The 108147-nt window shown below is 69.1% G+C and carries 89 protein-coding genes; 34 read left to right on the plus strand and 55 right to left on the minus strand.

The genetic code is table 11. The features are described from left to right. Positions 1 to 514: 514 nt before the first annotated feature. The 10 genes from serA to EV644_RS37395 all read right to left on the minus strand — a co-directional run bounded on the left by serA (position 515) and on the right by EV644_RS37395 (position 14175). Positions 515 to 2113, minus strand: a complete 1599-nt coding sequence (serA, locus tag EV644_RS37350; protein WP_132195375.1) for a phosphoglycerate dehydrogenase — start codon at positions 2111 to 2113, stop codon at positions 515 to 517. Positions 2114 to 2294: 181 nt separating this feature from the next. Continuing rightward, positions 2295 to 3539, minus strand: a complete 1245-nt coding sequence (locus tag EV644_RS37355) for a S1 family peptidase (protein ID WP_241999316.1) — start codon at positions 3537 to 3539, stop codon at positions 2295 to 2297. Between the two features lie 129 nt (positions 3540 to 3668). Next, on the minus strand, positions 3669 to 4688 hold the full coding sequence (gene ilvC, locus EV644_RS37360) for a ketol-acid reductoisomerase (RefSeq protein ID WP_132195401.1): 1020 nt from the start codon (positions 4686 to 4688) through the stop codon (positions 3669 to 3671). Positions 4689 to 4808: 120 nt separating this feature from the next. After that, a complete protein-coding gene (ilvN, locus tag EV644_RS37365) occupies positions 4809 to 5471 on the minus strand; it encodes an acetolactate synthase small subunit (RefSeq protein ID WP_132195373.1) in 663 nt (220 codons plus the stop codon). 2 nt (positions 5472 to 5473) lie between these two features. Then, complete coding sequence (locus EV644_RS37370) at positions 5474 to 7219, minus strand: acetolactate synthase large subunit (RefSeq protein ID WP_132195371.1); 1746 nt, start codon at positions 7217 to 7219, stop codon at positions 5474 to 5476. Positions 7220 to 7532: 313 nt separating this feature from the next. Beyond that, entirely contained in the window at positions 7533 to 9230 is a 1698-nt protein-coding gene (gene ilvD, locus EV644_RS37375; protein ID WP_132195369.1) for a dihydroxy-acid dehydratase, read from the minus strand. 105 nt (positions 9231 to 9335) lie between these two features. After that, complete coding sequence (locus EV644_RS37380) at positions 9336 to 11597, minus strand: MMPL family transporter (RefSeq protein WP_132195367.1); 2262 nt, start codon at positions 11595 to 11597, stop codon at positions 9336 to 9338. A 188-nt stretch (positions 11598 to 11785) separates the two neighbouring features. Then, complete coding sequence (locus EV644_RS37385; protein ID WP_132195365.1) at positions 11786 to 12073, minus strand: ubiquitin-like small modifier protein 1; 288 nt, start codon at positions 12071 to 12073, stop codon at positions 11786 to 11788. Between the two features lie 46 nt (positions 12074 to 12119). Then, positions 12120 to 13208, minus strand: a complete 1089-nt coding sequence (locus tag EV644_RS37390) for a WD40/YVTN/BNR-like repeat-containing protein (RefSeq protein ID WP_132195363.1) — start codon at positions 13206 to 13208, stop codon at positions 12120 to 12122. A gap of 34 nt (positions 13209 to 13242) precedes the next feature. Then, a complete protein-coding gene (locus EV644_RS37395) occupies positions 13243 to 14175 on the minus strand; it encodes a 2-hydroxyacid dehydrogenase (protein ID WP_132195361.1) in 933 nt (310 codons plus the stop codon). A 197-nt stretch (positions 14176 to 14372) separates the two neighbouring features. On the opposite strand from EV644_RS37395, the gene EV644_RS37400 reads away from it, so the two are divergent. The 3 genes from EV644_RS37400 to EV644_RS37410 all read left to right on the plus strand — a co-directional run bounded on the left by EV644_RS37400 (position 14373) and on the right by EV644_RS37410 (position 18399). Next, positions 14373 to 15752 (plus strand): FAD-binding oxidoreductase, encoded by a 1380-nt coding sequence (locus EV644_RS37400; protein ID WP_241999315.1) that lies wholly within the window; start codon positions 14373 to 14375, stop codon positions 15750 to 15752. Beyond that, positions 15749 to 17038 carry an SAM-dependent methyltransferase gene (locus tag EV644_RS37405; RefSeq protein ID WP_132195359.1) on the plus strand — a complete coding sequence of 430 codons (1290 nt, stop codon included), beginning with the start codon at positions 15749 to 15751 and terminating at the stop codon, positions 17036 to 17038. Before EV644_RS37400 ends, EV644_RS37405 begins: the two co-directional genes overlap by 4 nt. A gap of 203 nt (positions 17039 to 17241) precedes the next feature. Beyond that, positions 17242 to 18399: a PQQ-dependent sugar dehydrogenase gene (locus tag EV644_RS37410; protein WP_132195397.1), complete on the plus strand. Its 1158-nt coding sequence runs from the start codon at positions 17242 to 17244 to the stop codon at positions 18397 to 18399. A 51-nt stretch (positions 18400 to 18450) separates the two neighbouring features. Here EV644_RS37410 and gatB read toward each other — a convergent pair whose 3' ends face one another. From gatB to gatC, 3 genes are read right to left on the minus strand one after another with little or no spacing between them, the layout of a single operon-like run. Continuing rightward, on the minus strand, positions 18451 to 19953 hold the full coding sequence (gatB, locus tag EV644_RS37415) for an Asp-tRNA(Asn)/Glu-tRNA(Gln) amidotransferase subunit GatB (protein WP_132195357.1): 1503 nt from the start codon (positions 19951 to 19953) through the stop codon (positions 18451 to 18453). Then, positions 19950 to 21455, minus strand: coding sequence for an Asp-tRNA(Asn)/Glu-tRNA(Gln) amidotransferase subunit GatA (gatA, locus tag EV644_RS37420; protein ID WP_132195355.1), 1506 nt, complete (start codon positions 21453 to 21455; stop codon positions 19950 to 19952). The genes gatB and gatA overlap by 4 nt, the downstream gene beginning before the upstream one ends. Then, positions 21455 to 21754, minus strand: a complete 300-nt coding sequence (gene gatC, locus EV644_RS37425; RefSeq protein ID WP_132195353.1) for an Asp-tRNA(Asn)/Glu-tRNA(Gln) amidotransferase subunit GatC — start codon at positions 21752 to 21754, stop codon at positions 21455 to 21457. The genes gatA and gatC overlap by 1 nt, the downstream gene beginning before the upstream one ends. Before the next feature lie 227 nt (positions 21755 to 21981). On the opposite strand from gatC, the gene EV644_RS37430 reads away from it, so the two are divergent. Beyond that, entirely contained in the window at positions 21982 to 22626 is a 645-nt protein-coding gene (locus EV644_RS37430) for an ACT domain-containing protein (protein ID WP_132195351.1), read from the plus strand. Positions 22627 to 22693: 67 nt separating this feature from the next. On the opposite strand, the gene EV644_RS37435 is transcribed toward EV644_RS37430, so the two are convergent. Both EV644_RS37435 and EV644_RS37440 read right to left on the minus strand, forming a co-directional pair. Next, complete coding sequence (locus tag EV644_RS37435; protein WP_132195349.1) at positions 22694 to 22912, minus strand: hypothetical protein; 219 nt, start codon at positions 22910 to 22912, stop codon at positions 22694 to 22696. Between the two features lie 37 nt (positions 22913 to 22949). Further along, a complete protein-coding gene (locus tag EV644_RS37440; protein WP_241999313.1) occupies positions 22950 to 23975 on the minus strand; it encodes a PT domain-containing protein in 1026 nt (341 codons plus the stop codon). A gap of 81 nt (positions 23976 to 24056) precedes the next feature. On the opposite strand from EV644_RS37440, the gene EV644_RS46840 reads away from it, so the two are divergent. After that, positions 24057 to 24443, plus strand: a complete 387-nt coding sequence (locus tag EV644_RS46840; protein ID WP_241999312.1) for a hypothetical protein — start codon at positions 24057 to 24059, stop codon at positions 24441 to 24443. A gap of 56 nt (positions 24444 to 24499) precedes the next feature. Here EV644_RS46840 and ligA read toward each other — a convergent pair whose 3' ends face one another. The 6 genes from ligA to EV644_RS37470 form a co-directional block, all read right to left on the minus strand. Beyond that, entirely contained in the window at positions 24500 to 26629 is a 2130-nt protein-coding gene (ligA, locus tag EV644_RS37445) for an NAD-dependent DNA ligase LigA (protein ID WP_132195345.1), read from the minus strand. 96 nt (positions 26630 to 26725) lie between these two features. After that, entirely contained in the window at positions 26726 to 27733 is a 1008-nt protein-coding gene (locus tag EV644_RS37450) for a uroporphyrinogen decarboxylase/cobalamine-independent methonine synthase family protein (RefSeq protein ID WP_132195343.1), read from the minus strand. Then, positions 27730 to 27966: a DUF1272 domain-containing protein gene (locus EV644_RS37455; protein WP_132195395.1), complete on the minus strand. Its 237-nt coding sequence runs from the start codon at positions 27964 to 27966 to the stop codon at positions 27730 to 27732. Before EV644_RS37455 ends, EV644_RS37450 begins: the two co-directional genes overlap by 4 nt. Positions 27967 to 27978: 12 nt before the next feature. Further along, complete coding sequence (gene mnmA, locus EV644_RS37460) at positions 27979 to 29067, minus strand: tRNA 2-thiouridine(34) synthase MnmA (RefSeq protein ID WP_132195341.1); 1089 nt, start codon at positions 29065 to 29067, stop codon at positions 27979 to 27981. After that, positions 29067 to 30269 (minus strand): cysteine desulfurase family protein, encoded by a 1203-nt coding sequence (locus EV644_RS37465; RefSeq protein WP_132195339.1) that lies wholly within the window; start codon positions 30267 to 30269, stop codon positions 29067 to 29069. Before EV644_RS37465 ends, mnmA begins: the two co-directional genes overlap by 1 nt. A 148-nt stretch (positions 30270 to 30417) precedes the next feature. Further along, entirely contained in the window at positions 30418 to 31074 is a 657-nt protein-coding gene (locus EV644_RS37470) for a nucleotidyltransferase domain-containing protein (protein WP_132195337.1), read from the minus strand. Between the two features lie 147 nt (positions 31075 to 31221). Between EV644_RS37470 and EV644_RS37475 the strand changes: the two genes are divergently transcribed. From EV644_RS37475 to EV644_RS37525, 11 genes are all read left to right on the plus strand, one after another. Then, positions 31222 to 32613 (plus strand): serine hydrolase domain-containing protein, encoded by a 1392-nt coding sequence (locus EV644_RS37475; RefSeq protein WP_132195335.1) that lies wholly within the window; start codon positions 31222 to 31224, stop codon positions 32611 to 32613. Between the two features lie 29 nt (positions 32614 to 32642). Next, a complete protein-coding gene (locus EV644_RS37480) occupies positions 32643 to 34247 on the plus strand; it encodes an ABC transporter substrate-binding protein (RefSeq protein WP_132195333.1) in 1605 nt (534 codons plus the stop codon). 41 nt (positions 34248 to 34288) lie between these two features. After that, entirely contained in the window at positions 34289 to 35290 is a 1002-nt protein-coding gene (locus EV644_RS37485) for an ABC transporter permease (protein WP_199240222.1), read from the plus strand. Positions 35291 to 35293: 3 nt separating this feature from the next. Further along, positions 35294 to 37219: a dipeptide/oligopeptide/nickel ABC transporter permease/ATP-binding protein gene (locus tag EV644_RS37490; protein ID WP_132195331.1), complete on the plus strand. Its 1926-nt coding sequence runs from the start codon at positions 35294 to 35296 to the stop codon at positions 37217 to 37219. After that, the gene (locus EV644_RS37495) at positions 37216 to 38202 is read left to right on the plus strand and encodes an ABC transporter ATP-binding protein (protein WP_132195329.1); all 987 of its coding nucleotides are present in this window, start codon (positions 37216 to 37218) and stop codon (positions 38200 to 38202) included. The genes EV644_RS37490 and EV644_RS37495 overlap by 4 nt, the downstream gene beginning before the upstream one ends. Positions 38203 to 38230: 28 nt before the next feature. Beyond that, on the plus strand, positions 38231 to 41578 hold the full coding sequence (locus tag EV644_RS37500; RefSeq protein WP_132195327.1) for a serine hydrolase: 3348 nt from the start codon (positions 38231 to 38233) through the stop codon (positions 41576 to 41578). A gap of 1 nt (position 41579) precedes the next feature. Then, positions 41580 to 42779 carry a M20 family metallopeptidase gene (locus tag EV644_RS37505; RefSeq protein ID WP_132195325.1) on the plus strand — a complete coding sequence of 400 codons (1200 nt, stop codon included), beginning with the start codon at positions 41580 to 41582 and terminating at the stop codon, positions 42777 to 42779. Beyond that, positions 42776 to 43816 (plus strand): GNAT family N-acetyltransferase, encoded by a 1041-nt coding sequence (locus EV644_RS37510; protein ID WP_241999311.1) that lies wholly within the window; start codon positions 42776 to 42778, stop codon positions 43814 to 43816. Before EV644_RS37505 ends, EV644_RS37510 begins: the two co-directional genes overlap by 4 nt. Then, positions 43813 to 44919, plus strand: coding sequence for an o-succinylbenzoate synthase (menC, locus tag EV644_RS37515; RefSeq protein WP_132195323.1), 1107 nt, complete (start codon positions 43813 to 43815; stop codon positions 44917 to 44919). The genes EV644_RS37510 and menC overlap by 4 nt, the downstream gene beginning before the upstream one ends. 96 nt (positions 44920 to 45015) lie before the next feature. After that, complete coding sequence (locus tag EV644_RS37520; protein WP_132195321.1) at positions 45016 to 46674, plus strand: PucR family transcriptional regulator; 1659 nt, start codon at positions 45016 to 45018, stop codon at positions 46672 to 46674. 346 nt (positions 46675 to 47020) lie between these two features. After that, positions 47021 to 47401, plus strand: a complete 381-nt coding sequence (locus tag EV644_RS37525) for a VOC family protein (RefSeq protein ID WP_132195319.1) — start codon at positions 47021 to 47023, stop codon at positions 47399 to 47401. 631 nt (positions 47402 to 48032) lie between these two features. Here EV644_RS37525 and EV644_RS37530 read toward each other — a convergent pair. Further along, entirely contained in the window at positions 48033 to 48992 is a 960-nt protein-coding gene (locus EV644_RS37530; RefSeq protein WP_132195317.1) for an electron transfer flavoprotein subunit alpha/FixB family protein, read from the minus strand. 14 nt (positions 48993 to 49006) lie between these two features. Next, positions 49007 to 49789 carry an electron transfer flavoprotein subunit beta/FixA family protein gene (locus EV644_RS37535; RefSeq protein ID WP_132195315.1) on the minus strand — a complete coding sequence of 261 codons (783 nt, stop codon included), beginning with the start codon at positions 49787 to 49789 and terminating at the stop codon, positions 49007 to 49009. A 143-nt stretch (positions 49790 to 49932) separates the two neighbouring features. On the opposite strand from EV644_RS37535, the gene EV644_RS37540 reads away from it, so the two are divergent. After that, a complete protein-coding gene (locus EV644_RS37540) occupies positions 49933 to 50667 on the plus strand; it encodes a class I SAM-dependent methyltransferase (RefSeq protein ID WP_132195313.1) in 735 nt (244 codons plus the stop codon). A 30-nt stretch (positions 50668 to 50697) separates the two neighbouring features. On the opposite strand, the gene EV644_RS37545 is transcribed toward EV644_RS37540, so the two are convergent. The 12 genes from EV644_RS37545 to EV644_RS37600 all read right to left on the minus strand — a co-directional run bounded on the left by EV644_RS37545 (position 50698) and on the right by EV644_RS37600 (position 61555). After that, positions 50698 to 51411 (minus strand): hypothetical protein, encoded by a 714-nt coding sequence (locus EV644_RS37545; RefSeq protein WP_206751513.1) that lies wholly within the window; start codon positions 51409 to 51411, stop codon positions 50698 to 50700. A 224-nt stretch (positions 51412 to 51635) separates the two neighbouring features. Beyond that, entirely contained in the window at positions 51636 to 52601 is a 966-nt protein-coding gene (locus EV644_RS37550; protein ID WP_132195311.1) for an acyltransferase, read from the minus strand. Between the two features lie 20 nt (positions 52602 to 52621). Beyond that, positions 52622 to 53569 (minus strand): class I SAM-dependent methyltransferase, encoded by a 948-nt coding sequence (locus EV644_RS37555; RefSeq protein ID WP_132195309.1) that lies wholly within the window; start codon positions 53567 to 53569, stop codon positions 52622 to 52624. 9 nt (positions 53570 to 53578) lie between these two features. Beyond that, positions 53579 to 54358, minus strand: a complete 780-nt coding sequence (locus EV644_RS37560) for an enoyl-CoA hydratase/isomerase family protein (protein ID WP_132195307.1) — start codon at positions 54356 to 54358, stop codon at positions 53579 to 53581. 106 nt (positions 54359 to 54464) lie between these two features. Next, positions 54465 to 55139 carry a 4-carboxy-4-hydroxy-2-oxoadipate aldolase/oxaloacetate decarboxylase gene (locus EV644_RS37565; protein ID WP_132195305.1) on the minus strand — a complete coding sequence of 225 codons (675 nt, stop codon included), beginning with the start codon at positions 55137 to 55139 and terminating at the stop codon, positions 54465 to 54467. Further along, the gene (locus tag EV644_RS37570; protein ID WP_132195303.1) at positions 55136 to 56152 is read right to left on the minus strand and encodes an amidohydrolase family protein; all 1017 of its coding nucleotides are present in this window, start codon (positions 56150 to 56152) and stop codon (positions 55136 to 55138) included. The genes EV644_RS37565 and EV644_RS37570 overlap by 4 nt, the downstream gene beginning before the upstream one ends. A gap of 28 nt (positions 56153 to 56180) precedes the next feature. After that, a complete protein-coding gene (locus tag EV644_RS37575) occupies positions 56181 to 57029 on the minus strand; it encodes an ABC transporter permease (protein ID WP_132195301.1) in 849 nt (282 codons plus the stop codon). Then, positions 57016 to 57825, minus strand: a complete 810-nt coding sequence (locus EV644_RS37580; protein ID WP_132195299.1) for an ABC transporter ATP-binding protein — start codon at positions 57823 to 57825, stop codon at positions 57016 to 57018. The genes EV644_RS37575 and EV644_RS37580 overlap by 14 nt, the downstream gene beginning before the upstream one ends. A gap of 37 nt (positions 57826 to 57862) precedes the next feature. Next, entirely contained in the window at positions 57863 to 58708 is an 846-nt protein-coding gene (locus tag EV644_RS37585; RefSeq protein WP_132195297.1) for a substrate-binding domain-containing protein, read from the minus strand. Continuing rightward, on the minus strand, positions 58705 to 59562 hold the full coding sequence (locus EV644_RS37590; protein ID WP_132195295.1) for an amidohydrolase family protein: 858 nt from the start codon (positions 59560 to 59562) through the stop codon (positions 58705 to 58707). The genes EV644_RS37585 and EV644_RS37590 overlap by 4 nt, the downstream gene beginning before the upstream one ends. Before the next feature lie 14 nt (positions 59563 to 59576). After that, complete coding sequence (locus tag EV644_RS37595; protein ID WP_132195293.1) at positions 59577 to 60524, minus strand: ABC transporter substrate-binding protein; 948 nt, start codon at positions 60522 to 60524, stop codon at positions 59577 to 59579. After that, positions 60521 to 61555, minus strand: coding sequence for an ABC transporter substrate-binding protein (locus EV644_RS37600; protein ID WP_132195291.1), 1035 nt, complete (start codon positions 61553 to 61555; stop codon positions 60521 to 60523). Before EV644_RS37600 ends, EV644_RS37595 begins: the two co-directional genes overlap by 4 nt. 420 nt (positions 61556 to 61975) lie before the next feature. On the opposite strand from EV644_RS37600, the gene EV644_RS37605 reads away from it, so the two are divergent. Then, the gene (locus EV644_RS37605) at positions 61976 to 62632 is read left to right on the plus strand and encodes a GntR family transcriptional regulator (protein ID WP_199240225.1); all 657 of its coding nucleotides are present in this window, start codon (positions 61976 to 61978) and stop codon (positions 62630 to 62632) included. Between the two features lie 67 nt (positions 62633 to 62699). Here EV644_RS37605 and EV644_RS37610 read toward each other — a convergent pair whose 3' ends face one another. Both EV644_RS37610 and EV644_RS37615 read right to left on the minus strand, forming a co-directional pair. Next, entirely contained in the window at positions 62700 to 63743 is a 1044-nt protein-coding gene (locus EV644_RS37610) for a Gfo/Idh/MocA family protein (protein ID WP_132195289.1), read from the minus strand. Beyond that, positions 63740 to 64765 (minus strand): Gfo/Idh/MocA family protein, encoded by a 1026-nt coding sequence (locus EV644_RS37615; protein WP_132195287.1) that lies wholly within the window; start codon positions 64763 to 64765, stop codon positions 63740 to 63742. The genes EV644_RS37610 and EV644_RS37615 overlap by 4 nt, the downstream gene beginning before the upstream one ends. Before the next feature lie 128 nt (positions 64766 to 64893). On the opposite strand from EV644_RS37615, the gene glgX reads away from it, so the two are divergent. The 3 genes from glgX to EV644_RS37630 all read left to right on the plus strand — a co-directional run bounded on the left by glgX (position 64894) and on the right by EV644_RS37630 (position 68463). Further along, entirely contained in the window at positions 64894 to 66999 is a 2106-nt protein-coding gene (glgX, locus tag EV644_RS37620) for a glycogen debranching protein GlgX (RefSeq protein WP_132195285.1), read from the plus strand. A gap of 90 nt (positions 67000 to 67089) precedes the next feature. Further along, positions 67090 to 67491 carry a PPOX class F420-dependent oxidoreductase gene (locus EV644_RS37625; protein ID WP_158293045.1) on the plus strand — a complete coding sequence of 134 codons (402 nt, stop codon included), beginning with the start codon at positions 67090 to 67092 and terminating at the stop codon, positions 67489 to 67491. A 180-nt stretch (positions 67492 to 67671) separates the two neighbouring features. Beyond that, complete coding sequence (locus EV644_RS37630; protein WP_132195281.1) at positions 67672 to 68463, plus strand: SGNH/GDSL hydrolase family protein; 792 nt, start codon at positions 67672 to 67674, stop codon at positions 68461 to 68463. A gap of 38 nt (positions 68464 to 68501) precedes the next feature. On the opposite strand, the gene EV644_RS37635 is transcribed toward EV644_RS37630, so the two are convergent. From EV644_RS37635 to EV644_RS37650, 4 genes are all read right to left on the minus strand, one after another. Then, positions 68502 to 68960, minus strand: coding sequence for an SRPBCC family protein (locus tag EV644_RS37635; protein WP_199240227.1), 459 nt, complete (start codon positions 68958 to 68960; stop codon positions 68502 to 68504). Further along, positions 68957 to 69454, minus strand: a complete 498-nt coding sequence (locus EV644_RS37640) for an RNA polymerase sigma factor (protein ID WP_241999309.1) — start codon at positions 69452 to 69454, stop codon at positions 68957 to 68959. Before EV644_RS37640 ends, EV644_RS37635 begins: the two co-directional genes overlap by 4 nt. Further along, a complete protein-coding gene (locus EV644_RS37645; RefSeq protein WP_132195277.1) occupies positions 69451 to 69873 on the minus strand; it encodes a DUF3995 domain-containing protein in 423 nt (140 codons plus the stop codon). Before EV644_RS37645 ends, EV644_RS37640 begins: the two co-directional genes overlap by 4 nt. A 97-nt stretch (positions 69874 to 69970) precedes the next feature. After that, positions 69971 to 70453 carry a PadR family transcriptional regulator gene (locus EV644_RS37650; protein WP_199240228.1) on the minus strand — a complete coding sequence of 161 codons (483 nt, stop codon included), beginning with the start codon at positions 70451 to 70453 and terminating at the stop codon, positions 69971 to 69973. 205 nt (positions 70454 to 70658) lie between these two features. Between EV644_RS37650 and EV644_RS37655 the strand changes: the two genes are divergently transcribed. Continuing rightward, positions 70659 to 71510, plus strand: a complete 852-nt coding sequence (locus EV644_RS37655) for a MerR family transcriptional regulator (RefSeq protein ID WP_132195273.1) — start codon at positions 70659 to 70661, stop codon at positions 71508 to 71510. Then, positions 71507 to 72385, plus strand: a complete 879-nt coding sequence (locus EV644_RS37660; RefSeq protein WP_132195271.1) for a transglutaminase-like domain-containing protein — start codon at positions 71507 to 71509, stop codon at positions 72383 to 72385. Before EV644_RS37655 ends, EV644_RS37660 begins: the two co-directional genes overlap by 4 nt. Before the next feature lie 208 nt (positions 72386 to 72593). On the opposite strand, the gene glgP is transcribed toward EV644_RS37660, so the two are convergent. After that, positions 72594 to 75191 (minus strand): alpha-glucan family phosphorylase, encoded by a 2598-nt coding sequence (gene glgP / locus EV644_RS37665; RefSeq protein ID WP_132195269.1) that lies wholly within the window; start codon positions 75189 to 75191, stop codon positions 72594 to 72596. A 255-nt stretch (positions 75192 to 75446) separates the two neighbouring features. Between glgP and EV644_RS37670 the strand changes: the two genes are divergently transcribed. Beyond that, positions 75447 to 77435, plus strand: coding sequence for an alpha-1,4-glucan--maltose-1-phosphate maltosyltransferase (locus EV644_RS37670; protein WP_132195267.1), 1989 nt, complete (start codon positions 75447 to 75449; stop codon positions 77433 to 77435). Between the two features lie 230 nt (positions 77436 to 77665). On the opposite strand, the gene EV644_RS37675 is transcribed toward EV644_RS37670, so the two are convergent. The 3 genes from EV644_RS37675 to EV644_RS37685 all read right to left on the minus strand — a co-directional run bounded on the left by EV644_RS37675 (position 77666) and on the right by EV644_RS37685 (position 80001). After that, positions 77666 to 78826: a threonine synthase gene (locus EV644_RS37675; protein ID WP_199240229.1), complete on the minus strand. Its 1161-nt coding sequence runs from the start codon at positions 78824 to 78826 to the stop codon at positions 77666 to 77668. A gap of 64 nt (positions 78827 to 78890) precedes the next feature. After that, positions 78891 to 79319: a MarR family winged helix-turn-helix transcriptional regulator gene (locus EV644_RS37680; protein WP_241999308.1), complete on the minus strand. Its 429-nt coding sequence runs from the start codon at positions 79317 to 79319 to the stop codon at positions 78891 to 78893. A gap of 25 nt (positions 79320 to 79344) precedes the next feature. Further along, positions 79345 to 80001 (minus strand): winged helix-turn-helix domain-containing protein, encoded by a 657-nt coding sequence (locus tag EV644_RS37685; protein ID WP_132195263.1) that lies wholly within the window; start codon positions 79999 to 80001, stop codon positions 79345 to 79347. Positions 80002 to 80334: 333 nt separating this feature from the next. Here EV644_RS37685 and EV644_RS37690 point away from each other — a divergent pair, with 333 nt between their 5' ends. Next, positions 80335 to 84708 (plus strand): S8 family serine peptidase, encoded by a 4374-nt coding sequence (locus EV644_RS37690; protein ID WP_241999307.1) that lies wholly within the window; start codon positions 80335 to 80337, stop codon positions 84706 to 84708. A 158-nt stretch (positions 84709 to 84866) separates the two neighbouring features. Here EV644_RS37690 and EV644_RS37695 read toward each other — a convergent pair whose 3' ends face one another. Together EV644_RS37695 and EV644_RS37700 are read right to left on the minus strand one after the other, a co-directional pair. Further along, a complete protein-coding gene (locus EV644_RS37695) occupies positions 84867 to 85562 on the minus strand; it encodes a winged helix-turn-helix domain-containing protein (RefSeq protein ID WP_132195259.1) in 696 nt (231 codons plus the stop codon). A 202-nt stretch (positions 85563 to 85764) separates the two neighbouring features. Continuing rightward, positions 85765 to 86394, minus strand: coding sequence for a TetR/AcrR family transcriptional regulator (locus tag EV644_RS37700; RefSeq protein WP_158293046.1), 630 nt, complete (start codon positions 86392 to 86394; stop codon positions 85765 to 85767). 144 nt (positions 86395 to 86538) lie between these two features. Here EV644_RS37700 and EV644_RS37705 point away from each other — a divergent pair, with 144 nt between their 5' ends. The 5 genes from EV644_RS37705 to EV644_RS37725 all read left to right on the plus strand — a co-directional run bounded on the left by EV644_RS37705 (position 86539) and on the right by EV644_RS37725 (position 94308). Further along, complete coding sequence (locus EV644_RS37705; protein WP_132195255.1) at positions 86539 to 88695, plus strand: MMPL family transporter; 2157 nt, start codon at positions 86539 to 86541, stop codon at positions 88693 to 88695. Positions 88696 to 88794: 99 nt separating this feature from the next. Further along, on the plus strand, positions 88795 to 89967 hold the full coding sequence (gene arfA, locus EV644_RS37710; RefSeq protein WP_132195253.1) for a channel-forming protein ArfA/OmpATb: 1173 nt from the start codon (positions 88795 to 88797) through the stop codon (positions 89965 to 89967). A 135-nt stretch (positions 89968 to 90102) separates the two neighbouring features. Continuing rightward, the gene (locus tag EV644_RS48215) at positions 90103 to 90834 is read left to right on the plus strand and encodes a sunset domain-containing protein (protein WP_132195251.1); all 732 of its coding nucleotides are present in this window, start codon (positions 90103 to 90105) and stop codon (positions 90832 to 90834) included. 337 nt (positions 90835 to 91171) lie between these two features. After that, positions 91172 to 92896, plus strand: coding sequence for a maltose alpha-D-glucosyltransferase (gene treS / locus EV644_RS37720; RefSeq protein ID WP_132195249.1), 1725 nt, complete (start codon positions 91172 to 91174; stop codon positions 92894 to 92896). Then, positions 92893 to 94308, plus strand: coding sequence for a maltokinase N-terminal cap-like domain-containing protein (locus EV644_RS37725; protein ID WP_132195247.1), 1416 nt, complete (start codon positions 92893 to 92895; stop codon positions 94306 to 94308). The genes treS and EV644_RS37725 overlap by 4 nt, the downstream gene beginning before the upstream one ends. 16 nt (positions 94309 to 94324) lie before the next feature. Here the strand turns inward: EV644_RS37725 and EV644_RS37730 are convergent, their stop codons facing one another. Further along, entirely contained in the window at positions 94325 to 94738 is a 414-nt protein-coding gene (locus EV644_RS37730; protein WP_132195245.1) for a type II toxin-antitoxin system VapC family toxin, read from the minus strand. Continuing rightward, positions 94735 to 94965 (minus strand): ribbon-helix-helix domain-containing protein, encoded by a 231-nt coding sequence (locus EV644_RS37735; RefSeq protein ID WP_132195243.1) that lies wholly within the window; start codon positions 94963 to 94965, stop codon positions 94735 to 94737. The genes EV644_RS37730 and EV644_RS37735 overlap by 4 nt, the downstream gene beginning before the upstream one ends. A 362-nt stretch (positions 94966 to 95327) precedes the next feature. Here EV644_RS37735 and glgB point away from each other — a divergent pair, with 362 nt between their 5' ends. Beyond that, on the plus strand, positions 95328 to 97520 hold the full coding sequence (gene glgB / locus EV644_RS37740; protein ID WP_132195383.1) for a 1,4-alpha-glucan branching protein GlgB: 2193 nt from the start codon (positions 95328 to 95330) through the stop codon (positions 97518 to 97520). 65 nt (positions 97521 to 97585) lie between these two features. Then, positions 97586 to 98638 (plus strand): NUDIX hydrolase, encoded by a 1053-nt coding sequence (locus EV644_RS37745; RefSeq protein ID WP_132195241.1) that lies wholly within the window; start codon positions 97586 to 97588, stop codon positions 98636 to 98638. Here EV644_RS37745 and EV644_RS37750 read toward each other — a convergent pair. From EV644_RS37750 to EV644_RS37760, 3 genes are all read right to left on the minus strand, one after another. Beyond that, a complete protein-coding gene (locus EV644_RS37750) occupies positions 98607 to 99509 on the minus strand; it encodes a phosphotransferase family protein (RefSeq protein WP_132195239.1) in 903 nt (300 codons plus the stop codon). The two genes, EV644_RS37745 and EV644_RS37750, sit on opposite strands and share 32 nt — an antisense overlap. Before the next feature lie 12 nt (positions 99510 to 99521). Then, positions 99522 to 100751 (minus strand): RNA polymerase sigma factor, encoded by a 1230-nt coding sequence (locus tag EV644_RS37755; RefSeq protein ID WP_132195381.1) that lies wholly within the window; start codon positions 100749 to 100751, stop codon positions 99522 to 99524. 281 nt (positions 100752 to 101032) lie between these two features. Then, positions 101033 to 101401, minus strand: coding sequence for a YciI family protein (locus EV644_RS37760; protein ID WP_132195237.1), 369 nt, complete (start codon positions 101399 to 101401; stop codon positions 101033 to 101035). 133 nt (positions 101402 to 101534) lie between these two features. Between EV644_RS37760 and EV644_RS37765 the strand changes: the two genes are divergently transcribed. Then, positions 101535 to 102992 carry a flavin-containing monooxygenase gene (locus EV644_RS37765; protein WP_132195235.1) on the plus strand — a complete coding sequence of 486 codons (1458 nt, stop codon included), beginning with the start codon at positions 101535 to 101537 and terminating at the stop codon, positions 102990 to 102992. An 18-nt stretch (positions 102993 to 103010) separates the two neighbouring features. Here EV644_RS37765 and EV644_RS37770 read toward each other — a convergent pair whose 3' ends face one another. After that, positions 103011 to 104165, minus strand: a complete 1155-nt coding sequence (locus tag EV644_RS37770) for a citrate/2-methylcitrate synthase (protein WP_132195233.1) — start codon at positions 104163 to 104165, stop codon at positions 103011 to 103013. Between the two features lie 74 nt (positions 104166 to 104239). Between EV644_RS37770 and EV644_RS37775 the strand changes: the two genes are divergently transcribed. After that, positions 104240 to 105397 carry a citrate synthase gene (locus EV644_RS37775; protein WP_132195231.1) on the plus strand — a complete coding sequence of 386 codons (1158 nt, stop codon included), beginning with the start codon at positions 104240 to 104242 and terminating at the stop codon, positions 105395 to 105397. Between the two features lie 13 nt (positions 105398 to 105410). Here the strand turns inward: EV644_RS37775 and EV644_RS37780 are convergent, their stop codons facing one another. Next, entirely contained in the window at positions 105411 to 106841 is a 1431-nt protein-coding gene (locus EV644_RS37780; RefSeq protein ID WP_199240230.1) for a hypothetical protein, read from the minus strand. Between the two features lie 100 nt (positions 106842 to 106941). Then, on the minus strand, positions 106942 to 107829 hold the full coding sequence (locus tag EV644_RS37785; RefSeq protein ID WP_132195229.1) for a MurR/RpiR family transcriptional regulator: 888 nt from the start codon (positions 107827 to 107829) through the stop codon (positions 106942 to 106944). Between the last annotated feature and the right edge of the window lie 318 nt (positions 107830 to 108147).

Raw genomic sequence — 108147 nt, forward strand, 5'->3', positions numbered from 1 at the left:
TCAAAACCCACACCCCCTACAACCCCCACACCGCCTGGGCCCACCGCACCCAAACCACCGCCGCTTGACACCCCTAACACCAGGGATGTCTGTCGTTCGGTACAGCCGTGCCGGAGCAGTTCCTCGGGGCGGCGTCCAAGAAGGCGAGCCGAGTCCCAGGCCCACCCCTCGCGGCGACCTTGTAACACCCGAGCCCGCTCCACGAATATCCACTCCACCGCTGGCGATCCCTGCCCTCTGGCCCGATTCCGGTCTGTTGGGCGTCGCCGTTCTCACGGCCGCGGCAGTTCTGCTCGCAGTACTCCGCGACCGCCCGGCATACGCTCAGCGGCGACGTAGGAGCCGTAACCCGGGGTGGGCATGCGAGGCAGTACAAGAAAAGGTAGGCCCGAGCGCGCTCCCGGGTGGGAGGGCTCGGGCACTGGCCGGCCGCCATGCGCCTGCGGGCGGCAGGCCTGTCCCCTTCCAGTCTGACGGGACCCCCGGGTCGGCCTCTCACCCGGGGGTGTTGCTGTCAGGCCTCTAGGTCGACCGTGCGGGCCGTGTCAGCCTGGACCACGGTGGCGATGTCGTCGAGGACGGCGGGGCTGATGCTGGAGTCGACGCTGAGGGCGACCAGCGCCTTGCCGCCCTTACGGTCCCGGCTGACCTGCATCCCTGCGATGTTGATGTCGGCCTCGCCGAGGATCCGCCCGACCGCGCCCACGATGCCCGGCCGGTCCTCGTAGCTGAGGAAGGCCAGGTGCGCCGAGAGCTCGATCTCCAGGTCGAACCCGTCGATCTCGACCAGCCGCTCGGACTGCTTGACGCCGACCAGCGTGCCGGACACCGACACCTGCCCGCCGTCGGCGAGGGTGCCGCGCAGGGTGATCAGGTTCCGGTGCTCCGGGCTGTCGTGGTCGGTGACCAGCCGGACCTCGAGACCACGCTCGGCCGCGAGCAGCGGCGCGTTCACGTAGGACACGTTGTCCTCGACGACGTCCGCGAACACACCCTTCAGCGCGGCCAGCTCGAGCACCTTCACGTCGTACTGGGTGATCTCGCCGCGCACCTCGACGTCGAGCTGCTGGGCGACGCCACCGGCCAGCGCGGTGAAGATCCGGCCGAGCTTCTCGGTCAGCGCGATCCCCGGCCGGACGTCCTCGGCGATCACGCCGCCCTGGACGTTGACCGCGTCCGGGACCAGCTCGCCGGACAGCGCGAGGCGGACGGACTTGGCGACGGCGATCCCGGCCTTCTCCTGCGCCTCGTCGGTGGAGGCGCCCAGGTGCGGCGTGGCGACGACGTTCTCGAACTCGAACAGCGGGGAGTCCGTGCACGGCTCCTTCGCGAACACGTCCAGCCCGGCCGCCGCCACCCGGCCTTCCTTCAAAGCGCTGTAGAGAGCCTGCTCGTCGACGATGCCGCCGCGGGCGGCGTTCACGATGATGACCTCGGGCTTCACCTTGTGCAGCTGCTCGTCGCCTATCAGACCGATCGTCTCGGGCGTCTTCGGCAGGTGCACGGAGATGAAGTCGCTGGCGGCCAGCAGCTCGTCGAGGGAGGCGAGCCGGACCCCCATCTGGGCGGCGCGGCCGGCCTGCACGTACGGGTCGTACGCGATCACGTTCATGCCGAAGGCGGCCAGCCGTTGCGCGACCAGGACGCCGATCTTGCCGAGGCCGACGATACCGACGGTCTTCTCGAACAGCTCGACCCCGCTGAACTTGCTGCGCTTCCAGTCGCCGTTCTTCAGCGACAGGTCGGCGGCCGGCACCCGGCGGGCGGCGGCCAGCAGCAGCGCGACGGCGAGCTCGGCGGCGCTGACGATGTTGGAGGTCGGCGCGTTGACGACCATCACGCCGGCCTGGGTGGCGGCCTTCACGTCGACGTTGTCGAGGCCGACGCCGGCGCGGGCGACGACCTTGAGCTTCTTGGCGGCGGCGAGCGCCTCGGCGTCCACCTTGGTGGCGGAGCGGATCAGGATCGCGTCGACGTCGGCGATGGCCGGGATCAGCTCGGCGCGGTCGGCGCCGTTGATCTGCCGGATCTCGAAGTCGGGGCCGAGCGCCTCGACGGTGGCCGGGGACAGTTCTTCGGCGATCAGGACGACGGGTCGGGCTGCGACAGTCATGGAGATATCTCCTGCAGAAGCGGTAGGGGCTCGTAGAGTCAGAGCACCGCGCTGTGCCCGCTGTACTCGATGGTACCCCGTCCCGGTTCCACCCATCCGCGGGGCCACCATCCGGTACGCCGTACCGCCGTGGTCTGTGGCGACCGCTGAGCCCGGACCACACGTGGCTCGAGGGGCCGGGTCAGTCGGTGTCGCAGTTCTGCGGTTCGCTGACCTGCCGGGACAGGTCGACGCGGAGGCGGCCACCTTCCCGGACCAGCTGGTACCGGTTGTCGAGCCGGTTGCAGGTCTGCCCGGCGGCGCCGTTGCTGTTCGGCGAGAAGAGCACGGTGAAGGTCATCCGGACGTTCGCGCCGCTGACGCCGTTGCGGGTCACCTCGATGATCCTGCCCCCGAACATGAACGACGTCTCGTGCCGGTCAATGTCCTGCTGCTCGGTCATCCTGCCCGCGAGCCGCTTCGAGTAGAGCGTCCGGATCCCCCGGAAGTCATGCTTGTTCATGGCGGTCAGGTAGGCCCTGAGCACGGCCAGGGACTCTCCGGCCAGCGGCGTGTTCGCTACCACCAGCTCCGGGGTCATGGTGATCTGCGGCCCACGCGCCCGCTGGCAGCTGCCACCTGGCTCCGGCGTGATCCCGTCCGCGCCGGCACCGGTGTACTGGCGGAGCCGAGCGAGCGGGACGACCGTGGCGTCGGCGACCGTGTTCCCGGTGATCAGGCCGACGACCTGGCCTGACTTGTCGAGCACCGGTGAACCGAGCTTGGTGGGGTTGAGCACCGACGGGAGTGGTCGGGGCTCCTTCGTCGTGCCGACCGGCTGGATCGTCTGGCGTCCTGCCGCGATGAACCCGAGGACCGCCAGTTCTGCTCGCGGCGCAGGCACCTCTTGCGCCAGGGTGGCCGCGCTGTCGTCGAGCCTGCCGATCATCCGGAGCAGCGCGACCCCGTCGGAGCTGCTGCCGAGCACGTTGGCCCGGCGTACTCGGCCGTCGGCGGTGAGGAAGGCGACGGACATCGGCTGCTTGATCGCCGAGGCCGCGGTCAGGATCAGGCCGTCGGGCAGCAGCACGCCGGTCGATTCACCGGTCCCCTCGCAGGTCGTCGCGAACACGCGGACGACGCTGGGACCAGCCAGTTCGAGCACCTCGGCCGTGTCCAGTCGCAGGCTGTCCTGACGGATGAGCCAGCCGGCTCCCGCACCGACGACCAGCGCGAACCCGATCAGCGGGACCAGGAACCGCCACCGCAACCTCGGCGGCAGCGGCGGCTCGGAGGACGGCACCGGCGTCGGCGCCTGGATCGAGGTCAGCTGGGCGGTCGCCCCGGAGGGGACGCGTCGCGGTGGCCTCGGCAGCTCACGCCTGCCGTCCTCCACCATTCGCAGCCCCCTGCTCGGATCCCGTCCGTCACCGATTGTGTCAAACATACGGACAACGTCCGGGCCACCGAGGCGGTGACCCGGACGTTTCGTCCAGCCGGTACTGCGCTCAGCCGGTCATCGTGCGCCCGGCCGGCTCTGCGGCAGCCGGGTGATCGTGCGCCCGGCCAGCCATGGTCAGCGGGCGGAGGTGCCCTCCACGTAGTCGTCGTCGTGCGACTTGACCCAGGCCATCAGCGAGCGCAGGTCCTTGCCGACGGCCTCGATCGGGTGCTCCTCGCTCTTCTTCCGGAAGGCGGCGAACTCCGGCGCACCGGCGTCCTGGTCGGCGATGAAGCGGGCCGCGAAGGTGCCGTCGGTGATGTCGCCGAGGACCTCCTTCATCCGCTGCTTCACCGAGGCGTCGATGATCCGCGGGCCGGACACGTAGTCGCCGTACTCGGCGGTGTCGGACACGGACCAGCGCTGCTTGGCGATGCCGCCTTCGTAGATCAGGTCGACGATCAGCTTCAGCTCGTGCAGGCACTCGAAGTACGCGACCTCGGGCTGGTAGCCGGCCTCGGTCAGCACCTCGAAGCCGGACTGGATCAGCGCGGAGACACCACCGCAGAGCACGGCCTGCTCGCCGAACAGGTCGGTCTCGGTCTCCTCGGTGAAGGTGGTCTTGATCCCGCCGGCGCGGAGGCCGCCGATGCCCTTGGCGTAGGACAGCGCGAGCTCCCAGGCCTTGCCGGTCGGGTCCTGCTCGACCGCGACGAGCACCGGCACGCCGCGACCCTCGCTGAACTCACGACGGACCAGGTGACCCGGGCCCTTCGGCGCGACCATGAAGACGTCGACGCCGGCCGGAGGCTTGATGTAGCCGAACCGGATGTTGAAGCCGTGACCGAAGACGAGCGCGTCGCCGTCGACCAGGTTCGGCTCGATCGCCTCCTTGTAGAGGGAACGCTGGGCCGGGTCCGGAGCCAGCACGACGATGACGTCGGCCTCCTCGCAGGCCTCGAACGGGGTCAGCACCCGCAGCCCCTGGGCCTCGGCCTTGGCGCGACTCTTCGACCCCTCCGGCAGGCCGACCCGGACGTCGACGCCGGAGTCGCGCAGGGACAGCGCGTGGGCGTGGCCCTGGCTGCCGAAGCCGAGCACGGCCACGTTACGGCCCTGGATCACCGACAGGTCGGCGTTGTCGTCGTAGAACATTTCTGCTGCCACTGGGAGCTCGTCTCCTTGATTTTCTCGAGAGGGGTCGACTGACGATCGGTACGTCGGTGCCGGCCTGGGTGGTTCGCCCTGACCCTGGCGGGCCGGGGTGATGCGCCGTCAGCCCTGGCGGGCGGGAGCGGCGGGGCGGTGACCCGGCGGCGGCGCCGGCACCGGGTGGGACGGTGGGTTGGCCCCGTTCGCGGCGGTCTGGCCCGCGGGCCTGGCCTGGAGCGCGGGGGCGCCCGTCGCCACGTGCGGCGGCGGGACCGGGACGGGGCGCAGGGTGCGGTCGGAGATGGAGCGGCTGCCCCGGCCGATCGCGACCATGCCGGACTGGACCAGCTCGCGGACGCCGAACGGTTCCAGCACCCGGAGCATGGCCTCGAGCTTCTCGGGGTTGCCGGTCGCCTCGATGGTGATCGCGTCCGGAGCCACGTCGACCACCTTCGCACGGAACAGCTGGACGGTCTCCAGCACCTGTCCCCTGCTGAGGGTGTCGGCCTTCACCTTGACCAGCAGCAGTTCGCGCTGCACGGTCGCGGCGGGCTCGAGCTCGACGATCTTGATCACGTTCACCAGCTTGTTCAGTTGCTTGGTGATCTGCTCCAGCGGCTGCTCGTCCACGCTGACCGCGATGGTCATCCGGGACACCTCGGGGTGCTCGGTCGGACCGACCGCGAGCGAGTCGATGTTGAACCCGCGCCGCGAGATCAGCGCGGCGACGCGGGCCAGCACACCGTGCTTGTTCTCGACCAGGATCGAAAGAGTGTGTTTCGACATCTCTACAGTTCCTCCGAGTCCCAGTTGGGGGCCATGTCGCGGGCGATCCGGATGTCGTCGTTACTGGTGCCGGCGGCAACCATCGGCCAGACCATCGCGTCGCGGTGCACGACGAAGTCGACCACCACCGGCGCGTCGGTGACCGCCATCGCCTTCTCGATGGTGGCGTCCACGGAGTCCTTGTCCGAGCACCGCAGCCCGACGCAGCCCATCGCCTCGGCCAGCTTGGCGAAGTCCGGGATCCGGGCCGAGTGCAGATCGGTGTTGGAGTAGCGCTTGTCGTAGAACAGCGTCTGCCACTGCCGGACCATGCCGAGCGACTGGTTGTTGATCACCGCGACCTTGATCGGGATGCCCTCCAGCGCACAGGTGACGAGTTCCTGGTTCGTCATCTGGAAGCAGCCGTCGCCGTCGATCGCCCACACCGTCTTGTCCGGCCGGGCCACCTTCGCGCCCATCGCGGCGGGCACGGAGTACCCCATCGTGCCGAGGCCGCCGGAGTTCAGCCAGTGCAGCGGCTTCTCGAACGGCAGGTAGTGCGCGGCCCACATCTGGTGCTGCCCGACGCCGCTGGTGTAGATCGCGTCCGGGCCGGCGATCTGCCCGATCCGCTGGATCACGTACTGCGGGGAGAGGCTGCCGTCCTCCGGCTCGTCGTACCCGACCGGGTACTTCGCCTTCACCGAGTCCAGCAGGTTGCGCCAGCTGGAGTAGTCCGGCGTGTGGGAGTTCGCGATCTCGGAGGCCAGCGCCGCGATCAGATCGACGATGACCTCCTTGCAGTCACCCACGATCGGCACGTCGGCGGCGCGGTTCTTGCCGATCTCGGCCGGGTCGATGTCCGCGTGGATCACCTTCGCCTCGGGGGCGAACGAGGAGAGCTGGCCGGTCACCCGGTCGTCGAACCGCGCACCGAGACAGATCAGCAGATCAGACCGCTGAAGTGCGCCGACGGCCGAGACCGAGCCGTGCATGCCGGGCATGCCGAAGTGCAGTTCGTGGGTGTCGGGCAGAGCACCCCGCGCCATCAGCGTGGTGACCACCGGGATGCCGAGCTTCTCGGCGAGCTCCTTCAGCTCGACGTGCGCCTTGGCCCGGATCACGCCGCCCCCGACGTACAGGACGGGCTTCTCGGCGGCGACGATCAGCCGGGCCGCCTCGCGCACCTGCTTGGGGTGCGGGCGGGTCACCGGACGGTACCCGGGCAGCGAGAGCTCGGTCGGCCACTGGAAGTCCACCTTGGCCTGCATCGCGTCCTTGGTGACGTCGACGAGCACCGGGCCGGGGCGGCCGGTCGAGGCGATGTAGAACGCCTCGGCGATCGTGCTGGCGATCTCGTTCGGGTCGTTGACCAGGAAGTTGTGCTTGGTGATCGGCATCGTGATGCCGCGGATGTCCGCCTCCTGGAAGGCGTCCGTGCCGATCGCGGCGCTGGCCACCTGGCCGGTGATCGCGACCAGCGGCACCGAGTCCATGTACGCGTCGGCGATCGGGGTCACCAGGTTGGTCGCGCCCGGCCCGGAGGTCGCCATACAGACGCCGGTCTTGCCGGTGGCGGAGGCGTAGCCCTGGGCGGCGTGGCCGGCGCCCTGCTCGTGACGTACCAGGATGTGGCGGATCTGGGTCGAGTCGAGCATCGGGTCGTACGCCGGGAGGATCGCCCCGCCCGGGATGCCGAAGACGGTGTCCACTCCGGCATGTTCCAGTGCGCGGATCAGAGCCTGTGCCCCGGTCAGCTGCTCACTCATGAGTGCCTTCCCTTGTCAGTCACGGTGGTTCTTTGCTCGGGCCGTTCGGCGATCGATCGTCCTCGGCCCTGGGGCCTGCCGGCCGGCTTCTGGATCACAGAAAACCTGCCTCAACAACAGAAAACCCCCTCCGCCGGGTGGGCTGAAGGGGGCGCGCTCGACTCGGGGTCGCGTCAGTCGGCGCGCCGCACAAGTACGAGGAGAATCGATCGCATGCAGTCACCTTTGCCGACTCCCCTCGATCCGGTCAAGCCTGGCGGAGTTCCGTCCCACCAGCTGAGATGCTCGTCTTACTTCTGAACAGTTTAGGACGTCAGATACAGACTGCTCCCTCGGAGGCCGAACCGACCAGCCGGCGGTACTTGCCGAGGACGCCCTTGGTGATGGCCGGCTCCTTCGGGGACCAGCCCTCGCGGCGCCGCTCCAGCTCCTCCGGTTCCACGTGCAGCTCGAGGGTCCGGTTCTTCACGTCGAGGGTGATCCGGTCGCCGTCGCGGACGAAGGCGATCGGGCCACCGTCCACCGCTTCCGGGGCGACATGTCCCACGCAGAGTCCCGTCGTACCGCCGGAGAAGCGGCCGTCGGTCAGCAGCAGGACGTCCTTGCCGAGGCCCGCGCCCTTGATCGCGCCGGTGACCGCGAGCATCTCGCGCATCCCCGGGCCGCCCTTGGGACCCTCGTACCGGATCACCACCACATCACCAGCCTTCAGCGAGCCGTCCTCGACCGCGTCCATCGCGCCCCGCTCGCCGTCGAAGACCCGCGCGGTCCCCTCGAACACGTCGCTGTCGAAGCCCGCGCTCTTCACCACCGCGCCCTCGGGCGCCAGGGTGCCCTTGAGGATGGTGATGCCGCCGGTGCCGTGGATCGGCCGGTCCAGCGCGCGGATGATCGTGCCGTCGACATCGGGCGGCGCGATGTCGGCCAGGTTCTCCGCGAGCGTCTTGCCCGTCACGGTCAGGCAGTCGCCGTGCAGCAGACCGGCGTCGAGCAAGGCCCGCATCACCACCGGGATCCCGCCGACGCGGTCGACGTCCGTCATCACGTACCGCCCGAACGGCTTCAGGTCGCCCAGGTGCGGGACCTTGTCGCCGATCCGGTTGAAGTCGTCGAGAGCCAGATCCACCTCGGCCTCACGAGCGATCGCCAGCAGATGCAGTACCGCGTTGGTGGAACCGCCCAGCGCCATCACCACGGCGATCGCGTTCTCGAACGCTTCCTTGGTGAGGATCTGCCGAGCCGTGATCCCCTTCGCCAGCAGATTCACCACCGCCTCGCCCGACTTGCGGGCAAACCCGTCGCGACGGCGATCCACCGCAGGCGGAGCAGCCGAGCCCGGCAACGACATACCGAGTGCTTCAGCCGCGGACGCCATCGTGTTCGCCGTGTACATCCCGCCGCAGGCACCCTCACCAGGGCAGATCGCGCGCTCGACGGCGTCCACGTCCTCGCGGCTGATCAACCCTCGCGCGCAAGCACCGACAGCCTCGAAGGCGTCGATGATCGTGACGTCCTTGTCGCCGAGCCTCCCCGGCATGATCGACCCGGCGTACAGGAAGACCGACGCGAGATCGAGCCGGGCCGCGGCCATCAGCATGCCGGGCAGCGACTTGTCACAGCCGGCCAGCAGTACGGAGCCGTCGAGCCGCTCGGCCTCCATCACCGTCTCCACCGAGTCGGCGATGATCTCGCGGCTGACCAGCGAGTAGTGCATCCCGACGTGGCCCATGGAGATCCCGTCGGACACGCTGATCGTGCCGAACTCCAGCGGATACCCACTCGCAGCGTGCACGCCGTCCTTGACGGCCTTCGCGAGCCGGTCGAGGGACAGGTTGCAGGGCGTGATCTCGTTCCAGCTGGAAGCGACCCCGATCTGCGGCTTCACCCAGTCGTCATCACCCATCCCGACCGCCCGGAGCATCCCCCGGGACGCTGTAGCCTCGAGCCCGTCCGTGACGGTCCGGCTCCTCGGCTTGATGTCGGGCGTGGTCTGCGTGGCATCGGTCGACATGGTCCTCACTCTAGGACCCGGGCCCGGCGCTGGGACCTGACCCCGGGTAGCGAGGAAGCCACCCGGGGTCAGGAAACCTGCTGGGCGTTGGGAACCCGCTCGGTGTCAGGACACGCGTTCGGGGGACGGGGTCTCGCGCGCCGGCGGCTGCGGGGTGGGGCCACCCTCGAGCTGGATGTCCGGGATGATCCGGTCGAGCCAGCGCGGGAGCCACCATGCCTTGTCGCCGAGCAGCGTCATCACCGACGGGACGAGCACCATCCGCACGATGCTGGCATCGATGAGCACCGCGACCGCCATACCGACCGCGAGCATCTTCACGGTCGGGTCGTCGTCGAGGACGAAGCTCAGGAAAACCACGACCATGATCGCCGCCGCCGTCGTGATCACGCGGGCCGTCGCGCCGATCCCGATCGCCACCGCGCGATGGCTGTCGTTGGTCGCGATCCACGCCTCATGGACCCGGGAGAGCAGGAACACCTCGTAGTCCATCGACAGCCCGAACACGATGGCGAACATCAGCATCGGCACGAAGGACGGGATCGGAACGTTCTCCTCGATCCCCACCAGCGAGGACCCCCAGCCCCACTGGAAGACGGCGACGATGACGCCGTACGCGGCGCCGACCGACAGCAGGTTGAGGATCGCGGCCTTGACCCCGATCAGGATCGACCGGAAGGCGACCGTGAGCAGCAGGAAGGCCAGCAGTACGACGGCGCCGATCAGCCACAGCATCCGCCCGGCCACCTTCTCGGTGAAGTCGACGTACCCCGCGGTGGTGCCGACGACGTAGGTCTTCTCCTGCTGACCCGCCAGCACGTCGTCCCGGATCCGGTTGACCAGGTCCTCGGTGTCCGCCGACGACGGTGAGGTGGTCGGGATGACGTTGATGATCGCCGTGGTGCCGGCGCTGTTCGTACTGGGTGGCTGTACTGCGGCCACACCCGCCTGCTTCTGCAGCGTGGATGCAAGGTTGGTCAACAGGGTCTGTTTGTCTGCCGAACTCTCACTCGGAAGCGTCACGACCACCGTCAGCGGGCCGTTGGCGCCCGGACCGAATCCCTCGGCCACCAGGTCGTACGCCTTGCGGCTCGAGTCGGAGGTCGGGTCGGTGCCGGCGTCGAGTTGGCCCAGGTTCATCGAGAGCAGCGGGATGGCCAGGACCAGCAGGACGAGCGTGGCGACGATGCCGTAGGGCCACGGCTTGTCGCTCACCCGGCGTCCCCATCGAGCGAAGGCGCTCTGCTCGTGCTTCGCGTCGCGCCGCTCCCGCTCCTCCGCCCGATGCTCCGCGATCGCTGCCTCGTCGGGAAGATCGGCCTCGAGCGAACGTTCCGCCGTCAGGTGATGCCGGTCCGCGCGGTTCAGGACGAGCAGCTTCGCTAGCCCGAGCATGGCCGGTATGAGAGTGAGCGCGGCGAGGACAGTGACCGCGACGACGATGGCCGACGAGAGCCCGAGCGCGCCGACGAACGGCACGCCCGAGACATAGAGCCCGAGGATCGCGATGACCACCGTGCCGCCGGCGACGAGGACGGCGGCGCCCGAGGTCGACTCCGCCCGGCCGACCGATTCCTCGACGGTCATGCCGTCGTCCAACTGCTCGCGGTGGCGGGACACCAGGAAGAGCCCGTAGTCGATCGCGACTCCCAGGCCGAGCAGGGTGGCGACTGTCGGCGCTGAGACCGGGAAGTCCTTCACGGCGGCGAGCAGGCCGAGGATCGCGAGTCCTCCGCCGACGCTGAAGACCGCGGAGACCAGCGGCAACCCGGCCGCCACGATGGACCGGAACATCAAGAACAGCAGCAACAACGCGAGCCCGAGGCCGATCGCCTCCGAGAGCGCGTCATCCGCCTGCTTCCCGATCTGCCCGGCGCCGCCGCCGTACTCCACCTCGAGACCGGCGGCCCTGGCCGGTTGGACGGCCGCGTCCAGCGAGTCGAGGTACGTCGCGTCGAGCGACGCCGGCACCACCGAGAACGAGACAGGAGCGTTGACAATGGCCCCGTCCTTGGAGATGTACGCCGTCTGCGAGGTCGCCAGCGGATCGGTGGCCGCGACGACATCGGGGAGTTCGGCAACGGCCGCCATCGACGTCTTGACCGCGTCGGCCTGATCCGAGACCTTGCCGGACTTCGCGTGGAAGACGATGGAGCCGGAGTAACCGCCCTGGTTGGAGAAATCCTTGTTCAGCACGCTCAGTCCGGCCGAGGACTCGCTGCCCGGCACGGTGTAGTCGTTCACATACGTGCCACCGAAGGCCGAACGGAGTACGAACAGACCAGCGACGAGCACCACCCAGCCGCCGATCACGAACCAGTGATGGCGTGCGGCCCCCCGGCCGAGACGATCCAGAAATGCGTGCATACGGCACCTACCCCCCGCGGGCCCGGACGCAGGCCGGGCCGCACCCACCACTGACGGTAAGTGCGCCCCCAACCTCGCCACAACCCCGAGGCGCAGCCCGACTCCCCACGCTAGAAGACAACCACGTTCCGTCACCACCTCGACCAGCCGAGCCGAGACCCCAACAAACAGTGTTGTTCCGGGCTCGCTCAGCCGCCTGCGACGCTGGGGAGGATGAGGAGTTCGTCGCCGTCGGTCAGGGTGGTGCCGAGGCCGTCGAGGTCGCGGACGTTGTCGTTGCCGAGGAAGACGTTGACGTGGCGTCGGAGGGCGCCTTGTTCGTCGGTCAGGCGTCGTTGCAGCGCTGGATGTTCCTGCTCCAGCGCGGCGAACACGGCACCCACCGTGGTCTCCGCCTCTCCCGACGTGACCTCGACCCGCTCGACGCCACCCGCGAACGGCCTCAGCACCGTCGGCAACTTCACCACCACCGCCATCGATCCACCTCTCTTCAAGTTCCGCCACGACCCGCAGCACCGGGGGTCAGAGGACGGCGGCGCGGACAGTCAGTACGTCGGGCAGGTGGCGGGCCACCTCGGTCCAGGTGTCGCCGGCATCGGCGCTCGCGTAGACGCAGCCGTCGCGGGTCCCGAGGTAGACGCCCGCCGGGTCCGCTTGGTCGACGCACAGCGCGTCGCGCAGCACCGGCGCGTAGGCCGGGACCTCAGGCAGGCCGTTCGTCAGGGCCTCCCACGTCGATCCGGCGTCGCGGGACCGGTACACGTGGCACTTCCCGTCGGCGGGGATCCGGTTCGCGTCCGCGATCAGCGGGAAGACGTAGACCGTGTCGGGCTCGTGCGGGTGCACCACGATCGGGAACCCGAAGTCCGACGGCAGCCCGTCCGCGATCGACTTCCAGATCGTGCCCCCGTCGTCGGACCGGTAGACGCCGTGGTGGTTCTGCGCGAACATCCGCTCGGGCAGCGCCGGGTGCCCCGCGAGCTTGTGCACGCACTGGCCGAACTCGGGGTCCGGGTCGGGCATGAAATGCGCCTTGATCCCGTGGTTCGCGGGCTCCCACGAGTCACCGCCGTCGGAGGTCCGGTAGACCCCGCCGGTCGACATCGCGACGCTCATCCGGGCGGGATCCGCTGGATGCGGGAGCACGGTGTGGATGGCCTGCCCGCCGAAGCCCGCGTCCCAGTCCTTGCGGTGCGGGTGGTCCCACAGGCCGCTGACCAGCTCGAACGTCACTCCCCCGTCGGTCGACTTCCACAACGACGACGGCTGCGCCCCGGCGTACACGACTCCCGGCTGGTCGGCCGGGGCCGGCTGGATCTGCCAGACGCGTTCCAGCGATGCGTCGGCCTCCGCCGGGAAGCCGATCGAGCCCTCCGGCGGCTCGTCCCACGTCTTGCCGAGGTCGTCGCTGTGGAAGACGGCCGGTCCCCAATGCTCGCTGGTCCCGCCGGTGAACAGGCGCGGCCGGTCGCCGCGGGTGTCGATGCCGACGGAGTAGATGCCCTGCATCTCGAACTGTGGCCCGTCGAGCGTCCAGTTCCGGCGCTCGGCGTCGCTCCGTCCGATCCAGAGCCCTTTCTTGGTCCCGATCAGCAGTACGGCCTCGGACATCGTCGTCCCTCCAGATGGTTTGACGCGCATGGTTTCAACGCGGCGGCCCCGCCACGATGTTGATCAGTGGTTCACCCTTGGCATAGCGCTCCAGCTGGGCGCGGACCAGCCTCGCCACCCGCGGCTCGAAGGCCGTCGAGGCGCCGCCGCGGTGCGGGTTGATCAGCACGTTCGGAGCAGCCCACAGCGGATGCCCGGCGGGCAGCGGCTCGGGATCCGTCACGTCCAGCGCCGCGTGGATCCGCTCGGTGGTCAGTTCGGCGAGCAACGCATCGGTGTCCACGACGACTCCGCGCGCGACGTTGACGAGCAGCGCGCCGTCCTTGAGCTGGGCGAGGAACTTCGCGTCGACCATCCCGCGTGTCTCGTCGGTCGCCGGCGTCAGCAGCACGACGACGTCGGCGCGCGGCAGCAACGTCGGCAGGTCGGTGGTGGGGTGAACGCCGTCCCGCGCCCGCCGCGCCACCCGGATCACGTCGCACTCGAACCCGTCGAGCCGTCGCTCCAGCGCCTCCCCGATCGACCCGTAGCCGAGGATCAGCACGGTCCGGTCGGCGAGCGAGTCGTCGAGCTCCTGGTACGACGAGGGCCACTCGCCGCGCTGCTGGTTCTTCACCGCGCGCGGCAGCCGCCGGTACGTCGCCAGGATCAGCCCGACCGCCAACTCCGCGGTGGACGCATCGTGGACGCCACGGGCATTGCACAAGGTGACCCCCTCGCGCAGGTGCGGCAGCAGGTTCTCGAACCCGGCCGTCTGGGTCTGCACGACCTTGAGCGCGGGCATGTCCCGGATGACCTCGACGACGTCGGACGAGCCCATGTAGCTGGGCACGTAGAACTCGACCGAGTCCAGCGAGTCCGGCCGGTCACCACCCACGTAGTACTCCGGGTCGAACCCTGCCGGCAGACCACCGAGGAAGCTGTCCGGGTCCTGCCACGGCAGCCACGTCTTCACCACGTCAACCATGATCGGCAACCTACTCGCACCTCCGGACAGATTTCGAGCCGCTCTCCCGGTACGTCGGAGCCGGTGCCGGCCGCTCGACATCCGGTCGGCAGAAATCTTTTCGCGGCGTAGAACCACTGGACCGGGTGGTCCTAAAGCGGGCTCGAAGGTGGTGAGAAATCCGTGCCGAGGCCGGATTCTCGGAGTACGTTGGATCGGTGCCTACGACATCGGATCTGGCCTCGACTCTCGATCACGATCAGGCGGTAGGACGGTTGCGAGAGTCCTATCAGCGCATCCCCGCCGGTGCACCGGTCCGGCTGGCGAAGCGCAGCTCCAACCTGTTCCGGCCCCGGACCCAGGTGGACACTCCGGGGCTCGATGTCTCAGGGCTCACCGGGGTGATCAGCGTCGATCCGGCCGGTCGCACGGCCGACGTCCAGGGCATGTGTACGTATGAGGACCTGGTCGCGGCGACCCTCCCGCACGGGTTGATGCCGATGGTCGTGCCCCAGCTGCGCACGATCACACTCGGCGGCGCGGTCACCGGACTGGGGATCGAGTCGTCGTCGTTCCGGGCCGGCCTGCCGCACGAGTCCGTGCTCGAGCTGGACATCCTGACCGGCGCCGGCGAGATCGTCACCGCCCGCCCGGACGGCGAGCACGCCGACCTCTTCCGGACCTTCCCGAACTCCTACGGCTCGCTCGGCTACGCGACCCGGCTGCGGATCGAGCTCGACCGGATCTCGCCGTATGTCGCGCTGCGGCACGTGCGGCTCGGCCTGGACGAGCTCGGCCCGGCGATCGAGTCGATCGTTGCCGACAGCACCTACGAGGGCGAGCCGGTGCACTTCGTCGACGGGGTCGCGTTCAGCCCGGACGAGGCCTATCTGACGTTGGGCCGCAACAGCGACGCCGCAGTACCGACGAGTGACTACACGGGGCAGCAGATCTTCTACCGGTCGATCCAGCAACGATCGACCGACTTCCTCACCGCGAACGACTACCTGTGGCGGTGGGACACCGACTGGTTCTGGTGCTCGCAGGCCTTCGGCGCGCAGAACCCTTATGTACGGCGGATCTGGCCGCGGCGGCTGCGGCGCAGCGACGTCTACCACAAGATCATCGGGTTCGAGAACCGCCATCAGGTTGCCGCGCGCATCAATCGCCGCAAGGGCAACCCGGACCGCGAGCGGGTCGTCCAGGACGTGGAGATCCCGGCGTCGAGGCTGGCCGGGTTCCTGCGCTGGTTCGACGCCGAGGTGGGGATGCGGCCGGTCTGGCTCTGCCCGCTGCGGCTGCGCGGGGCCACCGCCTGGCCCTTGTATCCGCTGAAACCGGACGAGACCTACGTCAACGTGGGCTTCTGGGGCACGGTCGCGATCGCCCCGGGCGCCGCCGACGGCGACGTGAACCGCCGGATCGAGGCCGCCGTCGCCGACTTCGACGGGCACAAGTCGCTGTACTCCGACGCTTACTACGACCGAGACACCTTCGACCAGCTGTACAACGTCCCGGCCCTCACCGAGGTGAAAGAACGGTACGACCCCGACGCCCGGCTCACCGGGCTCTACGAAAAGGCGGTGACGCGCCGATGACCGCAACGATCACGACGCAGGTTTCCATCGCAGGTGCGCTCACAGCGGTGGCACCTGTCGGTCTTCCCTTCCGGTTCACCGCGTACGACGGCAGCGCGACCGGGCCCGAGGACTCCCCGATCCACATGCACCTCGCGACCGAGCGAGGGCTGTCGTACATCCTGACCGCGCCGGGTGACCTCGGCCTGGTCCGGGCCTACGTGCAAGGAGATCTGGAGATCGAGGGCGTCCACCCGGGCAACCCGTACGACCTGATGAAGATGATGCTCAACCAGGTCCATTTCGAGCGGCCCACGCCTGCGGAGGCCCTGCGGATCGTCCGCGGCCTCGGCTGGAACCACCTCAAGCCGCCTCCCCCGCCGCCCCAGGAACACCTGCCGCGCTGGCGCCGTACCTTCGAGGGTCTCCGGCATTCCCGCAGCCGCGACAAGGCCGCGATCCACCACCACTACGACGTGTCGAACACCTTCTACGAGCACATCCTCGGTCCGTCGATGACGTACACGTGCGCGGTGTTCCCCACCGAGGACGCGTCGCTGGAGGAAGCGCAGTACGAGAAGTACGACCTGGTCGCCCGCAAGCTGGACCTCAAGCCGGGGCAACGCCTGCTCGACGTCGGCTGCGGCTGGGGCGGCATGGTCCGCCACGCCGCCCGCGAGTACGGCGTCAAGGCGCTGGGCGTGACGCTCTCCGCGGCGCAAGCGGAGTGGGCCCAGGAAGCGATCAAACGCGAGGGTCTGGAGGACCTGGCGGAGGTCCGCTTCTCCGACTACCGCGACGTCTCGGAGTACGACTTCGACGCGATCAGCTCCATCGGCCTCACCGAACACATCGGCGTCCGCAACTACCCGTCGTACTTCGGCTTCCTGCTCGACCACCTACGCCCCGGCGGCCGGCTCCTCAACCACACCATCACCCGCCCGGACAACCGCTACCGCTCCACGGGTGCCTTCATCGACCGCTACATCTTCCCCGACGGCGAACTCATCGGCTCCGGCCGCATCATCGCCGAAGCCCAGGACGCCGGCTTCGAAGTCCGCCATGAAGAAAACCTCCGCGAGCACTACGCCATGACCCTGACCGGCTGGTCCGAAAACCTCGAGTCCAACTGGGACGCCGCAGTCACACAAGTCGGCTACCCTACCGCCAAGGTCTGGGGCCTCTACCTAGCCGCCTGCCGCGTCGGCTTCGAACGCAACACCACCCAACTACACCAAATCCTGGCCGTAAAGCTGGACGCCAACGCCAACGCCCACTTCCCCCTCCGCCCCACCTGGGGCAGCTGACCCACAACCAGAAGGCAGGAAGGTCAGACGACCTTCCTGCCTTCTGTCTGTTCATCGCACCCCTCCTGCGGAGAACTTCGGCGCTGGTGGCGGTGTAGTAGGTGGTGGGGGTTATCGCGCTGTGCTGGCGTAACGGTGGGGACGGGTGGAGCGTTGGAGGGGGCAGTACGTTGGGGGGCAGGTTCGGCTGTGGCGAGGAGATGATGGTGCTTAGGGCAAAGGTCGGGTCTGCCGGACTGGTGGCGGTTGCGTTGTTGGCCGGATGTTCGGACGGCGGTGGGGATGCTCAGCCGTCTGTGTCTACCTCCAGTCCGACCACCACGAGTACTACGTCTGCACCAAGTAGTTCTGTGCCTAGTAGTCCTGCTACGACCACTAGTGCGCCGGCGGGGCCGGTGAAGCTGGCGGTGGCTGGGGATGTGGCTACTGGGATTGAGATACCTTGGGGGTTGGCGTTTCTGCCTGACAAGAGTGCGCTGGTGGCGGAGCGGGACTCGGGGAAGATCAAGCGGGTTCAGGGCAGCAGCGTCAGCGACGTCGGGACGGTGCCTGGGGTGGATCCGTCGTCTGAGGGTGGGTTGCTGGGGCTTGCGGTGGATCCGCAGTATCCGCAGCGGCCTTACGTGTATGCCTACTACAGCAGCGGCGATGACAACCGGATCGCCAGGCTGACCTACAGCAACAACCGGATCAGCAGCCCTCAGGTGATTCTCGACGGGATCCCGGCGGCGGCGATCCACAACGGAGGCCGACTCAGGTTCGGGCCGGATGGGTTCCTGTACGCCGGGACGGGTGACGGGGCGGATCGGCCGAACTCGCAGGACGACAACTCGCTCGGGGGCAAGATTCTGCGGATCACCACAGACGGCAAGCCGGCGCCCGGCAATCCCGGGAACAGGCTCTGGTTCTCCAAGGGCCACCGCAACGTGCAAGGACTCGCGTTCGATGGGAACCAGTTGTACGCCGCGGAGTTCGGGCAGAACACCTGGGACGAGCTGAACGCGATCACCGCGGGGGCGAACTACGGATGGCCCGGCGCCGAGGGGATCAGCAAGATCGACGGGCTGGTGGATCCGATCGCGCAGTGGAAGACGAGCGACGCGTCGCCTTCCGGCATTGCCTTTGCCCAGGGCCACATCTTCATGGCGAGCCTCAGGGGTGAACGCCTCTGGGCGATCCCCGTTGCCGGTGGCAAGCGAACGGGTGAACCGGTCGCGTTCTTCACCGGAAAGTACGGCCGGCTTCGTACGGTCGAGGCGGCTCCGGACGGATCACTGTGGCTGACCACGTCCAACACTGACGGCCGCGGCGACCCCAAGGACGGCGACGACCGGATCCTCCGAGTCACGATCAGCAGATAGACCGCCGGGTCCGGCACCAAGAAGGCGGCCGGACCCAGCGGAGTGTCGGAACTAGATCCCGAGCTTGGAGTTGACCAGCTCGCGGACCTTGGCGGCGTCGGCCTGGCCGCGCATGTCCTTCATCACCGCGCCGATCAGCGCACCGGCCGCGGCGGGCTTGCCCGACTGGACCTTCTCCACCACGTCCGGGTTCGCCGCGATCGCCCGGTCGACGGCCTCGCTCAGCGCGGAGTCGTCGGACACCAGCGCAAGACCGCGCGCCTCGATGATCTCGGCCGGCGTGCCCTCGCCCTTCACCAGGCCGTCGAAGACCTGACGCGCGAGCTTGTCGTTCAGCGCACCTTCGTCGACGAGCTTCTGTACCTCGGCGACCTCTTCCGGACCGACGCCGAGATCGCCGAGCTCCTTGACGCTCTCGTTCGCCGCGCGGGCCAGCTCACCCAGCCACCACTTCTTGGCGGCCGAGGCGTCCACCCCGAGCTCGACGGTCTTCACGATCAGCTCGAGCGCACCGCCATTGATGACGTCGCGCATCTCCAGATCGGTGAAGCCCCACTCGGTCTGCAGCCGCGCCCGGCGGACCGGCGGGGCCTCGGGCAACGTCGCGCGGATCTCCTCGACCCACTCGCGAGCCGGCGCGACCGGGACCAGGTCGGGCTCCGGGAAGTACCGGTAGTCCTCGGCGTCCGACTTCTCCCGGCCCGAGGTGGTGATGCCGGTGTCCTCGTGCCAGTGCCGCGTCTCCTGCACGATCTTGCCGCCGGTCGACAGGATCGCCGCCTGCCGGGTGATCTCGTAGGTGATCGCGCGCTCGACCGACCGGAACGAGTTCACGTTCTTCGTCTCGGTCCGCGTGCCCAGCGCCGAAGAACCGTGCGGCTTCAGCGACACGTTCGCGTCGCACCGCAGCGACCCCTGGTCCATCCGTACGTCGGAGACGTCCAGCGCGAGCAGCAGATCCCGCAGCATGCTGACGTAGGCCTTGGCGACAGCCGCGGCCTTCGCCGGCGGCACCTCGATCGTCTTGGTGACGATCTCGATCAGCGGGATACCGGCCCGGTTGTAGTCCACCAGGGAGTGCGAGGCGCCGTGGATCCGGCCGGTCGCGCCACCGACGTGAGTGGACTTGCCGGTGTCCTCCTCCATGTGGGCGCGCTCGATCTCGATCCGGTACGTCTCCCCGTCGACCACTACCTCGGTCCACCCGTTGAAGGCGATCGGCTCGTCGTACTGCGAGGTCTGGAAGTTCTTCGGCATGTCCGGGTAGAAGTAGTTCTTCCGGGCGAACCGGCACCACTCGGCGATCTCGCAGTTCAGCGCGAGGCCGATCTTGATGGCGGACTCGACGGCGCGTGCGTTCACCACCGGCAGCGCGCCGGGCAGGCCGAGGCAGACCGGGCAGGTCTGGGTGTTCGGCGGCGCGCCGAACTCGGTCGGGCAACCGCAGAACATCTTCGACCTGGTGTTCAGCTCGACGTGGACCTCGAGACCCATCACCGGGTCGTACTGCGCCAGCGCCTCGTCGATGGGCAGCACATCGGCAACAACAGTCATCGGGTGACCTCCAGCTCCGGAGCCTTCGACATCAGGACGCCGCCCCACTGGTCGGCCAGGGCGCTCTCCAGCGCGGCCCCCACCTGGTACAGCAGGTCGTCGCGCATCACCGGGGCCATCACGTGGAAGCCGACCGGCATGCCGTCCTCGTCGGCCAGGCCGACCGGGAACGACGCCGCCGCGTTGCCCGCCAGGTTCGACGGGATGGTGCAGAGGTCGTTCTTGTACATGGCGATCGGGTCGTTAACCCGGTCGCCGATCGCGAACGCCGTGGTCGGCGTCGCGGGCGAGACGAGCACGTCGACCTGCTCGTAGGCCCGAGCGAAGTCCCGCGCGATCAGCGTGCGGACCTTCTGCGCCTGGCCGTAGTACGCGTCGTAGTACCCGCTGGACAGGGCGTGTGTGCCGAGCATGATCCGGCGCTTGACCTCGTCGCCGAACCCCGCCTCACGGGTCAGGCTCATCACCTTCTCCGCGTCGTTCTCGCCGTCGTCGCCGACCCGCAGGCCGAACCGCATCGCGTCGAACTTGGCCAGGTTGGACGAAGCCTCGCTCGGCAGGATCAGGTAGTACGCGGGCAGCGCGTACTGGAAGTGCGGGCAGGACACCTCGACCACCTCGGCGCCGAGCTTGGTGAGCAGCTCGACCGCATCGTGGAAGCGCGCCTCGACGCCGGGCTGGTACCCCTCGCCGCCGAGCTCCTTCACCACGCCGATCCGCATCCCGGTCACGTCGCCGTTCCGCGCCGCGGCGACCACCGGCGGCACGTCCTGCTTGATCGAGGTGGAGTCCATCGGGTCCCAGCCGGCGATCGCCTCGTGCAGCAGGGCCGCGTCGAGGGTGGTCCGCGCGCACGGGCCCGGGGTGTCCAGGCTGCTCGCCAGCGCGATCAACCCGTACCGCGACGTCCCGCCGTACGTCGGCTTGATGCCGACCGTGCCGGTGAAAGCGGCGGGCTGGCGGATCGAGCCGCCGGTGTCGGTCCCGATCGCCAGCGGCGCCTGGTACGCCGAGATCGCGGCCGAGGAACCACCGCCGGAACCACCGGGGATCCGGTTCAGGTCCCAGGGGTTGTGTGTCGTGCCGTACGCCGAGTTCTCCGTCGACGAGCCCATCGCGAACTCGTCCATGTTCGTCTTGCCGAGGATGACGATGCCGGCCGCCCGCAACCGCTTCACCACGGTCGAGTCGTACGGCGGCTTCCAGCCCTCGAGGATCTTCGAGCCGGCGGTGGTCGGCACACCCTCCTGGGTGAGCACGTCCTTCAGCGCCAGCGGTACGCCGGCCAGCGGGCCGAGCTCCTCCCCCGCGGCCCGGCGCGAGTCGACGTCGGCCGCCTGCGCCAGCGCACCCTCGGTGTCCACGTGCAGGAACGCGTGTACTGCGGTATCCGTGCCGGCGATCCGGTCCAGGTGCGCCTGGGTGATCTCCACCGAGCTGGTCTCGCCGGTGCTCATCAGGTCCGCGAGCTCGACCGCGGTCTTACGGGTCAGGTCAGACATCACGCCTCCTCGCTCAGGATCCGCGGCACCCGGAAACGCTGCTCCTCCGCGGCCGGCGCGCCGGACAGCGCCTGCTCCGGCGTCAGGCACGGAACGTTCACGTCCTCGCGCATCACGTTGCTCAGCGGCAACGCGTGCGAGGTCGGCGGGATGTCCTCGGCGGCCACGTCGCTGACCTGCGCGACCAGGCCGATGATCTGGTCGAGCTGCGGTGCGAGGTGGTCGAGCTCGTCGTCGGAGAGCTCGATCCGCGCCAGTCGCGCGAGGTGCGCGACCTCTTCGCGGGTAATCGATGGCATGAAGGGATCCAATGGTCAACAGCGAGTTACTGAGGTGCGTCGGAAGCGACTCACACCTGCGGACCGGCCCATCCTAGTAGGCCGGTGTGACACCTGTGTTGCCGATTCCCCGGGGCCGAAAATGATGACCAGCTGAGAGCCCCGGGCGTGTCAGTTTGTTCCGCTCTGTAACATGGTCCGCGACAGGGCGTAACGTGCGCGGTATTCGGGTGGGAGATGATCGTTCGGTGTTCCTGCTGCGATTGATCATCCCCGATCGGCCCGGTTCGCTGGGCACCGTGGCGACGGCTCTCGGCGAGGTGAACGCCGACATCCACGCGATCGAGATCGTGGAGCACCGGCGCGAGAACGGCACCGCCGTCGACGACATCGTGGTCGACCTGCCGCAAGGCGTCCTGCCCGACCGGCTCGTCTCCGCCTGCAACAGCGTGCCCGACGTCGAAGTGATCTGGTTCTCCCGGTACGGCGCCGGCGGCGGGCTCCACATGGACCTCGAAGCCGTCGAGCAGATGACCTCTGTTCCGGCCGAGGCGGTCGACATCCTGGTCGAGCAGGCCCCCGCAGTACTGCACGCGGACTGGGCCGCGTTGCTGGACGGAACCGGCAGCGAGATCAAGGTCGCGCTGGAGACGAGCGCCACGCCTGAGTTCGGCCAGTTGGTCGACCAGTGGCTGCCGTTGGAGAAGGCGACCACGCTGGTCGCTCCGGACCACAAGGGTCTGGCCGAGTCGGTCCTGGTCGCGGCGCCGCTGGAGTCGAACCGGCGGGTGCTGGTGATCGGCCGCCGCGGCGGTCCCGAGTTCCTCGGGTCCGAGGTCGCTCGCCTCAGCTACCTGGCCAGCCTCGCGGTCACCATCCGCGCCACTGCCTAGAGCACACCGCATCCAGACAGCGAAAGTGGGGCCTCCTGATTCAGGAGGCCCCACTTTCGTGTGACGTCTAGTTCAGCTGGAAGTAGGCGAGGGTCCAGAGCCCCGCAATGATCAGCAGGATGACGAAACCGACCAGGGCGACCATCACGATCGCCTGGACGTTGCTGCCGTCGCGTTCCGGCAGGTCGAACTGGGTCGGCCCCCAAGGGCCGCCCCCGTCCACCCGCTGGAGCGACTCGGGCGGCGGCTTGACCACCGCCCGGCGCTCCCGCCGATCGCGCTTCATCTCACCTCAGGCTTCGTCGCGGCCCTGAGACCGCGGCTCACACGTAGAACGACTCGTAACGGATGGAGATCGTCTGCGACCGGTAGCTGTCGTCGTTGTTGCCGGTGATCTCTACCCGCCACCCGGACACATAAGAAGCGTACGACTTGCCGTCGTTGTGTGCCTCGACGTACGCCTTCAGCGCCGCCGCGTCCGGTCCCTGGACCGCCGCGAACCCGTCGGCGATGACCGCCGGGATGGCCGCCTTCACGTCGGCCGGCTCACCCGAGGCGCGCATCTCGAAGGACCGGATGCCGCCGCTGGTGCCGCCGTACCCGTAGATGCTCTGCGAGCCGTACTTGCCGACCGTCTTGCGACAGGACGACGTGCAGGTGTACTGCTTCGGCTTCAGCGCCGCGTACATCTGCGCCTCGGTGGTGGTGAACTGCTTGCGGGGCAGGTCGTACGAGTCGGAGCCGGACCTGCCGCCGGACAGCTGCAGGTCGTCACCGTTGTTGCGGAGCTGGAACTCGCCCCAGGTGCTGCCGATCTTGCCGGTCTTCTGGCCGGTCTTCACGGCGTCCTGGATCTTGACCACCTCGCTGCCGCCGAAGGTGTCGTTGCCGATCGCCTGCAGCGCCGCGTCGAAGGTGACCTTGGCGTTGTTGATGTTGTCCGAGTCCTCGGACCGCAGCAGCACGCCGATGATGGCGCCGTCCGGCTGGAACTGGAAGATCGCCTCGGCCGAGGTCGCGTCCTTGTACTTGAAGCAGCCGCGGTGCGCACCCTGCGCGCCGTTGAACAGGTCGCTGCACTGGTACCCGTCGGCCTGCAACTTGTCGGTCGCGGACTTCGCCTGACCGGTCGCGTTGCCGAGCTCGCCACCGGCCGGAGTGGACGGTTCACCGCTCGGCTCACCCGACGGCTCGCCGGACGGCTCCGTGGAGGGGTCGCCCGTCGGCTGCGTCGTGGTCGTCGGGTTCGAGATGGGCTCGTCGTCACCGCCGAGCGCCTTGACGCCCAGGAAGATCAGCAGACCGACCAGAACCAGCGCGATCAGACCACCACCGACGAACAGCGGCATCTTGTCCTTGGGAAGACCACCCTTGTTCGGGCCGCCTGGTCCACCGGTCTGCCAGGGCTGCTGACCGCCGCCCTGCTGCTGGTGCTGCCAGCCCTGCTGCTGTCCCTGTCCCCAGGGCTGCTGCGGGTACCCACCGGGCTGCTGACCACCGGGGCGCTGGCCCCAACCACCCTGCCCTGGCTGCTGCCCCTGCCCTGGCTGCTGGCCCTGGCCCGGGTGCTGAGGCTGCTGGCCCCATCCGCCACCTTGCTGCGGAGGTTGGCCCTGGCCCGGCTGGACCGGCGGTTGACCGGGCTGCTGGCCGCCGGGGCGCTGGCCCCAGCCACCGCCACCCTGGCCCGGCTGCTGTCCCCAGCCACCTTGCCCTGGCTGTCCCCCTTGCCCGCCCTGCTGGCCCCCCGGCTGCCCAGGACCCCACGGCCCTTGTGGCGGCGTCGTCATATGCGCTCCTTAGAAACCCACGTGTAGAAGGTGCAAACTAACAGTCCGACGGCTCAGTACCCGCGCCGGATCCCACCTGTCAGCTATGCATCTTCAGGCGCGGGGTTCGTCGCCAGCGCAGCGGCCGCGTCGGGTCCTTCTTCCAACAGGGCTTGGAATCCAGTCGAGTCCAGAATCGGTACGCCGAGCTGGACGGCCTTGTCGTACTTGGAGCCCGGCGAGTCGCCGACCACCACGAACGACGTCTTCTTCGACACCGAGCTCGCCACCTTGCCACCGCGCGACACGATCGCCTCGGTCGCCTCGTCGCGGCTGAATCCCTCGACCGTGCCGGTGACCACGATCGACAGCCCGGTCAGCGTCTGCGCGACGCTCGGGCCGGTCCGCTCCTGGCGCAACTGCACGCCGGCGGCCTTCCACTTGTCCACGATCGCCTGGTGCCAGTCGATCTCGAACCACTCGATCACCGCGTGCGCGATGGTCGGGCCGACCCCCTCGATCTGGGACAGCTCCTCCTCCGAGGCGGCCCGGATCGCGTCGATGTCGTCGTACGCCGCGGCCAGCGCGGCCGCCGCGGTCGGGCCGACGTGGCGGATCGACAGCGCGACGAGCCCGCGGGACAGCGGCTGGGTCTTCGCCTGCTCGAGGTTCGCGACCAGCTTCTGCGCGTTGGCCGACAGTGTCCCGGCCTTGGTGGTGAAGAAGGAACTGCTGGCCAGGTCTTCGTCGGTCAGCGCGAACAGGTCGCCCTCGTCGGCGATCAGCCCGCTGCTGATCAACGCGTCCGCGGCCTTGAAGCCGAGCACCTCGATGTCGAACGCGGACCGCCCGGCCAGATGGAAGAGCCGCTCGCGCAACTGCGCCGGGCAGGACCGGGAGTTGGGGCAGCGGATGTCGATGTCCCCCTCCTTCATCGGCCGCAGCTCGGTCCCGCAGGACGGACATTCGGTCGGCATCACCCAGGGCGCGGCGTCGTCCGGGCGCAGCTCGATCACCGGGCCGAGGATCTCCGGGATAACGTCGCCCGCCTTGCGCAGTACGACGGTGTCGCCCGGGTAGACGCCCTTGCGCTCGACCTCCTTGGCGTTGTGGAGGGTGGCGAACTCCACCGTCGAGCCGGCCACCCGGACCGGTTCCATCACGCCGTACGGGGTCACGCGGCCGGTGCGGCCGACGTTGACCTCGATGGCGAGGAGCTTGGTGGTGACCTCCTCCGGCGGGTACTTGTACGCGATCGCCCAGCGCGGGGCACTCGAGGTGGAGCCGAGCGCGCGCTGCAGGTCGACCTCGTCCACCTTGACCACGACGCCGTCGATCTCGTGGTCCACCGAGTGCCGGTTCTCGCCGTAGTACGCGATGAACTCGTTCACCTCGTCGAGCGTGCCGACCCGGCGGGCGCGATCGCTGACCGGCAGCCCCCACGCCTTCAGCTGCTCGTACGCCGAGGACAACCGGCTGACGTGATACCCCTCCACCCGACCGAGACCGTGTACCACGAAGCGGAGCGGGCGGGTCGCGGAGACCCGGGGGTCCTTCTGCCGCAGGGATCCGGCGGCGCCGTTGCGCGGGTTGGAGAAGGGGTCCTTGCCGGCCTCGACGAGTTGCGCGTTCAGGTCGGCGAAGTCCTCGACCCGGAAGAACACCTCGCCGCGAACCTCGAGGAAGGTCGGCAGGTCGTCGCCTTCCAGCTGGTTCGGGATGCTCTTGATGGTCCGGACGTTCAGCGTGACGTCCTCACCGGTCCGGCCGTCGCCGCGGGTGGCGCCGGTGACCAGCCGGCCGTTCTCGTAGACCAGGTCGAGGGCGAGCCCGTCGACCTTGAGCTCACAGAGGAAGCCGCTGTCGTCGATCTGCTTGACGGTGACCTCGCGCTCCAGCCGCTTCGCCCAGGCCTCCATCTGCTCGGCGGAGAACGCGTTCGCCAGGCTCTCCATCCGGGTCGGGTGGTCGACCGCGGTGAACAGCGTCGAGATCGGGATGCCGACCTTCTGCGTCGGGGAGTCCGGGGTGCGGAGCTCCGGGTACTCCTCCTCGATCCGCTGCAGCTCGTGCATCAGCTCGTCGAAGTCGGCGTCGGAGATGGTCGAGGCCGCCATGTAGTAGCGGAACCGGTGCTCCTCGATCTCCCGGCTCAGCTCGGCATGCCGCTCGCGCACCTTCGGCGACGGGGCGGGCTGGTCAGCGGCAGTGGTGTCGGGAATCTCCGTACTCATGAGCAAAACCTACCGCCGCCCACCGACGATTCCCGGTACTTCGCTTGCGTCCGAAGTACTGCGGACCCGTCTCCGCAGTTCTTCGGACGCAAGGAGTTATGACTGTGCGGTTTCGGCGAGGAACTCGGCGGCGGGACGGAGTACCTGCAGGCGGGACCTGGCGTCAGCGGGTGACGGGGCTGCGGCGAGGCCGCAGGCGGGGGTGAGGACGACGTCTGCGAGTGAGGGGGTCGAGAGGCCGATCTCGGACCAACGGCGGGTCAGAGGCTCGGCGGCCCGCTCAGGGTGAGGGATCTCGCCCGTAGTGGGGACGACGCCTGCGTAGAGGGTGACATCGGCTTCTACAGCGAAGGCGATCTGCTCCCAGGCTGCCTCCGTCAGCAGCGCGAGGTCTACGGCGATCCCATCGGCTCCGGCCTTCCGGAACACCTCGATAGGCGGCCGTGCCGCACAGCAGTGCACCAGCGTGATTGCAGGAGCTACTGCCTCGACCACCCGGCTCAGGAGGTCCACGGCCCCCGGACCATCGACAGAGCGGTGCTTGCTCCACCCACTGGCCGTCGGAACAGCCCCAGCCAGTACTGCGGGCAACGCGGGCTCATCGAGCTGTACGACGAGCTCAGCGCCGGGGACTCGTCGGCGGACCTCTGCGACGTGTTCTTGGAGGCCATACGCCAGGGTCTCCGCAAGGTCGCGTCGGGCGCCGTGGTCGGCCAGGACCTTGTCGCCGCGCGGCAGTTCCACCGTCGCGGCGAGCGTCCACGGCCCGGTGACCTGAAGCTTCAACGGGCCGGCGTAGCCGTCTGCCAGCTCCTCGAGGACGTCCAGGTCCTGCAGCAGGAGGGACCGAGCCCGGCGCTGGTCCAAGCTCGCGCGGGGATCATTGCCGCCGGTCAGGCGCCACCCGGCCGGCTGGAGGTCTAGGGCCAGCTGGGTGAGGAGACCCGCCGCCCGGCTCACCATGTCGCCGTACGGGCGGGCGGGGAGCTCGGGGAGGAAAGGGATGCTGACGACGTCCAGGACGACGCTGACCCACTTGCGCATGTCCTCGCCGGGCAGCGATCCCATTCCGGTGGTCGCCGCTGGGCCAAAAGGACTGCTCACGGGTGGTTCCTGTTCCGCTGGAGGTACCGGGTCACCCGGCCGGGCGTCCTGGTGGCGATCGCGGCCGCGCCGGTGGTGCGCCTCGGCCGCCGTACGAGTTCACCGCCGCAGTTCGGGCAGACGGCGTCCATGGCGTCGGAGCAGGCCGAACAGAAGGTGCACTCGTAGCTGCAGATCACCGCGTCGTCCGTCGGGCCGAGCTTGGTCGCGCAGCGCTCGCAGGTGTCCTTCATGCGGAGCACGGGTCAGACCTTCTGGGTTGCGCGCTCGACCGTGTCGATGGTGGCTGAGCCGATCACGCGCGTGCCGTCGTACAGGACGACCGCCTGGCCGGGGGCGACCGCGTCCGCGGGCTCATCGAACTCGACGAAGACCTTGCCGTCCTCGAGGCGCGCGGTGACCGCGATCTCCTCGCCGTGCGCGCGCAGCTGGGCCTTGGCCTGGATGGTCTCGGTCGGGGCCGGGCCGCACCAGCGTGGGCTGGACGCCGTCAGCCGCTCGACCGCCAGCTCCGCGCGGGACCCGACCGTGACGGTCCGCTCCACCGGGGAGATGTCGAGGACGAAGCGCGGCTTGCCGTCGGCGGCCGGAGTACCGATCTTCAGGCCCTTGCGCTGGCCGACGGTGAAGCCGTGGGTGCCCTTGTGCTCGCCGAGCTTGTTGCCCTGGGCGTCGACGATGTCCCCCGGCGCCTCGCCCAGCTGCTCGCCGAGGAAGCCCGCGGTGTTGCCGTCGGCAATGAAGCAGATGTCGTGGCTGTCCGGCTTGGCCGCCACCGCGAGGCCGCGGCGCTCGGCCTCAGCACGGATCTCGGTCTTGGGGGTGTCGCCGAGCGGGAAGAACGCGTGCTTCAGCTGCGCTTGCGTGAGCACGCCGAGTACGTACGACTGGTCCTTGGCCGGGTCCACCGCGCGGTGCAGCTCGCGACCGGTCGGGGTCTCCACGATCTGCGCGTAGTGCCCGGTCGCGACCGCGTCGAAGTCCAGCGCCAGGGCGCGCTCGAGCACCGCGCTGAACTTGACCTTCTCGTTGCACCGCAGGCACGGGTTCGGCGTCCGGCCGGCCGCGTACTCCGCGACGAAGTCCTCGACCACGTCCGCGTGGAAGCGCTCGGCCAGGTCCCAGATGTAGAAGGGGATGCCGATCACGTCGGCGGCGCGGCGCGCGTCCCGGGAGTCCTCGATCGTGCAGCAGCCGCGGGCGCCACTGCGGTACGACTGCGGGTTCCGGCTCAGGGCGAGGTGGACGCCGACCACGTCGTGTCCGGCCTCGGCCATCCGCGCGGCCGCGACGGCGGAGTCGACCCCGCCGGACATGGCTGCGAGTACCCGCATCAGTTATTCCTTCCCACGTTCTGCAATCCCGCGGACATCGCCCGCTCGACGACCGGCCCGATCGCGTCCAGTACTGCGTCCACGTCGGCCCGGGCGGACGTGTGCCCCAGGGTGAACCGGAGCGACCCGCGCGCCCGCTGGTCGTCGTACCCCATCGCCAGCAGCACGTGGCTCGGCTCGGCCACGCCGGCGTTGCACGCGGACCCGGTGGAGACCTCGATGCCGCGCGCGTCCAGCAGGAGCAGCAGCGAGTCGCCCTCGCAGTCCTTGAACGACAAGTGTGCGTTAGCGGGCAAACGGCCGACCGGGTCGCCGGACAGCTTCGCGCCCGGCACGGTGGTGGTGATGCCCTCGATCAGGTGGTCGCGGAGCTCGATCAGCCGGCGCGCCTCGTCGGCCTGGTGCTTGACCGCGTGCTCGACCGCGACCGCGAACCCGGCGGTCGCCGGGGTGTCGAGGGTGCCGGACCGTACGTCGCGCTCCTGGCCGCCGCCGTGCACGATCGGCACCAGCTTGGTCTCCTTGCGGACCACCAGCGCGCCGATCCCGTACGGACCGCCGACCTTGTGGGCGGAGATCGTCATCGCGTCGACGCCGAGGTCGGCGAAGTCCACCGGCACCTGCCCGACGGCTTGGACGGCGTCGGTGTGCACGGGGATCTCGTACGCCTTGGCTAGCGCGGCGATCTCCTTGATCGGCTGGAGGGTGCCGACCTCGTTGTTGGCCATCATCAGCGTGACGAACGACACAGAGTCCGGGTCCTGCTCGATCGCCCGCCGGACGTCCTCCGGGTGCACCCGGCCGAGGTCGTCGACCGGCAACCACTCGATCTCGGCGCCCTCGTGCTGCGCGAGCCAGACGGCGGGATCCAGTACGGCGTGGTGCTCGATGCCGCTGAGCAGGATCCGGCGGCGGCGCGGGTCGTCCTTCAGCCGGGCCCACCACAGGCCCTTCAGCGCCAGGTTGTCCGCCTCGGTGCCGCCGGAGGTGAACACCACCTCGCTGGGCTGGGCGTTCAGCGCCTCGGCGATCGTCTCCCGCGACTCCTCGACCGTACGCCGCGCCGCCCGGCCGGAACCGTGCAGGGAAGAGGCGTTGCCGGTGCGTCCGAGATGGGAGGCCATCGCCTCGATCGCCGCGGGCAGCATCGGAGTCGTCGCGGCGTGGTCGAGGTAGACCGTGCGACGAGCGGGAGGAGTCATAACACCCTCAAGGGTAAGTCCGCCCCTGATGTTCCCGCCCCGCCGCCCCGGTCGGCGGACCTCCAGCCCATCAATGGCAGCCGCCTCCGCACTCGCCGAGCGCGCCCCCAACCCCGGACCAGGCCGTTCGATGGCCTGGGGGTCCGGCCTAGCGGATCTGGTCGAGCCAGACGTGGTCGGGGTGCAGGTGGTGGACCATGTCGGCCAGCCAGGTTCGCCGGGCCGCCGAGAGCAGCGGCAGGGTGTTGGCGAGGTCCTGGCGGTCCTTGGGCCGGTCCGCCTTGGCCTTGTAGCAGATGGCCATCTCCGGGTTGAGGTACCGGATGCCGTCGTCGGCGATCCAGGTGACCTCGTCCAGGTCGAAGTCGAGGCTCGGGTCACGCCGGAACACCCAGCGCCCGTCGCGATCGGGGTTCAGTACGACGTCGTACCGCCAAGGCGCGAGGGCATGCTCCCGGAGCCAGACCTGGTCGGCGGTGTCCGGGACCTCCGGCTTCTCCACCGACAGCGGGTGGATCCCGGCGCTCCCGGCTGACCAGACGTGGTACCGGCCCTTCGAGTGCTCCACCAGTTGCGGCACGTTCCTCCGCCAGAAGGACACGTCGAGGTCGTCGTGCGGCCGGGATACCCCGGTGAACGCCTCGATCGACCAGCCGCCGGCGATCCACCAGGGCAGGCCGAGTCCGCCGAAGAACTCCTTCGCCTCCGCCCGGGTGGCCGGCAGGACCGGACCGTAGAGCCGCTGGAACTCCAGCTCCTCCGGGTCCAGGCCGTCCTCGTACCAGTACCGCCGCTCGCTGCCCATCCTCGGATCCTCACACCGACGGCCGGGGGTGGCCAGCCGATTAGCCGCCGGGCGGGGCGATCGGCTTCGTCCGCCCGGACGGATTCACGCCCAGTCCTCGTCCGCGGGGACGAATACTGTCTCCCGCGCCGGTCCTACGGTTCGGGAATGGCGACCCTGAGCGAGATCCAGAAGTGGCTGGACGACCGGCTGGCGACGTTGCTGGCGGAGTACCAGGTGCCCGGCGCCGCGGTCGCGGTGTCGTGGCGCGGTGAGGTGATCGACGCGGCGGCCGGCGTGCTCAGCAAGGCGACCGGTGTCGAGGCCACGGCCGACTCCCTGTTCCAGGTCGGCTCGATCACGAAGGTGTGGACGACCACGCTGGTGATGCAGCTGGTCGACGAGGGTCTGGTCGACCTGGACGCGCCGGTCCGCGACTACGTGCCCGGCTTCGTGATCGACGACGAGGCTGCCGCCGCGGCGATCACGGTGCGGCAACTGCTGTGCCACACATCCGGTTTCGAGGGCGACATCTTCACCGACACGGGCAACGGCGACGACTGCGTCGAGAAGTACGTCGCGCAGCTCGCCGGGGTGACCCAGCTCTACCCGCCGGGCGAGATGTTCTCCTACAACAACGCCGCCTTCTCCGTGCTGGGCCGGCTGGTCGAACTGGTGCGGGGCAAGCCGTACGCCACCTGCCTGCGGGAGTACGTCTTCACCCCGCTCGGCCTGACCCATGTGGCCAACGACGCGAACGAGGCGATCCTGCACCGCGCCGCCGTCGGTCACATCCGGCCGGAGCCGGACGCCGACCCGGTGCCGGCGCCGGTGTGGTCACTGATGCGGTCGATGGCTCCGGCCGGCGCGATGCTCGCCATGCGTCCCCGGGACCTGCTCGCCTTCGCCCAGCTCCACCTCGACGGCGGCAAGGCCCCCGACGGTACTGCGGTGGTCGGATCCGGCAGCGTCAAGGCGATGCAGGACCGCCAGGTCGAGCTGCCGCCGCTGGGGATGATGGGCAACGCCTGGGGACTCGGCTGGGAGATCTTCGACTGGCAGGGCAGCACGGTGATCGGCCACGACGGCGGCACCATCGGCCAGGGCGCCTTCCTCCGGGTGGTGCCCGAGCACGGGCTCTCGGTCGCCCTGCTGACCAACGGCGGCACCATGATCGGCCTCTACCAGCAGGTCGTCGGACACGTGTTGCGGGAGCTGATCGGGCTGGAGCTGCCGTCACTGCCCACCCCACCGGCCGACCGCGCGCCGCTGGACGACGTCACCCGGTACGTCGGGACGTACAGCTGCGACGTCGCCGAGATCACCGTCAGCCAGGCCGACGACGGCCGGGTCTGGCTCGACCACACCCCCAAGGGCGAGATCGCCGAGCTAGGCGGCAAGCCGGATCCGGTCGAGCTGGTCCGGCTCGACGGCGACACGCTGATCACGCTCGAACCGCAGCAGGGATTCCACCAGCCGCAGGCCTTCATCGGCGACGACGGCAGCGGCCGGGCCCTCTACCTCCACAGCGGCCGCGCGATGCGCCGCGCGCAGTCCTGACGGCACCGAATCCCCTCGGAGGCACCACCATGCGATCTCCCCAGACCCTTGTCCTGGCCGGGACCCTCGCGCTCGGACTCGTCCTGACCGCGTGCGACTCGGGCTCGGGCTCGAGCGCCACGGTCGGCAACACCGGCAAGTTCGCCGAGGGCCAGACCTTCACGATGGCGATCAGCGCCGACCCCGGCAATCTCGATCCGCACTTCACCTCGTTGTCGGTCACCCAGCAGGTCGACGCGTTCATGTACGACTCCCTGATCAGCCTCGACCCGGCCGGGAAGATGGTGCCCGGACTGGCGGAGAAGTGGGAGAGCACGACCACCAAGGCGACGTACACGCTGCGCAAAGGAGTGACGTGCGCCGACGGTACGCCGCTGACGGCGACCACCGTCGCGGCGAACATCAGCTTCGTCGGTGACCCGGCCAACAAGTCGAGCCGGATCGGGGTCTTCGTCCCGCCCGGCGCCAAGGCGACGGCCGACGACGCGGCCGGCACGGTGACCGTGACGGTGCCCGCGCCGGACGCCTTCCTGGACCGCAACGTCGGCGGTCTGCACATCGTCTGCGACAAGGGCATGAAGGACCGCAACCTGCTCAAGCAGGCGGGCGACGGGACGGGCATGTTCACCATGACCGAGGCCGTCCCCGGCGACCACTACACGATGGAGCGCCGCAAGGACTACGCCTGGGGTCCGGGCGACTGGAAGACCGACCAGCAAGGTCTGCCGGACAAGGTGGTGCTCAAGGTGGTCAGCAACGAGACGACCGCGGCGAACCTGCTGCTGTCCGGGCAGATCAACCTGACCGCGATCGCCGGACCCGACAAGCAGCGGCTGGCGGCCCAGAAACTCTTCCAGCGCGAGGCTTCCACTCCCCTGGGCGAACTCTGGTTCAACCAGAAGGCCGGCCTGCCGACCGCGGACCCCGCCCTGCGAAAGGCGCTCACGCAGGCACTGGACCTGACCCAGCTGGGCAAGGTGATCACCGGTGGAACGGGCAATCCAGCGACCGGACTGGTCGCCCCCGGAATGGGTCCCTGTACCGAGGACACGGTGACCGGCAATCTGCCTCCGCACGACCTCGCGGCGGCCAAGTCGGCCCTGGACGCGGCGGGCTGGAAGGCCGGTACCGGTGGCGTCCGGGCCAAGGACGGCGCGAAGCTGTCGCTGATCTTCTACTACCCGACCAGCCTCGGTCCGACGCTGCAGAGCGGAGCGGAACTGGTACAGAAGGCCTGGAGCGACCTGGGCATCGAGGTGAGTCTGAAGGCGGTCTCCACCGCTGAGATCGGCACCGTGATCCTGGCCGGCCAGGGCACCTGGCACGCCGTGCTGATCCCGCTGACCGTGACCCTGCCGAGCCAGCTAGTGCCCTTCCTGTCCGGAGCGACGCCGCCGAACGGCAACAACTTCGCCGGGATCAAGAACCCGGCGTACACCGCGGCCGTCCAGAAGGCCTCGGCGGTCGTCGGTACGGACGGGTGCCCGGACTGGGCCGCGGCGGAGAAGGCGGTGGTGACCGCGCAGGACATCGTGCCCTTCGTCGACTCGACCGTCCCCGCCTTCGCCAAGGGGGCGACCTTCGAGCTCAGCTCGGGCAGCGTCGCACCGGGGTCGCTGCGGATGCTCGGCTAGGCGCCCGTGCGATCAGCGACGAAGGACGGAGGAGTCGGCCGGTGACGATCTCGAGCACGCAACCGCGGACGACCGGCGGCATGGCGGCCTGGAGCACCCACCCGTGGGTCCGGTTCGGCACCCGCCGGCTGGCGCGGCTGGTGATATCGCTGCTGGCCCTGGTGACGGCGTCGTTCCTGATGATCCACCTGATCCCGGGCGACCCGGTCAGGAGCGCCCTGGGGCCGGCCGCCAGCCAGAGCCTGGTCGAGGCGCGGCGCGAGTCGCTCGGGCTCAACGATCCGCTGTGGGTGCAGTACTGGCACTTCCTCCGCAGCCTGGTCACCGGCGACCTCGGTACGTCGATCACGACGGGGCTCCCGGTCTCTGACGTGATCGGCGACCGGCTCCCCGCGACCGTGCAGCTCGCGGTGGCCGCCTTCGTCCTCGCCGTGCTGGTGTCGGTACCGACCGGCCTGATGATGGGTGTCCTGACTCGCGGCGGTCGCCGGCCCCGGGCGGAGCTGAGCTTCACCTCGGTCAGCGTGGTGCTCGCCGCGATCCCGGAGTTCCTGCTCGCCGTCGGGCTGGTGTACCTGTTCGCGGTGAAGCTCGCCTGGCTGCCGGTCGCGGGCCGCAGTACGCCGGCGTCGTACATCCTGCCGGTGCTCGCCCTGGCCATCGGCCCGGCCGCCGTGCTGGCCCGGATCTGCCGGGTCGAGCTGCTGTCCGTACTGCAGACCGACTACCTGCGCACCGCCCGGGCCAAACGGTTGCCAGCGGCCACTATCTATCTGCGGCACGCGCTGCCGAACGCGGTGACCGCGACGATCACCCTGGGCGGTCTGCTGCTGGGTGGGCTGGTCGCCGGCACGGTGCTGGTGGAGAACGTCTTCGGCTGGCCGGGGCTGGGCAGCACGATCGTCTCCTCGATCCTGTCCAAGGACTACCCGCTCGTCCAGGGCGTCGTGCTCGTCTACGGGATCGGGGTGCTGCTGGTGAACCTGGTCGTCGACGTCGCGCTGGCGCTGCTCGATCCGCGCTCGACGATCCGGGAGAACTGATCGATGGCGACCAGAACGACGAAGAGCCGGCGCCGCTGGACCGCCGTGATCCGGACACCACTCGGCCTCAGTGCGGGACTGCTGTTGCTCCTGGTCCTCCTGCTGGCGGTCTTCGCGCCGGTGCTGTGGTCCCACCAGGCGAGCGCGATCGACACCGACCACCTGCTGGAGGGCCCCTCGGCGAGCCACTGGCTGGGCACCGACAACCTCGGCCGCGACATCTTCTACCGCGTCCTGGTGGCCACCCGGCAATCGATCGCACTGGCCTTGGTGGCGACCGCGATCGCCGTCGTGACCGGCCTGCTGCTCGGTACTGCGCCCGCTGTGCTCGGGCGACGTGCTGGACGGCTGGTGACGGCGACCGTCAACGTGGCGGTGGCGTTCCCCGGTCTCCTGCTGGCGCTGTTCTTCGCGGTGATCTTCGGCGTCGGCGCGAAGGGCGCCGTACTGGCGATCGGCTTCGCCGGTGCGCCCGCCTTCGCGCGGCTCACCCAGACCCTGGTCGCCGGGGTGGCGGCCCGCGACTTCGTGGCCGCGGCGCGGATCGCAGGAGCCGGCCGGATCCGGCTGCTGGTCCGGCACATCCTGCCGAACATCTCCGAGCCGCTGGTGGTGAACGCGACTATCGGGGCGGGCGGTGCGCTGCTGGCCTTCGCGGGCTTGTCCTTCCTGGGGCTCGGCGTCCAGCCTCCGGCGTACGACTGGGGCCGACTGATGGGTGAGAGCCTCAACAGCATCTACGTGCACCCGGCGGCCGCGCTCGCACCAGGTGTCGCCGTGGTGATCTCCGGGCTGGCGTTCAACCTCTTCGGTGAGGCCGTGGCGAAGGGGTTGGGGGTGGAGTCCATCGGCGTAAGCCGCTTCCGCCGCCGCTCGGACGACTCCGCCGCGCCCGAGGCGCCGACCTCGCAGTACGTGGTCGAGGACGTGGTGCTGTCGGTGCGGGACCTGCGGGTCACCTTCCCGGGACCGGACGGTCCGATCACTCCGGTTCGCGGTGTGAGCTTCACGATCGGCCATGGCGAGGCCGTCGGGGTCGTCGGCGAGTCCGGCTCGGGCAAGAGCCTGACCGCACTCGCGGTGGCGCAACTGATCGAACCTCCCGGCCAGGTCAGCGCCGAACGACTCGAGTTCCTCCGGGAGCCGTTGCTCGAGACCCCCGACGCCGACCGCCGCCAACTGCTCGGTACGTCGTTCGCGATGGTCTTCCAGGATCCGACGACCTCGTTCAACCCGACCAAGCGGATCGGCGCTCAACTGGCAGAGGGGGCCCGCGAACACCAGGGGCTGACCCGCCGGCAGGCGACGACCCGGGCGATCGACCGGCTGCGGGCAGTCCGGGTGCCGGCCGCGGAACGCCGGGCCGGGCAGTACCCGCACGAGTTCTCCGGCGGGATGCGGCAGCGGGCGATGATCGGGATGGGCCTGATGGGAGAACCCGCGCTGATCGTCGCCGACGAGCCGACCACCGCGCTCGACGTCACCGTGCAGCGCCAGGTGCTGCGGTTGCTGGAGTCGATCCGGACCGACGACGGGGTCGCGTTGCTGCTGATCAGCCACGACATCACCGTGATCGGCCAAGTCTGCGACCGGGTGCTGGTGATGTACGCCGGCCGCGTCGTCGAGGACCTCCCCGCGACCGCCCTGGCCACGGGGGCCCGGCATCCGTACACGCGCGCGCTGCTGGCCGCAGTACCGGATCTCGACACCGACCTCGAACAACCGCTCGCGGTGATCCCGGGGCGTCCGGTGGATCCAGGGCGGCTGCCGTCGGGCTGCGCGTTCGCTGCGCGGTGCGAGTTCGCCGACGACCGGTGCCGCACGGAGGACCCTGAGCTGGAGACTCAACTGGACGAAGGCCACCGGGTCGCCTGCTGGCACCCCCAGGTGGTCGAGCTCGGATGGCCGATGCGGATGGAACAAAGATGAGCGAACTCACGTTCGAGCAGGTGACTGTGCGGTTCGGCACGGGCAGCCGCGCGCTGACAGCCGTCGACTCGGTGGATCTCACCGTCCCTTCGGGGCAAGTGGTAGGGCTGGTCGGCGAGTCGGGCTCCGGCAAGTCCACGCTGGCCCGGGCTGCGGTAGGGCTGACGGAGCTCGCCGGCGGGCGGATCCTGCTGGACGGCGTACCGCTGCGGCACAGCAGCCGAGGGCCTCGCCCGCTGCAGCTCGTGTTCCAGGATCCCTACTCGTCGCTCGACCCCCGGATGACGATCGGCAACTCGATCGCCGAGGCGGTGCCGAGGTCGGCGGACTACTCGCGGGCCGGCGAGGTGGCTCGGCTGCTCGAGCTCGTCGACCTCGACCCGGAGGGCGCCTCGGCTTACCCCGCGGCGCTGTCTGGTGGCCAACGGCAACGAGTCGCGCTGGCCCGGGCGCTGGCCGGGCGGCCCGAGGTGATCCTGGCCGATGAGATCACCTCGGCCCTGGACGTGTCCGTCCAGGGCACGGTGCTGAACCTGGTGCGCGACCTGCAGCGGCACCTTCACCTGTCGATGCTGTTCATCTCGCACAACCTCGCGGTGGTTCGCTACGTCAGTGACTACATCGCCGTCATGTATCTCGGCCGGATCGTGGAGTTCGGTCCCGCCGCCGAGCTGCTCGGCGACCCGCAACATCCCTACACCCGCGAGCTGCTCGCCGCCGCACCCCGGCGCGGGGCCCTGGCCCTGGACGCCGAGGAACTCGATCCGGCGCTGCGAGCCGTCGCGGACGCCGAACCGGCCGACCCGCACCACCCACCGCCCGGTTGCCGTTTCCATCCGCGCTGCCCGATCGGCCCGCTGGTCCGGCCCGATCGCGAACTGTGCCAGACCGTTGACCCCACCCCCGACGCCGGAAGACACCGGCACCACACCGCCTGCCACTACGCGGCGGCCGCGCTCCAAGCGGTTGATCTCGTCCAGTGAGCCCGCTCTTTCCCAAGGAGGAGTCGTCGTGACCCGACGCCCGCGCATCGAAGACCTGACCGAGTTCGCAGTACCGCAGCAGCCCGCCCTGTCGCCTGACGGGAGCCAGCTGGTCTACGTACTGCGAACCAGCGACCTGGAGGCCGATCAGGCCGAGCACGCCCTGTGGCGCGTCGCGTCGACCGGTGGCGAGGCCCGGCAACTCACCCGTGGCAACGCCGACCTGTCGCCTGCCTGGTCGCCCGACGGGACGCGGATCGCCTTCCTCCGGGCCCAGGACGGGCCGCCCCAGGTATGGGTGCTTCCGGTCGATGGAGGCGAGCCCGAGCGGCTGACCACGCTGCCTCTCGGGGCCGGCGCTCCGACCTGGAGTCCGGACGGCGAGCGGATCGCCTTCAGCTCGGCGGTCGACATCGTCGCCGCAGCGGAGGAGGACGACGAGGCCCGCACCAAGCGGGCCAGCGCGCCGATCGTGACGGAGCGGCTCGACTACCAGGCCGACGGCGCGGGGTTGTTGCGCACCATCCGCAAGCACGTCCACGTTCTCGAGGTCTCGTCGAAGAAGGTCCGGCAGGTGACCGACGGCGATTGGCACGCGGGCGATCCGGCCTGGTCACCCGACAGCAAGAAGCTTGCCTTCGGCGCGGGCACGGCTCCCGACGCCGACCTGTTGCCCACCGCTCCGGCCTACGTGCTGGACGTCTCGAACGAGAAGGCAACCCCGCAGCTCGTCGGTCTCGCTGAAGGCCTGGCCGGGCCGATGCTCTGGACCGCGGACGGCGAGGCCCTGCTTGTCGTCGGCAACCTTGACGGCCCGGTCGGCCATGCCCGGCTCTTGCGGCTTCCACTGGATGGCGGCGAACTCGTCGACCTGGCGGCTTCACTCGACCGCAACGTGATGCCCGGCGGCCCGGCGTACCCGGGTGCTCTTCCGCTGCTCGTCGACGACGGCGCGACCGTCCTGTTCTGCGTCCGCGACCGCGGCTGCTCCCACCTGTACGCCGTACCCACCGCCGGCGGCACTCCTCAGCACGTGCTCGGCGAGCCTGGCCAGAACGTCTCCGGGCTCTCGGTTGCCAACGGCAACGCGGCCGTGGTGCTGAACACCGCCACGTCGTACGGCGAGATCGTGGCCGTCGACCTGGGCTCGGGTGCGACGCAGACACTGACAACGCACGGCGCCGAGGTCGCCGAGGTCTTCCCGCGGGTGGAGCGCGAGTTCACCATCTCGGACGGCACCAAGGTGTCCGGCTGGCTGGTCCGCGATCCCGAGGCCGCCCAGCCGCAGCCGCTGCTCCTCGACGTGCACGGCGGTCCGCACAACGCGTGGAACGGCGCCGCCGACGAGGCCCACCTCTACCACCAGGAACTCGTTGCCCGCGGCTGGGCGGTGCTGCTGATGAACCCGCGCGGCAGCGACGGGTACGGCGAGGAGTTCTTCAACGCCGCGCTGGGCAACTGGGGTACGGCCGACGCCAAGGACTTCCTCGAGCCGCTGGACGAACTCGTGGCCGAGGGCCTCGCGGATCCGAAGCGCCTCGCGGTCGCCGGCTACAGCTACGGCGGCTTCATGACGTGTTACCTGACCAGCCGCGACAACAGGTTCGCGGCGGCTGTGGCCGGCGGCGTCGTCAGCGATCTGACCAGCATGTCGGGCACCTCCGACAGCGGCCATTTCCTCAGCGCCTATGAACTCGGCGATCAGCGCGACCGGTTCGACGAGATGTCACCGCTGAGCAAGGTCGATCAGGTGAGGACGCCGACGCTGATCCTGCAGGGCGCGGCCGACGTCCGCTGCCCGATCGGCCAGGCAGAGCAGTGGCACACGGCACTGCGCGAACAGGGCGTCCCCGCGCAACTCGTGCTCTACCCCGAGGCCGACCATCTGTTCATCATCCAGGGCCGTCCGTCGCACCGGCTCGACTTCAACCGCCGGATCCTCGGCTGGGTCGAGCAGTACGCCGGCGACGCGGCCGGTCCGCGGCGGCCGCGGATCGACGTGGAGCACTGGCAACGCCGCCTCACCGCGCTCGCCGCGCGGCACCGGGTTCCGGGTGCGACCCTCGGCATCCTGCGACTCCAGCCGGGCTTGGAGGACGAACTCGTCGACGCAGCGACCGGCGTGCTGAACAAGGACACCGGGGTCGAGGTCACCACGGACTCGCTGTTCCAGATCGGGTCGATGACGAAGGTGTGGACGGCGACGCTCGCCCTGCAACTCGTGGACGAGGGACTCCTGGACCTCGACGCCCCGATCTCCGTCGTACTGCCTGAGCTGGCGCTGCGCGAGCCCGATGTCGCCAAGCAGGTGACCATGCGGCACCTGCTCACCCACACGAGCGGGATCGACGGCGACGTCTTCACCGACACCGGGCGGGGTGACGACTGCCTGGAGAAGTACGTCGACCTGCTGGCCGAGGTGGCGCAGAACCACCCGCTCGGCGCGACCTGGTCGTACTGCAACTCCGGCTTCTCGCTGGCCGGCCGAGTGATCGAGAAGCTGACCGGAAAGACCTGGGACCAGGCGCTGCGGGAGCGCCTCTTCAAGCCGCTCGGACTCGAGCACACCGTGACGCTGCCCGAGGAGGCGCTGCTGTACCGCGCGGCCGTGGGTCACGTCAGCGAGGGCGGGGCCGAGCCGAAACCGGCGCCGGTGTGGGGGCTCCCCCGCGCCCTCGGGCCGGCCGGGCTGGTCACGTCGACGGTGGCTGACGCCCTCGCCTTCGCCCGGATGCATCTGGCCCGTGGCCTGGCCGCGGACGGCACTCGCGTGCTCAGCGAGGATTCGGTGGCCGCGATGGCCGACAAGCACGCGGACCTGCCGGACAGGTACTCGCTGGGTGATTCCTGGGGCCTCGGCTGGATCCGCTTCGGCTGGGACGGCCACCGGCTGATCGGCCACGACGGCAAGACCATCGGCCAGGCCGCGTTCCTGCGGGTGCTGCCGGACCAGGGTCTGGCCGTCACGCTGCTCACCAACGGCGGCAACGCCAGGGATCTGTACCAGGACCTGTACCGCGAGATCTTCGCGGAACTGGCCGACGTGGCAATGCCCGCGCCGCTGGCGGCGCCGGCCGAGCCGCCGACTGTCGACGTACAGCGTCACGTCGGCCGGTACGACCGGGCCAGCGTCATGGGCGAGGTCCTGGTGCGAGACGGGCAGGCGGTTCTGCGGCAGACGGTGACCGGCCCGCTGGCCGAGTTGATGCCCGACCCGACGCACGAGTTCGTGATGGTGCCGGTGGACGAGACCGGCGACCTGTTCGTCGTCCGTGAGCCGGAAGCGCTGACCTGGAGCCCGGTGACCTTCTACTCGCTGCCGACCGGTGAGAAGTACCTGCACTTCGGTGTCCGGGCCACTCCGAAAGTTGGTTGAGATGGGCAACGAAACGTCTGCGCCGCGGGACGCGCCACGCGAGTCGGCGGCCGCGTCGCCGGGCGAGTCGGTGGCTGAGTTGTTGGCTGATCTGGAGGCGCTGGTGACTTGTGAGTCGCCGTCGGCGGATCTGGCAGCGGTGGCTCGCAGCGCCGACGTGGTGGCGGCGGTCGGGACGCGTCGGCTCGGGTTCGCCCCCGAGCGGGTGGTCCTCGATGGGCGGCCCCACCTCCGCTGGCGGTTCGGCAGCGGCGCGAACCGCGTGCTGCTGCTCGGCCACCACGACACCGTCTGGCCGACGGGCTCGCTGGCGACGCACCCCTTCGGTGTCGACGACGGTGTTCTCCGTGGACCGGGCTGCTTCGACATGAAGGCCGGCGTAGTGATCGCGTTCCACGCGGTGGCGGCCCTGGCCGATCCATCCGGTGTCGCGATCCTCGTTACGGGCGACGAGGAGCTGGGCTCGCCGTCCTCCCGCGGACTCATCGAGGCGGAGGCGGCGGGCTGTGCGGCCGCCCTCGTCCTCGAGGCGTCGGCCGACGGGGGCGCGCTGAAGACCGAACGCAAGGGGATCTCGCTCTACCAGGTCACCGTGCGAGGTCGTGCGTCGCACGCCGGCCTGGAACCGGAGCTCGGCGTGAACGCGTCGATCGAGGCCGCTCATCAGGTGCTCGCGGTCAGCCAGCTGGGCGACGCGAGTCGCGGGACCACTGTCACGCCGACAGTTCTCGAGTCCGGTACTACGACGAACACGGTCCCCGCCGCGGCTACCTTCGCGGTGGACGTCCGGGTCCGGGATACCGAGGAACAGGATCGCGTCCATGCCGCGATGCTCGCGCTGCAACCGGTACTGGCCGAGGCCGAGCTCGAGATCACCGGCGGACCCAACCGACCGCCGTTGGAGCGGAGCTCAGCTGCGGACCTGTTCCAGCGAGCGACTGAGCTCGCGGTCGACCTCGGTCTCGGGCCGCTGGACGAGGCCGCCGTCGGTGGAGCGTCGGACGGAAACTTCACCGCCGGGATCGGTACGCCGACCCTGGACGGACTGGGCGCTGTCGGTGGCGGCGCCCATGCCGACAACGAACACGTCCTGGTGGCAGAACTCCCCCGCCGCACGGCGCTGCTCACCGCCCTCATCACCGACCTCCTCGCGGACGACCAGGTGAGCGAGCGGGCGACAGTCGGTGCGGACAGATCATGACTGCTTCCGACAAGCTGACCAAGGTCGGCCCGCTGACCGATCTGACCAATCTCGCCAATCTGGCCAACTCTCCCGCCCTGACCGACGCTCCCGACCTGACCGGGCTGACCGGGTTGGCCGATCCGGTGGCCGATGGGATGACGCCGGCGTACGACGGGTTGGAGTCGGCGCTGGATCTGGCCGTGCGCTCCGCGGAGGTTGCTGCGGCGGCGGCCGGAGTACAGGTTCGCGAACTGAAGGCCCTCGATGAGCTGGATGCCGTCTACCGGTTGTATGACGGCATCTGGCGACCGGACCCGAAGAATCCGCCGGTGACGACCGAGTTGCTCCGGGCCCTGACCAAGGCCGGCAACTATGTCGCCGGTGCGTATGACGGAGACGAGCTGGTCGGCGCCTGTGTCGGCTTCTTCGCGCCACCTTCGGAGGGCGCCCTGCACAGTCACGTCGCCGGGGTATCCGGCCAGGCGCGCGGCCGGAGTGTGGGCTTCGCGCTCAAGATCCATCAACGAGCGTGGGCGATGCTGCGGGGCGTTGCCGTAGTGGCGTGGACCTTCGACCCACTGGTCCGGCGGAACGCGTACTTCAACATCGTCAAGCTCGCCGCTCGGCCCACGGAGTACCTGACGAACTTCTACGGCGACATGCGCGACGGCATCAACAGCGGCGGGGACACGGACCGCCTGCTGGTTCGCTGGGAACTCGACACCCCTGCGGTCGCCTCGGCCTCGGCCGGCGAACCCGTCGCAGCGGATGCGGGGCTGGAGTTGGCGCGTGGGGCGGTCGTCGCCCTCTCGTCCTCGCCCGATGGACGGCCCGTACCCGGCAGCCTGGCCGGGGAGACCTTGCTGGTCGCGATTCCGCCGGATATCGAGGGCATGCGCGGTACCGATCCCGAAGGTGCGCAGGCCTGGCGTACCGCGGTCCGCGAGCTGCTCGGCACGCTGATCGCCGAAGGAGCGCGGGTGACGGGCTTCGACCGGACCGGCTGGTACCTGCTGACCAGGAACCACGACACAGCGAAGGGAACGACGCGATGAAGCTGACCGGGGTCGAACTGCGGCGGATCGAGATGCCACTGGTATCGCCCTTCCGGACCTCCTTCGGGACGGAGACCAGCAAGGACGCGTTGCTCGTGCGGGTGGTCACCAGCGCCGCCGAGGGCTGGGGCGAATGCGTCGCGATGACGGACCCGCTCTACTCGTCGGAGTACGTCGACGCCGCGGCCGACGTACTGCGTCGCTTCCTGGTACCGGCGGTCGCCTCGATCGAGCGGCTCGACGCCGCAGCGGTCGCGCCGGCGCTGGCGAAGTTCCACGGCCACCGGATGGCGAAGGCGGCGCTCGAGATGGGCGTGCTCGACGCCGAGTTGAGGGCCGAGGGGCGACCGCTGGCTCGGGAACTCGGGGCCGTGCGTGATCGGGTGCCGTGCGGCGTGTCGGTCGGGATCATGGACTCGGTCGACCGGCTGCTCGACGCCGTGGGCGGGTATCTCGACGAGGGTTACGTCCGGATCAAGCTGAAGATCCAGCCCGGGTGGGATGTGGAGCCGGTTGCCGCGGTGCGCGAGCGGTTCGGCGACGAGGTACTGCTGCAGGTGGACGCGAACACGGCGTACACGGTCGCGGATGCGCGGCACCTGGCTCGGCTGGACCCGTTCGACCTGCTGCTGATCGAGCAACCGCTGGACGAGGAGGACCTGCTCGGCCACGCGGAACTGGCTCGTCAACTGAAGACGCCGGTGTGCCTGGACGAGTCGATCACGTCGGCTCGGGCTGCGGCTGCTGCGATCAGCCTGGGCGCGTGCTCGATCGTGAACGTGAAGCCCGGCCGGGTCGGCGGCTACCTGGAGGCGCGACGCATCCACGACGTCTGCGTGGCTCACGGCGTACCGGTGTGGTGTGGCGGGATGCTGGAGACCGGGCTAGGTCGCGCGGCCAACGTCGCGCTGGCCGCTCTACCCGGCTTCACTCTTCCCGGGGACACCTCGGGCTCCAACCGCTACTACCAGACCGACATCACGCCGCCGTTCACGCTCGTCGACGGCCACCTCCCCGTCCCCACCGCCCCTGGCATCGGCGTCGACCCCCTGCCCGACCAACTGGCCGCCGTCACCAAGTCGGTCGAGTGGCTGGCTCTCTGAGCTCTGTCCAACTCAACCAACTGAAGGCCTGAATTGGTCGGCGCGGACGAAGTACGCTGGCCCTCCGACTCTTAGCTTCGGAAGGTGCTGCCTTCTGTGAACGGACGTCCGCGGGCCAGCCTCGGCCGGGTGCTCGACGACCTGGGCGCGACGCTGCTCGAACTGGTGCGGGGCGACCCGGACCAGCCCGAGGAGCTGGGCGGCATCGTCATCTACGACCCGGTGGACGAGCCGGTGCTGACCCCGCACGCGCTCGTCCTGGGCGTGGGGTTGCAGGGTGGTGCGGAGATCGCCGACCTGCTGCGCGCCCTCGGCATGCAGCAGGCCGCGGGGTTGGTGGTGCGCGCCCCCATCCACCCGGACGAGACGATCGATGCCGCGGTGAAGGAGTCCGGCGTCGCGCTGATCGCCTTGACCCGGGGCGCATCCTGGGCGCAGCTTGCCGCCCTGCTCCGTTCACTGCTCGCCGAGGGCGACGTCGGGATCGACGGGCCGGAGTCCCTGGGCGGTATGCCGTCCGGCGACTTGTTCGCTTTGGCCAACGCCGTCGCCGCGCTGCTCGACGCACCCATCACGATCGAGGACCGCAGCTCCCGCATCCTCGCCTTCTCGGGCCGCCAGGACGAGGCCGACAGCGCCCGGGTGGAGACGATCCTCGGCCGCCGCGTCCCCGAGCGGTACTACCGCGCCCTCGCCGACCACGGCATCTTCCGCAAGCTCTACCGCACCGACGAGCCGGTGTTCGTCCGTCCCCTGATGGCCACCGAGAGCGAGTTCACCATGCCGCGTGTGGCAGTGGCCGTCCGAGCCGGCGACGAGATCCTCGGCTCGATCTGGGCCGCGGTCCCCCAGCCGCTGAGCGACGAACGCGCCCAGGCCCTCCGCGATGCCGCAAAGCTCGTGGCCCTGCACCTGCTCCGCGTCCGGGCCGGCGCCGACGTCGAACGCCGCCTGCGCGCCGACCTCGTCAGTACTGCGCTCGAAGGCGGCGTCGGCGCGCGGGAAGCCCTCAACAGGCTCGGCCTCAGCGGCCAACCGGTCGTAGTACTGGCGCTGGCAGTCGTCGAGGCCGCGCCTGACGACGCGAGCTTCGGCGATCCGGGCCTCGCCACCGAACGCCAGCGGCTAGCCGATGCCTTCGCCATGCACCTGAGCGCCGTCCATCCCCGTACTGCGGCCGCCTTGGTCGGGGACGTCGCGTACGGCCTCATCCCGGTGCAACGCAACCGCACCGACGGCGAGGAACGTGCCGTCCGGATCGCGGCGGACTTCCTCGAGCGCATCGGCGACCGCGTGACCGCCTCCATCGGCGTCGGCCCGGTCGCCCACGACGCCGGCGACCTCGCCCAAGCCCGCACCAGCGCCGACCGAGCCCTCCGAGTACTCCGAGCCGGCCGCAGCTCGGCCCGGGTCGCCCGCCTGGCCGACGTTCACGTGGAAGCCCTGATCCTGGAACTCCGAGACCTGGTAGCAGCCCGAGGCGACGAGCCGACAGGCCCGGTAGCCCGCCTCTTCGAGTACGACGCCCGCCACAAGACCAACCTCATCGAGACCCTCCGAGCCTGGCTGGACGCCTTCGGCGACGTCATAGCCGCGGCAGCCGCCGTCTACGTCCACCCCAACACCTTCCGCTACCGCCTCCGCCGCCTGGCCGAAGTAGGCGCCCTAGATCTGGACGACCCCGAAGCCCGCTTCGCCGCCATGCTCCAACTCCGAGTGGTAGCCCCACCACCTCCACGCCACCCCCACCCCTGATTCGCCACCTGAGCAGGTACTACGCGAGGGACCGAGGACAGGTGTTGCGCCGGACCAGCGGAAGCCAGCGCGGGGTAACACGACCAGACCAGCCCGGTACTGCGCGGAAGCCGGCGCGGGTGCTGTTGCGCAGCAAGACGCCGGCGACTAGGTCGTGTCTCAAAGTCGGCTTCCCTACTGCATGGCCAACGGCCTTGCCCGGCTGCCCGGACAGGGGCGGCCCTGAAATCATCTCGCCCGTGCTCGGCCTCGTCCGGTACGGTCGCTGGATTGTTTTCACTGCTGGGAGCCCATGAGGTTCGCGTGTGGCCTACCCGGCAGTCCCAGGCTGAGAGCAGGTTTCGTTATGGCATGTCGTATCAGTGAGCTTGTGCTCGGGTGCCGCGACCCTGAGGTGCTGTCGCGGTTCTGGTGCGAGGTCCTGGACTTCGTCGTGCTCGATCGTATGCACGATGGCTCGTTGGAGATCGGGCCGCGCGAAGGGTTCGGCGGTCCGCAGCCGACGATCATCCTCAGTCGCAGGGATGAGCCGGAGAAGGGGAAATCCCGGCTGCACATCGACGTCAACGCCACCGACCGCGATCAGGACGCCGAGCTCGAACGCCTTCTGGCGCTTGGTGCGCGTCCGGCCGACATCGGCCAGACAGGGAAGGAGCAGTGGCATGTCCTGGCCGACCCCGAAGGCAATGAGTTCTGCCTGCTCAAGGCGCGCCTGGCCCCACTCTGATGCTCACTCGCCCCAGTTCCAGACCGTCCTGGACGGCATCAACGTCCCGCGCATCGGCGACTGACTCCTGACCTCACTTTGAGACAGGCCCTAGGTGACGGCGGGCGCCGGCAATCGCTGTGAACGGGCGAGCGGCGTACGGAACAACAGGAGGTACTGCGTTCTCCCTCCGCCTCAACCGCCTCGGTAAGCGTGGAGATTGACGTTGCGAGCGACTCTTCCTGTCATTCGGTACAGCCGTGCCGGTGCAGCCGCTCGGAATGGACTTCTTCAAAGGCGATCCGGCCCAATCACCTCCTGCAGGGCGAGCTCGGCCGCCTGAACACCTCGCGGCGGCCTGGCAACTTCCCCGGGCCGTCGGGTGACCATGTCGCTCCACCGCGACCACCTGCCATTCGCTGAGCGGGGACGAAGCAGCCGCGCCCCGGGGTGGTGGGAGCGGCGAGGCAGGAGCCGCGCCTGGCGGTCGGTGGGAGCGGCGACGGAGCAGCCGCGGCCCCGGGATGGGTGGGAGTGGCGACGCAGGAGCTGCGCGGGGCATGAAAAGGTGCAGCCCGGCTCGTGGGGGGTGCGAGCCGGGCTGCGGGGAAGCGAGTCAGGGTGGGGGGTGCCTGGCTCGCGGGTCGAGGGGTCAGGACTTCCGCTTGATTACCTCTTCGGTGGCTGCCGGGAGGACCTTGTGGAGGTCGCCTACTACGCCGAAGTCGACCAGTTCGAAGATGGGGGCTTCGTCGTCCTTGTTGACGGCGACGATGGTCTTCGAGGTCTGCATACCGGCCCGGTGCTGGATCGCGCCGGAGATGCCGGCGGCGACGTACAGCTGGGGGGAGACGGTCTTGCCGGTCTGGCCGACCTGGTAGGCGTGCGGGTACCAGCCGGAGTCGACGGCGGCGCGGGAGGCGCCGACGGCTGCGCCGAGGGAGTCGGCGAAGGCTTCGACCGGGCCGAAGTCGCCGCCGGTACCGCGGCCGCCGGAGACGATGATCGCGGCCTCGGTGAGCTCCGGGCGACCGGTGGCCTCACGCGGCTTGGAATCGGTGATCCGGGCGGTCTTGGCGGCGTCGGAGATCGTGACGTCGAACTCCTCCACCTCCGGCGAGGTCTCGGCCGCCTCGGGGGTGGCCGAGTTCGGCTTGACGGTGATGATCGGGGTGCCGTGGGTGATCTTCGCCTGGACGGTGTAGTTGCCGGCGAACACGGATTGAGTCGTCACCGGGCTGTTGCTGTCATCGGCCTGCACGTCGACGGCGTCGGTGATCAGGCCCGAGTCCAGCTTGACGGCGAGACGGGCGGCGATCTCCTTGCCCTCGGCGCTCGAGGAGATCAGGATCGCGGCCGGCTCGATCTTGGCCGCGACCTGCTGCAGCGCCTCGGCCTTGGGTGCCACCAGGAACTGGGTCAGCTCCGGGTTGGTCAGGGCGATCACCTTGGTCGCGCCGTACTGGCCGAGCGCGGGCAGCGCGTCCTGCACGCCGTCGCCGATGTAGACGGCGACCGGCTCGCCGAGGCGGCGGGCGATGGTGAGGAGCTCCGCGGTCGTCTTGCGGACCTTGCCACCGGTGTGGTCAACGAGAACGAGAACGTTCGACATGCTCTGGTCGCCCCTCAGAGGAACTTGTTGGTGGACAGGAACTCGACGAGCTGGGTAGCGCCGCTACCGTCCTCGTCGGTGACGATCGTGCCGGCCGAACGCGGCGGACGGGCGGTCACCTCGGTGACCTCGGTCCACGCGGCGGACGCACCGACCTGGTCGGCGGAGATCTCCAGGTCGGCCAGCGACCAGGTCTCGACCGGCTTCTTCTTCGCGGCCATGATGCCCTTGAACGACGGGTACCGCGGCTCGCCGGACTGGTCGCTGACGCTCAGCACGAGGGGCAGCGTGCCCTCGATCGTGTCGCTGGCGGTGTCACCGTCGCGGCGGATCGTCACGGTGTTGCCGTCGACGGTCACCGACGAGCCGAGCGTGACGCCCGGCAGGCCGAGCCGCTCCGACACCATCGCCGGGACGACGCCCATGCTGCCGTCGGTCGAGGCCATCCCGAACACGACCAGGTCGGCCTCCAGCCTGCCCAGCGCCTTGGCCAGGATCAGCGAGGTCGCCACCGCGTCGGAGCCGTGGATCCCTTCGTCGTTCACGTGGACGCCGGCGTCGGCACCCATCTGGAGGCCCTTCTTGATGGCGTCGGCGGCCTGCTCCGGACCGACGGTCAGGATGGTCACCTCACCGTCCCCCGCCTCCTTCACGGTGAGCGCGGTCTCGACGGCATACTCGTCCAGTTCGGACAGCAGCCCGTCGACACCGGCGCGATCCACCGTGTTGTCCTCGGAGCGGAAGCGGCGGTCCGCCGTGGCATCCGGCACGAACTTCGCGCAGACGACGATCTTCATAACTTGTGGGACCCCTTCTGGTTAACGGTCTCTCCCAGCCTGCCACGGATGTTACTCGCTAGAAACTTATGAACCATGCGAGTCCCATCACAGTCCGGTGGTAGAACAGCAAGTACCCACCGGAACACCCCTAGTCTGACCAGGTGACCGAGACGTTACCGCTCACCGGCGAGAGAACTGCCCCCGGGATCTGGCACGAGAACTACTGGTTCGCGCGCCACGAGGCCGCCTACCGCTGGACCACGGCGAACTGGCTCGACTCCGAGACCCACCGCGTCCTCGACGCCGGCTGCGGCGAGGGGTACGGCGCGGAACTGCTCCACCTGGCCGGAGCGGCACGGGTGATCGGTCTCGACTATGAAGGTACGACGCTCCGCCACCTCGCGAAGGCTTATCCACAGATCAATCCGGTGCAGGGCAATCTCGTCCAGACCGGGTTCGCCGCGAACTCGTTCGACCTGGTCGTGTCGCTGCAGACGATCGAGCACCTCTGGGAGCAACCGCGCTTCATCACCGAGTGCGCCCGGATCCTCAAGCCGGACAGCGTTCTCGTCCTGTCCACCCCGAACCGGCTGACCTTTCCGAGCGGCAACTGGTACCACACCAAGGAACTCACCGCGGCCGAGTTCATCGGCCTGGTCGACGCGGAGCTCGAGGTCACCGAGACCCTCGGACTCTGGCATGGCGACAGGCTGACCGACTGGGAAGCGCAGCACGGCTCCTGCGTGGACGCGCAACTGGCCGCCGACCACGCCCACTGGCCGCACGACCTCGCCGACGTGGTGAGAAGCACCACCTGCGAAGACTTCGAGATCCGGCCGGGCGATCTGGACGACAGTCTCGACCTCATCGTCATCGCCCGGCCGAGATCCACCTGACCGAGATCCACCTGACCGCAGTACAAACAACTACGGGCGGATGAAGCGCTCCAGGAGCTTGCCGGCGATCAGGTAGACCAGCGCCGCGATCCCCCAGTTGACCAGCAGGGTGTTCTTCGCGGTCTCGAGCCGGAACAGGTCCTTGAACGGGCCGACCAGGTCGTGCCCGCGCTCCAGCACCCACTTCACGATCTCGTTGCTCTGGTTCGCCTGGTCGAGCGCCGTGAACAGTGCGCCGAGCGCGAGCACAGCGGCAGCCAGCACGGCGATCAGCCAGATCAGCGAGGCCATCAGATTGCGGAACCGGTTGACGCCGGAACCAACCGCGGACATCGCCGCCTTACTCTTACCTGAGCCTTCCCGCGCGGCCTTGGCCGACACCAGTGGGTTGCCGGCCGGAGCTTTGTTGCCCGGGGCACCAGACTTGCCCGCGACAGGGGCCGACGCCGGCGGCTGCCGCGTGACAGGCTCCGTCACCGCCGTGTCCTGCTTCGCGTCGCCGGCATCCGCCGTCGAGGCCTTCGAAGCACTGGAGGCCTCCGCGGCCGCTCTCTCCCGGGCCCGTTGCTCCGCGACGATCTGTGCCGCGGTCTTCGGCTTCGCCGGTTTGGTCACCGTCGCGGTCGCACCGCGACCGCCGGTCCCCTGCTCGGCCGCGGGAGTCTCCTCAGCCTCCACGTCCGACGGGGTCACCGCCTTCTCGGCATCGGCGGTGCTGGCCGCCTTGTCGTCGTGAGTACCCACGTCGCCCATCTCCTCAGCCGGGGTCGGTTCCTCGTCCGTCGCCGGTGCCGGCACCGGCGGTTTCCTGCGTCGATTACCCGGGACCGGGCGCGGCGACAGTCTGCGCCGCACCCTCCAGATCGATCCGGACGCCTCCACTGGTTGCAGGCCGTCCACAGACTCCAACGTAGCGATCTCCGCACCGTCCGTCACATTCAGCGCCCAGCCGGGTCGCGCCGGTCTGATCAACCACGCTGCGTCTCCTCTTCGACGACTTCCGGGACATAGTGCCCGACTGGCGAGTAACTTGAGAACCCCCTGCTCACGTCTGCTTTATCACCAGTCGTAGACAATCCGTTACCCGCCGCACTGTCCGGTACACGCACCTCCCCCGCACCGTCCGGTACTCCGCGCGCCCCCGCCGCCGGATCATCCGCCTCGTCGCGATCCTCCACTGCCGGTACTACGCCCGCTCCCGCCGCGGGACCATCCGCCGCCTCGCGCTCCTCCGCCACAGGTGGATCCACCGGCGGTTGTCCCGCCCGCAGCCGAGCGGCCGTCTCCTCGTTGCCCCGGGCCAGTTCGGCCAGATAGGCCCGCCGCTCCGCCTCGGCCTCGTACCGGCTGACCCGGTCCCGCACCACCACAGCGGGAATGCCCACCGCCACGGAGTACTCGGGAATGTTGCCACGGGCAACACTATTCGCCCCGATCACCACGCCGCGGCCGATGTCGGCCCCACGCGTCACCGTGACCTTGGTCGCGAGCCAGCAGTCCGGCCCGATCCGCACCGGCGACTTCACCAGCCCCTGGTCCTTGATCGGCAGCCCGAGGTCGTCGGTCTTGTGGTCGAAGTCGCAGATGTAGGTCCAGTCCGCGATCAACGTGGACGCGCCGATCTCGATGTCCAGGTAGCAGTTCACCGTGACGTCGCGCGCGAACACGACCTTGTCGCCGATCCGCAGCGTGCCTTCGTGCGCGCGTAGCCGCGTCTCGTCGCCGAGATGCACCCACTTGCCCAGGATCAGCCGGCCGTGGCCCGGCCGGGCGACGATCTCCAGCTTCTTGCCGAGGAAGACGAATCCCTCGGTGATCACCTGCGGGTGCCGCAGCTTGAACCAGGCGAACCGCCAGTACCGCTTCAGGTAGTACGGCGTCCACGCCCGGTGGCGCACCACCCAGCGAAGATTCGCCGCCGTCAGCAACCGCATCCGTCCAGTATGTACACGTCCTACTTTGCGACGCCGGTGATGGACACGTTGTAGTAGAGCTCGTCGGGCACGACCTGGGAGAGCACCTTGTCGACCTTGGACAGCTGCAGCCACGACTTGTAGGCGAACATCCGCCAGCCGAAGCCGAGCTTCTCCTCCGGCACCGCCGCCTCGAACGTCCGGATCGGCCACCCGACCCATGCCGCCAACAGCTCCTCGGTCACCGTCCGTACGGCGGTCGCGCCCGCGCGCTCCGCCGTACGGGCCAAGGTGTCCGGGTCGAAGGTGTGCAGGTCGACCACGGCCTCGAGTGCCGCGGCCCGCGACGACTCGTCCAGCTCCGACTGAGGACGACGCCAGTGCGACAGCGCCGGCAGCTTCGTGACGTTGGTGGTCGCCCACCAGGTGAAGCGCGAGAGCCGCCGGGCCACGTAGTCGCCGTACCGGGTGGGTTCGCCGCAGATGACGAACCGGCCGCCCGGCTTGAGCACGCGGAGCATCTCACGGAAGGCCAGCTCGACGTCCGGGATGTGGTGGATCACCGCGTGCCCGATGACCAGGTCGAAGGTGTCGTCCTCGTACGGCAGCTTCTCCGCGTCGGCGACCTTGCCCTCGATCGCGAACCCCAGCGTGTCGGCGTTCCGCTTGGCCGCCTCGACCATGCCGGGCGACAGGTCGGTCACGTGGGCCTCGGCGAGCACGCCCGCCAGCTTCAGGTTCAGCGTGAAGAAGCCGGTGCCGGCGCCGATCTCCAGGGACTTGCCGTACGGCCAGCCGTCGGTGCCGGCCACAGCCTTGAACCGGTCGCGCGCGTAGTCGACGCAGCGTTCGTCGTACGAGATCGACCACTTCTCGTCATAGGTCGACGCTTCCCAGTCGTGGTAGAGCACCTGGGCCAGCTTGTTGTCGTTCCACGCGGCCTCGACATCTTCGGCGGAGGCGGCGGGCTTCGGTCCAGCAGTAGTCATCTGTATCTCCTAGAGGCCCTTGAAGTCGGCCTTGCCGGGGCCGTTCTCGACGAAGGACTTCATCCCGATCGACCGGTCCTCGGTGGCGAACAGCCCCGCGAACTGCTGCCGCTCGATCTCCAGGCCGGTGTGCAGGTCGACACCAAGACCCGCGTCGATCGCTTCCTTGGCGGCGCGCAGCGCGAGCGCGGCACCGCGGGAGAACTGCGACGCCCAGGCGACGGCCGCGGAGTACACCTCGGCGGCGGGAACGACCTTGTCGACCAGGCCGATCTGCAACGACTCGGCGGCGTCGACGAAGCGGCCGGTGTAGATCAGGTCCTTCGCCTTCGACGGACCGATCAGGCGGCTCAGCCGCTGAGTACCACCGGCGCCGGGGATGACGCCGAGCAGGATCTCGGGCTGGCCGAGCTTGGCGTCGTCGGCGGCGATCCGGTAGTCGGCGCACAGGGCGAGTTCGCAGCCGCCGCCGAGGGCGTAGCCGGTGATCGCGGCGACGGTCGGCTTCGGGATCGCGGCGACGGCGGAGAGGGAGGCCTGCAGCGGGCCGGAGCGGCGGACCATGTCGGCGTACGACATGTCGGCCATCTCCTTGATGTCCGCACCGGCCGCGAACACCCTCTCGCCGCCGTAGACGACGACCGCCCGTACTGCGTCGTCCGCCGCGGCCTGCTCGGCCGCCACGCGGATCTCGTCCTGCACCTGGACGTTCAGCGCGTTCATCTTCGGCCGGTCCAGCCGGATCGTGCCGACCCCGTCGGCCACCGTCAGGTTGACGAACTCGCCCATCTCCTGCTCCTCACACGTCATCGGGTACCGGCCGAGCCTACGGCTACCGGCCGGTCACATCCCCGGCACGGTACCGGACCGGTACCACGATGACGCCAGGAGGACATCAGGATTCGTACGTCACACCCAGCCGCTCGAGCAGCGGACGGAGGTTGTTCACGTCCAGGCTGAGCTCGCCGGCCTGCAACCGGACGCGGTTCCGGGCCTCCTTCTCCTCGCGGAGCCTGGCCGCCTCGACGACCGCCGCGACCTCGGCTCGCGGGATCACCGTGACGCCGTCGTCGTCGGCGACAACCAAGTCACCCGGGGTGACCGTTGCGCCTCCGCAGACGACTGGCACGTTCACCCAGCCAGGCGTCGCCTTCACGGTCCCGGCAGCGCTGATCGCGCGCGACCAGACCGGGAACTTCATCTCGATCAGGTCCCGCCGGTCCCGGGCCCCGGCGTCGAGGATCACGCCGGCGATCTCCTGCGCCCGGCACTGCGTGGCCAGCAGTTCACCGAACATCCCGTCGGTCGACCGGCTCATCGTGGCGACCACGAGCACGTCACCCGGTTCGCACACCTCGACTGCCGCGTGCAGCATCAGGTTGTCGCCGGGGTGGTTGAGCGAGGTCACCGCCGGGCCGCAGGCGTGCAACCCCGGTACGACCGGGTGGATGTCCACCATCAGGCCGCGGCGCTGGGCCGCCTCGTGCAACGTGGCGACGCCGTACGACGCGGCCGCCTTGACCAACTCCGGGGCGGGACGCTCGATCCGGCGGATCACGCGTGCGCTCATGACTGCACTCCTACCAGCGACAGGTGCTTGGCAGCACGGGGGAAGACCTTCAGCGCGTTGCCGGTCAGGACCTTGGCCCGGTCCTCGGTTGACAGCCCGAGCGCTTCGACATCACCGAGGATGTCGTCGAAGAACCGGCCGGACTCGGCGTCGCGCGTCTTCGCGGTACCGAACATCTCGGAGCCGAAGAGCACGTTGTCCACACCGATCTTGCGGATCAGCATCTCGAGTGAGTCAGCGTCGTACACGGCGGTGTCGAAGTACAGGTTGCGGACGACTTCCTCGAACGGGGGCAGGGATTCCGCGACGTGCAGCGCCCGGTTCCGGTTGAAGTGGAACGGGATCCCACCTCCACCGTGCGGCACGATCAGCCGCAACGTCGGGAAGTCCTCGAAGACGTTCGACGAGCACAACTCCACCACGGCGGCGTAGTGCTGCGCGATGTAGTGCGAGCCGTTCAGGTGCAGCGCCGGGTTGCGGGTGGAGCTCGCATGGATCATGCCCGGCACGTCCAGCTCGACCATTGCCTCCCACAACGGGTACCACGACCGGTCCCCCAGCGACGGCGTGAACGGCGCCAGCCCACCCGATACGTCGGGGTTGATCAGGCAGCCGACGAACCCGAGTTCCTCGACACACCGCCGAAGCTCCTGTACCGCGCGTTCAGCCGGTACGCCGGGACTCTGCGGCAACTGGCAGACCGGCACGAAGCGGCCCGGGTACAACCCGGCCACCCGCGCGATCAGGTCGTTGTTGATCTCGGTCCAGTGCCGGCTGATCACCTCGTCGCCGACGTCGTGGCCCATCGCCGAGGCGCGCGGCGAGAAGAACAGCGAGTCGATGCCCCGGCTGGTCATCTGGTCGAGGTGCCCGGCCAGCGACGCGGCGATCTGCTCGTCGGTGACCGACAGGCTGCCCTTGACCGGCTTGTTCTGCAGGGCCATCTGGCGGCCGCGGTAGGCGTTCAGGGCGGCGGGAGCGGTGGTGTAGTGGCCGTGGATGTCGATGATCATCTACCACTCCCCCCTCGGCTGGCCGGCATCAGTTGTGCTCCTCTTCCTTCCAGGGGGCGATCTTGGCTTCTGCACGCCGCAGTCCGGCGGTGAGGCCGACACCCAGCAGCATCAGCACCAGGACCGGCACCAGCATCGAGGCGGTGTCGAACTGGTTGCCGTACTTGATCACCAGCGCGCCCAGTCCGGTGATGGCGGTGAAGAACTCGGCGACGACCATGCCGATGATGGCGCGGCCGACCCCGAGCCGGAGCCCGGTCATCGTGTACGGCAGGGACGCGGGCAGGATGATCTTGGTGAAGATCTGCCACTCGCTGGCGGCGAACCCGGCGCCCACGTCGATCAGTGAAGGCGCCACGTTCCGCACTCCGCTGGCGGTGTTGATCAGCACCGGGAAGATCGCCAGCAGCACCACCACGAACAGCTTCGCGCTGAAGCCGAGGCCGAACCACAGGATCACCAGCGGGACCACGGCGACCAGCGGCGTGGCGTACAGGGCGTTCACCAGCCAGTCGGTCGCCACCTCCACCGTCTTGTAGCGGCCGATCAGCAGACCGGCGACGACGCCCAGGATCGCGGCGATGAAGAAGCCGAGCGCGAGCGTCAGCAGGCTGCTGGCCAGCGCGGACGGCAGTTCGCCGTTGGCGGTCAGGGTGACCGCGGCCCGGGCCACCGCGCTCGGGTACGACATGAACAGCGGGTCGATCTGCCGGCCGACCAGTTCCCACACGCCCAGCACCACCAGGATGGAGGCGAGTCGGATCAGCCGGTACTTGCGTCGGTTCCGGGCCTGCTGGTCGCCGGCCGAGTCGTTGCTCTCGGCACTGACACCGGCAGCGGCCAGGAGCTGCGGCGCCTCGGTCTCAGTCCTGGACATGCGCACTCCCTGAGGTGTTCTCCTGTGAACGGATCAGCTGCCAGACCTTGCTGCGCAACTGCTGGAACTCGGGCAGGCCGCGGAGCGCGGTCAGCTCGAGGCGGGGCCGCTCGAACGGCACCTCGATGACCTCCTTGACCCGGCCCGGATTGGCGGCCAGGATGACCACCCGGTCGCTCAGATAGAGGGCCTCGTCGAGGTCGTGGGTGACGAACAGGACGGTCTTGCGGGTCTCCGCGTGGATCCTGATCAGCTCGCGCTGCAGCACCTCGCGGGTCTGCGCGTCGAGGGCGCTGAACGGCTCGTCCATCAGCAGCACGGCGGGGTCGATGGCGAGCGCCCGGGCCAGCCCGATGCGCTGCTGCATGCCGCCGGACATCTGGTGCGGGAAGTGCTCGGCGAAGCCGCCCAGGCCGACCAGGTCGAGCAGCTCCTTGGCCTTCGCCGAGCGCTCGGCCCGCGACAGCCCCTGCAGCTCCAGGCCGAACTCCACGTTGCGCCGGGCGGTCCGCCAGGGCAGCAGGTTCGCCTGCTGGAAGACGAGTCCGCGGTCCCGGCCGGGCCCGTGCACGACGTTGCCGTCGACAACGATGTCGCCCTCGTCCTGCTGGAGCAGGCCCTGGACGATCCGCAGTACGGTCGTCTTGCCGCAGCCGCTCTCGCCGATCAGGCTGACGAACTCCCCCTCCGCGACGCCGAAGGTGAGGTTGTGCAGCACGGTGTGAGCGGGCCGCCGGGCGGTCTGGAAAGTCTTGGAGAGCCGCTCGATGCGTAACTTCTCCGGTGCTTGGATCATGGTTCCTGCCTTGTCGGGTGCGGTCGGGTGCGGCATCTCAGCCGAACAGCTCGGAGACGGCGAGCCGTCGTGGGATCAGGCCCTGGTCGTAGGCGTAGCGGGTGACCAGTTCCAGCGCCCGCTGGTTGGCCGGCAGCCCGATCGGGGTCATGTCGATCCCCGCCGGTTGCGGCGCGTTCTTCTTGGCCCGGGCGAACAGGTCGAACAGGTCGTCCATCAGTCCCGGGCGTTCGGCGGCCAGGTCCGCGCGGACCACCACCATGTGGTTGATCGGTACGGCGTTCTCCCGCCGGTACCAGTCCTCCGCGGCCGCCTTCGGCTCCGGGATCACCGGCACCAGCCGCGGGTCGTCCGGCAGGTCCTGGCCCATGATCACGGCGTCCAGCTCACCGGCGTACAGCATCTCCACCAGCTTCGAGCCTTCTGGCGCCCGCTCGACCTGCTCGGGATCGCGGAACTCGGCGAGGTGCCCGTCCTCGATCGACACCCACTGCACCTCGTCCAGCGGTATCTCGTACTGGTCGGCGAGGATGCCGCGCAGCCAGACCCCGGTGGTCTGTGCGTACGTGCGGACGCCGACCCGCTTGCCGGCCAGGTCGCCCGGGCCGATCGGGTTGACGGCGAGGCAGACCAGGTGGTCGTGCTGGAACCGCGACCGCAGAACCACCGGGAGGAGCAGCAGCGGCTTCCCCTCGGCCCTCGCCTGCAGGTAGGTGACGATCGCCATCTCGCAGACGTCGTACGCCTGCTCGCGCACCATCGCCGGGAACGCCCGGTGCACCGGGTCCACCTCGATGAACTCGAAGCGCGGTCCGTCGAGCGTGCCGTTCTTCAGGTCCCGCACGTGCTGGTAGTCCGCGAGGACGGTCCGGAGCGGGGTCACGCGGCCGCTCCCGGGTAGAGCCGGTCGGCCGTGCCCTGGAAGAACTGGTGCCGCACGTCCTCCGACAGGATGTCCGTGATCCGCCGGCTGGTCTCGGTCAGCGTCGGCAGGTCGTCCTCGGCCGCGGGGAAGTTCGACCCCCACATCAGCCGCTCGGCGCCGAACTCGAGCACGAGCCGGCCGAGGAAGCTCTCCGGGTCCGCCGGCGCCTTGGTGCTCGCGACCAGGTTCCGCTCGGTGACCTTCAGTACTACGCCCTCGTAGCGCGACAGGTCGAACAGCTCGCGCGCAGCGTCGTACGGCGAGCCCTCGCTGAGGTCAGGCCGTGCACAGTGGTCCAGGACGACCGTCGCGTCGGGGAACCGCTCCAGAAGATCGCGGAGCGGCGGGATGCCCTCGGGCTGCATCTGCACGCACAGCGGGAGCTTGTGCTCCTCGGCCCAGGCCCACGCCGGGTACGACCGCTCGTCGGCCAGCCACGAGGCCTGACCCGGCATCGTGCTGCCAGTGGTGAACAGTCGCGCGCCCTGCAGTCCCCGGGAGTGCCAGTAGGCCAACTGCTCGGGCGCATCCGGAGCGAGCATGTCCACGGAGAACACACCGGAGAAGCGATCCGGGTGAGCGGCCACCGAGTCAGCCACGTAGCTGTTGTCGTGCCCGTAGGCGGTAGATGCCTGGACTACGACCGCTCGTGCGATCCCTGCCTTGTCCATGGCCTCGATGAGGTCCGCCGCGCCGACCGGCCGCGCCTGCGACCACTTCGACTCGACACCGCCGATCGGGTTGCGCGGGTAGGCCTCGCGGTCTTCGGCGATCACGTGGCAGTGCGCGTCGACCGCTGCTATGTCCTGCATGGTTTGTCGTCTCCTCAGGAGCCGGTGGTAGCGAGCTGGGGGAACAGCAGGTCGGTGCTGCTGTCGGTAGGGATCAGACCCTGCTGCTTCGAGTACGCCATCAGGGCGCCGATCGAGGCGCGGTTCTCCTCGAGTCCGTACGGCAGCGGGTCCCCGACCACCTCGGCCAATCGCCGATAGCGCAGGTCCTCCGGCAGGCTGGCCGACGTGTCCGCGAGGTAGCAGTCCTTCGCCGCGCTGAACGCCCGCATCAGCGAGTCCGCCAGCCAGTCGTACTCGGCCAGCAAATCCTCCCGGACCACGACGACACCGTGGATCGGATAGACCGCCGTACGCCGGTACCAGTCGGCCGCGAGCTGATCAGCGTCAGCCAGGAGTTCGTGGTACCGGACCGAGCCGCCGACCGTCACCGCGGGATTGCCGATGCCGGCTCCCCGGGTGAACGCGGCCGCCAGCTCGCCACTGCGGAAGAGGTCGAGCAGCTTTGCTCCCGGCCGGCTGACGTTGCGCGGGAGCACGAGGGACTCCACGTGCTCGTCGTCGTCCACGATCCAGTTGACCTGGTCCGCGTCGACGCCGTACTCGTCGCTCAGCACGCCACGGGTCCAGACGGCACTCGTCACCGAGTAGGCGCGTACTCCGACGCGCTTGCCGTGCAGGTCCGTCGGCCGCTTGATCCCGGCGTCCTCGCGGACGACCAGACCCTCGTGGTGGAACCGCCTGCTGAGGAAGACCGGCAGCGCGACGTACGGGGCGCCCAGCGCGCGGGCGATCAGGTAGGTGGTGGGGGCCAGTTCGCAGACGTCGAACTCGACCGAGCGGACCATTCGCCGGTACGCCGGGATCATCGAGTCGAACTCGACCGGCTCGAGCCGGCAGCCGTCCACCAGGATCCGGCCGTCCAGCAGGTCTTGGGTGTGCCCGTAGCGCCCGAGCGCGACCCGCAGCGCGAGTTCGCTCACAGCATCTTCACCGCGTCGTTCGCCAGCGACATGTCGGCGATCTGGTCGAACGGCAGCACCTTCGACTGCACGCCCTGCGAGACGTTCAGGTCCTGCATGTACTTCAGCCGGTCCTCGTTCAGCGCCAGATCCACCGCGTACGCGCCGGGCTGCTGGGCGAACCTCCACATCGAGCCGGCCTCGGTCGCGTCGCTGCTCGGCACCGCCTTCTTGTAGGCGTCCAGGTAGGTCGTCTTGGAGTCCGGCGAGGAGATGTAGCGGAAGAGCTTGGCGTAGGCGGCCAGCGTGCGGACCAGGACGTCGCGGTTCTTCTTGATCGCGGCGTCGGAGGTGTACGCGCCCTGGTAGGTGTACTCCGGCAGCTCCTTCCAGAGCTCGGCGACCGCGTGCACGCCGTACTTGTCCTGCTGGTCGTAGACGTCCACCAGGGACGGCCCGACGTCGACCTTGCCGGCGGCGACGGCCTTGAAGACGTCCGCGCTGGAGCCGATGTTGACGAACTTGACCTGCTCGCTCTTGATCCCGTGCTTGGCCAGGAACGCCACCATGATCTGGTGCAGCAGCGCGCCGACCGGACCGGTGCCGATGGTCTTGCCGACCAGATCCTGCGCCGACTTGATGCCGCTGTCCTTGGCGTAGACCGCGTGCGCGAGCAGCAGCCCGGAGCCGGAGATGATCTTGAGCTTGGCGCCCTTCTCGATCGCCGGCAGCACCTGGCCGAAGCCGGACAGCAGGGTGATGTCGGTGCTGCCGTTGAGCAGGCTGGCGATCAGCTTGGAGCCGTCGGACACGTTCTGGGTCTTGGCGGACAGCTCGACCGACGGCAGGTAGCTCTGCCGGTCCAGCAACTCCTGCAGGACCAGGGTGCTGTTCGAGCTGGTGTTGACGATGGTGACGGCTTTGCCGCCGCCGGCGCCGGCCGCCTCGTTGCCGCCACAGCCGGTGAGCCCGGCCAGCGAGGCGAGCGCCCCGAACTTGAGCAGGGTACGGCGGGACGGGTGGGCGAGCGTCGCGGGGATGCCCTGGGACATGGTGGTTCTCCGATGGTCAGCGAGGTGATGCGGAGCGCCCGGACGGGGCGGAGATCCGGGATGGTGCAGCGGTCCGAGGTGTTCGGGAGGCGTGCGGGTGCTGCGCGGGGGTCTGGGTGGTGCGGGGTGCTGCGGAGCGCCTGGCTTGGGGTGGGCCGGCGTAGTACGGAGAGGCCTCGTGGACCTGGAGCATAGGAATGTGTCGACAAAATTGTCAACATTATCGTCAACAGATTATGCTGCCGTTCATCAGCAGGCCGGATCGCACGGACCTGCCAACCGCCACCGGACCCGATCGGCCGCCAGACTGGTGCGTCAGCAGGCTCCGGCGTAGCCAAGAGAGGGGGACTCGCCATCCACGACAACATCGACACCCAGCCCGGGCTCGCAGCCACGGACGCGCACGCCGGTGACGGAGCGGTGAGAAGCGCCGGCCTGAACGGCATGGCTGCTCAGGAGCACGTCCGGGACGCGGTCCGCGAGGACATCGCGACGGGACGGCTCGCGCCGGGGCAACGCCTGGTCGAGGCCGACCTCGCCACGCAGTACGGCGTCGCGCGCAGCGGCGTCCGGGCTGCCTTGCTGGACCTGTCCGCCGAAGGCCTGGTCGAGCGGATCCCGCAGCGCGGTTCGCGGGTGCGCACGCTCTCGCTGGCCGAGGCGATCGAGGTGACCGAGGCTCGGATGGTGCTCGAGTCGCTCTGTGCGGCGAAGGCGGCCGCGAAGGTCAGCGACGCGGAGGTGGCCGGCCTGGCCGACCTGGGTGAGCGGATGCGCCAAGCGGTCGCGGAAGGCGACGTGCTCGAGTACGCGGATCTCGACGACCGGCTGCACCGGCTGATCCGGGAGCTCAGCGGGCAGAACACGGCGACGCTGATCATCGAGCGGCTGCGGGCGCAGAACATCCGGCACCACTTCCGGATGACGCGCATCCCGCGCCGGACGGAGACGTCATTGGCCGCGCATCTGCGGATCATCAACGCGATCTGCGCCCGCGACGCGGCGGGTGCGTCGCAGGCGATGACGGATCACCTGCAGGACGTCATCACCCACCTGGAGGCCGCCTCCCGCAAGTGAGCGAGAGGCAGCCACCCCAGGTTCGGGCCGCCCGGATGTTCGCCGGGCGGGGACTACGGCGACCGGATCAGAGGTCGACCGGCTGGCCCGAGGCGACCGAGCGACGCGCGGCGTCGACGATCCTCAGGGTGCGGAGACCGACCGCGCCGTCCGGCTGCGGGACCGAGGCCGGCGGCTGACCCGGCGTGGCCGGACCGGAGGCGCGGACCGCGGTGAGGAACTCGGCCAGCATCATCGCGTCGAGGTTGCCGCCGACCGGGAGGTACACCTCGCCGGACGCGTCGGTGCCACCGACGTGCGGCTGGAACGGCGCGATCTCCACCGAGCCGTTGGTCCCGGTCACCTGCAGCGTCACCCCACCCCAGGTCGGCCCGTTGTCCGGGACGCTCCAGGAGCAGTCGATCGTTGCCAACAGCCCGTTCTCGTAAGTGATCGTGACGAGACCGCCGGTCTCGACCGAGACAAACTTGTCCTGGTGCAGCACGTGGTTGGCGACGGCATGGACCCGCGAAGCCTCGACCCCTCCGGTGAGCCCGTCGATCAGGTCCGCGCAGTGCACCGTGTGATCCACCATCGCTCCCCCACCGGCGAGCTTGGCGTCGGTGAACCACTGCCGCTGGTCGTACGGGATCTTCCCGTTGTTCGTCCCGAGCACGGCGAACACGTCGCCGAGCCGCCCCGCCTCGACGAACGCCTTCAACCGCCCGTACGACGGCGCGAAGCGGACCGGGTACGCCGTCATCAGGATCACCCCGGCCGCCTCGCAGGCAGCGAGCATGGCTTCTCCGTCGGCGACCTCGGTGGCGAGCGGCTTCTCGCAGAGCACGTGCGCCCCGACCGCCGCGGCACGTTCCACCAGCCCACGGTGCAGGGCGTTCTCGCTCGTCACCACGACGGCGTCCGGCCCCCAGGCGAAGAGCTCGTCGTACGAGTCGACGTACGGCACCCCCATCGCGGACGCGAACTCCGCGCCGCGCGGTCCCGCGTCCGGCGCCGCGGCACCGTCGGGGTCGGACGAGAGCACCTCGACGTCGGGCATCGCGCCGAGCAGACTCGCGTACGACGCCGCGTGGGTGTGCGCGAACGAGGCGAGCGCAACCTTCAAGCTCATGCGACAACTCCTGACGGGTCGAACGTGCTCATGTCGATCGTGCGCCCGGTCGCCATCGACTCGCGCGCGGCCTCGGCCAGGTAGACCGCGGCCGCTCCGTCGGCGGCGACGACCCGGGGTTCGGGTCCACCGCGCAGCGCGGCGGCGAGGTCCCGGAGTTGGGTCAGGTAGGGGCTCTCGTACAGCGTCGACGCCGGGATCAGCAGATCGCCCTGGGGAGCCAGGCCCTGCAACTCCTCCTGGAACCCGGTGTCGGTGTCCGACGAGTACTGCAGCGTGCCGGTGGACCCGGCGATCGAGAAGCCGGACTTGAACTCGGTCCCGGTCGCTCCCCAAGTCGCCCGGAGATGGCTGATCGCCCCGGTGACGTGGGTGAGGGTGACATGCGCCGCCACGTTGACCGGGCTGATCCCGTCCACGGTCGGCGGACTCTGTACGGCGTACAGAGTCCCGACCTCGCCGCAGAGCCAGCGGGCCTGGTCGAGGTCGTGCACCATCAGGTCCATGATGACGCCGCCCGAGCGCGCGACATCGCGGTACCAGCCAGCGCCGGCGGGTGAGCTCGCCTGCCGGTAGAACCGGGCCACGGCCACGTCGCCGATCCGTCCGGCCCGCACCGCGTTGTACGCCGCGGCGTACGCGGGGAAGTAGCGGACGACGTGCGCCGGGTAGATCCGGACGCCGGCGGCCTCCGCCGCAGCAGACAACTCCTGCGAGTCCATCGCCGTGAGGGTCAGCGGCTTCTCGCAGATCACGTCGCGGCCGGCCTTGATCGCCGCGAGCGCGATCTCCTTGTGGGTCGCCGACGGGGTGACGATGTCGACGAACGCGACCTCCTCGAGCAGGCCGTCCAGGGTGGCAGCGACCTCCAGCCCGTACTGCTCGGCGAGTTCGGGCGCGCCGGCCGCCGAGTGCACCCGCACCCGGGCGCCGAGCGCCTTCCAGGCCGCGACGTGCACGTGCGCGATGTTGCCCGCGCCGATCAGTCCGACGGTCAGCTCGGACAGTGGGGGTTCCGACATGAGCTCCCTTTCAAGGGACCTTGCGCGTGGGTGTTCGCAACTACCGATTCTGAACACTAGCAACTTGGTTGTGGGCATCTCCTGCCTCCCCCGAGGCAGGTTTGACCTGTCATGGGCACAATGTGCCGGTGACCGAAGCCACCGCCGCCGCCCCGAACGAGCTCGGCCCTCCTGTGTCCCCCGATCCGGATCAGCGGCTCGGGGCGGAAGTGCACCCCGACGGCACCACGTTCACGGTGTGGGCGCCGGCCGCCGAACGGGTCGAGCTGGCGCTGATCGGCGACGACGGCAGCCAGCGCAATCTGGACCTAGCCCACACCGGTGAGTACTGGACCGGTTTCGTCCCCGCTGTCGGCCACGGCCAGCGGTACGGGTACCGCGTGCACGGTCCCTTCGACCCGTCGCACGGGCTGCGGTTCAACCCGTCGAAGTTGCTGCTCGATCCCTATGCGCGAGCCGTGGACGGATCGCTCGACTTCGCCAGTCCGCTGATCTACGACTCCTCCGACGGCGACTCGGCCGGCCACGTGCCGGTCGGGGTGGTCGTCGCGGCCTCCGAACCACCGCCGCCGATCAGCAGGCCGGTCCCGTGGGGCGAGACCGTGATCTACGAGCTGCACACCAAGGGCTTCACCAGGCTCCACCCGGAGGTGCCCGAGCACCAGCGCGGTACGTACGCCGGTCTGGCCCATCCGTCGGTGATCAACTATCTGGTCGAGCTCGGGGTGACCTCGGTCGAGTTGTTGCCGATCCACCACTTCCTGACCGAGCCCTCGATCGCCGCCCGGGGCCTGCCGAACTACTGGGGCTACAACTCGCTGAACTACTTCGCGCCGCACGCGCCGTACTCGTCGTCGGGGTCCTTGGGCGAGCAGGTCGCGGAGTTCAAGGCGATGGTGGCCGCGTTCCATGCCGCGGGCATCGAGGTGATCCTCGATGTCGTCTACAACCACACGGCCGAAGGGGGTTTCGACGGGCCCACGCTGAGCTTCCGCGGCCTCGACAACCGCGCGTACTACCGGCTGACCCAGACGGGCACCATGTACGACGTCACCGGCACCGGGAACTCCGTCGACACCTCACACCCGCAGGTCCGCCGGCTGGTGATGGACTCGCTGCGGTACTGGGTCGAGGAGATGGGCGTCGACGGGTTCCGCTTCGACCTGGCGGTGACGCTGATCCGCAACGAGCGGCACGAGGTCGACACGGTCGGGCATCCCTTCCTGGCGGAGGTCGCCGCGGATCCCGTGCTCGGCCGGGTCAAGCTGATCTCCGAACCGTGGGACGTCGGCCACTTCGGCTACCAGGTCGGCAACTTCGGCACTCCCTGGTCGGAGTGGAACGGCAAGTTCCGCGACAGTGTGCGAGACGTCTGGCGTACTTCGTCGCACGGCGTCCAGGACCTCGCCTACCGGCTGTCCGGCTCGAGCGACCTGTACGGCGACGACGGGCGCTACCCGTACGCGTCGATCAACTTCATCACCGCACACGACGGGTTCACCCTGCGCGATCTGGTCAGCTACGACCACAAGCACAACGAGGCCAACCACGAGCACAACCGGGACGGCACCGACGACAACCGCTCGTGGAACTGCGGGGTCGAGGGCGAGACGGACAGCCGGCGCGTGATCGCACTCCGGAAACGCCAGATGGCCAACCTGATGGCGACCCTGGTGCTGTCGACCGGAGTACCGATGATCACGGCGGGCGACGAGTGCGGGCGGACGCAGCACGGCAACAACAACGCCTACTGCCAGGACAACGAGACCTCGTGGTTCGACTGGTCCCTGCCTTCGGAGTGGTCGGATCACCTGGCGCTGACGAAGAAGCTGCTCGCTCTCCGGGCGGCACACCCGACCCTGCGCCAGTGGCACTACTTCTCCGGCCAGCCCGTCGTACCGGGCGGCCGGAAAGACCTTTCCTGGATCGCCCCGCACGGCAGCGAGATGACCGAGGCCGACTGGCACGACGGCAACCTCCGCACCATCGGCATGTTCCTGGCCGGCGACGCCCTCCGCGGCTTCGATGTCGAAGGCAACCGCCAGACCGACAACTCCTTCCTCCTGGCCCTCAACGCCACCGCCGAACCCCGCGAGGTCACCGTCCCCGACGCCTCCTGGGCCCCCGCCTACGAAGTAGTCCTGGACACCAGCAACTCCGGCGCCACCGAGGTAGAAGCCGGCGCAGTAGTCCCCCTCTCCCCCCGCTGCCTAGTCCTCCTCCGCGCCCTCTGATCTGCCGGTGTCAAGGGACTTGCTGGACCGGTGGTGTGCGTACTCTCGGCTATGGCTGGTCGTGGGTGGCTGGTGGGCGATGGGGAGGGTATGGAGATTCCGGCGGCGTTTCATGGGTTGCTTGGGTCGACGGCGGTGGCGTTCGTGTCGACGATCGGGAAGCGCGGCGAGCCTCAGGTCACGCCCTTGTGGTTCTTGTGGGATGGGGACGTTGTTCGCTTCAGTCTGGTCGAGGGGCGGCAGAAGTTGCGGAATCTGCGGCGGGATCCGCGGATCGCTCTCGTCGTCGTGGATCCGGCGCGGCCGACGCATTACATCGAGCTGCGGGGGACGGTCGGCGAGCTCGTGGTGGATCCGGACTGTGCGCTGGAGCGGGCGATCGCGGAGAAGTACGCCGGTGAGTGGGCGGACGTGGAGCCGCCGGGCACGCCGCGGTACGCGACCAGCATCGTTGTCGAGAAGACGACGATGCAGCAGGGGGCGCCTGAGTAGTCCCAGGGAGAGGCCCGCCGACCGCCGGCGGCCTCTCCCTCCTTTGTGCCCTCCAGCGGAACGGCGGGTTGTTCACCTTCGTGTCGTACCGTCGCTGTTCTCCATTCGTTCACCGCAGAGCCTTGTCCGCGACACCCGCGCACGGCTGCTGTTCGCTCGGACTTCAGAGGGGGGCGCTGGATGTTGTTGCTGCGCCAAGGCGAGCGCGTCAATCGCGAGCATCAGACGCCGATCGGCGTTCTTCACCATCTCGTCGTCCGGTGGGGCGACGCCGAGACCGCGACGGCCCGGCGTGCACTCAAGCGGTGGTTCAACGGCGTCGCTTTCGTCGACGTGCAGGCGCAGACCTTCGCCGACTTCTGGCGGGCGAACAACAAGACCGCCATCGCCGGCAATGGTCCGCTCTGGGTCGTTCTCGGCGACTCGACCGCCCAGGGCGTCGGTGCCTCGTCACCGCTCAACGGCTACGTCGGTCAGGTGATGTCGGCGTTGGCGGCCAGGAGCAGCCGTCCCTGGCGGGTTCTCAACCTGTCCCGTTCCGGTGCGCAGACCTGGCAAGCGATCGACCAGCAGCTTCCGGTCCTCGAGGAACTCGGGCAGAAACCGGACCTGGTCACCTGTGGCATCGGTAGCAACGACATCTTCGCCACTGCCCCGAAGCGCCTGCGCTCCACCCTGCGTCAGTTGATCGACCGGCTACCACGCTCCTCCGTCATGCTGGATCTCCCGCTGCCCGATGGCCTCTGGACCGTCGGCAGCCTCTGCAGCCCGTACGTCGCCAGCATCAACAGAACCATCCACAGCGCTGCCGCGAGCCGAGGCTTCCCTGTAGCGGAACTCTCCCGCCACTTCGCCCGACCCTGGCGCGGCCAGTTCGCTCCCGATCTCTTTCACCCCAACGACCTCGGCTACCACCACCAGGCCCGAGCCGTCCTCGCTGCGCTGCCCCCGGCCATACTCCAACCTCAGTAGCCATCAGCCCGGCCAGCCGGTGGTACCGCGTCGTTCTCCTAGGCCTCCAGCTTGCTCGCCAGCCGATCGAGCGACTTCCTGCTCTCCCGGCGAACGCCGAGCGGGATCAGCGCCGCCCGGCCGGGGACGCGGACGCCGCCGGTGAGAGCTACTCGCGTGCCGCCGGTGGGGTCCTCGGTGGCGGCCATGCCGATCAGGAGGAAGCGGCTTTGCAGCCAGCACCAGCCGGGGCGAACTACTCCCTGCAGGCGGGCTCTCATGCCGAAGGTGCTGCGGACGAGCATCGTGATCCGGTCGCCCTCGCGCTGCACGCTCTCCACCGAGCGCATGTCGGGCTGGAACTCGATGAAGCGCCGGCCGTCGCTCCACATGAGATCCCAGACGGCTGGGAGCGGCGCGTCGAAGACCCGCTCGGTGACCTCCGCTCCGGGGATGCCGGCTGCCAGGGCGTGCAGTCGGCGAACGTCGTCCAGTTCTGCTTGCGGCCAGTTCGTCATGATCCCCATGCCTTTCGGAAACTCGCGCGGGCTCGGTGGAGCCGGGACTTGGCTGTGCCGGCTGGTAACTCGAGCAGTACGGCAGCCGCCTGCTCGTCGAGGCCCTCGATATCGCGCAGGACCAGGAGCGCGCGGTGCTCCGGAGTCAGCCTTGCCAGCGTGTCCCGTACGTCGACCAGCAACTGCGGGTCGTTCGGCGCAGGCAACTCGTCGAGATCCGCGGCGACCTGCCGCTGGTCCTGCCGTGCCACCCGGATCGCTTCGCGGACGGCGATGGCGCGAACCCAGCCGAACAGGGCTCCCGGTTCCTTGAGAGTCCGCAGCGACCTGAACACCGCGACCAGCGCCTCCTGGGTGGCGTCCGGTCCGTTGCTCAAGGCAATCGGCCCGCAGATCCGGCCGACGTACGGCGTGAGTTGGTCGAGCAGGTCGTTCATCGCGAGGGTGTCTCCACCCTGCGCCCTGCGGACCAACTGCTCTGGTTCTTCGATCACGCGGGCAACTCTGTCAGTTGCCTGGTCCGGAGCAGCCGCAGATCCACAGCCAGCAAGGAGATGCAGGCAGGGGTGTAGAAGAAGAGGTTCAGCCAGTAGAACGCAGTACCGGAGTCCGTGCCGAGGCCGAAGTCCCACACCAGACCGGCCGCGGCTCTAACGGCCAGGCCGGCTGCGAGACCTGCCACCACCAGCTGAGCCAGTCGAAGGCGGTCGACCTTCAGCACAGCCACGGCGAGCACCACGTGCAGAGCTGCAAGAGGTAGCACGACCTGTGGTGCGAAGGAGACCTCCTGGCCGAGCACAGCTTGCGACAGCGATCTCTGATCGGTCGCGGGCCACGTCGCTCCGGTCGCCCAGTAGACGTGCACCGCCGCCAGTAGCACATGGACACCGGCCACGACCTGTCGAGCATTCATGGGTCATCTCCTCCTCAGAACTGTCGAGATGCCTGGAAGAGGAGGCTGGAACGCAAAACGTTCCATCGCGTGACGCAGCTCTCACTGCGCCACGCGATCAGTCGTTCGGGTCCTGGGGACCGTCGGCGAGCAGCAGGTAGAGGGAGCGGCGTGCGTCAGTCAGGATCTTGGCTGCCGCGGCGCGCTGTTCCTCGGTGCCGGAGCGGCCAACCTGCCGGGTGGCTGCGTGCAGTTGCTCCAGCAGGCCGCGCAGGTCGGTGGCAGGCTCGGACCTCTCGTACTCGGCGAAGGGGTCGTAGCCGGTCTCGCGACGGGCGTCCGCCTGCTCGCGACCGGAGTCGGTCAACGTGACGAGCCTGCGACCGGCATCGGCGACGACGCTGACCAGGCCTTCGTCTTCCAGTTGGCTGATGGTCGGGTAGATCGCGCCGGGACTGGGTGTCCAGCGACCGTCGCTGCGGTCGGCGATCGCCTGCATCAACTGATAGCCGTGCATCGGCTCCTCGGCGAGCAGCGTCAGGACCGCCGCACGGACATCGCCGCGGGGGGCCCGACCGCGGCCGCCACGCCGCCGATGCATGGGCATTCCTTCACCCGATCGCGGTCCGCCGCGCCGGGGATGGTGGTGGTGACCGCGTCTGCGGTCTTCTCGTTCGGTGTTCATGGATTCCTCCTCGATATATCTCATGACACTAACGATATATCGCTAGTGTCATGAACGCAAGCCCACTCTCCCGCCGCGGCGGGCTTCACTTTGCCCCTGGGGCAGGGTGTTGACTGGCCGCATGGAGGGGACGAAGGACGAGTTGACGATCAGCGAGTTCGGTCGGCGGGCCGGACTCTCGCACAAGGCGTTGCGGCTGTACGACGTATCGGGGCTGTTGCCGCCGGCCCGGGTGGATCCGGTCAACGGCTACCGCCTGTACTCCGCGGACCAGTTGGAGCGGGCTCGCCGGATCAGCGTGATGCGGCAGCTCGACATGCCGCTGAGCACGATCGCCGAGGTACTGACCGGGACCGACGACGAGGCGCTGATCCGGCTGGACCGCTGGTGGGCAGCCGAGGAGGCGAACACCGAAGCCCGGAGGGCGACGCTGGAGTACCTCCGCGACCGGCTGACCCGCTCCGGCTCCCCCGGGTTGACCCCGCGGCCGGTGCTCGTCCGCGACGTACCGGAGACCAAGATCGCCTCGATCCGGGTAGACACTGACCAGCAACTGCTGATGGGCGTCATCGTGTCCTCGACGATCGAGATCCGCGCACACCTGACCCAGGCAGGCGCGGGCCTCCCCGGCGGCTCGTGGGTGATCTACCACGGCGCGGTCACACCGGAGAGCGAGGCGACGGTCGAGGTGTGCGTGCCGTTCACCGGGCTGGTGGATCCGGCCGGGCCGATCGGCATCCGCGTCGAGCCCGCCCACACCGAGGCCTACTGCACGATCACCAAGGACGAATGCGTCTACCCCCGCATCATGCTCGCCTACGACCTGGTCGTGGACTGGGTCCGCAAGTACGCCGGACCGGCCGCGGGCCCATCGCGCGAGGTGTACCACGCGGGCTACCAGCACATTCCCGGCGACGGCCCAGCGGTCGACGTCGCAGTACCGATCCATCCACGTGAGGGGAAGAACCGATGAACTATGCCGAGCAGTCCGCCTACAGCGACCCCGGCGCGCACGCCGCTCTCCTGGACGAACTGCCGTCCGACATCGCCGAACTCACCGCGGTGATCCGCAACCTGCTGATCCACTACCGCGGCGGTGGCATCGAATTCACCGGCGACCGGCTCGAGGAGATCAACCACCGCTGGGTCGAGGCGATGCTGGCCACCGACCAGCGCCGCAACGGCACTCCCCTGGCGGCGCCGCGCGAACCGGCCGACCGGATCGTCGGCTGCTGCCGCGACTACACCCTGCTGATGATCTCGGCCCTGCGCCACAAGGGCATCCCGGCCCGCAGCCGGGTCGGCTTCAGCTCGTACTTCGCGCCCGGGTTCCACCACGACCACGTCGTCGTCGAGTACTGGAACGGCGACCGCTGGGTGCTGCTGGACGCGGAATTGGAGCCTGCCGAGCACTGGGGATTCGACGTCCACGACATCCCGAAGGGGAAGTTCGACTCGGCCGCCGAGGTGTGGCGGGCGTTCCGCGCGGGCGAGATCGACGGCGACGTCTACGGCGTGGACCCCTCGCTGCCGTTCAGGGGCGGCTGGTTCATCCGCAACTACGTGTTCCTGCAGTTGGCGCACCTGCAACGCGACGAACTGCTGCTCTGGGACGGCTGGGGCGCGATGGCCGACGACCTCGAGATGGACCTCACCCCGACCGACGAGCTCGCCGCCCTGCTGATCGCCTCGGACGCCGGCGACGAGGCCGCCACCGCCAAGCTCCGCGACCGGTACCGCGAGGACCCGGACCTGCATCCGGGCGATCGGGTCCTCGTCCACTCCCCCTCCGGTACGCCGCCGACCTGGGTCGACCTCAGCACCCGCCAGAAGGTGGATGCGCCGTAGGAGTACCTCGGATGAAAGTACGCGCGAAGCCTTCCCGGCGCCGACGCCCGGGAAGGCCGGCCATCGTCATTCGTTCGCGAAGGACGATGGCCCCCGCGTAGGCGCTGATAGATCGCCGTGAGTCGGCCAGTGCCGAGCGTGGCACCAGCTTGGGAGAAATGGACGGGCCCCGCCTAGAGGTAGGCGGGGCCCGGCGTTGTTCAGTGACTTAGAACTCGGAGCCTGCTGGCAGGTCCGGGGTTTCCGGGTCTTCGGGGTCGGACGGGCCGGCCGCCAGACCGAGCTCGGCCGGGCTGGCGAGCATGTCGTGCTTCGGGAGCACCCGCACGGTGTAGCCGAACGGACCGGTGCGGTCGAGCTTGAGCTCGCCCTCATACCGGTGACGGTTGCCCTCGTACGTCTCGGCGAGAGACAGCGACACCCGGACCGGATCGGTGATCTCGTCCTCGGAGTTCACCCGGCCGTGCATCGCCTCCACGTCGATGTCGGCGGCGGTCAGCTCGCCCAGCGAGACGAACGCGCGGATGCCGACCGTCGTACCGAGTTGCGGTACGTCGCCGAGGCCCTGCAGCTCCACGTGGTCGACGCGGATCTGCGGCCAGGCCGCGCGGACGCGCTTCTTCCACGCGGCCAGCTCGCGCGCACCCTCGTAGGTCGAGTTGAGCCGGCGGGAGGAGTGTGCGGCCGGTACGTAGAGCTGCTGTACGTAGTCGCGGACCATCCGGGTGGCGAGCACCTTCGGCCCGAGCTCCTTGATGGTGTGCCGGAGCATCTCGATCCAGCGGCCGGGGACCTCGCCGTCGTAGAAGCGCGGCGCGACCTGCTTCTCGATCAGGTCGTACAGCGCGTGCGCCTCGAGGTCGTCGCGGCGGTCGGTGTCCTCGATCCCCTCGGCCGACGGGATCGCCCAGCCGAACTCGTCGTCGTACCACTCGTCCCACCAGCCGTCGCGGATGGACAGGTTGAGCGCGCCGTTCAGCGCCGCCTTCATGCCGGACGTGCCGCAGGCCTCGTACGGGCGGAGCGGGTTGTTCAGCCAGACGTCGCAGCCCGGGTACATCGGCTGCGCCAGCGCGATGTCGTAGTCGGGCACGAAGACGATGCGGTGCCGGACCTCCGGGTCGTCGGCGAACCGGACCATCTCCTGGATCAGCTTCTTGCCGCCCTCGTCGGCCGGGTGCGCCTTGCCGGCGATGACGATCTGGATCGGCCGGGTCGGGTGCAGCAGCAGCGCCTTCAGCCGGGCCGGGTCACGCAGCATCAGGGTCAGCCGCTTGTACGACGGGACGCGGCGGGCGAATCCCATCGTCAGCACGTCCGGGTCGAGGATCGAGTCGACCCAGCCGAGCTCCGCCTCGCTCGCGCCGCGGTTCACCCAGGAGGCGCGGACGCGGGCGCGGGTGTCGTCGATGAAGCGCTGCCGCAGCATCCGCTTCGTCTCCCACAGCGCCGCGTCGGTGGTCTTGTCCAGACCCTCGAACATGCCCTCGGAGTCGCCTTCGTCGGCGGCCGCGTAGGTCAGGTTCGAGATCTCGCGCGCCACCCAGGTGGGGGCGTGCACGCCGTTGGTGATCGAGGTGATCGGCACGTCGGACGGGTCGAAGCTCGGCCACAGGCCGGCGAACATGCCGCGGCTGACGACGCCGTGCAGCTTGGAGACGCCATTCGCCCTCTGAGCCAGGCGAAGGCCCATGATGGCCATGTTGAAGACGCCGGGGTCGCCGCCTTCGAAGTCCTCGGCGCCGAGCGCGAGGATCCGGTCGATCGGTACACCGTCGCCGAACGCGTCGGCGGAGAAGTGCTGCTGGATCAGCTCGACCGGGAAGCGGTCGATGCCGGCCGGGACCGGCGTGTGGGTGGTGAAGACGGTGCCGCCGCGGGCCACCTCGAGGGCGGTGTCGAAGTCGAGGCGCTGGTCGTGGGCCAGCTCGCGGATCCGCTCGATGCCGAGGAAGCCGGCGTGGCCCTCGTTGGTGTGGAACACCTCGGGCGCCGCGTGGCCGGTGACCCGGCAGTACTCGCGGACCGCCCGGACGCCGCCGACACCCAGCAGCAGTTCCTGGAGCATCCGGTGCTCGGTCGTCCCGCCGTACAGGCGGTCGGTGACCTCGCGCTCGGCGGGCTCGTTGTCCTCCATGTCGGCGTCGAGCATCAGCAGCGGCACCCGGCCGACCTGGGCGACCCAGATCTGGGCGCACAGCTTGCGGCCGCCCGGCAGCGTCACGTTGATGCCGGCCGGGGTGTCTCCGTCGCGGAGCAGGCTGATCGGCAGCCCGTCGGGATCCACCAGGGGGTAGCGCTCCTGCTGCCAGCCCTCGCGGTTCAGCGACTGGCCGAAGTAGCCGTGCCGGTACAGGAGGCCGACGCCGATCAGCGGGACACCCAGGTCACTCGCTGCCTTCAGATGGTCACCCGCCAGGATGCCGAGGCCACCGGAGTACTGCGGCAGCACGTGGGTGATGCCGAACTCCGGGGAGAAGTAGGCCACCGAGCTGACCGGCGAACCGGCCTCGGCCTGGAACCACCGGTCGTCGGTGACATAGCCGGTCAGGTCGGCTACAGCCAGCTCCAGACGGCGGAGGAAGGCGTGGTCGTTCGCCAGCTCGTCGAGCCGGGCCGCCGGGACCTCGCCGAGCAGCCGGACCGGGTCACCGCCGGTGCTGCGCCAGAGCTGGGGGTCGACAGCCTCGAAGACGTCTTGCGTCTCGGGGTGCCAGACCCAGCGCAGGTTGTTCACCAGGGTGCCGAGACCGGTCAGCGGCTCGGGCAGGACAGGGCGGACGGAGAATCGTCGTATCGCTCGCACCGGGACACCGTACCGGCCGATGGACCCGAACTCACCCTCGGGCTGCATCGATTTTGCAACGCGAGCAAGAACTTGCAGCCCCTGTTCCGCAGTGTGGACCGAGAGCCCGGCCCACAAGACCCGGTACGCCGGAACGAGGACCCGGGCAAGCAAGGGTGTGCATGGCCCCGCGAACCGTGGGGAACCGATAACGTCAGTGCTGCACAACTCCCGTGTCAACCACCGCGAGTCGGAAAGCGAAGGTTCGTTTACTCCATGACTGGGCGCATCCCGATCACCGAGGTCACCCCGACCGTCGACGCCGGCGCGTATCCGGCCAAGTCGTCGGTGGGCGAGACGTTCACCATCGCGGCCACGGTGTTCCGCGAGGGCCATGACGCGGTGAACGCGAACGTCGTGCTGACGTCGCCGACGGGCCAGACCAGACGGATGCTGATGACCCCGCTGGGCCAGGGCAGCGACCGCTGGACGGTCGACGTCACCCTGCAGGAGCAAGGCGCGTGGACGTTCGCGGTCGAGGGCTGGAGCGACCCGTACGGGACCTGGCGGCACAACGCGGAGATCAAGATCCCGGCCGGTATCGACGTGGACCTGATGTTCGCCGAGGGCGCCGCCTTCTTCGACCGCGCCGCGGCCGGCGTACCGCCCGCGGTCCGCGTCGACCGCAGTACGTTGAGCGACGCCGCGCAGGCGCTGGCCAACCCGGCGCTGCCGCCCGAGGCCCGGCTGGCCGCGGGGATCTCGCCGCAGGTCCGCTCCGCGCTCGGGCGCTACCCGGTGCGCGAGTTGATCACCTCGTCCGAGACGTACCCCGTCTGGGTGGACCGGCGGCTCGCGCTGTACGGCAGCTGGTACGAGTTCTTCCCGCGCTCCGAGGGCGCGACGTACGACGAAGAGAAGCAGGAGTGGAGCTCCGGCACCTTCCGTACTGCGGCCCAGCGGCTCGACGCGGTGGCCGCGATGGGGTTCGACGTGCTCTACGTGCCGCCGGTCCACCCGATCGGCAGGTCGTACCGCAAGGGCCCGAACAACACCCTCGACCCGAAGCCCGGCGACCCCGGATCCCCGTGGGCGATCGGTTCCTCGGAAGGTGGCCACGACGCGATCCACCCGGAGCTCGGCACCTTCGAGGACTTCGACTACTTCGTCAGCCGGGCCCGCGAACTCGGGCTCGAGGTCGCGATCGACCTGGCCCTGCAGGCCTCGCCGGACCACCCGTGGGTGACCGAGCACCCGAAGTGGTTCTCGGTCCGCGCCGACGGGTCGATCGCCTACGCGGAGAACCCGCCGAAGAAGTACCAGGACATCTACCCGATCAACTTCGACAACGATCCCGAAGGCATCTACGCCGAGGTGCTGCGGATCGTGAAGCTGTGGATCTCGCACGGCGTCACCGTGTTCCGGGTCGACAACCCGCACACCAAGCCGGTGAACTTCTGGGAGTGGCTGCTCGGCGAGGTCCGCAAGACCGACCCGGACGTGGTCTTCCTGTCCGAGGCGTTCACCCGGCGGCCGATGATGCGCGAGCTCGCGAAGGTCGGGTTCCACCAGTCGTACACCTACTTCACCTGGCGCAACGAGAAGTGGGAGCTGGAGGAGTACCTGCAGGAGCTGACCAAGGAGACCGGCCACTTCCTGCGGCCGAACTTCTTCGTGAACACGCCGGACATCCTGACGGCGTACCTGCAGTACGGCGGTCCGGGCGCCTTCAAGATCCGCGCCGCGATCGCCGCGACGGCGTCCCCGGCCTGGGGGGTCTACGCGGGTTTCGAGCTGTTCGAGCACGTCGCCCTGCGGCCGGGCTCCGAGGAGTACCTGGACACCGAGAAGTTCCAGCTCCGCCCGCGCGACTGGGACGCCGCCGCGGCCGAGAACCGCACCCTCGCGCCGTACCTGACTTTGCTGAACAACCTCCGCCGCCGGCACCCCGCGCTGCAGCAACTGCGCAACCTCAGTCTGCACAGCGTGGACGACGAGGCGATCATGTGCTTCTCGAAGCGGGTCACCGGTCCTGACGGGCACAGCGACACCGTCATCGTGGTGGTCAACACCGACCCGCACTCGGTCCGCGAGTCGCTCGTCCACCTCGACATGGCAGCGCTCGGCATGCGCCCCGAAGACACCTTCACCGTGTACGACGAGATCACCGGCGCGACCTGGCGCTGGGGCCAGCAGAACTACGTCAAGCTCGACCCCAACGGCGAGCCCGCCCACATCCTCGCCGTCCGCCGCGGCCAGGCCTGATCACCTGACATCATCGCCCTCACAAGAAGAAGTGGGGGCGATGATGTCGGTGCTGGAACGGGAATCACCGGAGGCCCGGCGCAAGACGGGGTGGTTCCTGCCGGTCGGGGTGGCCAGCGGGATCAATGCGTTCGGACCAGATGGCGGGACTCCGGTCTCTGCTTCGCCGGAGGCGTGCTGGCAGGTCTGGTGCTGACCACCGGTCGGCAACAACTGCGCGCCCAAGACCTCTAGAGCGGCACGGTCTCCGGGTACTTCAAGCCGGTTCCGGTGTTGAGGGCAACGACCTGGTCGTCGGCCTTGATCCAGCCGGACTCGCGCAACTGCTGGACGGCGGCGAAGTTGGCGGCGCCCTCCGGGCAGATGAACGAGCCTTCGAGCTCGGCCACTCGCCGTTGGGCGGCGAGGATGTCGTCGTCCTCGATCGCGATCGCGCAGCCGTCGGTCTCCTTGATCGCCTGCAGGACGAGGAAGTCGCCGAGGGCCTTCGGCACGGTGATGCCGAAGGCAACGGTCTTCGCGTCCGGCCAGGCTTCGCTCTCCGGCAGGCCCTTCTCCCAGGCCTGCACGATCGGCGCGCACCCGGTCGCCTGTACTGCGACCAGCCGCGGCATCGGCCCCTCGACCCAGCCGAGCTCGGCGAGCTCCGCCAGGGCCTTCCAGATCCCGATCAGCCCGACACCACCGCCGGTCGGGTAGAGGATCACGTCCGGCAGCTTCCAGCCGAGCTGCTCCGCGATCTCCAGCCCCATCGTCTTCTTGCCCTCGATCCGGTAGGGCTCCTTCAGCGTCGACACGTCCTGATAGCCCTCGCGGGTGGCGAGCTGCTCGCGCACCCACGCCCCGGCGTCACCGATCAGCCCGTCGATCAGCTTCAGCTCGGCGCCGACCACCTTCACCTCGCGCCGGCAGATCTCCGGCGCCGCGATCGGCATCGCGATCAGCGCCTCCATCCCGGCCCGCGCCGCGTACGTCGCCCACGCGGACCCGGCGTTCCCGTTGGTCGGCATCGCGATCTTCCGTACGCCGACCTCCCGCGCCCGGGACACCCCGACGGCAGCCCCGCGCGCCTTGAACGTCCCGGTCGGGATCAGCCCCTCGTCCTTCATCAGCAGCCCGTCCACCCCGAGCTCCCGCCCGTACTGCGGTACTGCGAGCAGCGGGGTCATCCCCTCCCCCAGGCTGATCACGTTCTCCGGCGTACGCACCGGGAGCAGTTCGTGGTACCGCCAGAGGTCGGGTGGTCGCGCGGCCACGTCGTCCTTGCTCAACCCGGCCCGCACCTCGTCGAGGTCGTACCGGACGAGCAGTGGCGATCCGCACGAGCACAGGCCGATCACCTGATCCGCGGAATGGGTGAGGCCGCACTTGGGACATTCGAGGTGACTCATAGCCGAGAAGCGCACAAACCCAGAGGCTACCCCGCCGCTCGCGGCTCAGCAGGTCGATCTCATGTCAGAGCACGGACAGCAGCTTGCGCAGGGTCTCGCGCGCGGCATCGAGCTCGGCGACGGTGACCCCTGCCCGGGCAAGCCGCTGGGACCGGTCGGCATCCGAGGCAATCACGATCTTCCGAAGCGTCTCGCGCCCGTCCGTGGTCAACGCGAGCAGCGGCGATCGCTGATGGTCAGGATTGCCCGAACGCTTGACTACCCCGTCGTCGACCAACTCATCGGCCACCCGCTGCACGCTCTGCCGGGTCAGCCCGAGCCGCCTCGCGATCGCGGGCACGGTGAACGCCTGGTCCGACAGCACGCTCATCACATGCCAGCGAGCCACCGTCTGCCCCTGTTCGGACGCGATCTGCTCACTACTCCCCCGCGACACGCCCGCCAGCTCGTACACATCGGCCACCAGCAAGCGGTAACTCTCAGCCCTTGTCACCTTGACAGCCTACTGTCAAGGTGACTCACCCCGCGCGGAGGCCGCTGATCGAGGTGCGCTGGTGGGACGTGGTGGACGGACGCTGGTGGTCGGTGAGGCGGAAGCCCGTACCGCGGACCGCGTCGATCGTGACGGTGGTGCCCAGCTCGTCGAGCTTGCGGCGTACTCGTTTCACCAGCGAGTGCACGTCGGCCGTGCCCTGCAGGTGCCGGTTGCGCCAGACGGCCTGGTGCAGCGCCTCGTACGTCCACACCCTCAACGGCTCCGTGATCAACCGGGTGAGCAGATCGTGCTCGAGATCGGTCAAGGGCACCTCCCGCTCCCGCCACTGCGCGACCGACCGGGCCGAGTCGATCGTCAGCACGTCGGCGCCCCGGTCGCCGCGATCCGTACGCCGGTCCGGCACCTTCCTGGCGACGGGTTCGTCGACGGCCTCCGGCTCCGGGGGCTCCGGCTGCTCAGGTGGAGCCGGCGGCGGCTGTTGTGCGGGCGTGAGCAGTCTGCGGAGTTCGTCCAGGCTGGAGACGAGCAGCAGCGGCGCGACATCGTCGACGAGTTCCGCGAGCCGGACCCGCTCCTCCATCGACGCTGCCACCGCGATCAGCAGTGGGAACGGCTCCTGGGCGGATCCGGTCAGATCGAGGGCGCCGGCGGTCGGGGCGGGGACACGGGCGGTGACCATCTGATTACGATGTCAAGCACTGCCTCAAATCGTCAACGTATTGACAAGCAATGGCGAAACCTTGCTCACGAGCAAGGGACTGTTAGTGACATCTTGCTCACCAAGTGTGCTTGTTCCGCTCCGCATCTGACACATAAGGTCCACGTCAGGCTCTCGGCGTAACACGTCGCGACCTGGAGTGCACGGAGCGTTCGCAGAACCGGTTCACCACGATCTACCTGCGAAGCCCTGCACCTCTGCACCAAATGACTCGGGGGAGTCGACTCGGGGTCGTACAAGTGAGGGGCTGCAGAGATGTCACATCAACGAAGAAGGGGACTCGCCAGATCACTGGTGAGTGCTCTGGCGGCGGTGGCCGTCGTCACCACCGGGCTGGCCGCCACCGGCCTGGCCCAGGCGGCACCACCCACCAAGCCCGGCGGAACGCCCGCGCCGGCCGCCAAGATCAAGCCGGACGTGCTGTCGAAGCTGGAGGGCAATGACGCCAAGGAGGCGACGGACTACTGGGTCCGCTTCACCGCCAAGGCCGACCTGTCCAAGGCCAGCACGATCACGGACTGGAACCAGCGCGGTACCGCGGTCGCCGCGGCGCTGCGCAAGACCGCTGCCGAGAGCCAGGCGAAGGTACGCGCCGAGCTCGACGCGTCGAAGGTGAAGTACCAGGCCTTCTGGGGCACCAACGCGATCCGCGTCTCGAGCGGCACGCTGGCCACGGCGCAGAGCCTGGCCACGCACGCCGAGGTCGAGGGCATCTACAACCCGGTGGCCCTGGAGGTTCCGAAGGTCACCGAGGGCAAGACCGAGCGTGAGATCAACGCGCTCGAGTGGGGTATCGCGAACATCAACGCCGATGACGTCTGGAGCCAGTACGGCGACAGGGGCGCCGGCATCGTCATCGCGAACATCGACACCGGTGTCCAGTACGACCACCCGGCGCTGGTGAACCAGTACCGCGGCAACAACGGTGACGGCACGTTCGACCACAACTACAACTGGTTCGACGCGGCCGGCACCTGTGGTTCGGCACCGTGTGACACCAACGGCCACGGCACCCACACGATGGGCACCATGGCCGGTGACGACGGTGCGGGCAACCAGATCGGCGTCGCGCCGGCGGTCAAGTGGATCGCCGCCAACGGGTGCTGCCCGTCGGACGCCGCGCTGATCAACTCCGGTCAGTGGATGCTCGAGCCGACCGACCTCGCCGGGCAGAACCCGGACGCGAGCAAGCGGCCGAACATCATCAACAACTCGTGGGGTACCACGCTGCCCTCCAACGAGCCGTTCATGGAGGACATCACCAACGCCTGGACCGCGTCCGGCATCTTCGGTGCCTGGTCCAACGGCAACAGCGGATCGGCCTGCCAGACGAGCGGTTCGCCGGGCAGCCTGGTGAGCAACTACTCCGCCGGTGCCTACGACATCAACAACAACATCGCCTCCTTCTCCGCCCGCGGTGTGGGCCAGAACGGCGAGACCAAGCCGAACATCTCGGCCCCGGGCGTGAACGTGCGCTCGAGCGTTCCGGGTAACGGCTACGCCAGCTTCAACGGCACCTCGATGGCCTCCCCGCACCTCGCGGGCACCGTCGCGCTGCTGTGGGCGGCGGCTCCCAGCCTGAAGGGCGAGGTCGGGCCCACCCGCGCGTTGCTCGACGGCTCGGCCGTCGACAAGGCGGACACCCAGTGCGGTGGCACCACCGACGACAACAACGTCTACGGTGAAGGCCGTCTCGACGCGCTGGCACTGCTGAACGCCGCTCCGATCGGTGACACCGGCACGCTGGCCGGCACCATCACCGCCACCGGCGGCGCGCCCATCTCCGGTGCGACCGTGACCGTCACCCAGGCGGGCACGCCGGACCGTACCCTCACCACCGGCGCGAACGGCACCTTCTCGTCGGTGCTCCCGGCCGGCGACTACAACCTCGCGGTGGCCGCCTTCGGCTACGTCGGCCAGACCGGCACCGCGACCATCACCCTCAACGCGACCACCACGAAGAACTTCACCCTGGCGTCCGCGCCGACGGTGAGCGTCGGTGGCACCATCACGGACGGCTCCGGCCACGGCTGGCCGCTGTACGCGAAGGTGAGCGTCGAGGGCCCGGGTGGCGTGTTCGACTACACCACCCCGACCAACGGCCGGTACACCCTCCAGGTGCCGTCCAGCGCGTCGTACTCCCTCAAGATCGAGACTCAGCTGCCCGGCTACCAGACCGTCAGCCAGCCGATCACGGTGGGCACGGGCAACCTGACCAAGAACGTCGCGGTCCCCGTCCGTACCGACGCGTGCACCACGGCGCCGGGGTACAAGTGGGGCTCCGACGGCGTCTACGAGACGTTCGACACCAAGGCCGCCCCGAGTGGCTGGACCGTCGTGGACAACAAGAACAACGGCCAGGTCTGGAAGTTCGAGGACGTCGCCAACCGCGGCAACCTGACCGGCGGGTCCGGCGGTTTCGCGATCGTCGACAGCGACCGGTACGGTCCCGGCCAGCAGCAGGACACCTCGCTGGTCAGCCCGGTGGTCGACCTGACCGCGGTCACCGCTCCGGTGGTCAAGTTCAACCAGGAGCTCAACTGGCTCGGCGGCGAGAAGGCCGATGTCGACCTGTCGATCGACGGTGGCGCCACCTGGGCCAACCTGACCTCGCAGGTCACGGACCTTCGCGGCGTCAAGCAGATCGCCATCCCGCAGGCGGCCGGCCAGTCGGCCGTGCAGGTCCGCTTCCACTACTACGACGCCTCGTACGAGTGGTGGTGGGAGGTCGACAACGTCCTGATCGGCAGCCAGGTCAACTGTGAGCCGGTCGGCGGCGGTCTGGTCGTCGGCAACGTGAAGGACGCCAACACCGGCGGTTACGTGAACGGCGCCGTCGTCACCCGTGACGACAAGCCGGCCGAGACCGCGACCACCGTCGCGACGCCCGAGGACACCGGGCTGGCCGACGGCTTCTACTGGCTGTACTCCTCGGACTCCGGCGAGCACGGCTTCACCAGCAAGGCGGGTAACTACGTCTCCTCGACGCAGAACGTCAACGTCGAGGCGGACTGGGTCACCCAGGCCGACTTCAGCCTCGCGGCCGGCCGGCTCTCGGTCACCCCGGGGTCGATCGAGGCCAGCCTGAGGCTGCCCGGCGGCAAGGTCACCAAGTCGGTCACCGTCAAGAACACCGGTGGAGCGCCGGTGGACGTGAAGTTCGGTGAGCGCGACGGCGGCTTCGAGATCGAGAACGCCGACGGCAGCACGACCACCAAGTCCGAGGTCTTCAACAGCACCGGCGCACCGCTGCAGCGGCTGCAGGTGGCGACCTCGTTCGCCAACCAGCTGTCGGGCAAGATGGCCGGCACGCCCGCCGCGGCCAAGCCGATGGCGGCTCCGTGGACGGACATCGCCGACTACCCGGCGACCGTGATGGACAACCGGGTCGTCAACCTCGACGGCAAGGTCTACTCGATCGCCGGCGGCAACGGCAGCGCTTCCACTGGCAACAGCTACGTCTACGACCCGGCCACCCTGGCTTGGACCGCGATCGCCCCGCTTCCGGGCGCCCGTAACGCCGTCACCGTCGGCGCTGTGGGTGGCAAGATCATCGCCAGCTCCGGCTGGGGCGCGTCTGGTCCGGACGCAGGCACCTGGGCCTACGACCCGGCGGTCAACGCCTGGTCCGCGGTAGCTGCCAACCCGGCGCCGCGTGCGGCCGCCGGCCAGGCTGTCCTGGACGGCAAGCTGTACGCCGTCGGTGGCTGCACCACCTCCAGCTGTACCCCGATGTCCAACTCCGTGGTCGCTTACGACACGGCGTCGAACACCTGGGCCACGCTGGCGAACTACCCGAAGTCGGTTGCGTTCGCCTCCTGCGGCGCGATCGACGGACTGGTGTACTGCTCCGGTGGTAACGACGGCGCGGCCGCGCAGAAGTCCGGCTACGTCTACGACCCGAGCAGCAACTCCTGGTCCACCATCGCCGACGCCCCGGCTGACCACTGGGCGGCGTCCTTCGCCGTCGCCGGTGGCAAGCTGCTCGTCGTCGGTGGTGTCCAGGCCGGCGCCGTCACCAACGCCGGCTTCGCCTTCGACCCGGCCGCCGGTACCTGGGCGGCTCTGCCGAACGCCAACATGCCGCGGTACCGCGGTGCGGCGGCGTGTGGCTTCTACAAGGTCGGTGGCTCCTCCGGCGGCTTCAACGCGACCGTGGACAGTGAGGCTCTGCCGGGCCTCGAGGACTGTGCCGAGTCGTCGGCGGACGTCAGCTGGCTGTCGATCGACAAGACCGAGGCCACCCTGGCCCCGGGCGCGTCGGTCGTCCTGAAGGTGGGCCTGTCGGCCAACGTCGACCAGCCGGGTACCTACACCGGTACGGTCACCGTCGGCGAGAACACGCCGTACGCGGTCAACCCGGTCGACGTGAAGATGAACGTCACGCCGCCGACCACCTGGAGCAAGCTGATGGGCACGGTCACCGGGGTAGCCACCTCCGGCGCGACCGCTCCGCTCCCCGGCGCCATCGTCCAGGTCGACTCGTGGGCGCAGTCGTACACCTTCATCACCGAATCCGACGGCACCTACGCCTACTGGCTGGACCGTCGCAACAACCCGCTCACCCTGATCGCCGCAAAGGACGGCTACAAGCCGCAAACCCGCACGACGAGGCTCGTCGCAGGTGAGCCGGCCGTGGAGGACTTCGCCCTGAAGTCCATCAAGTAACCACGACCTAGCCCTGACAAGCCGGCCCCGGACAGGACCCTCTGTCCGGGGTCGGCACGCTCGGGTGGGTGGCGCGGCTCCTGAAGGTGGAGGCGTGTCCGCCTGAGCCTGACCGCCTGCCAGCGTCCCGGCAAACGGCGGAGCAGCGTGGGGAGGTTCTAGGCGGCTGGGAGCAGGTGGAAGCCGACGCCTCGGACTGCGTGGATGGTTACGGAGGCGCCTAGTTCGGCGAGTTTTTGGCGGAGGCGTTTGACGACTGAGTGGATGTGGGATCCGTGGCCTAGGTGTTCGTTGCCCCAGACCGCGTGGTGGAGGCGCTGGTAGGTCCAGACCTGGCCCGGTTCTTTCACCAGGCAGTGCAGGAAGTCGTGTTCCAGGCGGGTCAGCGGGATCTCGCGGTCCTTCCAGCGCGCCACCCGACGGTCCTCGTCGAGACGTAGCGCCTCGTCAGCGGCCGGTACTGCGGCCACCGCCGCAGGCGGACCCGCCACCGCCGCAGGCGGACCCGCCACCGCCACAGGCGGACCCGCCACCGCCACAGGCGGACCCGCGACCACCGCGGGTGGGGCCGCGACCACGGCGGGCCTGGTGCCCGGGTGGGGACCAGACGTGGGCAGGGGTGACTCGATCTGGGCAGTGACCGCTCCCCTGGATGCCGTGGGCAACACTGTGGGAGTCAGTACCACGGGGGTCGAGTCGCAGGCGGTGGTGAGGTCCAGGAAGGCGCGGGCCTGTTCTGCGCTGGAGACGAGCAGCAGCGCGTCGGCACCACCCAGCAGCCGGGCGAGTTGCACCCGCTCGGCGGTGGACGTGGCCACCCCGATGATCAATGACGAGTCCGGCAGCCTCTCCATGGAGCCCCTCCGTTCACCGCATGCCGGGGTCGGACGCAGGATAAGTACGGCCAACCACGAAGGTTTAGTCAAGGGATTACCTGCGCGCACCGCTGGCACAAATGCGCCCTGGCCTAAGCCGGACACTCTTGGACAGGGGTTCTCTACGGAGCGCCACGGAAAGGGCCTTCCACGGTCGCGCTGAGTCGCGGCGACTGCGGGATCAGGTGGCCGAACGGGCCACCCAGAAGGTTCGGACGAAGGCGTTCATCGTCTGATCGACCACCGCCTGGCGCTCCTCTTTCGGCAGCCGCGCCAGCGGGCCTTCGAGCATCAGCAGCGACAACCCGTGCACCAGCGACCAGGACGCGACCTCCGATCCGACCCGGTACTCCTCCCCGACGAAACCCAGCCGGATGAGTTCGTCGATCCCTTTGACGAGCATCTCGTGCGGCCCGTCCGAACCCCGGAAGTCCGGCGCCGGCTTGTCCACGTCCAGCACGAACGCGGTCCGGAACAGGCCGGGCTCCGACAGCGCGAAGTCCACATAGCCACGGCCGATCGCTTCCATCCGGGCCATCGCCGCCTTGGCCTCGTCCGGCTCCGGCGGCAGTGCGGCCAGCCGCTTGCGCATCGCCTCGCCCATCTGGTCCAGGGAGTGCGCCTTGGCCGCGGCGAGCAACGCCTCATGCCCGGAGAAGTGCCGGTACGCCGCCGTCGGGGTGACGCCGGCGATCCGGGCCGCCGCGCGGATCGTGACAGCGCCCGGCCCGCCCTGTTCGGCCAGCTCGGCCGCCGCGGCGATCAGGGCGTTCCGCAGATCTCCGTGGTGATACGCATCCCGACTGCTCATCTGGCAGATGTTGACGGCTGTGCACATCTCTGGCAAGTTAACACCCATAAAGTTTACACCCGTCAACTTTCTGCGGATCGCCTGCCGGCGCGCTCGGGGCGGCCCGACCTCCCTTGCCAGTTCCTGACCTGACGGAGTCCCGCCATGTTGCATCGCCTCGGCACCTTCATCGCCCACCGCGCGAAACCGGTCCTGCTGATCACCGCTCTCCTGCTCATCGCCGCCGGCGTCGTCGGCTTCGGCGCCTTCGGCAAGCTCGCCGGGGGCGGTTTCGACGACCCCGGCGCGGAATCCACCCGGGCCGCCACCGCACTCGCGGACAAGTTCGACGGCCAGGCCGACCTCGTCTTCGTGGTCGACGCCGGCCGTAGTGTCGACGAACCGGCCGTCGCGAAGGCCGGTACCGAGCTCACCCGCCGGATCTCGGCCGAGCCCGACCTCACCGGCGTCGCGTCGTACTGGTCGACCAAAGCGCCGGCCATGCGGTCCGAGGACGGGGCCAAGGCGCTGGTGGTCGCTTCGATCAGCGGAGACTTCGACTCCCGGACCGAGATCGCGAACCGGCTGATCAGCACGTACGGCGGCGAGCACGACGGGCTGACGGTGAACCTCGGCGGCGAGGTCGGGGTGAACCATGACGTCAACGCGCAGGTCGGCCGTGACCTCGCGCTGGCCGAGGCGATCGCAGTACCGATCATCCTCGCGCTGCTCGTACTCGCCTTCGGCAGCGTGGTTGCCGCGTTGCTGCCGTTGGCGGTCGGCGCGATCGCGATCTTCGGCACCTTCGCCGAACTCGCGCTGCTCGGATCGGCCACGGATGTCTCGATCTATGCGGTCAACCTGACCACGGCGCTCGGACTCGGCCTGTCGATCGACTACGCACTGCTGATGGTCAGCCGCTACCGTGAGGAACTCGGCAAAGGCGCCGACGTCCAGGCAGCGGTCGTCCGCACGGTCGAGACCGCCGGCCGCACCATCGTGTTCAGCGCGCTGACCGTCGCGGTCGCCCTCGCCGCGCTGCTGCTCTTCCCGCTCTTCTTCCTCCGCTCCTTCGCGTACGCCGGGATCGGCGTGATCGTGATCGCCATGGTCGGGGCTCTGGTGGTCTTGCCGGCGCTGCTGACGGTGCTCGGTCACCGGGTGAACGCGGGCCGGCTCCCGTGGGCGAAGGGTGCGCCGAAGACCGAGGCGCCGTTCTGGGGACGGCTGGCCGCGTTGGCGATGCGGCGGCCGGGTCTGACCGCGCTGCCGGTGCTCGCCGGATTGTTGCTATTGGCAACTCCTCTGCTGCATGTCGAGTTCGGGACACCCGACGACCGGGTATTGCCGACCACAGCCTCCAGTCGAGTGGTGGGCGATGCTCTGCGCGACGACTTCGGCAGCGACGACACGAACGCGCTCAACCTGATCAGTGCCGGCCCGGTCGCCACGAGCAACCTCCCGGAGTACGCCGTGAAGCTGTCGAGCCTGCCCGATGTGGTCCGGGTCGAGTCGGCGGCCGGGACGTTCGCGGGCGGCCGGCAGGTCGCGCCGGCGAATCCACGACTCGTCGCCGACGGTGTTCAACGGCTGGCGGTCGTGACAGAGGCCGACTCGCGGTCCGCGGAGGCGCGGCAACTGGTGGACTCGGTGCGCGCCCTGCCGGGGCCGGGTGAATTCCTGGTCGGAGGCAACACTGCGCGGTTCATGGACAGTCAGCACGCGATCGGTTCCCGGCTGCCGCTGGCCGGCGGCATGATCGCGCTGACGACCTTCGTGCTGTTGTTCCTGTTCACCGGGAGTCTGCTGCAGCCGCTGCGGGCCTTGCTGCTGAACATGATCGGGCTGTCCGCGACGCTCGGTGCGATGGTGCTGATCTTCCAGGACGGCCGGCTGTCGGGCTGGCTCGGGTTCACCCCGTTGCCGCTCGACACGAGCATGCTGGTGCTGCTCTTCTGCATCGCCTTCGGGTTGTCGATGGACTACGAGGTGTTCGTGCTGAGCCGGATCAAGGAACAGCACGACGAGGGCGCCACCCTGACCGACTCGGTCACCACGGGGTTGGCGCGCAGCGGGCGGATCGTGTCGATGGCGGCGGTGATCCTGTCGGTCAGCTTCTTCGCCTTCGGGACCAGCTCGGTCAGCTTCATCCAGTTGTTCGGCATCGGCAGCGGCCTGGCCGTCCTGATCGACGCCACGCTGATCCGGGGCATTCTCGTGCCCGCCGCCTTCGGTCTGATGGGTCGCTGGGCCTGGTGGTCCCCCGCTCCCCTGCGTACTCTCCACACCCGCATCGGCCTGACCGAGTCCACCCCGGGCTGATCCACACGGGCACGTTCGCGGGTTGGAGTGCGCAGTGGCCGTCTGACGGAGTAATGTCCTCGCGCACGGTCACTTTTGACCGCATCCGACGGAGGAACAGTGCCCGGATCCCCGGACGAATCCCGGTCCGACAACACTCCGGCCGCCACGACGAGTACCGGAATCGTCCGGCGGCGGCCCGCACTTGTCTGGGTGCTGGCTGCCCTGATCGTTCCGGTCCTGCTCACGGCTGTGCTGATCGCGGTGCGCACCGGCCCGACCGAGGACGACCTCCGCGACCGTTCGCTGGCCGCACTCGACGCCCGCGGCATCACCGGCGTACAGGTCGATTTCTCCGGGCGGGACGCGACGGTCGTCGTACCGGCCGGGGGTGACGCGACCGAGGCCAGAGCTGTGGTGGCCGCGGTGGATGGGGTTCGGACAGCAAGCACCAGGGGCGGCAGCAATGTCGCCCAGTCCGAGGTCACAGCCGATCCGACCGCGACGCCCACCGGGCCGCCGACGACCACCGCGGAAGAGGTGGCGATCGCGCCCTTCGCGGTGACGAGGACGGACGACTCGCTCACCGTCCAGGCGGTCGTGCGGGACCAGGCCACCAAGGACTCCGTGGCCAAGGAGATCGACGGTCTGCTCACCGAGGGCATGAGGTTCGACAACCAGCTCAGCGTCGACCCGGCCGCGGGCCTGCCCAACCCGGCAGCTCTGACCGCATTGCTGCAGGCGCTCTCGAGCGCGACCGGTGAGGCCTCGGTGAAGTACGACGGCACTACGGTCACCCTGAGCGGTAAGGTCGCCGACCAGGCCAGCAAGGCGACCGCGGCCCGCGCCGTGGCCACCGCCGTACCGGGTGCGGTGATCGCCAACCAGCTGCAGGTGCCGACCGCCGACAAACCGCAGGTCAGCGAGGCGTGCCAGACCTTCGAGGCGCGGCTGGCCCGGCTGATGACGCAGAACAAGATCGTCTTCCTGTCCGGGACCGCCATCGTGAACGAGGCCTCCCGGCCTTCGGTGGTGCGCGCGGCCTCGCTGCTGAAGAGCTGCGACTCCGTCGACGTCGAGGTCGGCGGCCACACCGACAACCTCGGCAGCCCAGCGACCAGCCTGCCGCTGTCACAGCAGCGTGCCGACGCCGTCAAGGCGACGCTGGTCCGGCTCGGCGTAACCGCCGGGCGCATCACCAGCCACGGCTACGGGGAGACCCGTCCGGTGGCGCCCAACACCACCTCCGCCGGCCGGATAGCGAACCGCCGGGTCGAGATCCGAGTTCCATAGAGTTCCTTAGGGGAATTTGATGAGTTGGCTGATCGCCCAGGCCTGGATCCTGCTGCTGGCCGCGTTCGTGGTCGGCAGCGCCGCCGCCTGGCTGCTGCACCGTGCCCTGCCCGCGCGTTCGAAGGGCGTGCGCTGATGGGCTGGCTGGTACGGCACAACTGGCTGTGGGCGTTGCTCGCGTTCGTGCTCGGCGCGGCGATCACCTGGTTCCTGCTGGCACTCCGGGAGCAGTCGCAGGCGAAGGTGGCCAGGGAGCAGACCCGCGAGGCGGCCGAGGATTCCGAGGAGAAGAGTGAAGTTCTCGTCGGGGCCGGCGTAGCAGCAGCCGGTACTGCGTCCGCCGCGCCGCCCCGCCGCTTCGAGGAACCAGCCGAGCGCCTGCCTGAGGAACCGGTCGAGGCCTTCGACCAGACTCAGCACGAGGAATCCCAGGCAGCCACCCCGGAACCGCTTCCCGAACCGGAACCCGTCGAGTCTGAGGAGAAGGCCGAGCCCGCGCCCGTAGTACAGGCGAAGGCGGTGGCTGCTCCTGCGTTCTCGCGGCGGATGGATGTCGAGAACGGGAACACCGAGCCGACCCTGTTCGACGACCCCGGGCCCGCGGCGGACGAGGTACTGGCTGAAACTGATGCAGTTCCGCCGGGGCGGTACGGCGAGGGCTCGGCCGAGGCGGTGCCGCATCAGGGGCCGCCGGACGGGTTCACGATCAAGGGCAACGTGCAGTCGATGCTGTTCCACACGCCCGACTCGCCGTACTACGGCCGGACCAGACCCGAGGTCTGGTTCCGCGCCGAGGCCGACGCCGAACGCGCCGGCTTCACCAAGTACGTCCGCAAGCCGCGCAAGTCCGCGAGCCCCGGAAAATAACGACCCGCGGCCCGGTAAGCAACGCAGTCCGGGTCACGAATCGGACCGTGAATAGGGCGATCGAGCCCCCATTTGCTTGTACTGGCAAACGCCCGTCACACTGAGCAGAACGCCGTCCGGACCGCCCATCCCGCAGCGTTCAATTGCTCGGACTCACCTTCAGCCGTGCCTTCTGCAGGACTGTGCCGATCGGGGTTCCCTTTTGGGACCGCGCCGATCGGGTATGGGAGAACAGAGGATTCCCGTGCTGGGGCAGGAGTCCACCCGCGCGTCGCCGGATCGACCCGGTGGCGGCAGCCCGCAGTACCGCTAGGTTTGGACCGAGGGGATACACCCGATGGAGGTGAGCGTGACCGACATGCTGCCGGAGCAGCACCACGGACTGACGAAGAGTGACCCGCTGTGGTTCAAGCGGGCCGTCTTCTACGAGGTCCTCGTGCGGTCCTTCAAGGACTCGAACGCCGACGGCATCGGCGACCTGCAAGGCTTGACCGAGAAACTCGACTACCTCGAGTGGCTCGGCGTGGACTGTCTCTGGCTTCCGCCGTTCTACCCCTCACCCCTGCGTGACGGCGGCTACGACATCTCCGACTACACGAACGTGATGCCCGAGGTCGGCACGATCGCCGACTTCGCCGCGTTCATGGAGGCCGCGCACGCGCGCGGCATCCGGATCATCGTCGACTTCGTGATGAACCACACCTCGGACCAGCACCCCTGGTTCCAGGAGTCCCGCAACAACCCGGACGGCCCGTACGGCGACTTCTACGTCTGGTCCGACACGGACACGGCGTACGCCGACGCGCGGATCATCTTCGTCGACAGCGAGACCTCGAACTGGACCTGGGACCCGGTCCGCCAGCAGTACTTCTGGCACCGGTTCTACTCCAACCAGCCCGACCTGAACTTCGAGAACCCGGCCGTCGGCGACGCGATGATCGAGGCGCTGAAGTTCTGGCTCGACCTCGGCGTCGACGGGTTCCGGCTGGACGCGGTCCCCTACCTGTTCGAGGAGGAGGGCACCAACTGCGAGAACCTGCCCAGGACGCACGAGTTCCTGAAGCGGGTCCGCAAGGAGGTCGACGCGAACTACACCGACCGTGTCCTGCTGTGCGAGGCGAACCAGTGGCCCGGCGACGTGGTCGAGTACTTCGGCGACCGCGAGTCCGGTGGTGACGAGTGCCAGATGGCGTTCCACTTCCCGGTGATGCCGCGGATCTTCATGGGGGTCCGGCGCGAGTCGCGGTTCCCGATCTCGGAGATCCTGGCCCAGACCCCGCAGATTCCGGACACCTGCCAGTGGGGCATCTTCCTGCGCAACCACGACGAGCTCACCCTCGAGATGGTGTCGGACGAAGAGCGCGACTACATGTGGGGCGAGTACGCCCAGGACCCGCGGATGAAGGCGAACATCGGCATCCGCCGCCGGCTCGCGCCGTTGCTCGACAACGACGTGAACCGGATGGAACTGTTCACCGCGATGCTGCTGTCGCTGCCCGGCTCGCCGATCCTGTACTACGGCGACGAGATCGGCATGGGCGACAACATCTGGCTCGGCGACCGCGACGGCGTCCGTACTCCGATGCAGTGGTCGCCGGACCGGAACGCGTCGTTCTCCACGGCCACCCCGGGCAAGCTGGGCCTGCCGGTGATCATGGACCCGGTCTACGGGTTCCAGGCGGTGAACGTCGAGGCGGAGATGGAGAACGCGTCGTCGCTGCTGCACTGGACCCGGCGGATGATCCAGACCCGCAAGCAGCACCCGTGTTTCGGCATGGGTACTTTCACTGATCTAGGCGGTTCCAACCCGAGCGTGCTGTCCTACGTTCGCGAGTTCGGTGACGACGTGGTGCTCTGCGTGAACAACCTGTCACGCTTCCCGCAGCCGATCGAACTGGACCTGCGGCAGTGGCAGGGCGTGGAGCCGGTCGAGCTGCTCGGTGGGGTGCACTTCCCGACCATCGGCGAGCTGCCCTACCTGCTCACGCTCGGTGCGCACGGCTTCTACTGGTTCCGCTTGCCGGTCAACAAGGCGGCTGATCGTGAGGAGAGCTCTTCGTGACTTCCCATCTGGACCAGGTCCAGTCCTTCTGCGCCAACCAGCGGTGGTTCGGCGAGAAGGGACATGACGTCCACGTCGACGCGATGGCCACCTCGGCCTGGCTGTCGGACGAGGGCGCCTGGCCCGCGGTCCGGATCGGGTTCGTCTACTGCGCCGGCCCGCCCGGTGCGGAAAACGCAATCCGGGTCTACCAGCTGCCGCTCAGCTATCACGCCGCCCCGGTCGACAACCACAGCCACGCGTTCGTGGGCGACTGGGACGAACCGGACCTGGGCGACACCCGGGTCTGGGTGTACGACGCGCTGCACGACAAGGAAGCGACGCCGTACTGGCTGGACGCGCTGACGCACGGGCGCCGGCTGGAGGGACTCGAGTTCCATCCGGTGCACGCGCCCGAGCGCAGCCTCGTGGTACCGGACGACGCGCAGTCGCTGGTGCTCACGGTCGAGCAGAGCAACACGTCGCTGGTCTTCGGCGACACCGCGCTGCTGAAGGTGTTCCGCCGGCTCGAGCCCGGGAGCAATCCCGGGGTCGAGATCGAGTCTGCGCTCACCGAGGCCGGCTCGGACCTGGTCCCGGAGGTCCTCGGGTCGGCGCGGGGCTCCTGGCCGCGCGCCGGCGGCGGGACCGACTCCGGCGATCTGGCGATGATGACGGCGTTCGAGAAGAACTCCACCGACGGCTGGTCGTACGCGACCACCTCGGTGCGCGACCTGTACGCCGAGGCGGACCTGCACGCCGAGGAGGTCGGCGGCGACTTCGCGGGAGAGTCGCACCGGCTCGGCGCGGCGACTGCTGAGGTACACGCGGAGCTGGCGAAGGCGCTGGGCACGGACATCTGGGAGCCGTCGCAGATGGTCGAGCACTCGGCCGCGATGAAGCGCCGCCTGGACAAGGCGGTCGCGGCGATCCCCGAGCTCGGCCAGTACGCCGAGGGCCTGGGCCGCGCGTTCGACGCCCTCGCGGCATACGACGTACCGGTCACGGTGCAGCGGATCCACGGTGATTTCCACCTGGGTCAGGTGCTGCGGACCATCGATGGCTGGAAGCTGATCGACTTCGAGGGTGAGCCGGCCAAGTCGCTGATCGAGCGGCGCGCGCTGGACACCCCGGTCAAGGACATCGCGGGCATGCTGCGCTCCTTCGACTACGCGGCCCGCTCCTTGCTCGCGGACCACCAGGGCGACCAGCAGATCGCCTACCGGGCCGCCGAATGGGCCACCCGGAACCGCCGCGCCTTCTGCGACGGATACGCCGAGGTGGCCGGCTCGGATCCCCGCGACGAGAGCGTCCTGCTGAGCGCGTTCCTCGCCGACAAGGTCATCTACGAGACCCTCTACGAGGCCCGCAACCGCCCCACCTGGCTCCCCATCCCCCTAGCCGCCGCAGCCCAACTCAGCGCCACCGAGTAAGTGCCGCCGGCGCAAGTCAGGGCAGCAGTTCGAAGGCGTCGACGTGTAGTGGACGAACGACGCTGAAGTGACGGCGGTCGAGGGTCGCCACCTGGGCGATGCCGAGCCGTTCAGCTGCGGCCACCACTGACGCGTCCGCAGTACCGAGGGGCAGGTCCCGATAGACGGCTGCCAACTCGGCGATCCGCAGCCAGTCCCTCGGTACTACGGGCTCAGCGACCAGGTTGCCTTCGGCCAGGTCGCCGAGGAACCGTACTTCGGCGGTCGTCCCGAGCCGGCTTGCCAGCAAGTAGGTGACCTCGGTGATCACGAGGGTCGGGACCAGCAGGGGACCTGGATGCGTGGCCAGAAGTTCAAGGCATTCGGCGTGATGCCGATCGTCCGCATCGACGTACGCATAGAGCGGACCAGCATCGACGATGAGCGCTATCGCTCGACCTCCGCCGCGAGGATCTCTTCGATCCGCTCGGACACGTCCGACTGTCCACTGCGGCCGGCACCGGCGGCGAGCAGCCGACGTCGGCGACCGTGACGACCGGCCAGGTGGGACTCGACGGCCTCGCGGGTCAGCTCGGAGATCGTCATGCCACGCCGAGCAGCCTCGTGCCGTAGCTGGGCATCGAGCTCATCAGGCAGCTTCACCGTCGTCCTCTTCATGGTATGCCAGCATACCTCGGCCGGTCCGTGCCCGAGCTGTGTAGGTCTTGGTTGGGCGGGTACGGGGTGCACTGGAAATGGCTTCGATCGGGCAGGATGGGCGTATGGATTCGAGCGAGCGCGACCAGGCGGGACAGTCGGCCTCCGAGGCGACGGGCGAAGAGCGTCATCAGGCCATCGAGATGCCGGCCGGTCCCACCTCGGAGCCGGCTCCCGAAGCCGCACCGACCACCGCTGAGCCCACGCCCACCGAGCCGCTGGAACAGCCCGAGTCGAGCGGGCTGGAGGACTTCGCGGCGCCGCAGGTTCAGGCGTTTGAGCCTGCGCAGGCGTCGGCTTATGAGGCTGCGCACGTCGAGCCGATCGGGAGGTCCTCGGGGAGCAAGGCGGTCACGGTCGATCGTGGGGTGCTGGAGAGGCTGATCGGCGGGACGTATCACGATCCGCACCAGGTGCTCGGGCCGCATCTCGGCGATGAGGTGGTGACGCTGCGCGTGCTGCGGCCGTTCGCGAGCACGGTGACGGCGGTGTACGACGACCAGCGGGTCGAGCTGGAGCACGAGTTCGAGGGTGTCTGGGTCGGCGTGCTCGACGTCGACAAGGTGCCGGACTACCGGCTCGAGGTCACCTACACCGACGGACCGGCGCTCGAGGTCGACGACCCGTACCGGTACCTCCCCTCGCTCGGCGAGATGGACCTGCACCTGATCGGTGAAGGCCGGCACGAGCAGTTGTGGACCGTGCTCGGCGCGCACGTCCGCCGGTACGACGGCCCGACCGGCACCGTCACCGGTACTTCGTTCGCCGTGTGGGCGCCCAACGCGCAGGGCATCCGGCTGACCGCCGACTTCAACTTCTGGGACGGCCGCGCGCACCCGATGCGCACGATGGGCTCGTCCGGCGTCTGGGAACTGTTCGTGCCGGGCGTCGGCCCGGGCACGCGGTACAAGTTCGACATCTGCGGGCGGGACGGCGTCTGGCGGCAGAAGGCCGACCCGATGGCGAACCTGGCCGAGACTCCCCCGGCGAACGCCTCGGTGGTGCACGACTCGTCCTACGAGTGGAAGGACGCGGCCTGGCTCGACCACCGCGCCTCCTCGCACGCGTATGCCGAGCCGATGAGCGTCTACGAGGTGCACCTCGGCTCGTGGCGCAAGGGCAAGTCGTACCGCGAGCTCGCCGACGAACTCGTTGCCTACGTCACCGAGATGGGCTTCACCCACGTCGAGCTGATGCCGGTGATGGAGCACCCGTTCGGCGGTTCCTGGGGTTACCAGGTCACCTCGTACTTCGCGCCGACGTCGCGTTTCGGCGACCCGGACGACTTCCGGCTGCTGGTCGATTCGTTGCACCAGGCAAACATCGGGGTGATCGTCGACTGGGTGCCGGCGCACTTCCCGAAGGACGCCTGGGCGCTGGCGCGCTTCGACGGGACACCGCTGTACGAGCACCCGGACCCGCGCCGCGGCGAGCAGCCCGACTGGGGCACGCTGGTGTTCGACTTCGGCCGGCCGCAGGTGCGCAACTTCCTGGTCGCGAACGCGGTCTACTGGGCCGAGGAGTTCCACATCGACGGGCTGCGCGTCGATGCCGTCGCCTCGATGCTCTACCTGGACTATTCCCGCGAAGACGGCCAGTGGGTGCCGAACCAGTACGGCGGCCGCGAGAACCTCGAGGCGGTGTCGTTCCTGCAGGAGATGAACGCGACCCTCTACAAGCGGGTGCCGGGCGTCATCACCGTGGCCGAGGAGTCGACCTCCTGGCCGGGCGTCACCCGGGCGACGCATCTGGGCGGACTCGGCTTCGGCTTCAAGTGGAACATGGGCTGGATGAACGACTCGCTCCGCTACCTGGAGCACGAGCCGGTCCACCGGCAGTACCACCACCACGAGATGACGTTCTCGATGATGTACGCGTACTCCGAGAACTTCGTGCTGCCGCTGTCCCACGACGAGGTCGTGCACGGCAAGGGCTCGCTGCTGCGCAAGATGCCGGGTGACCGCTGGCAGCAACTCGCGAACCTGCGCGCCTACCTGGCGATGATGTGGGCCCACCCGGGTAAGCAACTGCTCTTCATGGGCTGCGAGTTCGGCCAGGAGTCCGAGTGGTCCGAGAAGGGCGAGCTGGACTGGTGGCTGCTGGACCACAGCGACCACCGGGGCCTGCAGCAACTGGTCAAGGACCTGAACGGCAGCTACAAGGACACCAAGGCGCTCTGGGGCACCGACCACTCCCCCGAGAGGTTCTCCTGGATCGACGCGAACGACGCAAGCAACAACGTCTTCTCGTTCGTCCGGTACGGCGAGCCGGGAGAGCCGACGCTGGCCTGCGTGGCCAACTTCTCCGCGATCCCGCACCACGGCTACCGCGTTGGCCTGCCGTACTCCGGACACTGGCAGGAGGTGGTCAACACCGACGCCGACCGGTACGGCGGGTCGGGGGTCGGCAACTTCGGCGGCGTCGAGGCCGACAGCCCGGGCTGGCACGGGATGGCCGGCAGCGCCGAGATCTCGGTTCCCCCGCTCGGCACCGTCTGGTTCCGCCACGACGGCTGATCCGCAGTACCGGCCACGCCTCAACTCGAGAGCCGTGCCTGGCCCGATCGGGTAGCGTTCGCGGGGTGACCGCCGTGCCTCCCCAACCGACCTTGACCGATGGCGAGCTGACACTGCGTCCCTGGCGCGACGAGGACATCGACCTCGCCTACGGCCTGGCCGACGACGAGATGGCCCGCTGGTTCGACTTCCCCGGAACTCCGACCCGCGAGAACCTGGCCGAGGGGGTCGAGCGGTGGCGCGCGCAGTACGCCGATGACCGGGCGGTGGTGAACTTCGCCATCGAGCTCGCCGGGCAGCCCGGACCGGTCGGCAACGTCGAGGTCCGCCGGATCTCCCCCGGCGTCGGGTCGGTCTCCTGGACGACGTACAAGCCGTACCGCGGCCAGCGGGTGGCGCGCCGCGCAGTACGGCTGCTGGTCGTCTACGCCTTCGGCGAGCTCGGCCTGGAACGGCTGCAGGCGGAGGTGGATCCCGAGAACCGCTCGTCCGCGCGGGTCGCCATCCGCTCCGGCTTCCGGCGCGAGGGGCTGTTGCGCGGGGGTGCCGTGCTGCAGGGCGAGCGCCGCGATGTGGTGGTGTACGGCCTTCGCCGGGAGGATCCCGCCGTCGACTCCTTGTCCGGCTGGACCGCGCTGATGGACTCGGTGCTGCCGAAGAAGCGGGTGATCGCGCACGTGGTGATCCGCGATACCGCCGGCCGGGTGCTGCTCTGCAAGGTCGGCTACAAGAAGGACCTCGAGCTCCCCGGCGGCGTGGTCGAGCCCGACGAGGACCCAGCGTCGGGCGCGCTGCGCGAGATGCAGGAGGAGCTCGGGACGACGTTGCCGCTCGCGGGAGTGCTCGCGATCGACTGGCTGCCCCGCTGGGAAGGCTGGGGCGACGCTATCGAGATCCTGTACGACGGGGGCCAGCACGACGCGTCGTTCATCGAGTCGCTGAATCCCGACGGCTTCGAGATCCTCAACATCGCCTGGTACTCCGTCGAGGAACTCCAGGGTCTGGTGTCGCCGCTCAACGCACGGCGACTGCCGCTGCTCCTCGCCGAACCAGGTCTGCTGCACAACCTCAGCGACGGCAGTCCGATCAAACAGCGTCCCGGAGATCTGCCCGGTTGAGGTTGTTCACGCACCACAGGTAATGGCCGTCGCTCGCGTCCGCGCTGTAGATCGTGGCCGTGGTGATGGAGTAGGCGGCTCGGTAGAGGTACATGCGCTCACGCGAGTGGCCGGCGGCTTCGAAGCGGTCGAGCAGCAGGTCGTCGATGACGCGGGCGTCGGGTCCGTACATGTCGAAGAAGCCGGCCGCGGTTGAAGCGTCGAAGGTGTTGTCGCCGGCCGTTGTGAGGAATCCCCAGTCGAGAAGCGCCATTCGGCCGTCCTCGTCGACGAGCAGATTCGGCGGGCAGATGTCGCCGTGCAGTATCTGCAGTTCGTCCGGCTTGATCGCCTCCAACTTGGCCTGGACGCTCGCGAGCAACTGGTCGAACCCGTCGACGTCCTTCTGTAGATGCTGGCCTGACGCTGCTGCCCGTCGGTCGACGACTGCGGCCAGTGTCTCTCCCCAGGAACCGCGCCACGATTCGGTCGACTCCCCGATCAGTGGAAGCGCCTTGCTCGCCGGACCCGCTGTGGTCCTACCGAGCGCTTCCACCACCTCCGCGAACAGGTCCAGGCCTTGTTGCCGGGTGATCGCGCCGGTGGCCAGGGATTCGCTCAGCGGAGTACCGAGGAGTTTGGCCTCGATACTCACCGCGCGGCCGTCGACGGTGTCCACGTGGGAGACATCCGGAGTACGGAACGGCAGGTCTTGGTGGTTGAGCTCGTTGAGGAAGGCCTGGAGTGGGAGCACGTCAGCGGGTCGGCGGTCGAACCAGACCTTGCCGACCAGGTCGTCGCCGAGGTCGTAGACGGCACCCTCCATGCCCTGGCCGATCAGCTGGACCGGGCCGTCGGCGTACTGCTCGAAGTACTCGATCGCTGCGTCCACAGCTCCAGTGTTTCAGAGCAGGGCGGCGCGGCGACGTTGGAGGAAGCGGTTCTCGGTCTCGTTGACGGTGAGCGCGATGGCCTCGTCGTAGGCCTTGACGGCTTCGGTGGGGCGGTCGAGGCGGGCCAGGATGTCGGCGCGGGCGGCGGGCAGGTAGGCGTAGGACTTGAGTGCGGGCTCGTTGCCTAGGGCATCCAGCTCGGTGAGTACCGCGTCCAGGTCGGCGCCGGGGACGAGGCTGTGGGCGGCTGCTCGGTTGAGGGCGACGATCGGCGAGGGCCAGCCGAGCAGCATCGCGTCGTACATGCGGACTACCTGATGCCAGTCGGTCTTCTCCCACGACGGGGCTGTCACGTGCAGGCCGGCGACCGCGGCCTGCAACGCGAAGCGGCCTCGGCCTTCGTGCAGTGCGGCGGTCGCTCGCGAGACACCTTCGGCCAGCAGGCGGGCGTCCCAGCGGGAGCGGTCCTGGTCGGCGAGGAGCACCAGTTCGCCGTCTTCAGTGACTCGCGCGTCGCCTCGGGCTTGCGTCATCAGAAGGAGTCCGAGGAGTGCCTGTGGTTCGGGCTCGGTTGGCATCAGTCTCACAAGTAGCCGGGCGAGCTCCAGTGCACGGCCGGTCAGGTCGGCTCGGGTCAGCTCGGGACCGGCCGCGACGTGCCCGGCGGTGTAGACGAGCTGCACCACCGTCAGTACTGCGTCCAGGCGGTCGGGGAGCTCGTTGTCGGCGGGGATCCGGTACGGGATTCCCGCGGCGGCGATCTTCTTCTTCGCCCGCGTGATCCGGGCGGCCGCGGTCGGTTCGCTGATCAGCAGGCCGGCGGCGACCTCGCGGGTGGTCAGGCCGCAGATCAGGCGGAGGGTCAGCGCGACCTGGGAGTCGCGGGCGAGCGCCGGGTGGCAGCAGGTGAACACGAGCCGGAGCGGGTCTGTCGGCTGCTCGCCGTCGCCGGGCGCGGCCGGGTCCTCGATCAACAGCGGCAACTTCCGCCGCAGCGTCGTCTCCCGCCGCAGGCGATCCAGCGCGAGCCTGCGGGCCACCGTGGTGAGCCAGCCGGCCGGATTCGTCGGAACTCCGTCGGGCCAGGTCCTCAAGGCCTGTACGAAAGCGTCCTGCGTGCAGTCCTCCGCCAGATCGATATCCCGCGTCAACCGCACAGTCGAAGCCAGCACCGTGGACCAGAACTCCCGATGCGCCTCATCCACCACCCGCACAACTTCCCGAGCCCCCACCCCACCCATACTCACCTACCCACCTCCTCCCCGCCTCAAAATCAACCCCTAAACACAACCCGCGCCCCTCGCGCGAGCCGGTCCCCTCCCCCATCTGCCCCGCTGAGCACGCGAGCGAGCTCGCAGCAGTTGTTGAGGTGGGCGCCCATCCCACCGCCGACTGCCCCTGCGGCTGAGGTGGGCGCCCACTCCACCGCCAACTGCCCCAGTGGCTGGGGCAGCCGGCGCCACTCGTCCGGCTGCCCCGCTGGGGACGCGAGCGAGCTCGTAGCAGTTGTTGGTGTAGTTGTTCAGGCTGGGGGTTCGGCGCCGGAGCGGGTGTCCATTACTGGGCGGACCTCGACGTTGCCGGACGGGCAGACCTTGGCCAGGGCGAGGGCCTGGTCGAGGTCCTTGCACTCGATGACGTAGAAGCCGCCGAGGGCTTCCTTGGTCTCGATGAACGGGCCGTCGGTGACGAGCGGCTGCCCGTTGTTCTGCTTGACCGTGCTCGCCGTGGAGGACCGCTCGAGCGCCTCACCACCGAGAATGCTGGCGCCGGCCGCCTCCACCGCTTCCGCGAACGCGGTGTGCAACTTCATCTGGGCCTGGAACTCCTCCGCCGTCACCCGGTCGTACCACTCCTCGGAGTCGAACAGCAGGAACATGTACTGCGCCATCTCTGGCTCCCTTGTGTCGGGGTATCTACTGACATCTTGCTGACGAACGGCGCCGGACGGAATCGACAAACACCCCGGCCGGGTTTTTCGCCTACTGTTGACTGGGCACTCAACAGACCGAGCGGAGGAACGCGTGGAGCAGCTGGACGTGCTGGTCGTCGGAGCGGGGCTCTCCGGGATCGGGGCTGCCTACCGGCTGCAGACCCAGAGCCCGCAGCACTCGTACGCCGTGCTCGAGGCGCGGGAGGACCTGGGCGGCACCTGGGACCTGTTCCGGTACCCCGGGGTGCGCTCGGACTCCGACATGTTCACGCTCGGGTTCCCGTTCCACCCGTGGACGGCGGCGAAGGCGATCGCGGACGGCCCGTCGATCCTGGAGTACCTGCACGAGTCGGCGACGACGTACGGCATCGACAAGAACATCCGCTTCGGGCGCCGCGTACTACGGGCCTCGTGGTCGTCCAGCGACGCGCTGTGGACGGTGGAGACGAGCCAGGAGACGTACACCTGCTCGTTCCTCTACGTCTGCAGCGGCTACTACAACTACGACTCCGGGTACGTCGTGGACTTCCCCGGGCTCGACGAGTTCCAGGGCCGGGTGGTGCATCCGCAGCAGTGGCCGGAGGACCTCGACTACAGCGGCCAGCGGGTCGTGGTGATCGGCAGCGGGGCGACGGCGGTGACGCTGGTACCGGCGATGGCTCCGCAGGCGGCGCACGTGACGATGCTGCAGCGGACGCCGAGCTACGTGGCGTCGCGGCCGGCGAAGGACGCGTTCTCCGACCGGCTGCGGGCGGTGCTGCCGGAGAAGCTCGCACACCGGCTGATCCGCGGGAAGAACGTCGCCTTCAGTTCCGCGGTGTACAGCGCGTTCCGGCGCTGGCCTGCTCATGCCGCCTGGCTGCTGAACAGCACGGTCGCCAAGCAACTACCGGACTCCATCCCGGCGGATCCGCACTTCACGCCGCGCTACAAGCCGTGGGACCAGCGGTTGTGCCTCGTGCCGGACGCCGACCTGTTCGAGTCGCTCCGGGATGGTTCGGCCTCAGTGGTGACGGATGAGATCGACACCTTCACCGCGAACGGCATCCGCCTCCGGTCCGGCGACCACCTCGAGGCCGACCTGGTGGTGACCGCGACCGGACTCCAGATGGTTGCCCTCGGCAAGATCGAGCTGACGGTGGACGGCGAGCGGGTCGACCCGCACGACACGTTCGTCTACAAGGGCATGATGCTGAGCGGAGTACCGAACCTGGCCTGGTGCATCGGCTACACCAACAACTCCTGGACCCTGCGCTCCGACCTGACCTCGCAGTACGTCTGCCGCCTGCTCAACCACCTGGACCGCACCGGCAGCCGGATCTGCGTCCCCGAGATCGACCCCGCGGAGTACGACGCGCCGCCGCGGCCGGTGGTGGACCTCTCCTCCGGCTACATCCGGCGCGCCGCGTCCATCCTGCCCCGCCAGGGTTCGTACGGCCCCTGGCGGCTCCGCCAGAACTACCCCCGCGACCTGGTCACCTTGCGCTACGGCTCCCTCGACGACGGCACCATGCACTTCAGATCCGCCGCCCCGCAGCCAGTCGGCTGACTCGGCCGCGGAGTTGGTTCAGCTGGGAACGGGCACCGGCGGGACCGGGCCGACGTAACGGGCGGCCGGGCGGATGATCTTGGGGTCCTCGGACTGCTCGAGAATGTTGGCGGACCAGCCGATCACCCGGCTGACCGCGAAGGTCGGGGTGAACATCGCCCGCGGCAACCCGCACAGCGACATCACCACGCCCGCGTAGAACTCGACGTTGGCATACAGGTTGCGGCCGGGCTTCAGCTCGGCGAGCACCTCGACGATCCGCCTTTCCACCGTGGTGGCGAAGTCGACCAGGTCGCCGCCCAGCTCGACGGCGATGTCCCGCAGCATGATCGAGCGCGGGTCCTCGGTCCGGTAGACCGCGTGCCCGAAGCCCATGATGCGATCCCCCGCGGACACCTTCGCGCGGACCCACCCGTCGATCCGGTCCGGCGTACCGATCTCGTCGAGGCTGGCGAGCGCGCGGTCCGGCGCGCCGCCGTGCAGCGGCCCGGAGAACGCCCCGATCGCCCCGGCGACGGCCGACACCACGTCGGCGCCGGTCGACGCGATCACCCGGGCGGTGAAGGTCGACGCGTTGAAGCCGTGGTCGATCGTCGAGATCAGGTAGTGCTCGATCGCCCGCGCCTGCTCGGCCTCCGGCTCACGGCCCGTCACCAGGTACAGCCAGTTCGCCGCCGCGGTGAGATCCGCCCGCGGTTCCAGCGGTTCCAGCCCTTCGCGCAACCGGTACAGCGCGGCCAGGATCGTCGGCGTCACCGCGCACACGAGCATGGCGTCGGCCTTGCGCCGCGCGCCATCCGCGTCCCACAGCGGCGGCAGTTGGCGAGCGGCGGCCAGTACGGACAAGGCGGATCGCAACCCGGCCAGCGGGTTGAAGACCGGGCCCGCCGAAGCGATGGCCGGCAACACCGCCTGTACTTCGGCCGGCAGCACCCGTAGCGGAGCCAGTTCGGCGAGGAAGTGGTCCCGCTCCGAGGCGGTCGGGAGCCGTCCCTCGAACAGCAGGAACCACACGTCCTCGACCGTCTTCGAGCGAGCCAGGTCGATCGCGGAGTACTGCCGGTAGTGATAGAAGCCTTCGCCTCCCCGGACGTCACCGAGCTCGGTCTCCGTCACGATGACGTTGCGCAGCCCCGGGGGTACATCGATCGGACCATCCACTGTGATTGTCATAAGCTCAGCGTTGAATCGCGATCAAGTATTGTCAATATTGATCCAGTCAATGTGAGCGCTCGGAGGAGCGGCGGATGGCGCAGCAGCGTGACGAGAATTACCTGACGACGGCCGAGGTGGCCCGCCGGCTGAAGGTGAAGCCGGAAACGATCTACGCCTACGTGAGCCGCGGTCAGCTCACCAGCGTCCGGGCGCGCGGCCGTCGCGGCAGCCTGTTCGCGGCGGCCGATGTCGAGCGGCTGGCAAGCCGGACCGTCGATCACCCCGGCGTGGTGGAGCGGATCGAGTCGGAGCTGTCCCTGCTGGCAGACGACGAGTTGTACTACCGGGGTCACTCCGTCCGCGACCTGGCGACCACGCAGTCGGTGGAATCCGTCGCACAGCTCCTGTGGACCGGCCTGCTGGAGGAGAGCGAGCCCTTCCCCGTGCCGCCCGAGCTGGTCGCCCTGGCCCGCACCGCGATGGACGTTGCGCCTCCGGCTGCGCGCATGACGGATCAGCTGCGCATCGCCGTCGCAGTACTGGGTGCCGGTGATCCGATGCGGTTCGACCTCGCGCCGGAGTCCGTGGTGCTCGCCGCGCGCCGGCTGCTCGGAGTACTGATCGAGGCGCTGCCTGGCGAGGCCGGCGAGGGCTCATTCGGAGCGCGGTTGTGGCCCAAGCTGTCGACGCGACCGCCCGAGCCGCGTGTGCTCGAGGCGGCGGCGATCCTGCTCGCCGATCACGGGCTGGCCGTCTCCACCGTCGCCGCACGTGTCGCCGCCAGCGCCAGAGCCAACCTGTACTCCGTGGTGTCGGCCGGACTCGGCGCACTCGACGGGCATTACCACGGCGCCGCGACCACCTTGGCGTACCAGTTCCTGGACCGAGCTCTCAGCGATCCCGTCGAGGCGTTGTCGGACCAGCTGCGCTCGGGCGAGCCGGTGCCGGGCTTCGGGCATCGGATCTACCAGCAGCGCGATCCACGAGCAGAGGCGCTCTTCGAGCTGATCGCCGACGAGCCGGTGATGGAGACGGTCCGGGTGATCACCGGGCAGCTCGCGGGCTTCCCGAACAGCGATCTGGCCGTCGCCGCGATGATGCACGCGTACGGATTCCGGCCCGATGCGGGCGAGGCCTTGTTCGCCCTCGCCCGCATCATCGGCTGGACAGCCCACGCGCTGGAGGAGTACGCCGAGCCCGGGCTCCGCTTCCGGGCCCTCGGCGTCTACACCGGCCCCGCGGTCACCTGACCTGGAGCCGGCGTTACCTCACCTTGAGCCGGAGCAGGGTGGCAGCGCCTGGCGCGAGGTTCACCGGTACGGCGCTGCCGCGCTGCGCGGCGAACTGCTGAGAGATCGCCTGGAACACCTCGACCCCGGAGACCTTGGCCGGGTCGACCGTCACCGTCGCGCGGGTACTGGCGCTGTGGGACCGGTTCGCCACCAGCAGCCAGCGATCCTTGACCGCGGTGTCGCGGCTGCGGAAGGTGCCCACGACAACTGGTTGCCCGGAGACCCCGGTGACCAGCTCGGTCGGGGTGAAACCGACGGTCCCGTTCGGCAACGGCGTCTCGTTGGCGTGCACGACCGACTCGGACACCAACGGCTTGAGCTCGCGCCCGACCTGGTGGAGCCAGGTGGTGTTGATCTTCTTGGCCGCGGCGTACCGGCTGGTGCGCTGGCCGTCCACGGTGATCAGCGCGGGCCCGAATCCCTCGCCGCGCGCGGCCTCCGGAGTCCAGTAGGTGAAGTACTGGATGCCCTTCGCGCCGTAGGCGAGGCTGACGTTGACCTGCCAGAGCAGCTCGGCCGCGGTCGGCTCGCGATGTCCGTTGTAGGCGAGCGTCTGGATGAAGACCCACGCCGGTATGTCGCCTCGCAGGGCGGCGTCCCGCACGATCGCCCAGTTGTGGAAGTAGTTCGCGTCCTCGCGGCCTTCCGAGAGCAACGGGTACCGGTCGAACGAGACGAGCGACGGCTGCACCACGTCGACGAAGTCCCGGTAGTAGTTCGGATCGTCCGACGGGAACAGGTTGATGTAGGGCAGCAATTGCGGCGCGAGCTCCCGCGAGACGGCCAGCGCCTTGGCGAGCGTGCCGAACCAGCCTGGCCCGGGTTCGTCGTAGAAGTTGAACCCGGCCAACGACGAGAACGGGCCGTAGGCATTTCTGGCCCGGGTGTAGAACTCGCGCGCCTCGGCCGGTGTGATGGTGAGGAAGTCGGCGGGGTTTTCGGAGATGGCGAACCAGCGGGACATGTTGCGGATCTGGATGTCGTCCGAGATCAGCATCTGCAACCCGGCGTCACGGGCCAGACCGAGCTGGTACTGGAAGATGTTGCCGTCACCCGCGTAGTTGCCCGAGATGACGAAGTCGAACCCGGCCTCGGCGATCTCGGTGAAGCGCTCCGGCGTACTGGCGTAGGGATGTGGCGGCCAGAACAACCCGACCGGGAACTCGGGGCCGCCGGTCAGCGGCAGAGTGTCGGGCGACGGGATCGCCGCGGCGTCGATTGCAGCATTGTTGCCTGCAGCAATATTGGCGGCCGAGGTGCCGGTCGAGGCGGCTGAGGTGGCGGTTGAGGCTGCTGCGGTGCCGGCGGTGGCACCGGCTGCTGCCAGCGAGGCAGCGGTTGCGCCGGCACCGAGTAGCAGGGTGCGGCGGCTGGGGCCGAGGATCCGGTGGGGGCTTTGCATGGTTCTCCTCCAAGGGCGGTCGAGGGAGTTTCTGCTGAGGTGGTGCTCTGACTCTGGCTGTGGCTGTGGCTGTGGCTATCACTCTGGCTATGGCACTTGCTCAGTTGGCGCGCCTGGTGCGGTGGGTGGCGACGGCGTCGGCGGTGACGTCGAAGGCCTGTTCGGCCAGCGGGTAGTCCCGTTGCGCGACCCCGATGTAGATCGCGTCGAGCACGATCATCTGGGCGTGCCGGCCGGCCATCCCACCGGTCCGGAAGGTGACGTCCCGGGCGGCCGTGACCAGCACGATGTCCGCGGCCCGCGCCAACGGCGACCGCGGATAGTTGGTGATGGCAACGGTCCGGGCTCCTTGCCGCCCGGCCCGCTGCAACGGTTCCAGTACTTCGATCGTCTCGCCGCTGTGCGAGATGCCGACGGCGACATCGCCCGCACCGAGCAACGCGGCACTCGTGAGCGCGTTGTGGACATCGCTCCAGCAGTTCGCGCCACGCCCGATCCGGTGCAACCGCAGCCGCAGATCCTCCGCGACGCAGGCGGATCCGGCCACGGAGTACAGGTCGATCCGGCGGGCGTCGGAGATCGCCCGGACCGCTTCGCCGAGAGCGTCGAGATCGAGTGCCGCGACGGTGTCCTCGAGCGCCCGGGTGTCTGCCCGCAGCAAGGTGCGAACCACCTCGCCGAGGCTGTCGTCCGGCCCGACCTCGGACCCGGTCCCCCGCTCCCAGCTCGTACTGCTCCGGCCGCTCTCGGCAGCCAACGTCAGCCGCAGCTCGGCGTACCCGCTGAGCCCGAGAGCAAGACAGAACCGGGTCACGCTCGGCAAGGAGGTGCCGCACCGAGCGGCCAGCTCGCCGATCGTCGACGATGCCACCGCACCCGGATCACGCAGTACTTCGTTCGCGACGCGAACCTGCGCCGGGCTCAGCGCCGGCAACAACCCATGGATGCGCGCCTCGAGACTCGGCGGCGGCGACTCCACAACACTCACGTGAATGATTCTCAGAATGAATCACCGTGACTGTCAATAGTTCACAGCCAACCAGGCCTCAACCAGGGCTCAACAACTGCCTCCATCGGGCCTCCGTCAGGCCTCCATCGGGCTTTCATCGGAACAGAGCCCACCGATCCAGGCTTTACACCATCCACGCACGCACGACCCGTGGCTGCGGCTTGTGGACAACTCGTCCGGATCCGGAGTGTCGGCACAATTTCGGACGAACTTCGGAATCCCTTACAAATAAGGGCCTTCCGGGCCGGAAACTGTCGGCGGTGGTGTCTAGGGTCTGGGGTATGGAGATCTTGGGTG

The sequence above is a fragment of the Kribbella orskensis genome (assembly GCF_004342085.1).
GTDB classification, from domain to species: Bacteria; Actinomycetota; Actinomycetes; order Propionibacteriales; family Kribbellaceae; genus Kribbella; species Kribbella orskensis.

Coding starts and splice junctions, on each gene's coding strand:
- EV644_RS37395 (WP_132195361.1), bottom strand. CDS start 14,175: ATGGTTGACGTGGTGAAGACGTGGCTGCCGTGGCAGGACCCGGACAGC.
- EV644_RS37615 (WP_132195287.1), bottom strand. CDS start 64,765: ATGTCGGAACCCCCACTGTCCGAGCTGACCGTCGGACTGATCGGCGCG.
- gatC (WP_132195353.1), bottom strand. CDS start 21,754: ATGCCATCGATTACCCGCGAAGAGGTCGCGCACCTCGCGCGACTGGCG.
- EV644_RS37565 (WP_132195305.1), bottom strand. CDS start 55,139: ATGAGCGCACGCGTGATCCGCCGGATCGAGCGTCCCGCCCCGGAGTTG.
- EV644_RS37405 (WP_132195359.1), top strand. CDS start 15,749: ATGACCGCAACGATCACGACGCAGGTTTCCATCGCAGGTGCGCTCACA.
- EV644_RS37610 (WP_132195289.1), bottom strand. CDS start 63,743: ATGAGCTTGAAGGTTGCGCTCGCCTCGTTCGCGCACACCCACGCGGCG.
- EV644_RS37735 (WP_132195243.1), bottom strand. CDS start 94,965: ATGAAGAGGACGACGGTGAAGCTGCCTGATGAGCTCGATGCCCAGCTA.
- EV644_RS37505 (WP_132195325.1), top strand. CDS start 41,580: ATGGGCAACGAAACGTCTGCGCCGCGGGACGCGCCACGCGAGTCGGCG.
- gatA (WP_132195355.1), bottom strand. CDS start 21,455: ATGTCTGACCTGACCCGTAAGACCGCGGTCGAGCTCGCGGACCTGATG.
- ilvN (WP_132195373.1), bottom strand. CDS start 5,471: ATGTCGAAACACACTCTTTCGATCCTGGTCGAGAACAAGCACGGTGTG.
- mnmA (WP_132195341.1), bottom strand. CDS start 29,067: ATGCGGGTACTCGCAGCCATGTCCGGCGGGGTCGACTCCGCCGTCGCG.
- EV644_RS37525 (WP_132195319.1), top strand. CDS start 47,021: ATGGCATGTCGTATCAGTGAGCTTGTGCTCGGGTGCCGCGACCCTGAG.
- EV644_RS37705 (WP_132195255.1), top strand. CDS start 86,539: ATGTTGCATCGCCTCGGCACCTTCATCGCCCACCGCGCGAAACCGGTC.
- EV644_RS37645 (WP_132195277.1), bottom strand. CDS start 69,873: ATGAATGCTCGACAGGTCGTGGCCGGTGTCCATGTGCTACTGGCGGCG.
- ligA (WP_132195345.1), bottom strand. CDS start 26,629: ATGAGTACGGAGATTCCCGACACCACTGCCGCTGACCAGCCCGCCCCG.
- EV644_RS37675 (WP_199240229.1), bottom strand. CDS start 78,826: ATGAGTCACCTCGAATGTCCCAAGTGCGGCCTCACCCATTCCGCGGAT.
- EV644_RS37570 (WP_132195303.1), bottom strand. CDS start 56,152: ATGATCATCGACATCCACGGCCACTACACCACCGCTCCCGCCGCCCTG.
- EV644_RS37670 (WP_132195267.1), top strand. CDS start 75,447: ATGACTGGGCGCATCCCGATCACCGAGGTCACCCCGACCGTCGACGCC.
- EV644_RS37685 (WP_132195263.1), bottom strand. CDS start 80,001: ATGGTCACCGCCCGTGTCCCCGCCCCGACCGCCGGCGCCCTCGATCTG.
- serA (WP_132195375.1), bottom strand. CDS start 2,113: ATGACTGTCGCAGCCCGACCCGTCGTCCTGATCGCCGAAGAACTGTCC.
- gatB (WP_132195357.1), bottom strand. CDS start 19,953: ATGACTGTTGTTGCCGATGTGCTGCCCATCGACGAGGCGCTGGCGCAG.
- EV644_RS37575 (WP_132195301.1), bottom strand. CDS start 57,029: ATGTCCAGGACTGAGACCGAGGCGCCGCAGCTCCTGGCCGCTGCCGGT.
- EV644_RS37410 (WP_132195397.1), top strand. CDS start 17,242: ATGGTGCTTAGGGCAAAGGTCGGGTCTGCCGGACTGGTGGCGGTTGCG.
- EV644_RS37510 (WP_241999311.1), top strand. CDS start 42,776: ATGACTGCTTCCGACAAGCTGACCAAGGTCGGCCCGCTGACCGATCTG.
- ilvD (WP_132195369.1), bottom strand. CDS start 9,230: ATGTCGACCGATGCCACGCAGACCACGCCCGACATCAAGCCGAGGAGC.
- EV644_RS37560 (WP_132195307.1), bottom strand. CDS start 54,358: ATGGGCGAGTTCGTCAACCTGACGGTGGCCGACGGGGTCGGCACGATC.
- EV644_RS37780 (WP_199240230.1), bottom strand. CDS start 106,841: ATGCAAAGCCCCCACCGGATCCTCGGCCCCAGCCGCCGCACCCTGCTA.
- EV644_RS48215 (WP_132195251.1), top strand. CDS start 90,103: ATGGGCTGGCTGGTACGGCACAACTGGCTGTGGGCGTTGCTCGCGTTC.
- EV644_RS37655 (WP_132195273.1), top strand. CDS start 70,659: ATGGAGGGGACGAAGGACGAGTTGACGATCAGCGAGTTCGGTCGGCGG.
- EV644_RS37455 (WP_132195395.1), bottom strand. CDS start 27,966: ATGAAGGACACCTGCGAGCGCTGCGCGACCAAGCTCGGCCCGACGGAC.
- EV644_RS37590 (WP_132195295.1), bottom strand. CDS start 59,562: ATGCAGGACATAGCAGCGGTCGACGCGCACTGCCACGTGATCGCCGAA.
- EV644_RS37580 (WP_132195299.1), bottom strand. CDS start 57,825: ATGATCCAAGCACCGGAGAAGTTACGCATCGAGCGGCTCTCCAAGACT.
- EV644_RS37470 (WP_132195337.1), bottom strand. CDS start 31,074: ATGGGCAGCGAGCGGCGGTACTGGTACGAGGACGGCCTGGACCCGGAG.
- menC (WP_132195323.1), top strand. CDS start 43,813: ATGAAGCTGACCGGGGTCGAACTGCGGCGGATCGAGATGCCACTGGTA.
- EV644_RS37775 (WP_132195231.1), top strand. CDS start 104,240: ATGGCGCAGCAGCGTGACGAGAATTACCTGACGACGGCCGAGGTGGCC.
- EV644_RS37495 (WP_132195329.1), top strand. CDS start 37,216: ATGAGCGAACTCACGTTCGAGCAGGTGACTGTGCGGTTCGGCACGGGC.
- EV644_RS37370 (WP_132195371.1), bottom strand. CDS start 7,219: ATGAGTGAGCAGCTGACCGGGGCACAGGCTCTGATCCGCGCACTGGAA.
- ilvC (WP_132195401.1), bottom strand. CDS start 4,688: ATGTTCTACGACGACAACGCCGACCTGTCGGTGATCCAGGGCCGTAAC.
- EV644_RS37355 (WP_241999316.1), bottom strand. CDS start 3,539: ATGTTTGACACAATCGGTGACGGACGGGATCCGAGCAGGGGGCTGCGA.
- EV644_RS37755 (WP_132195381.1), bottom strand. CDS start 100,751: ATGGGTGGGGTGGGGGCTCGGGAAGTTGTGCGGGTGGTGGATGAGGCG.
- EV644_RS37475 (WP_132195335.1), top strand. CDS start 31,222: ATGGCGACCCTGAGCGAGATCCAGAAGTGGCTGGACGACCGGCTGGCG.
- EV644_RS37380 (WP_132195367.1), bottom strand. CDS start 11,597: ATGCACGCATTTCTGGATCGTCTCGGCCGGGGGGCCGCACGCCATCAC.
- EV644_RS37435 (WP_132195349.1), bottom strand. CDS start 22,912: ATGAAGCGCGATCGGCGGGAGCGCCGGGCGGTGGTCAAGCCGCCGCCC.
- EV644_RS37635 (WP_199240227.1), bottom strand. CDS start 68,960: ATGACGAACTGGCCGCAAGCAGAACTGGACGACGTTCGCCGACTGCAC.
- treS (WP_132195249.1), top strand. CDS start 91,172: ATGGAGGTGAGCGTGACCGACATGCTGCCGGAGCAGCACCACGGACTG.
- EV644_RS37695 (WP_132195259.1), bottom strand. CDS start 85,562: ATGGAGAGGCTGCCGGACTCGTCATTGATCATCGGGGTGGCCACGTCC.
- EV644_RS37630 (WP_132195281.1), top strand. CDS start 67,672: ATGTTGTTGCTGCGCCAAGGCGAGCGCGTCAATCGCGAGCATCAGACG.
- EV644_RS37700 (WP_158293046.1), bottom strand. CDS start 86,394: ATGAGCAGTCGGGATGCGTATCACCACGGAGATCTGCGGAACGCCCTG.
- EV644_RS37530 (WP_132195317.1), bottom strand. CDS start 48,992: ATGTCGAACGTTCTCGTTCTCGTTGACCACACCGGTGGCAAGGTCCGC.
- EV644_RS37550 (WP_132195311.1), bottom strand. CDS start 52,601: ATGCGGTTGCTGACGGCGGCGAATCTTCGCTGGGTGGTGCGCCACCGG.
- EV644_RS37465 (WP_132195339.1), bottom strand. CDS start 30,269: ATGACTCCTCCCGCTCGTCGCACGGTCTACCTCGACCACGCCGCGACG.
- EV644_RS37385 (WP_132195365.1), bottom strand. CDS start 12,073: ATGGCGGTGGTGGTGAAGTTGCCGACGGTGCTGAGGCCGTTCGCGGGT.
- EV644_RS37650 (WP_199240228.1), bottom strand. CDS start 70,453: ATGCATCGGCGGCGTGGCGGCCGCGGTCGGGCCCCCCGCGGCGATGTC.
- EV644_RS37555 (WP_132195309.1), bottom strand. CDS start 53,569: ATGACTACTGCTGGACCGAAGCCCGCCGCCTCCGCCGAAGATGTCGAG.
- EV644_RS37660 (WP_132195271.1), top strand. CDS start 71,507: ATGAACTATGCCGAGCAGTCCGCCTACAGCGACCCCGGCGCGCACGCC.
- EV644_RS37770 (WP_132195233.1), bottom strand. CDS start 104,165: ATGACAATCACAGTGGATGGTCCGATCGATGTACCCCCGGGGCTGCGC.
- EV644_RS37440 (WP_241999313.1), bottom strand. CDS start 23,975: ATGCCGCTGTTCGTCGGTGGTGGTCTGATCGCGCTGGTTCTGGTCGGT.
- EV644_RS37490 (WP_132195331.1), top strand. CDS start 35,294: ATGGCGACCAGAACGACGAAGAGCCGGCGCCGCTGGACCGCCGTGATC.
- EV644_RS37625 (WP_158293045.1), top strand. CDS start 67,090: ATGGAGATTCCGGCGGCGTTTCATGGGTTGCTTGGGTCGACGGCGGTG.
- EV644_RS37600 (WP_132195291.1), bottom strand. CDS start 61,555: ATGTCCCAGGGCATCCCCGCGACGCTCGCCCACCCGTCCCGCCGTACC.
- EV644_RS37760 (WP_132195237.1), bottom strand. CDS start 101,401: ATGGCGCAGTACATGTTCCTGCTGTTCGACTCCGAGGAGTGGTACGAC.
- EV644_RS37535 (WP_132195315.1), bottom strand. CDS start 49,789: ATGAAGATCGTCGTCTGCGCGAAGTTCGTGCCGGATGCCACGGCGGAC.
- EV644_RS37390 (WP_132195363.1), bottom strand. CDS start 13,208: ATGTCCGAGGCCGTACTGCTGATCGGGACCAAGAAAGGGCTCTGGATC.
- EV644_RS37480 (WP_132195333.1), top strand. CDS start 32,643: ATGCGATCTCCCCAGACCCTTGTCCTGGCCGGGACCCTCGCGCTCGGA.